At 27.8% G+C, this 115,343-nt stretch carries 112 protein-coding genes (2 of these 112 only partly in view); 86 read left to right on the top strand and 26 right to left on the bottom strand.

The window, feature by feature from the left end:
• The 3 genes in view from BDU_RS01865 to BDU_RS01855 are tightly spaced (at most 54 nt apart) and all read left to right on the top strand, a layout consistent with a single transcriptional unit that may run on beyond the window.
• Nucleotides 1-614: the end of an MGH1-like glycoside hydrolase domain-containing protein gene (locus BDU_RS01865; protein ID WP_012538138.1), read on the top strand. 811 nt of this gene lie to the left of the window's left edge; 614 of the gene's 1,425 nt are visible here — the last part of the coding sequence; its start codon lies beyond the left edge, outside the window; its stop codon occupies nucleotides 612-614.
• Between the two features lie 54 nt (nucleotides 615-668).
• Nucleotides 669-2,030, top strand: a complete 1,362-nt coding sequence (gene mgtE, locus BDU_RS01860) for a magnesium transporter (protein WP_012538137.1) — start codon at nucleotides 669-671, stop codon at nucleotides 2,028-2,030.
• A 47-nt stretch (nucleotides 2,031-2,077) separates the two neighbouring features.
• Nucleotides 2,078-2,497 carry an HIT family protein gene (locus BDU_RS01855; protein WP_041177708.1) on the top strand — a complete coding sequence of 140 codons (420 nt, stop codon included), beginning with the start codon at nucleotides 2,078-2,080 and terminating at the stop codon, nucleotides 2,495-2,497.
• 128 nt (nucleotides 2,498-2,625) lie between these two features.
• Here BDU_RS01855 and BDU_RS01850 read toward each other — a convergent pair whose 3' ends face one another.
• Genes BDU_RS01850 through BDU_RS01835 form a run of 4 tightly spaced genes read right to left on the bottom strand, consistent with a single transcriptional unit; the run spans nucleotide 2,626 to nucleotide 6,154 of the window.
• On the bottom strand, nucleotides 2,626-3,099 hold the full coding sequence (locus BDU_RS01850) for an S-ribosylhomocysteine lyase (protein ID WP_041177707.1): 474 nt from the start codon (nucleotides 3,097-3,099) through the stop codon (nucleotides 2,626-2,628).
• Nucleotides 3,096-4,265: a methionine adenosyltransferase gene (gene metK / locus BDU_RS01845; protein ID WP_012538134.1), complete on the bottom strand. Its 1,170-nt coding sequence runs from the start codon at nucleotides 4,263-4,265 to the stop codon at nucleotides 3,096-3,098. The genes BDU_RS01850 and metK overlap by 4 nt, the downstream gene beginning before the upstream one ends.
• A gap of 16 nt (nucleotides 4,266-4,281) precedes the next feature.
• Nucleotides 4,282-4,995: a 5'-methylthioadenosine/adenosylhomocysteine nucleosidase gene (locus BDU_RS01840; RefSeq protein WP_012538133.1), complete on the bottom strand. Its 714-nt coding sequence runs from the start codon at nucleotides 4,993-4,995 to the stop codon at nucleotides 4,282-4,284.
• 13 nt (nucleotides 4,996-5,008) lie between these two features.
• Entirely contained in the window at nucleotides 5,009-6,154 is a 1,146-nt protein-coding gene (locus tag BDU_RS01835) for an HD-GYP domain-containing protein (RefSeq protein ID WP_012538132.1), read from the bottom strand.
• A 134-nt stretch (nucleotides 6,155-6,288) separates the two neighbouring features.
• Between BDU_RS01835 and BDU_RS01830 the strand changes: the two genes are divergently transcribed.
• The 6 genes from BDU_RS01830 to BDU_RS01805 are packed head-to-tail and all read left to right on the top strand — an operon-like array spanning nucleotide 6,289 to nucleotide 14,510.
• Nucleotides 6,289-7,068 (top strand): hypothetical protein, encoded by a 780-nt coding sequence (locus BDU_RS01830; protein ID WP_041177706.1) that lies wholly within the window; start codon nucleotides 6,289-6,291, stop codon nucleotides 7,066-7,068.
• On the top strand, nucleotides 7,037-8,557 hold the full coding sequence (gene gltX, locus BDU_RS01825; RefSeq protein ID WP_012538130.1) for a glutamate--tRNA ligase: 1,521 nt from the start codon (nucleotides 7,037-7,039) through the stop codon (nucleotides 8,555-8,557). The genes BDU_RS01830 and gltX overlap by 32 nt, the downstream gene beginning before the upstream one ends.
• A 23-nt stretch (nucleotides 8,558-8,580) precedes the next feature.
• Entirely contained in the window at nucleotides 8,581-9,909 is a 1,329-nt protein-coding gene (locus BDU_RS01820; RefSeq protein WP_041177705.1) for a glycine--tRNA ligase, read from the top strand.
• A 4-nt stretch (nucleotides 9,910-9,913) separates the two neighbouring features.
• Nucleotides 9,914-11,134 carry a tyrosine--tRNA ligase gene (tyrS, locus tag BDU_RS01815; RefSeq protein WP_012538128.1) on the top strand — a complete coding sequence of 407 codons (1,221 nt, stop codon included), beginning with the start codon at nucleotides 9,914-9,916 and terminating at the stop codon, nucleotides 11,132-11,134.
• 10 nt (nucleotides 11,135-11,144) lie between these two features.
• A complete protein-coding gene (locus BDU_RS01810; RefSeq protein WP_041177776.1) occupies nucleotides 11,145-13,433 on the top strand; it encodes an AAA family ATPase in 2,289 nt (762 codons plus the stop codon).
• A gap of 24 nt (nucleotides 13,434-13,457) precedes the next feature.
• The gene (locus tag BDU_RS01805; protein ID WP_012538126.1) at nucleotides 13,458-14,510 is read left to right on the top strand and encodes an NAD(P)H-dependent glycerol-3-phosphate dehydrogenase; all 1,053 of its coding nucleotides are present in this window, start codon (nucleotides 13,458-13,460) and stop codon (nucleotides 14,508-14,510) included.
• A gap of 20 nt (nucleotides 14,511-14,530) precedes the next feature.
• Here the strand turns inward: BDU_RS01805 and BDU_RS01800 are convergent, their stop codons facing one another.
• From BDU_RS01800 to BDU_RS01780, 5 genes are all read right to left on the bottom strand, one after another.
• Nucleotides 14,531-14,794: a PTS transporter subunit EIIB gene (locus tag BDU_RS01800; RefSeq protein ID WP_038366215.1), complete on the bottom strand. Its 264-nt coding sequence runs from the start codon at nucleotides 14,792-14,794 to the stop codon at nucleotides 14,531-14,533.
• A 4-nt stretch (nucleotides 14,795-14,798) separates the two neighbouring features.
• The gene (locus tag BDU_RS01795; RefSeq protein WP_012538124.1) at nucleotides 14,799-16,172 is read right to left on the bottom strand and encodes an aminopeptidase; all 1,374 of its coding nucleotides are present in this window, start codon (nucleotides 16,170-16,172) and stop codon (nucleotides 14,799-14,801) included.
• A 132-nt stretch (nucleotides 16,173-16,304) separates the two neighbouring features.
• The gene (locus tag BDU_RS01790; RefSeq protein WP_012538123.1) at nucleotides 16,305-18,302 is read right to left on the bottom strand and encodes an EAL domain-containing protein; all 1,998 of its coding nucleotides are present in this window, start codon (nucleotides 18,300-18,302) and stop codon (nucleotides 16,305-16,307) included.
• A gap of 57 nt (nucleotides 18,303-18,359) precedes the next feature.
• Nucleotides 18,360-19,313, bottom strand: coding sequence for a prolipoprotein diacylglyceryl transferase (gene lgt, locus BDU_RS01785; RefSeq protein ID WP_012538122.1), 954 nt, complete (start codon nucleotides 19,311-19,313; stop codon nucleotides 18,360-18,362).
• Nucleotides 19,314-19,323: 10 nt separating this feature from the next.
• Entirely contained in the window at nucleotides 19,324-20,457 is a 1,134-nt protein-coding gene (locus BDU_RS01780) for a P-loop NTPase (RefSeq protein ID WP_012538121.1), read from the bottom strand.
• Nucleotides 20,458-20,952: 495 nt separating this feature from the next.
• Between BDU_RS01780 and BDU_RS01775 the strand changes: the two genes are divergently transcribed.
• From BDU_RS01775 to BDU_RS01750, 6 genes are read left to right on the top strand one after another with little or no spacing between them, the layout of a single operon-like run.
• Nucleotides 20,953-22,419 (top strand): S41 family peptidase, encoded by a 1,467-nt coding sequence (locus BDU_RS01775; protein ID WP_041177704.1) that lies wholly within the window; start codon nucleotides 20,953-20,955, stop codon nucleotides 22,417-22,419.
• A 3-nt stretch (nucleotides 22,420-22,422) separates the two neighbouring features.
• The gene (locus tag BDU_RS01770) at nucleotides 22,423-23,151 is read left to right on the top strand and encodes a 16S rRNA (uracil(1498)-N(3))-methyltransferase (protein WP_012538118.1); all 729 of its coding nucleotides are present in this window, start codon (nucleotides 22,423-22,425) and stop codon (nucleotides 23,149-23,151) included.
• Nucleotides 23,144-23,737, top strand: coding sequence for a hypothetical protein (locus tag BDU_RS01765; RefSeq protein ID WP_012538117.1), 594 nt, complete (start codon nucleotides 23,144-23,146; stop codon nucleotides 23,735-23,737). Before BDU_RS01770 ends, BDU_RS01765 begins: the two co-directional genes overlap by 8 nt.
• Nucleotides 23,738-23,781: 44 nt before the next feature.
• Nucleotides 23,782-24,267, top strand: coding sequence for a CarD family transcriptional regulator (locus BDU_RS01760; RefSeq protein WP_012538116.1), 486 nt, complete (start codon nucleotides 23,782-23,784; stop codon nucleotides 24,265-24,267).
• 31 nt (nucleotides 24,268-24,298) lie between these two features.
• A complete protein-coding gene (locus tag BDU_RS01755) occupies nucleotides 24,299-25,243 on the top strand; it encodes a hypothetical protein (protein ID WP_041177703.1) in 945 nt (314 codons plus the stop codon).
• 14 nt (nucleotides 25,244-25,257) lie between these two features.
• Entirely contained in the window at nucleotides 25,258-27,063 is a 1,806-nt protein-coding gene (locus tag BDU_RS01750; protein WP_041177775.1) for a hypothetical protein, read from the top strand.
• Here BDU_RS01750 and BDU_RS01745 read toward each other — a convergent pair.
• Entirely contained in the window at nucleotides 27,058-28,173 is a 1,116-nt protein-coding gene (locus BDU_RS01745) for a hypothetical protein (RefSeq protein ID WP_012538113.1), read from the bottom strand. The genes BDU_RS01750 and BDU_RS01745 overlap by 6 nt on opposite strands.
• Before the next feature lie 119 nt (nucleotides 28,174-28,292).
• Here BDU_RS01745 and BDU_RS01740 point away from each other — a divergent pair, with 119 nt between their 5' ends.
• Nucleotides 28,293-29,855, top strand: coding sequence for a hypothetical protein (locus BDU_RS01740; protein ID WP_041177774.1), 1,563 nt, complete (start codon nucleotides 28,293-28,295; stop codon nucleotides 29,853-29,855).
• Between the two features lie 9 nt (nucleotides 29,856-29,864).
• A complete protein-coding gene (gene rpmB / locus BDU_RS01735; RefSeq protein ID WP_012538111.1) occupies nucleotides 29,865-30,143 on the top strand; it encodes a 50S ribosomal protein L28 in 279 nt (92 codons plus the stop codon).
• Nucleotides 30,144-30,161: 18 nt separating this feature from the next.
• On the opposite strand, the gene amrB is transcribed toward rpmB, so the two are convergent.
• The 3 genes from amrB to BDU_RS01725 all read right to left on the bottom strand — a co-directional run bounded on the left by amrB (nucleotide 30,162) and on the right by BDU_RS01725 (nucleotide 33,873).
• Entirely contained in the window at nucleotides 30,162-30,869 is a 708-nt protein-coding gene (gene amrB, locus BDU_RS07680; RefSeq protein WP_318250784.1) for an AmmeMemoRadiSam system protein B, read from the bottom strand.
• Between the two features lie 47 nt (nucleotides 30,870-30,916).
• Nucleotides 30,917-32,350 (bottom strand): pyruvate kinase, encoded by a 1,434-nt coding sequence (gene pyk / locus BDU_RS01730; protein ID WP_012538110.1) that lies wholly within the window; start codon nucleotides 32,348-32,350, stop codon nucleotides 30,917-30,919.
• Nucleotides 32,351-32,463: 113 nt separating this feature from the next.
• Nucleotides 32,464-33,873, bottom strand: a complete 1,410-nt coding sequence (locus BDU_RS01725) for an NFACT RNA binding domain-containing protein (RefSeq protein ID WP_012538109.1) — start codon at nucleotides 33,871-33,873, stop codon at nucleotides 32,464-32,466.
• Between the two features lie 139 nt (nucleotides 33,874-34,012).
• Here BDU_RS01725 and BDU_RS01720 point away from each other — a divergent pair, with 139 nt between their 5' ends.
• From BDU_RS01720 to rpsI, 9 genes are all read left to right on the top strand, one after another.
• Entirely contained in the window at nucleotides 34,013-34,690 is a 678-nt protein-coding gene (locus BDU_RS01720; protein ID WP_012538108.1) for a LolA family protein, read from the top strand.
• An 11-nt stretch (nucleotides 34,691-34,701) separates the two neighbouring features.
• A complete protein-coding gene (locus tag BDU_RS01715; protein WP_012538107.1) occupies nucleotides 34,702-35,904 on the top strand; it encodes a helix-turn-helix domain-containing protein in 1,203 nt (400 codons plus the stop codon).
• The gene (locus BDU_RS01710; RefSeq protein WP_041177702.1) at nucleotides 35,904-37,997 is read left to right on the top strand and encodes an ATP-dependent helicase; all 2,094 of its coding nucleotides are present in this window, start codon (nucleotides 35,904-35,906) and stop codon (nucleotides 37,995-37,997) included. The genes BDU_RS01715 and BDU_RS01710 overlap by 1 nt, the downstream gene beginning before the upstream one ends.
• Before the next feature lie 9 nt (nucleotides 37,998-38,006).
• Entirely contained in the window at nucleotides 38,007-38,282 is a 276-nt protein-coding gene (gene gatC / locus BDU_RS01705) for an Asp-tRNA(Asn)/Glu-tRNA(Gln) amidotransferase subunit GatC (RefSeq protein WP_012538105.1), read from the top strand.
• Nucleotides 38,283-38,293: 11 nt separating this feature from the next.
• Entirely contained in the window at nucleotides 38,294-39,739 is a 1,446-nt protein-coding gene (gene gatA, locus BDU_RS01700) for an Asp-tRNA(Asn)/Glu-tRNA(Gln) amidotransferase subunit GatA (protein WP_012538104.1), read from the top strand.
• Nucleotides 39,729-41,186: an Asp-tRNA(Asn)/Glu-tRNA(Gln) amidotransferase subunit GatB gene (gene gatB / locus BDU_RS01695; protein ID WP_012538103.1), complete on the top strand. Its 1,458-nt coding sequence runs from the start codon at nucleotides 39,729-39,731 to the stop codon at nucleotides 41,184-41,186. The genes gatA and gatB overlap by 11 nt, the downstream gene beginning before the upstream one ends.
• The gene (locus tag BDU_RS01690; RefSeq protein ID WP_012538102.1) at nucleotides 41,179-41,964 is read left to right on the top strand and encodes a hypothetical protein; all 786 of its coding nucleotides are present in this window, start codon (nucleotides 41,179-41,181) and stop codon (nucleotides 41,962-41,964) included. The genes gatB and BDU_RS01690 overlap by 8 nt, the downstream gene beginning before the upstream one ends.
• A 79-nt stretch (nucleotides 41,965-42,043) precedes the next feature.
• Nucleotides 42,044-42,493, top strand: coding sequence for a 50S ribosomal protein L13 (gene rplM, locus BDU_RS01685; RefSeq protein WP_012538101.1), 450 nt, complete (start codon nucleotides 42,044-42,046; stop codon nucleotides 42,491-42,493).
• Nucleotides 42,494-42,503: 10 nt separating this feature from the next.
• Nucleotides 42,504-42,914, top strand: coding sequence for a 30S ribosomal protein S9 (gene rpsI / locus BDU_RS01680; RefSeq protein WP_012538100.1), 411 nt, complete (start codon nucleotides 42,504-42,506; stop codon nucleotides 42,912-42,914).
• A gap of 70 nt (nucleotides 42,915-42,984) precedes the next feature.
• Here the strand turns inward: rpsI and eno are convergent, their stop codons facing one another.
• Entirely contained in the window at nucleotides 42,985-44,283 is a 1,299-nt protein-coding gene (gene eno / locus BDU_RS01675; protein ID WP_012538099.1) for a phosphopyruvate hydratase, read from the bottom strand.
• Between the two features lie 128 nt (nucleotides 44,284-44,411).
• Here eno and BDU_RS01670 point away from each other — a divergent pair, with 128 nt between their 5' ends.
• A complete protein-coding gene (locus BDU_RS01670; RefSeq protein WP_041177773.1) occupies nucleotides 44,412-45,167 on the top strand; it encodes a hypothetical protein in 756 nt (251 codons plus the stop codon).
• Nucleotides 45,168-45,291: 124 nt separating this feature from the next.
• Here the strand turns inward: BDU_RS01670 and BDU_RS01665 are convergent, their stop codons facing one another.
• The 6 genes from BDU_RS01665 to BDU_RS01640 all read right to left on the bottom strand — a co-directional run bounded on the left by BDU_RS01665 (nucleotide 45,292) and on the right by BDU_RS01640 (nucleotide 53,122).
• The gene (locus tag BDU_RS01665; protein ID WP_012538097.1) at nucleotides 45,292-46,275 is read right to left on the bottom strand and encodes an ABC transporter ATP-binding protein; all 984 of its coding nucleotides are present in this window, start codon (nucleotides 46,273-46,275) and stop codon (nucleotides 45,292-45,294) included.
• Nucleotides 46,276-47,148 carry an ABC transporter ATP-binding protein gene (locus tag BDU_RS01660; protein WP_012538096.1) on the bottom strand — a complete coding sequence of 291 codons (873 nt, stop codon included), beginning with the start codon at nucleotides 47,146-47,148 and terminating at the stop codon, nucleotides 46,276-46,278. It abuts the gene before it with no gap.
• A 10-nt stretch (nucleotides 47,149-47,158) separates the two neighbouring features.
• Nucleotides 47,159-48,214, bottom strand: coding sequence for an ABC transporter permease (locus BDU_RS01655; protein ID WP_025400666.1), 1,056 nt, complete (start codon nucleotides 48,212-48,214; stop codon nucleotides 47,159-47,161).
• 13 nt (nucleotides 48,215-48,227) lie between these two features.
• Nucleotides 48,228-49,148, bottom strand: coding sequence for an ABC transporter permease (locus BDU_RS01650; protein ID WP_012538094.1), 921 nt, complete (start codon nucleotides 49,146-49,148; stop codon nucleotides 48,228-48,230).
• A 368-nt stretch (nucleotides 49,149-49,516) separates the two neighbouring features.
• Nucleotides 49,517-51,100, bottom strand: coding sequence for a peptide ABC transporter substrate-binding protein (locus BDU_RS01645; protein WP_041177701.1), 1,584 nt, complete (start codon nucleotides 51,098-51,100; stop codon nucleotides 49,517-49,519).
• 435 nt (nucleotides 51,101-51,535) lie between these two features.
• Entirely contained in the window at nucleotides 51,536-53,122 is a 1,587-nt protein-coding gene (locus BDU_RS01640; RefSeq protein ID WP_012538092.1) for a peptide ABC transporter substrate-binding protein, read from the bottom strand.
• A 199-nt stretch (nucleotides 53,123-53,321) separates the two neighbouring features.
• Between BDU_RS01640 and BDU_RS01635 the strand changes: the two genes are divergently transcribed.
• The 3 genes from BDU_RS01635 (at nucleotide 53,322) to BDU_RS01625 (ending at nucleotide 58,264) form a co-directional block, all read left to right on the top strand.
• On the top strand, nucleotides 53,322-54,215 hold the full coding sequence (locus BDU_RS01635) for a 1-acyl-sn-glycerol-3-phosphate acyltransferase (protein WP_012538091.1): 894 nt from the start codon (nucleotides 53,322-53,324) through the stop codon (nucleotides 54,213-54,215).
• Between the two features lie 14 nt (nucleotides 54,216-54,229).
• Nucleotides 54,230-57,085 carry a periplasmic flagellar collar protein FlcA gene (gene flcA, locus BDU_RS01630; RefSeq protein ID WP_012538090.1) on the top strand — a complete coding sequence of 952 codons (2,856 nt, stop codon included), beginning with the start codon at nucleotides 54,230-54,232 and terminating at the stop codon, nucleotides 57,083-57,085.
• 63 nt (nucleotides 57,086-57,148) lie between these two features.
• On the top strand, nucleotides 57,149-58,264 hold the full coding sequence (locus BDU_RS01625; RefSeq protein WP_012538089.1) for a VWA domain-containing protein: 1,116 nt from the start codon (nucleotides 57,149-57,151) through the stop codon (nucleotides 58,262-58,264).
• 32 nt (nucleotides 58,265-58,296) lie between these two features.
• Here BDU_RS01625 and BDU_RS01620 read toward each other — a convergent pair whose 3' ends face one another.
• Nucleotides 58,297-58,659 (bottom strand): outer membrane protein assembly factor BamD, encoded by a 363-nt coding sequence (locus tag BDU_RS01620; RefSeq protein ID WP_012538088.1) that lies wholly within the window; start codon nucleotides 58,657-58,659, stop codon nucleotides 58,297-58,299.
• Nucleotides 58,660-58,752: 93 nt separating this feature from the next.
• Nucleotides 58,753-59,874, bottom strand: coding sequence for a LysM peptidoglycan-binding domain-containing protein (locus BDU_RS01615; RefSeq protein WP_012538087.1), 1,122 nt, complete (start codon nucleotides 59,872-59,874; stop codon nucleotides 58,753-58,755).
• 536 nt (nucleotides 59,875-60,410) lie between these two features.
• Here BDU_RS01615 and BDU_RS01610 point away from each other — a divergent pair.
• The 5 genes from BDU_RS01610 (at nucleotide 60,411) to BDU_RS01590 (ending at nucleotide 66,136) form a co-directional block, all read left to right on the top strand.
• Entirely contained in the window at nucleotides 60,411-61,466 is a 1,056-nt protein-coding gene (locus tag BDU_RS01610; protein ID WP_376984134.1) for a hypothetical protein, read from the top strand.
• Nucleotides 61,467-61,898: 432 nt separating this feature from the next.
• Nucleotides 61,899-62,939: a BMP family ABC transporter substrate-binding protein gene (locus BDU_RS01605; protein WP_041177700.1), complete on the top strand. Its 1,041-nt coding sequence runs from the start codon at nucleotides 61,899-61,901 to the stop codon at nucleotides 62,937-62,939.
• A gap of 3 nt (nucleotides 62,940-62,942) precedes the next feature.
• Nucleotides 62,943-64,400 carry an ATP-binding cassette domain-containing protein gene (locus BDU_RS01600; RefSeq protein WP_012538084.1) on the top strand — a complete coding sequence of 486 codons (1,458 nt, stop codon included), beginning with the start codon at nucleotides 62,943-62,945 and terminating at the stop codon, nucleotides 64,398-64,400.
• Entirely contained in the window at nucleotides 64,397-65,329 is a 933-nt protein-coding gene (locus tag BDU_RS01595; protein WP_012538083.1) for an ABC transporter permease, read from the top strand. The genes BDU_RS01600 and BDU_RS01595 overlap by 4 nt, the downstream gene beginning before the upstream one ends.
• Nucleotides 65,330-66,136 carry a membrane protein gene (locus BDU_RS01590; RefSeq protein WP_012538082.1) on the top strand — a complete coding sequence of 269 codons (807 nt, stop codon included), beginning with the start codon at nucleotides 65,330-65,332 and terminating at the stop codon, nucleotides 66,134-66,136.
• Here the strand turns inward: BDU_RS01590 and BDU_RS01585 are convergent.
• Both BDU_RS01585 and BDU_RS01580 read right to left on the bottom strand, forming a co-directional pair.
• Nucleotides 66,133-66,801, bottom strand: a complete 669-nt coding sequence (locus BDU_RS01585; protein WP_012538081.1) for a hypothetical protein — start codon at nucleotides 66,799-66,801, stop codon at nucleotides 66,133-66,135. The genes BDU_RS01590 and BDU_RS01585 overlap by 4 nt on opposite strands.
• Complete coding sequence (locus BDU_RS01580) at nucleotides 66,798-67,844, bottom strand: polyprenyl synthetase family protein (protein WP_012538080.1); 1,047 nt, start codon at nucleotides 67,842-67,844, stop codon at nucleotides 66,798-66,800. The genes BDU_RS01585 and BDU_RS01580 overlap by 4 nt, the downstream gene beginning before the upstream one ends.
• Before the next feature lie 52 nt (nucleotides 67,845-67,896).
• Between BDU_RS01580 and BDU_RS01575 the strand changes: the two genes are divergently transcribed.
• The 50 genes from BDU_RS01575 (at nucleotide 67,897) to BDU_RS01330 (ending at nucleotide 112,423) form a co-directional block, all read left to right on the top strand.
• Nucleotides 67,897-68,478 carry an SAM-dependent methyltransferase gene (locus tag BDU_RS01575; protein ID WP_012538079.1) on the top strand — a complete coding sequence of 194 codons (582 nt, stop codon included), beginning with the start codon at nucleotides 67,897-67,899 and terminating at the stop codon, nucleotides 68,476-68,478.
• Between the two features lie 40 nt (nucleotides 68,479-68,518).
• Entirely contained in the window at nucleotides 68,519-69,046 is a 528-nt protein-coding gene (locus BDU_RS01570) for a chemotaxis protein CheW (protein ID WP_012538078.1), read from the top strand.
• Nucleotides 69,039-69,878 (top strand): NAD(+)/NADH kinase, encoded by an 840-nt coding sequence (locus BDU_RS01565; protein ID WP_038366170.1) that lies wholly within the window; start codon nucleotides 69,039-69,041, stop codon nucleotides 69,876-69,878. Before BDU_RS01570 ends, BDU_RS01565 begins: the two co-directional genes overlap by 8 nt.
• A 98-nt stretch (nucleotides 69,879-69,976) precedes the next feature.
• Nucleotides 69,977-71,491, top strand: coding sequence for a DNA repair protein RecN (locus BDU_RS01560; protein ID WP_318250775.1), 1,515 nt, complete (start codon nucleotides 69,977-69,979; stop codon nucleotides 71,489-71,491).
• Nucleotides 71,492-71,522: 31 nt separating this feature from the next.
• Nucleotides 71,523-72,281, top strand: a complete 759-nt coding sequence (locus BDU_RS01555) for a hypothetical protein (protein WP_012538075.1) — start codon at nucleotides 71,523-71,525, stop codon at nucleotides 72,279-72,281.
• Between the two features lie 31 nt (nucleotides 72,282-72,312).
• Entirely contained in the window at nucleotides 72,313-73,380 is a 1,068-nt protein-coding gene (locus BDU_RS01550; RefSeq protein WP_193333504.1) for a hypothetical protein, read from the top strand.
• A 3-nt stretch (nucleotides 73,381-73,383) separates the two neighbouring features.
• Nucleotides 73,384-74,214: a hypothetical protein gene (locus BDU_RS01545; protein ID WP_012538073.1), complete on the top strand. Its 831-nt coding sequence runs from the start codon at nucleotides 73,384-73,386 to the stop codon at nucleotides 74,212-74,214.
• On the top strand, nucleotides 74,207-75,100 hold the full coding sequence (gene rsmH, locus BDU_RS01540) for a 16S rRNA (cytosine(1402)-N(4))-methyltransferase RsmH (RefSeq protein ID WP_012538072.1): 894 nt from the start codon (nucleotides 74,207-74,209) through the stop codon (nucleotides 75,098-75,100). The genes BDU_RS01545 and rsmH overlap by 8 nt, the downstream gene beginning before the upstream one ends.
• Entirely contained in the window at nucleotides 75,093-75,374 is a 282-nt protein-coding gene (locus BDU_RS01535) for a hypothetical protein (protein WP_012538071.1), read from the top strand. Before rsmH ends, BDU_RS01535 begins: the two co-directional genes overlap by 8 nt.
• Nucleotides 75,375-75,392: 18 nt before the next feature.
• Nucleotides 75,393-76,787 carry a UDP-N-acetylmuramoyl-tripeptide--D-alanyl-D-alanine ligase gene (gene murF / locus BDU_RS01530; RefSeq protein ID WP_041177698.1) on the top strand — a complete coding sequence of 465 codons (1,395 nt, stop codon included), beginning with the start codon at nucleotides 75,393-75,395 and terminating at the stop codon, nucleotides 76,785-76,787.
• Nucleotides 76,788-76,810: 23 nt separating this feature from the next.
• The gene (gene mraY, locus BDU_RS01525; RefSeq protein WP_012538069.1) at nucleotides 76,811-77,866 is read left to right on the top strand and encodes a phospho-N-acetylmuramoyl-pentapeptide-transferase; all 1,056 of its coding nucleotides are present in this window, start codon (nucleotides 76,811-76,813) and stop codon (nucleotides 77,864-77,866) included.
• Between the two features lie 19 nt (nucleotides 77,867-77,885).
• Nucleotides 77,886-78,980 (top strand): putative lipid II flippase FtsW, encoded by a 1,095-nt coding sequence (gene ftsW, locus BDU_RS01520; protein WP_041177697.1) that lies wholly within the window; start codon nucleotides 77,886-77,888, stop codon nucleotides 78,978-78,980.
• 31 nt (nucleotides 78,981-79,011) lie between these two features.
• Complete coding sequence (locus tag BDU_RS01515; RefSeq protein ID WP_012538067.1) at nucleotides 79,012-79,755, top strand: cell division protein FtsQ/DivIB; 744 nt, start codon at nucleotides 79,012-79,014, stop codon at nucleotides 79,753-79,755.
• Nucleotides 79,755-80,996 carry a cell division protein FtsA gene (gene ftsA / locus BDU_RS01510; protein ID WP_012538066.1) on the top strand — a complete coding sequence of 414 codons (1,242 nt, stop codon included), beginning with the start codon at nucleotides 79,755-79,757 and terminating at the stop codon, nucleotides 80,994-80,996. Before BDU_RS01515 ends, ftsA begins: the two co-directional genes overlap by 1 nt.
• 20 nt (nucleotides 80,997-81,016) lie before the next feature.
• Nucleotides 81,017-82,213: a cell division protein FtsZ gene (ftsZ, locus tag BDU_RS01505; protein WP_012538065.1), complete on the top strand. Its 1,197-nt coding sequence runs from the start codon at nucleotides 81,017-81,019 to the stop codon at nucleotides 82,211-82,213.
• The gene (locus tag BDU_RS01500) at nucleotides 82,214-82,903 is read left to right on the top strand and encodes a tetratricopeptide repeat protein (protein WP_012538064.1); all 690 of its coding nucleotides are present in this window, start codon (nucleotides 82,214-82,216) and stop codon (nucleotides 82,901-82,903) included.
• Nucleotides 82,904-82,908: 5 nt separating this feature from the next.
• Complete coding sequence (gene dprA / locus BDU_RS01495) at nucleotides 82,909-83,853, top strand: DNA-processing protein DprA (protein ID WP_012538063.1); 945 nt, start codon at nucleotides 82,909-82,911, stop codon at nucleotides 83,851-83,853.
• A 12-nt stretch (nucleotides 83,854-83,865) separates the two neighbouring features.
• Nucleotides 83,866-84,408, top strand: a complete 543-nt coding sequence (gene hslV, locus BDU_RS01490) for an ATP-dependent protease subunit HslV (RefSeq protein WP_012538062.1) — start codon at nucleotides 83,866-83,868, stop codon at nucleotides 84,406-84,408.
• Nucleotides 84,408-85,760 (top strand): HslU--HslV peptidase ATPase subunit, encoded by a 1,353-nt coding sequence (hslU, locus tag BDU_RS01485; RefSeq protein WP_040236142.1) that lies wholly within the window; start codon nucleotides 84,408-84,410, stop codon nucleotides 85,758-85,760. Before hslV ends, hslU begins: the two co-directional genes overlap by 1 nt.
• Nucleotides 85,761-85,792: 32 nt before the next feature.
• Nucleotides 85,793-86,200: a flagellar basal body rod protein FlgB gene (flgB, locus tag BDU_RS01480; RefSeq protein WP_012538060.1), complete on the top strand. Its 408-nt coding sequence runs from the start codon at nucleotides 85,793-85,795 to the stop codon at nucleotides 86,198-86,200.
• A 26-nt stretch (nucleotides 86,201-86,226) separates the two neighbouring features.
• Nucleotides 86,227-86,685, top strand: a complete 459-nt coding sequence (gene flgC, locus BDU_RS01475) for a flagellar basal body rod protein FlgC (RefSeq protein ID WP_014696170.1) — start codon at nucleotides 86,227-86,229, stop codon at nucleotides 86,683-86,685.
• 15 nt (nucleotides 86,686-86,700) lie between these two features.
• Complete coding sequence (gene fliE / locus BDU_RS01470) at nucleotides 86,701-87,030, top strand: flagellar hook-basal body complex protein FliE (RefSeq protein ID WP_012538058.1); 330 nt, start codon at nucleotides 86,701-86,703, stop codon at nucleotides 87,028-87,030.
• A 13-nt stretch (nucleotides 87,031-87,043) separates the two neighbouring features.
• Entirely contained in the window at nucleotides 87,044-88,750 is a 1,707-nt protein-coding gene (gene fliF / locus BDU_RS01465; RefSeq protein WP_012538057.1) for a flagellar basal-body MS-ring/collar protein FliF, read from the top strand.
• Between the two features lie 15 nt (nucleotides 88,751-88,765).
• Nucleotides 88,766-89,800: a flagellar motor switch protein FliG gene (fliG, locus tag BDU_RS01460; RefSeq protein ID WP_012538056.1), complete on the top strand. Its 1,035-nt coding sequence runs from the start codon at nucleotides 88,766-88,768 to the stop codon at nucleotides 89,798-89,800.
• Nucleotides 89,801-89,814: 14 nt separating this feature from the next.
• Nucleotides 89,815-90,735, top strand: a complete 921-nt coding sequence (fliH, locus tag BDU_RS01455; protein WP_041177696.1) for a flagellar assembly protein FliH — start codon at nucleotides 89,815-89,817, stop codon at nucleotides 90,733-90,735.
• Nucleotides 90,736-90,751: 16 nt separating this feature from the next.
• On the top strand, nucleotides 90,752-92,059 hold the full coding sequence (locus tag BDU_RS01450; RefSeq protein WP_014696167.1) for a FliI/YscN family ATPase: 1,308 nt from the start codon (nucleotides 90,752-90,754) through the stop codon (nucleotides 92,057-92,059).
• A complete protein-coding gene (locus tag BDU_RS01445) occupies nucleotides 92,056-92,487 on the top strand; it encodes a hypothetical protein (RefSeq protein WP_012538053.1) in 432 nt (143 codons plus the stop codon). The genes BDU_RS01450 and BDU_RS01445 overlap by 4 nt, the downstream gene beginning before the upstream one ends.
• Nucleotides 92,480-93,094, top strand: coding sequence for a periplasmic-type flagellar collar protein FlbB (locus BDU_RS01440; RefSeq protein ID WP_012538052.1), 615 nt, complete (start codon nucleotides 92,480-92,482; stop codon nucleotides 93,092-93,094). The genes BDU_RS01445 and BDU_RS01440 overlap by 8 nt, the downstream gene beginning before the upstream one ends.
• 3 nt (nucleotides 93,095-93,097) lie before the next feature.
• Entirely contained in the window at nucleotides 93,098-94,267 is a 1,170-nt protein-coding gene (locus BDU_RS01435) for a flagellar hook-length control protein FliK (RefSeq protein ID WP_012538051.1), read from the top strand.
• 12 nt (nucleotides 94,268-94,279) lie between these two features.
• Nucleotides 94,280-94,720: a flagellar hook assembly protein FlgD gene (gene flgD, locus BDU_RS01430; protein WP_012538050.1), complete on the top strand. Its 441-nt coding sequence runs from the start codon at nucleotides 94,280-94,282 to the stop codon at nucleotides 94,718-94,720.
• Nucleotides 94,721-94,724: 4 nt separating this feature from the next.
• Nucleotides 94,725-96,050 (top strand): flagellar hook protein FlgE, encoded by a 1,326-nt coding sequence (flgE, locus tag BDU_RS01425; protein ID WP_012538049.1) that lies wholly within the window; start codon nucleotides 94,725-94,727, stop codon nucleotides 96,048-96,050.
• Between the two features lie 16 nt (nucleotides 96,051-96,066).
• Nucleotides 96,067-96,288 carry a flagellar FlbD family protein gene (locus tag BDU_RS01420; RefSeq protein WP_012538048.1) on the top strand — a complete coding sequence of 74 codons (222 nt, stop codon included), beginning with the start codon at nucleotides 96,067-96,069 and terminating at the stop codon, nucleotides 96,286-96,288.
• Nucleotides 96,285-97,070: a motility protein A gene (locus BDU_RS01415; protein ID WP_012538047.1), complete on the top strand. Its 786-nt coding sequence runs from the start codon at nucleotides 96,285-96,287 to the stop codon at nucleotides 97,068-97,070. The genes BDU_RS01420 and BDU_RS01415 overlap by 4 nt, the downstream gene beginning before the upstream one ends.
• A complete protein-coding gene (gene motB / locus BDU_RS01410; RefSeq protein WP_012538046.1) occupies nucleotides 97,070-97,858 on the top strand; it encodes a flagellar motor protein MotB in 789 nt (262 codons plus the stop codon). The genes BDU_RS01415 and motB overlap by 1 nt, the downstream gene beginning before the upstream one ends.
• A gap of 43 nt (nucleotides 97,859-97,901) precedes the next feature.
• A complete protein-coding gene (gene fliL / locus BDU_RS01405; RefSeq protein WP_012538045.1) occupies nucleotides 97,902-98,435 on the top strand; it encodes a flagellar basal body-associated protein FliL in 534 nt (177 codons plus the stop codon).
• A 19-nt stretch (nucleotides 98,436-98,454) separates the two neighbouring features.
• Entirely contained in the window at nucleotides 98,455-99,513 is a 1,059-nt protein-coding gene (gene fliM / locus BDU_RS01400) for a flagellar motor switch protein FliM (protein ID WP_012538044.1), read from the top strand.
• Nucleotides 99,514-99,559: 46 nt separating this feature from the next.
• Complete coding sequence (fliN, locus tag BDU_RS01395) at nucleotides 99,560-99,904, top strand: flagellar motor switch protein FliN (RefSeq protein ID WP_012538043.1); 345 nt, start codon at nucleotides 99,560-99,562, stop codon at nucleotides 99,902-99,904.
• On the top strand, nucleotides 99,897-100,529 hold the full coding sequence (locus tag BDU_RS01390) for a flagella biosynthesis regulatory protein FliZ (protein ID WP_012538042.1): 633 nt from the start codon (nucleotides 99,897-99,899) through the stop codon (nucleotides 100,527-100,529). The genes fliN and BDU_RS01390 overlap by 8 nt, the downstream gene beginning before the upstream one ends.
• A gap of 9 nt (nucleotides 100,530-100,538) precedes the next feature.
• Nucleotides 100,539-101,303 carry a flagellar type III secretion system pore protein FliP gene (gene fliP / locus BDU_RS01385; RefSeq protein WP_012538041.1) on the top strand — a complete coding sequence of 255 codons (765 nt, stop codon included), beginning with the start codon at nucleotides 100,539-100,541 and terminating at the stop codon, nucleotides 101,301-101,303.
• A gap of 8 nt (nucleotides 101,304-101,311) precedes the next feature.
• Complete coding sequence (gene fliQ / locus BDU_RS01380; protein WP_012538040.1) at nucleotides 101,312-101,575, top strand: flagellar biosynthesis protein FliQ; 264 nt, start codon at nucleotides 101,312-101,314, stop codon at nucleotides 101,573-101,575.
• Nucleotides 101,576-101,591: 16 nt separating this feature from the next.
• Nucleotides 101,592-102,380, top strand: coding sequence for a flagellar biosynthetic protein FliR (gene fliR, locus BDU_RS01375; RefSeq protein ID WP_012538039.1), 789 nt, complete (start codon nucleotides 101,592-101,594; stop codon nucleotides 102,378-102,380).
• On the top strand, nucleotides 102,377-103,498 hold the full coding sequence (flhB, locus tag BDU_RS01370) for a flagellar biosynthesis protein FlhB (RefSeq protein WP_012538038.1): 1,122 nt from the start codon (nucleotides 102,377-102,379) through the stop codon (nucleotides 103,496-103,498). The genes fliR and flhB overlap by 4 nt, the downstream gene beginning before the upstream one ends.
• A 12-nt stretch (nucleotides 103,499-103,510) precedes the next feature.
• Nucleotides 103,511-105,598 carry a flagellar biosynthesis protein FlhA gene (flhA, locus tag BDU_RS01365; RefSeq protein ID WP_012538037.1) on the top strand — a complete coding sequence of 696 codons (2,088 nt, stop codon included), beginning with the start codon at nucleotides 103,511-103,513 and terminating at the stop codon, nucleotides 105,596-105,598.
• Nucleotides 105,599-105,602: 4 nt separating this feature from the next.
• Nucleotides 105,603-106,769 (top strand): flagellar biosynthesis protein FlhF, encoded by a 1,167-nt coding sequence (gene flhF, locus BDU_RS01360; protein WP_014696151.1) that lies wholly within the window; start codon nucleotides 105,603-105,605, stop codon nucleotides 106,767-106,769.
• A gap of 12 nt (nucleotides 106,770-106,781) precedes the next feature.
• A complete protein-coding gene (locus BDU_RS01355) occupies nucleotides 106,782-107,669 on the top strand; it encodes a MinD/ParA family protein (protein WP_014696150.1) in 888 nt (295 codons plus the stop codon).
• A gap of 6 nt (nucleotides 107,670-107,675) precedes the next feature.
• Entirely contained in the window at nucleotides 107,676-108,164 is a 489-nt protein-coding gene (locus tag BDU_RS01350; RefSeq protein WP_012538034.1) for a hypothetical protein, read from the top strand.
• Between the two features lie 2 nt (nucleotides 108,165-108,166).
• Nucleotides 108,167-110,065, top strand: a complete 1,899-nt coding sequence (locus BDU_RS01345) for a FapA family protein (protein ID WP_012538033.1) — start codon at nucleotides 108,167-108,169, stop codon at nucleotides 110,063-110,065.
• A 23-nt stretch (nucleotides 110,066-110,088) separates the two neighbouring features.
• Nucleotides 110,089-110,400: a hypothetical protein gene (locus BDU_RS01340; RefSeq protein ID WP_012538032.1), complete on the top strand. Its 312-nt coding sequence runs from the start codon at nucleotides 110,089-110,091 to the stop codon at nucleotides 110,398-110,400.
• A gap of 20 nt (nucleotides 110,401-110,420) precedes the next feature.
• Nucleotides 110,421-110,918, top strand: a complete 498-nt coding sequence (locus BDU_RS01335) for a hypothetical protein (protein WP_012538031.1) — start codon at nucleotides 110,421-110,423, stop codon at nucleotides 110,916-110,918.
• Nucleotides 110,918-112,423 carry an Hsp70 family protein gene (locus tag BDU_RS01330; RefSeq protein WP_041177695.1) on the top strand — a complete coding sequence of 502 codons (1,506 nt, stop codon included), beginning with the start codon at nucleotides 110,918-110,920 and terminating at the stop codon, nucleotides 112,421-112,423. The genes BDU_RS01335 and BDU_RS01330 overlap by 1 nt, the downstream gene beginning before the upstream one ends.
• 32 nt (nucleotides 112,424-112,455) lie before the next feature.
• Here the strand turns inward: BDU_RS01330 and lepB are convergent, their stop codons facing one another.
• Entirely contained in the window at nucleotides 112,456-112,959 is a 504-nt protein-coding gene (gene lepB, locus BDU_RS01325) for a signal peptidase I (protein ID WP_012538029.1), read from the bottom strand.
• A 69-nt stretch (nucleotides 112,960-113,028) separates the two neighbouring features.
• Between lepB and BDU_RS01320 the strand changes: the two genes are divergently transcribed.
• Nucleotides 113,029-114,297, top strand: coding sequence for a peptidoglycan DD-metalloendopeptidase family protein (locus tag BDU_RS01320; RefSeq protein ID WP_012538028.1), 1,269 nt, complete (start codon nucleotides 113,029-113,031; stop codon nucleotides 114,295-114,297).
• A 1-nt stretch (nucleotide 114,298) separates the two neighbouring features.
• On the opposite strand, the gene BDU_RS01315 is transcribed toward BDU_RS01320, so the two are convergent.
• Nucleotides 114,299-115,343, bottom strand: partial view of a tetratricopeptide repeat protein gene (locus BDU_RS01315; RefSeq protein ID WP_012538027.1) — the 3' portion only. 359 nt of this gene lie beyond the right edge of the window; only the last 1,045 of its 1,404 coding nucleotides appear in the window; the start codon falls outside the window, past its right edge — the gene reads right to left on this strand; the stop codon is at nucleotides 114,299-114,301.

Below are 115,343 nucleotides of genomic sequence, written 5' to 3'. Positions count from 1 at the left end.
AGAGTCATGAACACTTTGGCACACCAAATCCTTTTCCTACTCTTTCAGCTAATGATCCTAATTTTAATTTGGATGGAAATGGATATTATGGTTCTGTTTATACCTATATGAATTTTTTTGTCATTAAAGGACTTGAATATTGTAGACGTGCAAATATAGCAAGAGAATTTACCATAAGACATCTGTATTATATTTTAGATACTTTGTTGCCAGATGGTAAAATTAAAGGACATATTTGGGAAGCTTATAAACCAATGAAAGAGGGTCCAGCATATTTGGATGTTACAAAGAGAACTCTTCCAGAAAAGGATGTTATTTGTTATCTTGCACTCTTTAGCATTAGCCTTATGATAGAGAATATTATTGGACTTACAATTAGTTTACCAGATAAGACAGTTTATTGGAATATTCCTGCTCTTGAGATTATGGGAATAGAGAGTTTGTCACTTAAAAAAAATCAAACCACAATTATATGTAATAAGGGAAAGAGAGGGTGGGAGATTAAGATGGAATCTGAAAAGCTTTACTACTTTACAATAAACATATTAAATAAAAAAGAAAAGACCTTGCCTATACCTTCAGGTAGATGTTCTATGCTTTTAGATAAGCTTTAATTAATAAGGGTTAGCTAAACATTTATTTTAAATTAAAATCTTGGAGATATTGATATGATAGATGTTGTATTTTTAAAAACCTTGCTTAAAGAAAAAAAATATTCTGATATAAAGGAAGAGCTTTTAAAATACGATGCTTTTGATATTAGTGAAGCTTTAAAGAAGCTTAATGGTTCTGATTTGATTTTGATTTATAGGTTTCTTCCCAAAAAGGTTGCTGTTGAAGCATTTTCTAATTTTGATCAAGTTACAAAAAATAAATTGGCCAATTCTTTTACAAATAAAGAAATAAGAGAGATGGTAGATGAGTTAAATCTTGATGATGTTATTGATCTCTTAGAAGAAGTTCCTGCAAATGTTGTGCAAAGGTTTTTAGCAAGTTCTACTGAAGAGAATAGGGAGATAATTAATAAATTTTTGTCTTACAGTGATGATTCTGCTGGTTCAATTGTGACAATAGAATATATTGAGCTTAAAGAATATTTTCATGTCAGAGAAGCTCTTGATTATATTAGAAAGGTTGCAAAAACCAAAGAAGATATTTATACCTACTATATTACAGATGAAGAGAAACGATTAAAAGGTGTTGTTAAGATTGAAGATTTAATGTTGTCTAGTGATGATGTTGTCATTTCTACTATCATGAAAAATAGTGGATTTTATATTGTAAAAGTTGGTGATGGAAAAGAAGATGTTGCTTTGCTTTTCCAAAATCATGATATTTCAAGTGTTCCTGTTGTTGATAATGAGGGACGGATGATAGGAGTCATTATTATTGATGATATCCTTGAAGTAATTCAAAATTTAAATACTGAAGATTTTCAGATAATGGCCGCGGTTACGCCTTTGGGTAAATCTTATCTTGATACTTCTATTTTTGATATGACAAAAAATAGAATAATTTGGCTTTTGGTTCTTATGATATCTTCTACTCTAACTGCCACTATAATTACTAATTATCAAAATTTAGTTTTATCTTTAGTGATTCTAACCAGTTTTATTCCACTCTTAATGGATACTTCTGGTAATGCTGGCTCTCAGGCATCTGCATTAATTATTCGTGAACTTGCTCTTGGAACTCTTAAGGTAAAAGATTTTTTTAGAGTGTTATTTAAGGAAATATGTGTAAGTATTTTAGTTGGTTTAATTTTGGCTAGTGTTAATTTTTTACGAATTGTATTTTTTGTAATTCCTGCACATGATGAAAAATTTAAAATAGCTTTTGTTGTTTCTGCGTGTTTGATGATAGGGTTGATGGTAGCAAAAATATTGGGAGGTCTTTTGCCTATTATGGCTAAGCTTGTAAAGATAGATCCGGCTTTGATGGCTGGACCTTTAATTACTACTATTGCTGATGTTGTGACCTTAATTGCTTATTTTAATATAGCAAAATTAGTGTTGTCAAATTATTTTTAATAGGTATGCTTTATAAGCATTAAGATAGAGTTGATTTGGAGGAAATTTTGAGTGATTGTATTTTTTGTAAGATAGTTAAAAATGAAATTTCATGTTATAAGGTTTATGAGGATAATTTAATACTTGCTTTTCTTGATATTAATCCTTTAAATATTGGCCATACTCTTGTTATTCCCAAACAACATAGTAATGATATTTTAGATGTGAATGATGAACTTGATGGACAACTATTGGGAGTGTGTAAAAAAGTAGCTTTATCTTTAAAAAAATTGGACTTTAATATTTGTCAGGGAGTTAATATTTATAGTGCTATTGGTTCTGAGGCAGGACAAGTTATTTTTCACACTCATTTTCATGTTATTCCACGATTTCAAGGTGATAATTTAGGTTTTAAGAGAAATTGTAGTATTGAACTTTCAGGAGATGAATATTTAGACTTATCTAAAAAAATAAGTAAAAATATTTGAAATTTTTATCAAAATTGATGATTGAAGTATCATTTTAACTAATAATTGGTGTTAAATTTTATTGTATATTGTGTTTGTTTATATATGATATGGCGTTGTTATTATCATATTTATATATTTAAGGTATGTTAAGGGTAAATTAAGTTTTCCTTTTTTATATTTTCTAATGTTTCTAGATACTTACTAGATTCATATTTTGCCATATTGAGATTATGATCTTGGTAATTACCACATTCTTTTTCAGTTGCACCTATAACATTTCCTTGAAAATTGGTGATTTCATTAAAAAGCCAAGATATTAAATCAATTAGATCCTTGCTTTCATAATTACCAAGAAGTATTAGGTAAAAGCCTGTTCTACAGCCCATTGGTCCAAAATATATTATCTTATCTCCCCAAACTTTATTGTTTCTAAGTAGTGTTGCTCCTATATGTTCAATTGTATGAATTTCTGCATTGTTAATTACAGGTTCTTTGTTGGGGGTCTTCATTCTAATATCTACAGTAGTTAGTGTTAAATTGTCAAATGTATCTTTCCTTGAGATATATATGCCAGGTTGTAATTTTGTGTGGTCAATTGTAAAACTTGATATTTTATTCATATTTGAAACTCCTTTTTGATTGTGTCTACGAAATCTAATTTTTCCCATTCTAATTCGTTTTTCCCAAAATGTCCGTATGTACATGTTTTAGAATATATGGGCTCTCTTAATTTTAGTTTTTTAATTATTCCATTAGGAGTTAAATCAAAGTTATTTATTATAAAATTTAATATTTTTTTTTCATATTCATTATCATTAATTCCTGTAGTTATCTTAATAGATATTGGTTTGGGAATGCCAATAGCATAGGCAATTTGCATTTCAAATTCTCGAGAGATGCCCGCTGCTACCATATTTTTAGAAATGTATCGTGCCATATAAGCTGCTGATCTGTCAACTTTGGTAGCATCTTTGCCACTATAAGCTCCACCACCATGTCTTGCAAATCCTCCATAGCTGTCAGCAATAATTTTTCTTCCTGTAAGACCGGTATCACCAGTAGGTCCACCTATTACAAAATTTCCAGAAGGGTTAATGTAATATTCTATATTATTTTCGAACATTGATCTGCTATTTAAAACGGGTTTTATAATTTTTTCGATGATTGTTTGTTTTAAATAGGAATAAGGGATATCAGGATCATGTTGATGGGATAAGACAATATTGCTGACTTTAATTGGATTTTTGTAAGAATCATATTCAATGGTTACTTGGGATTTAGCATCGGGACGCAACCACTTAATTTCACCTGATTTTCTAAGTTTACTAGCTTCTTTTAAAATTAAATTAGATAATTCGTATGCTATGGGTAAGAAATTTTTAGTTTCATTACATGCATAACCAAAAATTATTCCTTGATCCCCTGCTCCTATATCTTTTGTATCTTTTTTTTCAACTGCATTTGTAATGTCTATTGATTGAGAACCAATAGCATCAATTATTGTTGCTGATTTATAATCAAGTCCATATTCTATATTTGTGTATCCAATATTTTTTATTGTTTGTTTTGCGGTTTCTTTGATATCTATATCTTTTTTTGCTTTACTGTTTATTTCTCCTGCTATTACTATTAAATTTTGTGAAACTAAAGTTTCACATGCTACTTTTGCCATTTTGTCTTTTTTAAGTATTTCATCAAGTATGGCATCAGAAATTTGATCCGCAATTTTATCAGGATGTCCTTCAGATACGGACTCAGATGTTGCTGTTAAATTATTGTTATTCATATTATCACCTTACGTATTATATAGACTTAATTAGTTCCCTTACCATTTTGGCTGAATTTTTTGATGCATCTTGTAAAAATTTATTAAAATCTATGTGATTATTTTTGTTGTTTGGGAAGTCAGATATTGAACGAGTGACTATAAACGGTATGTTGAATGTGTATGCTACTTGGGCAATTGCTGCACTTTCCATTTCTACAGCCAAAGCATCTTTAAAATCATTTTTGATTTTTTCTATCTGTTTTTCATCTTCAATAAATTGATCACCTGTAAGTATTAGACCAATATGAACATTAACATTTTGAAATTTGTCTTTGATAATACTAATGACTTTGTTTAGTAAAGTTTTATCTGATTCGAATTTTTGTGGAAATCCTGGCACTTGTCCTATTTGATAGTCAAATTGCGTTAAGTTGAAATCGTGAAATGCTGTTTGTGATGATATTATGATGTCTGATATTTTAATGTTTGAAGATTCTTGAAGTCCTCCAGCAGTTCCTGAGTTGATTATATGGGTAATTTTATATTTTGCTATAATATAACTATTCCACATGGCTGCATTTACTTTTCCAATGCCAGTGGTTAAAGATATTATTTTATGTCCCTCAATTTCTCCTTTATAAATTTTTTTTTCACCTAGGTAATTGTCTATTTTGATTTCTTCTTTGTTTTCAATAATTTGATGTATTTCTCTTGCTTCTTCATCCATTGCAGATGTTATTAAAATCATGTTTTGCTCCTTTTTATATTTCTTTTAAACCATATTTTTTTAAAATAAGGTTTATCTCATCTTGTCTTAGTATTTTTTTGATACCTGTTTCTGTTTTGGGTATGGATTTAATGTAACCTTGATTGTCATTAGGATGTATAACTTTGCCATCTTTTATTATGTACTTTATATACGGAACATTAATATTTATTTCGTTGATTTTTATTATTTTAGCAATTGAATTGTCATTAAGTTCAACTATAAAGTCTAGGGGACATTGAGATAGAACTTTAATTATTAGTTTTAGAACTCTTTTGTCAAATTTTTTATCAGCATCTTGTATTAATTCGATAAGAGATGCTCCCGAGCTTGAGGCTCCTTTATATATCTTATCTAAAAGAATTGCACTATATGCACTAGCAGCACCTATTATATTAGCCTCAATGTTAATTTGTTCACTTTTAAGTTTGTTTGGGTATCCTGATCCATCTAAATTTTCTTTATGTGTAAGTATTGCTAGACAGATAGATCGTGAAAAATTAGTGGTTGATATTATTTTGTGTCCAAGTACAGGATATTTTTTGATTATTTCAAATTCTTTGTCAGTTAATTTTTCTTTTTTTTCACTTATGCTTAAAGGTATAAATAAAAAACCTATTTTATGAAGAAGAGCTGTTGTGCAAAGTTCAACAGTTTTATGATTATTTAAATTCATTTCATTGCCAAGAGCTACAGTTAATATTGAGGTATTTATTGAATGAACAACATGATAATCAGATAAGAGTTTAGGTATTTTTATATATTTGATGAATGTTTGTTGATTTTTTTTATAAAATTCCATTACTTTTTTTACAATGGGAATGACATCTTGGTAATAAATTTTTTTGTTTTTTTTGCAGGTTTCGTATATTTCTTCTAAATTGCTTATTAGTATGTGATAATTTGCAATAGATTCTTCATCATACTCTTCATTAATGTTAATATATTTTTTTGTTTCTCGTATTAATGATTCATTAAAGAAATTTCTTTCTATTTGTATTGCGTTTTTAAGCCCCCATTTTTCAATGAGCTCGGTGTTGATAGGTTGTAATAGTGAATCTTTGGGCCATATTAAGAAATCTTTTTCTATTACATATGAGAAATTTTTTATTTCTTTTGCTAAATTATCAAAGCTTTGCATTTGTCTCCTTAAGCTTTAAGCTTAATAATAAACATGTAACAATGGATTGTTTATTAATTTTCTATCTATTTAGTATAATGATACTATATGTGCACTTAATTTTAAAATAGAACTTTATTATAAGAGATTTTTTGATGGTTGACAGAATACTTTTTATTTTTAATATTTTGTTTTTTTGTTTTTTTTTATATTTTATTTATTTTTTACAAATTTTCAACTTTTCAAGTTTTTTAAATTTTATTATTTTGCATCGATATTTCATTTTGTATTTTATTGTATTTGTCTTTGTTTTTAATATTGTATATTCTAAATTTTTATATTCAAGATTATATTTTATATTAAATGGTATAGAGAATACTTATACTTTTTTAAGACTTAAAATGATTCGCAAAACACTTAAGAGTGTATTTGATATTTCTACGCTTTTAAAAATAACTTTAATCAAACAAGATAAAAAAGCATTTGATGATATTTATCTTTATTTGAAAGATACTAAAATGAGTAATAAGACAATAATAGAGCTTTATGCTATATGTGTTAGTTTTAGAGAACAAGAAAAAGCTTGTAGTTTGATTATGAATCATGTAGAGAATCGTAATAAATGGGTAAGGTATTGTGTATCACTACATGCAATTTTTGATGAAGATTATGAAAAATTGAATAATGAGATAAATTTTTTAAAAAAATCCTTTTTAAAAGGAGATCTTATTTTTACAATTTATTTTTATTATCTTTTAAAAAAATCAAAACTAGAACGTCATTTGGTTGAAGAGAAACGACTTGAAATTAGGAATAAGTATTTAAAACGTAAAGATAGACTTAATATTAAACATACAAAATTACTTGGTTCAAATTTATTTTTTGTAGTGTTTTATTATATTTATGATATTTCAAAAAAGGACATTTTTTATTAAAAGAGGTTGTGTTTTGAATATAAGAGTTAGATATGCTCCTTCTCCAACTGGTTTGCAGCATATTGGAGGAATTAGGACAGCTTTATTTAATTATTTTTTTGCCAAATCCTTTAATGGAAAATTTTTACTTAGAATTGAAGATACAGATCAGACTAGATATTATAAGGAAGCAGAAGAAGATTTGTATCAAAGTTTAGCATGGCTTGGTATTGATTTTGATGAAGGGCCTACTTGTGGAGGTTCTTATTCTCCTTATATTCAATCACAAAGAACAGAGATATATAGGAAATATGCTAAAGAGTTGATTGAATCGGGAAATGCTTATTATTGTTATTGTTCACCTGATAGATTAGAGAGAATTAGAAAAATTCAAACTATTAACAAGATGGCACCAGGTTATGATAGACATTGCAGGCACTTGAACAAAGATGAAATTAAAGATGCTTTAAGTTTAGGCATTAGTCCTGTTATTAGATTTAAAATTCCTTTTGATGGTGAAACTTCTTTTAATGATATTTTGCTTGGCAAAATTACATGGGCCAATAAGGATATTAGTCCTGATCCTGTAATTTTGAAATCTGATGGATTTCCAACATATCATCTTGCAAATGTTGTTGATGATCATTTAATGGAAATTTCACATGTATTAAGAGCCCAGGAGTGGATTTCTTCAGGACCTTTGCATGTGCTTCTTTATAATGCTTTTAGATGGAATCCTCCTATTTATTGTCATCTTCCAATGGTAATGGGAAGTGATGGACAAAAATTAAGTAAGAGGCATGGTGCTACAGCTTTAAAGCAATTTATTGATGATGGATATCTTCCTGAGGCTATTATTAATTATGTTACTTTGCTTGGTTGGTCTTATGATGGCAAGAGTGAGTTTTTTACCAAAAATGAACTTCAAAAATTATTTTCTATTGATAAAATCAGTAAATCACCAGCTGTTTTTGATTATAACAAATTAGATTTTTTTAATAGTCATTACATTAGGACAAAAGAAGATCATGAATTAGCCGAACTCTTATTGCCTTTCTTGCAAAAGGCAGGTTATATTAAAAAGGATAGTAATTCTTGTGACAAAGAAAAATTATTGCTTTTGGTCCCGTTAATAAAGCCAAGAATTAGAAAACTTGGTGATGCTGTTGGCATGCTTAGGTTTTTTTATACAAATATTTCAACTTGGAATTTAAATGAATTTTTGGGGAAGAAAAAAACAGTAAGAGATATTTATTTATTGTTAGAAAAAATTAAACCAGTATTAGAAGGTTTTGAAACAAGGATATTGTCCGAGAATGAACAAATTTTTTATAATTTTGCTAAGGAAAATGATCTAAAAATAGGAGAGGTTTTGCTTCCAATTAGGATTGCAGTTCTTGGAAGTAAGGTATCACCACCTCTTTTTGATTCTTTGCAATTACTTGGTAAAGTTACGGTCTTTGATAGAATAAATAAAGCACAGGATTTTTTAAAAAAGTATGAATTATAGATTAAGTTTTTAGGATGTTTGATATGGCTAAAATAGAAGATATTATTTCACTTGCTAAGAGGCGAGGTTTTGTATTTCAATCCTCAGAAGTTTATGGGGGTTTGTCGGGTGTATGGGATTATGGGCCTTTAGGTGTTGAGATTAAGAAGAATATACAGGAAGAGTGGTGGAAAAGTATGGTTTACTTTCATGAAAATGTTGTGGGATTAGATAGTGCTATTTTGATGAGGCCTGAAGTTTGGAAAGCTTCTGGACATGTTGATAGTTTTTTGGAATTATTAGTTGATTGTAGAAATTGTAAGAATAGATTTAGGACAGATTTTATTGATTTATCTAAGGGGTGTCCTAATTGTGGTTCTATAGGAACTTTTACAACTCCTAGAAGTTTTAATTTGATGTTTAAGACTAATATTGGGGCTGTTGAGGATAGTTCTAGTGAGATTTATTTAAGACCAGAGACTGCGCAGGGCATTTTTGTTAATTTTCGTAATGTATTGGATACTACAAGACTTAAGGTTCCATTTGGAATAGCACAAGTTGGTAAGGCTTTTAGGAATGAGATAATAGCAAAGAATTTTATATTTAGAGTTTGTGAGTTTGAACAAATGGAAATGCAGTTTTTTGTACATCCGAGTCAGATGGATGATTGGTATTGTTATTGGCGAGAGAAAAGAATGAACTTTTTTATTGAAACTCTTGGAATCAAAGCTGATAATCTTAGATTTCAAAAACACAATGATGATGAGCTTGCTCATTATGCAAAAGCTGCAGTTGATATTGAATATAATTTTCCATTTGGTTTTCAAGAAATTGAGGGAATTCATAATAGAGGTAATTATGATTTAAATCAACATGCTAAATTTTGTGGTAAATCTAAGTTGTTTGAATATCATGATTTGATAACAGGTGATAAGTATATTCCTTATGTAATTGAAACTTCTCTTGGACTTACAAGAAGTGTACTAATGACTCTTTGTGATGCTTATGCTTGTGAGGAACTTGAGGGAGGGGATAAGCGAATAGTGTTACATTTACATCCTAAGATTGCTCCTTATAAGGTTGCAATACTTCCTCTTGTAAAGAAAGATGGATTACCCGAACTTGCTAGAAAAGTGTTTATGCAATTTAGCGATGATTTTTATATGTTTTATGATGAGAATGGTACGATAGGTAAGCGTTATAGACGTCAAGATGAAATTGGTACACCTTATTGTGTAACAATAGATTATGATACGATTGAAAATAGGACAATAACTTTAAGAGATAGAGATACTATGACTCAAACAAGAATTTCTATTGATGATTTGTATTCATATGTTAAAACGGGAATTCTAAATTACAAGGGAGTTTAAATAAATGAATTTATCCCTAAAGGTTTTAGATAAGAGAGGATTTTTAAAACAGTGTACTAATTTGGAAGAGTTAAGTACATTGATGGATAGAGAAAAAATAGTTTTTTATGTTGGAGTTGATGCTACTTCTGCTTCTTTGCATATTGGACATTTAATTCCTTTTATGGTAATGCTTCATCTTCAAAGACAGGGTCATATTCCAATTATTTTAATTGGTGGTGGAACTACAAAAATAGGAGATCCTTCTGGTAAGGATTCAATGCGCAAAATTTTATTAAAAGAAGATATAGATGAGAATGTTAAAACAATAAGTTCTCAATTGCTTAAAATAATAGATCTTAGTAATGGTGGGTATATTCTTAATAATGCCGAATGGCTTGATGGCATTAATTATATTGAATTTTTAAGGGAAGTTGGTATTTATTTTTCTGTTAATCGTATGTTAAGTTTTGAAACTTATAAGAGAAGATTAAAAGATGGTCTTTCATTTATTGAATTTAATTATCAACTTTTACAGTCATATGATTTTTATATGTTAAGTCGTATGAAAAATTGTAAACTTCAAATTGGTGGTGATGATCAGTGGGGAAATATTGTCTCAGGTGTTGATTTGGTTAATAGAAAATCGGGAAACAAAGTGTTTGGGCTTACATTGCCGCTTATTACAAGAAGTGATGGTAAGAAAATGGGTAAATCAGAAAAAGGAGCTGTTTATCTTGATTCAGAGCTTTATAGTGTTTATGATTTTTATCAGTATTTTAGAAACATTCCAGATTTAGATGTTAAGAAATTTTTATATTTATTTACTTTTTTAGAAGAAGAAGAGATTGAACGTATTGCAAGTGTTAAGGGACAATTGTTAAATAATGCAAAAGAGATTTTGGCATTTGAGATAACAAAAATCGTTCATGGTAAAGATGAGGCTTTAAAAGCATCCTCAGCAGCTAAAGCAGCATTTAAAGGAGGTGACGGGAGAGCTGATATTCCTTTTTTTAAATTGGAATTGACTAATTTAGAGGAGAGTATTTTATTAGTTGACTTAATGGTTTTAGCAAAGGTTGTATCGAGTAAGTCAGAGGCTAGGCGACTTATTGATTCTGGTGGAGTTTATATAGATAAAGTAAGGGTAGGAGATCAAAATTATTGCCTTTGTAAGGACAATTTTATCAATGGTGAAATTGAACTTAAAATAGGCAAGAAAAAGATTTTGAGAATTGTTTTATAATTGGTGTTTCATGTATAACAGAAGAGCTTTAAATCATTTGTTTTTTAAATCGTTTCTGTTTTTTGTGGAACGTAAACATCTTTTTTTTACCGAAGAACATATCTTTTATAGTTTAATTAGTGATGATGAAATTAGAGAATTGCTTAGTTTATGTGCACTTGATTTTTATAGTTTTAATAAAATTTTAGAAGAATTTTTTACAAAACTTCCTATAAGAAATGCTGATTTTTATGATTATTTTTTTAAAATTAATGATTTATATCAAGAAATAATCGATACTATTTTTTATTATAAAAAACCTTATGTATTACAAGAGAAAGATTTGTTATGGGTATTAATTAGGAAAAGAAAAAATACAATTTTAGATGCTTTATTAAAATCGGGTTTTAGTTTAGATATATTTGACAAAATAATGGAGATTTATGACTATTTAGGTTCGAATTTAGATTTAGGTTTTCTTAAAAATGAAAAATTGCTTACAAATGATCTTTTTAATAAAGGGATAGATAAATATGGAGGTTTAAATATTTTTGAGGAAGATTATTTTAAATTAGAACAAGATGATGATTCATTGGATGAGAACAATTTGGTTGATGATTTCTTAGTTAATGTTATTGATAATTTGGATCCCAATTTAGCTACAAATCCTTTGATTGGTCGCAAAAAAGAATTATATACATTAATTCAAATAATGCTTCGTAAACATAAAAGTAATCCAATTGTATTTGGAGAGCCTGGGGTTGGAAAGACAATATTGCTTCAAGGACTTGCTTATATTATAAGAGAAGGTCAGGTGCCTCATGAATTGATTGATTGTGAAGTTTATTCTCTTGATATTGGAAGACTTATATCTGGGACTAGGTATAGGGGAGATCTTGAAAATCGGGTTAACAAACTCTTAGATTTTTTGCATTTTAAAAAAAAAGTAATTCTTTTTATAGATGAGATTCATATGATAGTTGGAGCTGGTGCTACATCTTTTAGTAACATAGATGTTTCAAATTTATTAAAACCTATATTAACTTTGGGTAAAATAAAGTTTATTGGGGCTACTACCAAAAATGAATATAAAAAATTTTTTTTGAAAGACAAAGCTTTACTAAGAAGATTTCATGGTGTTGAACTTAAAGAACCAAGTTTAGAGGATACTTATCATATTTTGAAAGGGGCTAAGGAACAATATGAAAAACATCATCATGTTGAGTATACAGATGAAGCTATATGGGTTGCAATTACTATGTCTAAATACATAAAAGATAGAGCTTTGCCCGATAAAGCTTTTGATCTATTAGATGGTCTTGGCTCTAAATTTAAACTTGAGGGTAATAAAAAAGTTATAACAGGTGATGATGTCAGAGATTTTGTTAAGTATATGGTTGGAACCAGTATTTTTAATTTTGATGATTATGATCAAGATTTACTAATGAATTTGGAACATAAGATAAGAACAAGTATGATAATTGATGAGAGTATTTTATCCGAATTACTTTTGCATATTAAGCTTTTAAGAATTAAATTTTTCTTTAAAAATAGTACTCTTGGTATTTTCATTTTAATTGGATCTTCTGATGTAGATAAGAATAAACTTGCGTGTGTTTTATCAGAAGAACTTAATATGCCTAAACTTACTTTGGGAATGAGTGAATATTGTGATTTTGATGGTATTAATCGATTGATAGGACCAGTATATGGTTCTGAAGCTTATGATGAACCTACTAAATTCTTTAGATTTTTAAATGAGTCTTTAAATTCAATTATTGTTTTGTCAGATTTTGATAAGTCTTCTAAGAGAGTTATAGATTTTTTTTTTGAAGGATTTAATACAGGTAGACTTTTTGATAATTTTGGTAGAAGTGTCAGTTTGTCAGGTAGCATTATAATTATAGATATTAATATAGAATATAGAGAACTTGATGGTATTGGATTTAAAAATGAAACTGTTGATATCAGAAGTTTATTAGAAAAACGTTTTTCTAATAAATTTCTAGACTTAGTAGATCATGTTTTTTTCTTTAGACCTGTAAGTAAGAGTGATTTTAAAAGGGTGATTATTGAAGAGGTGAATAATTTTGTTAAAATACTAAAAAATGAAAAAATAGATCTTTTTTTTGAAGAGGCTGTTATTGGTTATTTTCAAAAACATATTTATGAGAATGGGCTTGGAATTAGGGGTATTCGTAAAATTGTGATTAAAGAAATTGGAAGTTTGTTGATTGATGATTTGATTTTGAAAAAATTTAAAGAAAATGATAAGATTAGAATTTTTCTAGACGATACGATTAAATATGAGTTATTATAATTTTATGGTTATAAGGAGGTATATATGAAAATATCTATTGTGGGAGCAGGGGCTTGGGGTACTGCTGTTGCTAAAGTTTTGGCAGATAAGTTTAAGGATCCTGTTTTAATATGGTCTTTTGAAGAAGATGTTAGAGAGAGTATTAATAATAGCCATGAGAATACTAAGTATTTAAAAGGTATTAAATTGCCAGATAATTTGATTGCAAGTTCTGATTTACTTGATATTGTAAATCAATCTGATTATATTTTTGTTGTAACCCCTTCTCTTTATACTTTGAATGTTTTAAATAAATTGAAAAGTGTGCTTACTACTAAAAAGTTTAAGCTGGCAATATTAACAAAAGGTTTTATAACAATTGATGATAAACCTTGTACTATTATAGAGGTTGCAGAAGGTGTTTTAAGAGAATATAAGGATGAAATTACTTATATTGCAGGACCAAGTCATGCTGAGGAAGTTGGACTTGGAATTATTACGGGACTTGTTGCTGCTAGTAGGAATAGAGCCAATGCTTTTGAATTTATTAATTTATTTAGTGGTACTTCTATTTCTATGTTTTATAGTTATGATATTCTTGGTGTTCAGGTGGCATCAGCTTTAAAAAATATATTTGCCATTGCATTTGGAATTTTGGATGAATGTAAAATTAAAGATCCAAATTTGATAGGTAATAATACAGAGTCTTTTTTATTTTCTGTTTCTTTAAATGACATGAAAAATATTGCATTTAAGCTTGGATCTTGCAATGAGGAAACATTTTTGTTTTTAGCTGGTTCTGGAGATTTAGATGTTACATGTAGAAGTATTTTTGGAAGAAATAGAAGATTTGGTCGTGAAATCGTTGGCAAAAATATTTTGGAGGATTTTAGAGATATAGATGATCTAATAAGTAACATTAATAAAATTGGTTATTTACCTGAAGGATTGGTTGCTGCTAGGGAAGTTGCTTTGCTTTTTAAATTTTTAGGTATTAGTTCAGATTTTCAAAACTTGGCAATGATAGTGTATAAGATTTTAAATAAAGAATTAAAACCAGAAGCAGTTATTGATTATATAAAAAATTTTAAATTTTAGGACCCAAATAGTTGGGTCTATTATTTTTTTTTATTTATCATATATATTATGTTGGTGTAAACATCGTCAATTATTGCAAAATTCATTACGATTTCTGTAACTTCGTTTGACTTAATTGCCCCTATGATATTTTTATTTTTTGTTAAGTTTTCTCTTTTAACTAAAGAATTACTGTCAACTAATATTTTTATTCTAGTTAAATCTTTAACTACTTGTTTTATGTTTGTAATTCCCCCAAAGCATTCTAAAATATGTTCTGATGTTTCTATTGTTTCTTTATGCATTTTGTCATCCTTTAAAGAATGCTTTATAAGCCATATAAGCAGTATATATGTCAAATTTAGAGGTTATTTCAAATGGTGAATGCATGCTAATAACTCCAGGTCCCATGTCTATTGTTCTAATTCCATAGTGTGCTAGGAATTTTGCTACAGTTCCTCCTCCTCCTTCTTCTACTTTTCCAAGTGTTGCTACTTGCCAAGCTATATTGTTTTTATCTAATAAATTTCTAATATAAAATACAAGTTCAGCATCAGCATCACTGGCCATAATTTTACCTCCATGACCTGTGTATTTCATTATAGGTATTCCATATCCTAGCTTTGGTGCGTTTTGTTCATCATGTACTTTAAATAGAGGATTTATTGCACCGCAAACATCTGCGGATATGCTTTTTGAGTTCCATAATGCTTTGTGTACAATAAGGTTATTATATTCTTTTTGTTTTAGTTTAAATATTATATCTGATACAAAATATTCAAGATATCTTGATTGCAAACCAGTTGAGCCAGTTGAGCCAATCTCTTCTTTATCTACCAAGAAACATATAGCGGTTTTATTTGGTGTTTCTTCTAAATTTAGGATAGCTTCTAGTGATGTATAGGCACAAACTCTATCGTCTTGTCCATAAGCTCCAATGAGTGCTCTGTCAATTCCTACATCTTTTGCTTCTCCTGCTGGTACTATTTCTATTTCTGCTGAAACAAAGTCTTCTTCTGATATATTGTATTTTTCTTTTAATAATGTAAGAGTAGCAAATTTTACTTTTTCTTTCTCTCTAGATTCAATAGGTAGACTTCCAATTATGATTCTTAGATTTTCTCCTTCAATAATATCATCAGCTTTTTTGTCTCTTTGAACTTTTCTATCAAGGTGTGGTAATATGTCGGGAATTACAAATACAGGATCATCATTATTGTCACCAATGCTAATTTCTACTTGTTCTCCATTTTGTAAAAATATTATTCCTCTTATTGATAGGGGGGTAGATAGCCATTGATATTTTTTGATGCCACCATAATAATTTGTTTTCATCATTGTAAATTCGTTTTCTTGACTAATTGGTGATGGTTTAGCATCAAGTCTTGGTGAATCTGTGTGTGAGACAATAAAATGCATTCCATTTTCAATAGGTTCTCTTCCTATAAATACAAGAGCTATGTTTTTGTTGCGAGATGTGTAGAAAATTTTGTCTCCAGCTTGAAGTTCTTTTTTTTGGCAGGCGCTGATGAAACCTTTTTCTTTTGCTTTTTGTATGGCATAGTTGGTAGCTTCTCGTTCTGTTTTTACTGTATTTAAGAATTTCTTGTATTTGTGAGCAAATTCTAATATATTGTTTTTCTTTTCTTCGTTTAATGACAGCCAAGGATTTTGTTTAGTCATAAAATTCCTCCTCTTAATTACTTATTATAACATTCTAGCACTTGTAATTTGTTATGTATTAATTATTTTGTCAGCCTAATAATGTTTGTGATGTAACTTTAAATCTTTTGATGTATAAAAATTTATGTATTTTTATATTGGTTCTGGCTTATGCCATAAAAATCCTTGACCATAATCTATTCCTATTTCACTAATCTTTTTAAAAATTTCTTCATTAGACACGAATTCAGCGATAATTTTTATTTGTTTTGTATCAGCAATTTCTTTTATTGATTTTATTATTACAAGATCTATTTGACTAGAATTTATTACTTGAATAAAAGAACCATCTATTTTGATGATGTCTATTGGTAAAATTTTGATGTATGAAAGAGATGTATATCCACTTCCAAAATCATCAAGTGCAAGTTTAATTCCAAAAGTTTTAAGTTCATTGAAATATGTGTTGATTAATTCGAAATTTTCTACAATGCCAGTTTCTGTTATTTCTAGGCATATATTTTGAAGTGGGACATGACTTTGTAGAAGGGTTTCTTTTAAAAAGATTCTGAAGTTTTTGGATTTAAGTGAATATGGTGAAATATTGATTGAAAAGATATGAACACCATTTTTTGTTACAAAGTTTGTATATTCTCTTAATGCTTTAGTAACTACTAATTTATCTACTTCTACGGTTAAATTATATTTATCTATTAAACCAAAGACATGATTGTTTGGAATTGGTGTTCCTGTGTAATCAAAAAGTCTTGTTAATATTTCAATTTTAGGTGTTAAATCTTTTTTGAGAGGGGTAATTTTTTGGTAGTATAGACTAAAGAAGTCATTTTTTATTGCTTTTATTATGTATTCAAATATTTTATTTTGATTTTTAATAATTATTGTTTCTGGTAATTCATCTTTATATAAAATAGGCATGGAATCTTTGTATTCATCAGATATTTTTGTTGCTATTTTTAATTTTGAAATTTTTGTTTCTATATCTTCTTTTAAGTTTACTTCTATTATGCCTATATTAAATTTAAGTATTATGAGACCTTCTTTTTTAAGTTCTCTAGAGATAGTTTTTTTTATTTCTTCTGCAATTGAAATGACTCTTTGTTCTCCTCCACTTGTGGATATAATAACTATTAGATTATTGTCTTTTAATTTAAATATATATTCTGAATAGAATGACATTATTCTAGAAGTAATTTTTTTAAGTATTTTTACGTCTATGTGGTCCCTATTGCCTTTATATTCATATTCTGTATTTATGTGTAAATCCAAATCAAATAGATATGTTTTTTTAGAAGAATAATCAATTTGGTTGATCAATAACTTTTCAAGTTCTTTAATATTATATAAGTCAGTTTCTTGATCGATGACTTCGAAGTGCGGAATATTGTGCTTAGATTTTAAATCAGATACATCTTTTATTGTAATTAATTTATCAATGTTATTTTGAGCAATTGTACTTATAAATAGATCGACGGTTAATTTTTTGTTATTTTTTACCTTTAAAAGACAATCAGTTATCAGTATATTTTTAAATTCAGGAATATCATCTATATTATAACTTAAATCTATTTTAGTTTCTTTTTCAAAATCTATTATATCGATATCACTTATTTTGTTTGTTTTACCTTTAATCTTTATTGGTAATTCAAGTTCTTTACTGCCTTTTTCATTGATATAAATGATGTCATTTTCAGTGTTTGTGATAATGACTATTTCTTGAATAAGTTCAGATAAGTTTAAGAAAAAATCAAGATTGGCATTTTTATTATCATAATAAAATTTTTTCTGTTGTATTAGTTTATTTTTTTCGCTCAGTTCTTGTATGCTTTGTAATATTTCTATGTAATTTGGTCTATAAATCGATTCATCTATATATTCATTGTTTATGATAATTGAATGAACGTTATTAATACTTTTTAAGTCATTTGCTATATTTATTGAAAAATCTATTGGTCTTTTATGATTATAAATAACGGCAAATTTAATATTGCTTTGTTTGATATATGAACTTGAGACATTTTTTCTAGATTCTATTATTTGAGATATTGTAAAAATAGATTTTATTTTTATAACATCTTTATCACTAACAGCTTTTTCAGATATTACGATTGCATTTGGATTTTTATTCCTCATCTTACTTAAATAAATCTATCTTATTTTTTATATAAATCTATGTTTTTGTTGATTTATTTAGTTTTTTTGAGCTTGTTTTTTAGTCCATATAAGCCAGATTATTCCTGCTAATATTAAAATTGACGAAAATATTTGGCCCATTGATATATTTAAAAATGAAAAGTCCAATATGCTCTCAGGTTTTCTGTAAGTTATAATAAATCCTATTTCTTTATCAGGCTCTCTTAGGTATTCAATTAAAAATCTAAATATTCCATAAAGTATTATGTATACACCAAAGATAAAGCCATCATATTTTTTTATTTTTCTAAATATGAACCATAATAATAAAAAGATTACAGGTCCTTCGAACAATCCTTCTATGAGTTGGGATGGGATTCTTGGTAAATTAATAAATAAATCATGAGGTAATATTTCAAGGCCAACCGATTCTGCGAATTCTTTGACTCCATTTTGGCTTATTTTAAAAGGTTCTGCATTTGGAAAGATTACACCACCTTTCATTGGTCTTCCATAAAGTTCTGCATTTGCAAAATTAGCAAGTCTTCCAAGTATATATCCTGAAGAGAAAGCTATTGCACCATAATCTGTTATTTTTTTAAAATATTTTTTTACATTCGTGTTTTTAAGTTTTGTGTTTATCATTATTAACGGTGCAATAATGACTCCAAAAAATCCTCCGTGTATTGCCATTCCTCTAAAGCCTGTAAAATTCCAGTTTTGGTCAAATGGTAAAAAAATCATCCATGGGTGTGTATAATAAATACCACTTTTATCATAAATTAAAGTAGATGCTAATCTTCCTCCAATGATTGCGCCCATGACGATGGAGAACATTAATTGCTCATAATCATTTTTGTCTATGTCAAGTTTGTCAGTCCTGATTTGATACCAGATAAATTTATAAGAAATTATTATAATGATGATATAAGATAGGCTATACCATGTAATTGGAATTCCTTTAATGATTTCGGGATGCAACCAGCTAGGATAATTTATATAATTTGGCATTTCTGTCTCCTTAGTCTTTTTTTAATTTTGTAAATAATTTTTTTTTAAACATTATATTTTGTTTTCTAAGTGTTGCAATTTCTTTTTGTTGAGATTTGATTATATCAATTATTGCATTGTTGTCTATTGTTTTATTCATCAATAATGATTCAAGATATGCGTACTTTTCTAAATATTCGTCTTGTGCTTCTTTTATTACAAAATAGTAGCTTTCATTTAAGTCATCTTCATTTAAAAGCTCTACATCGTTTATTACATCTTCAAGTTCAATTAATCTTTTAGCTATTTTTTTTATGCTTTTTGAAATTAAACTTGTTGGCTTATAAATAGTTATTGGTATTTTGTGATTTAATGCTTGATCAACAAGTTCATCTTTATAAATTGAGCCTATACTTTGTAAATTGATATTTAAATAATTTTTAGCCGACTTTAGTATTTTTTCAGTTTTAATAATATCTTCAGGTTTGTTTAACATGTTAAATATAATGAAGGGACTAAATTGTGCGAATATTTGCATAAATTTTGCATAATTTTCAGGATCATGTTCCTCTATTTTAAGTAGAAGATTTGGTATGTATATTTTTTGTAAATCTGTAGAATCTTTTCTTATATTGGATACTATTTTGTATGCTTTTGTTTCTTTTGTAAATATTTTTGATATTAGTCTAAAGATTGCGTTTTTTAAGAATAAATAGGCATTCATTGTTGCTGTTACTGTTGGAATTGTTACTATGACTCCTCTGTTTGACATTAAAAAAAAATCTATTGTATTAAATGTTGTCCCAGCTCCAAGATCAATTATTAGATAGTCGTAATTTTGATTTTTTAAATTTTTTATTATTTTTTTCTTTTGAAAGATAGCTATATTTGCAAGTTCTGGTATATCTGAGTCTCCTGCTATAAAATTTAAATTTTTTATTCCTGATTCAAGGATGATGTCTTGAAAGTGAATTTGTGTTTTGAGAAATGTTCCGATGCTTTTTTTTGGCATAATATTAAGCATAGAGTGTAAATTGGAACCACCCAGGTCAAGGTCTACAAGTAATACTTTTTTCCCTTCATTTGCAAGACAAATTGCAATATTTGTTGAAAAAAGAGATTTACCAACTCCTCCTTTTCCACTAGCTATAGGAATGATAATCAACCGTTACTCCGTTATTTTGTCCTTGAATTTAAGTAGAATCAAAATCACTAAGTTAAATATAACGTAAGTGATTATTATTATTGCTAAAAAAGTAAATAGCCATGGTTGATATGTTTTGAATAATTCAAGAGCTAATCCTAATGTAGCAAGCAAAATGTTCATTATGATTTGCAGGCTTTTAGTTATGTTAATTAAATTACTTAGAATTTTAAGTTGATCGTAGAGTATATATTGTATTGTTAATATTGCTACGCATAATTCTGGAGAGAATATAATAAATGCTATTAAAAATTTTATAGAAGAATTGTTTATAAATATTGTATTACTTGTGAGTTTATATAGTGCTAATAAAATTAATGTGCTTGCAATTGTTTGCATTGCGATAATGAGAGTTATGATTATTCTTTTTGTTTTTAAGCTATTTATCTTTAACATAATCTTAAAATATTATATTATGAAGATAAAATCAAGTTTTATTTGTGTAGGAATTTTTCAATGAAAAAGAAATTTTTGGTATTTTTATACGTTGTATTAGCTTTAGTTATCAGTTCTTCAGTTATTGTAGAGTCTATTTTTGCTCAAGCAAATTCTTCTAAGAGCAATTTGTCTGCGTCAAGTTATGGTCAGATGATGATGGAGGCTTTTAATTTTATTAAGAAAAATTATGTTGAACCTATTGATGATGAGGCTGTTTTTGAAGGGGCTTTACAGGGTATGTTTAAGGCATTAAATGATCCTTATTCTCAGTATTTGACAAAAAAAGATTTAGTAGAGATTTCAAAAACTACTGAGGGAAATTATGTGGGAATTGGGGTTGTTATTGCAAAAAAGGAGATTTCTAAAAAGTCTAACAATACTGCTTCTGATGTTCCTTATATAATGATTATTAATGCTTTTGAAGAAGGACCTGCTTATAGAGCTGGTGTTCGCTCTGGTGATTATATTAAGGCTATTGATGGTAATAGTACTGATTCTATGACAATAGAGCAGGTTAGCGAGCTTTTAAAGGGAAAAGCGGGTACAAAAGTTAAAATTTCTATTTTGAGAAATAAAAATTTAGAACTTGAATATGATCTTGTGAGAGAAAAAATAGATATAGAAACAATTAAATATAGTGTTATTAATAATGATGTCGGATATATTAGGATATTAAGTTTTAATCCAAGTACTAATATTTACTTTAAAAAAGCTTTTGAAAAACTTAAATTGCAAAATATCAACTCTTTAATTTTAGATTTAAGGCTTAATCTTGGAGGTTATCTTACCGATGCAATAGAAATTGCAAATGATATTTTGGCTGAAGGACTCATTGTATCAACAAAGGCAAGAGATTTTAAAATACCTTTAGAATATGTCACAAGGGAGTATAGAGCCGATTCTTCACATATAGTACCTTTAGATATGCCAATTGTTGCTTTGATTGATAAATATTCAGCATCAGCTTCGGAAGTTTTAGTTGGAGCTTTAAGAGATAATCAAAGAGTGTATGTTATAGGTGAAAAATCTTATGGAAAAGGAGTGATTCAGCGTATAGTGCCTTTCCATACAGGAGGATTTAAGATTACGCATTCAAAATATTATACCCCTTCTGGACAGAGTATTCATAATGTTGGTATTAAACCTGATTTGGAGATTAAGGAAAGAGAATTATCTGAAGTTGAATTTGGAGTTTATACCCGAATGCTTAATGAGGAGGCTATAGAAAAGTTTTTAAATAGCAAGATAAATAAAAAATCGCTTTCTGAGAAAGAGGTAGATATTTTTGTGGATAAATTTCTTGAAACTTCTTATGTAAAGGCTGGTAAGGATATTAGTAATATAGATAAGAAAGCTTTGGGGCGTTATTTGTTTTTGCAATTTTATCAAGATATACACCATAATCAGCCAATTTATAATTTATATTATGATGAAGTCTTGAAAACTGCTTATGAATATCTTGTAAAGAAAGGGACACAAAATTAATTTGTGAAACAAATAGTTTTAGATTATAGTTGTCTATTTGATGATGACATCATTATTGATGATATTAAGATTTATCACTATCTTGTTAATGTAAGAAGATTAAGGGTAGGTGATAGATTGAATATTCTTTTAGGTAAAAGAGAGATAAGATTTTCTGAAATTTTGAGTATAGAAAATCACCGAATTAGGTTTGCTACTCTTAGAGTAGAGGAGCTTAAGATGCGTGACTTTGCAATAGATATATTTATATCAAATCTTAAGGGTAGGAAATTAGATTTAAGTTTAAGACAAGTTGTTGAGATTGGTGTTAATAGTATAAATATTGTTAATGCTGATAATTCTATTGCTAAGCTAGATATGGATAATTTAGAACCAAAGAAATTAAGATTTTTAAAGATAATAGATGAGGCTTTAAAACAAAGTGGAAATGCTCAAATTCCCAGTATTAATTTTTATAATGATTTTTTTAGTATTCCTTATTCGTCATCTGTGAATTATTACGTTGCTTATAGTAAGGGTGATTTTTTGCATTTGGGTGAAAACATTAGTGTTTTTGGTAAAATTGGGATTTTAATAGGTCCTGAGGGTTGTTTTTTAAAGTTGGAAATTGATTTTTTTAAAAAATTGAATTTTAAATTTGTAAGATTTAATACTCCTATTTTAAGAGCTGATACAGCTATTGTTTATGCACTTGCTCACTTTAAATTATTATTAGAGGGTAATAATGGCTAATTTAAAAGATATATATTCAAAACCAGATAGGATTTATTTTCTTGGAGCGCCAATAGATGTGTTTAAAAATCATGAAAAATTGATTAGTAGATTTGAATATCTAATATCTCATCCGTATCATTCAATGGTAATTTTTATTGACTGTAAATCTTTATTGAAATTTTTGATCTTTAAGAGTTTTAGAAATCTTGTTAAAAGTTCTTCTCTTGTTTTTTCAAATTCAAGGTTACTTAGAACACTTTGTAAATTTTTAAAGAGGATTGATATTGGTTGTTATGATTCAAATTCTATTTTACTTGTTTTAATGAGTGTATTGGAGAATACATATAAAACGTGTTATATTATTGATAAAGATAAAATAATTTCTAAAAAAAATTTTTTAAGATTAAAAGAGTCGCATAAAGAAATTAACTTTATTGGTTACTATGACTTGAGGGCTGTTAAGAGAAATAAGGAAATGTTTTTTGCTAATATTAATAAACTTACTCCTAGTATGATAATAAGTTTTTGTAATAGTAATTATCTTGAAAATTTGTTTTATGTCAATAAATTTGGAATTAGAACAAATTTAACTGTGTTTTTGTGATTTCTTTTGGTTTTAATTGTTTACAAGTTTAATGAGGTAAAGAAATGTCATTTGTATTAGATCAGGCTGTAGTGTATCCAATGCAGGGAGTAGGCAAAATAAAAAATATTCAGAATAAGGAATTTAATGGTGAATTTATTGATTATTATGAAATATATTTCCCATTTAATGAGATGACTTTCATGGTTCCAGTAGCTAGAGCTGCAGATCTTGGAATTAGAGCTTTGGTTAGTAAAGAAAAGGTAGAAGAAGTTTTTGATATTATTAAGGATTTTGAGGGGCAAATAGATCAAAAAAAGATCAAAGATGGTAGTCATGATTTTTATAAGCAGAGTGATATATTAAGTACTGCTAAGTTATATAAATTTTTGTATGTAAAATCTATGCAAAAAGAGTTGCCTTTTTATGAAAAGAGAATTTTAAATGATTTTGAATTAATTTTACAACATGAGATTAGTTTAGCTTTGCAAATTAGTTTTGAAGAAGCCAAAGAAAAGATTAGAGAAGTTCTCTCTGGGGGGCAGTCTTAGATTAGATTGTTTATCACTTGTAGGAACATATATGTTAAATATTGTAAGGTTTATATCCTTAATATCTTGTAGATTTATTTTTATGTTTTTTCTCTTTTCGTTTGTTTTTGTTTGTACATCTTACTTGAAGTACACATTCCTACATGTAGATCTTTCTGTTTTAAGTTTTGAACTTTATTATGATGCTTATCTTTATGCTTTTCCTTTATCTTTAGTTGTTACTTTTATGAGAATTGCTTATCCTTTTAGTATGACTACATTCAGAGTTTCTGGGATTTTATATATTGTTGTCTTTATTTTTATATTGTTTTTGTCTTATTTTGGATTTTTAGCTTCTGTTAATTTTAATACTATCTTTTTTGATTTACATAACAGGGATGAGAAGATAATTAAAGATGATACTGTGCATTTTTTTGATGATCAAATAGTTTTTTATAGTAATGATATTAAATCATTTGGGTTTAAAGGTGTTTTAAAAATTACAGATAATGAGTTTGATGATGAGGATTTTAAATCTTTTTCATATAATTCAGGATTTTCTGAATCTGATGTGGCGAATTTTAATGAAAATGCATTTTTTACTCAAAAGCTTTATAGTAATTTAGTTGGTTATATTTTTAATGATTTAGACATTTTTAATAATTTTTTACTTTCTTTAGAATCTTTTGGTTTGATATTGAATATATTTGGATTTGTTTTGCTTTTATTTTCGTTTTCTTATATTTTTAATTTTATATTTCTCAATAGTTTGTCTTTATTCCTTTATCCTATTTTTGTCATACTGTTTTTTAAAGTTTATAATATTTATGCAATTGAATTTCCGGAGAGTTTAGATTTAATTATGGGTGAAAATGTAATATCTAATTATCTTACTTTCATTTTTTGTGTACTTACATTTTGTTCTACTTATTTGATTGGTTTTCTTTTTAAATATATTAAAGTGAATGAAGGATTTGATAATAATACGTTACATTAATTAATTTGTTAGATATGAAAAAAGAATTGTTTACATTTTTAAGTAATTTTATTGTTTTTCTATTTTTATTTGTTGCTTTGGTTTTTTGTTATACATATTTTTTTGGAGTTGCCTATTTAGAAAAACATATATTAGTAGCTACATTTTTTGATACTGTTTTGAGTGTATATCATAATTTTAATGGTTTTTTTATTTTTTTTGTTTTGATTTATTTTATTTTTTTAGCGAAACCAGAAACACGGCTTTATTTTAAGGGATATAAAGGATATTTGTTTAAAAAATTTTATCCTTTTATGTTTTTATTTTTTGTAATAGGTATTGTTTTTGTATTAATTTTTAATTCTATTATGTCTTATATTCTTTCTCAGAGAAATGAATATAAATATAATTATGAGAGATATAATCTTCTTGCAGAGCAGACAACTACAATAATGAATGAGCTTAAAAATATCGATATAAATTTATCTTCAAATAAGACACTTGATGTCAATGAATTGGTAGAGGTTTTTAAGCAGAAAAAGAAATATCTTGAGGAATTGCTTAGGATGTATGAAAAAATGAGGCTTATTTCTGATAATGATGAACTTTCTATTAATTATTATTTGGCCAGATCTGAATATGATAGAATGCCTCTTTATGGTGTTGATTTAGAAAAAGTTCGAAAGACTCTTAAAATGTATTTAATAAAAAGTTTGAGCAAAAGAGATTTTCAGGATATTATTAATGGATTTATTGATAAGGGTGATTATGCTACGGCTAATTATTTTGCTTATATAGGATTTTTTGCAACCAAAGATGATGAATTTTCTGCGCTTTTAGATTTAACTTTTAAAGCTATTAATGAGTATAAAAATGTTGAACTTGAAAGAGAAGCTTCGATTTTTGAAGAGAAACAGAGGAATTTTTTATATCTAAATACAGAGAAATTTAAACCAGCATATTATGGTTTTTTAAAGCTTCATAATTTGTTTCCAAATGATAATGAGATTTTAAGTTATAAGAATAAGTCTTTAGATAAACTTAAAATTCATTATTTCTTTTTTGATGAGATTGAAAAATATTATGAACATTATGGCATCAATGATGTATTTTTAGTTCAGGGCAATTCTGGTGATGGTACATATGATTATATTTATATGCAAAAGGTTGTAAATACTGTTTTTTCTTATACTAAAATGATTAAAAATTTTGAACTTATTAGGTTTGATAGTTTAGGTAAAGTTATATTACATATAAAAGTCCCATTTGCTACTCTTAAGGGCAATACGGTTTATCAAAATGTTTTAGATAAAAAAAGTGAAAATAGTGATATTACTGCTACTAGAGTTTTTGTATTGCTTAAAGATTTTGACTTAAGTGATATAAAAATCATTGATCTTAATAATAATGTTGATAATTTACATTTATTTGCAAATTCTGTTAAAGGTAGTATTTTTTTACCTATTCAAGTTTTAATCAGCGCTTTTAACCAAATTAAAACGTTCAATTTAAGATTGATAGGTATTTTTTCTTCAAGTCTTTTCTTAATGATAAGTCCTATTTTATTAGTTTTTTTGGGTGTTCTATTTATTGCTGTAGCTTCTAAAGTGGATTTTGAGTTTGATTTAAAATTTATGGTATTTCTTGTATCTATAGTAGTAGCTATTTTTTCAGGTATTGTATCTCTTTTGATAAATTATTTGTTGTTAACTTTAATAGCACTCTTTATGCATTTGTCTGGTAATATATACATATCTTTTATTTTAATTTTTTCCTTTTTATTCCTTATTGTATTGTATGTAATGCTTGTCAATTATAAAAAAGATATACCATCTTTATGAAGAATTTGCATTTTTGATGTTAGATAACATTAATTCATTAATTATGTTGTTTTCTTTTTCTATTTGTTCTTTATTAAGTATATATGAATCTTTATTCATATAATTTTCATTTATAATAAATTGTGGGATTTCTTTAATTACATGTTTTAATTTTAAGTTCAATCCTTTATATGGTGTAAATCCATTAATCAATCCAAAATGTTCATTAAATTTTGCTTTATCTTTAAGTGTGATTAATGATTGTTGTATTTTTTGATTTAATATCCATCGAATAAATTTTGCTATAGGTTGTGATGTTTCTTTAACACCCATAAAGTTTATATTACATATCGATGATTTTTTTTCTTTATTTGTTAAATATGAAAAATTAATTTTGTCTTTAATATTCTGATTTAGTTTATTGTAATATGCTAAGTTGGTTAAACCTGCAATTAAAATAGTTTTTTGTTGTAGTAGTATCGTCTCTAAATTTAAATATTTGTATTTTTCCGTAAAATTTTTATGCAATGTAAGTTCGTTCACATCTATAAAAGATTTGAAATAATTAATTATATTTAATATTTTCTTCTCATCATATTCTGGCTTGTTGTTTCCAAAGTAAATATTTATATCGTTGATTTCAGATATTGTATAAAATATATTTTCAGAAATATAAGGAGATATGAAAATTTTTTTGTCTTTTTTGAAATTTGTATATATTTCTTTGATTGATTGTATATCAATATATTTTTGTATATCATATTCATTTTTATATATTAAGATTGGAATATCGAAACTTAATGGTACGATTTTGTATGCAAATTTTTTTGATATGTTATTTAATATTGGATAGTCAGAATAATAATATTTTTGTATATTTTTAAAGTTTTTAGTTATATTTATGTTGTCTAAGTTTTTTGCAATGATTATTTGAGCATTCTCTTTATTAATGGTTTGTACGTTAATATTTTTTTTGTACTTGATAATAAAATTTGTTTTATTTTGAACATTAAATTGATTTATATAAATAGGAATAATTTTATTGTCAGTTAAGATAGTAATAGCAGTTTCTTTTGAGCAACTGAAAATTAAAGCTAAAATTGTCATTAAAATTAATTTCTTTATATACATAAAAAATATGTTTATTACATTGACTTTTATTTTACAATAAATTATGTATAATTTTTATAGTTATTTTATAATTTTGGGTATCTTTGATAACTTTAAATTTTGTATTCAAAAGGAGAGCTATTAATGTGAGTTTAGTTGATTTTTTAGTTGCTATTTTTAATAGAGAACGTACTCCTGAGCAAGTGAAGCAGAGAAGGCTTAAAGAAGTAAAAAAAAGTTTAAGTAAGTCAAGTAATTTTTTTAGCGTTTCCAAAATACAAGCTTTACCTCAGTTTGCTAAGTTTATTTATAATCTTTATAAGGTTTTTTTTCCTTTAAAGTTATTTGTGCAAAGATATCGAAATTCAAATGAGATAATTCATTTTGTAGTTGAGAAGTATTTAAATAGTACTCAAAAGCAAGCTTTGGAACATATTTATTCTTTCTCTGCTAATGAGATAGTAAATTTTACATCTGATATGCTGAAAAATTTGGATACCAATTTAAATTATTTATTGAAAAGTATAACTCAGGAACAGGTCAGATTGATCGATGAAACCTGTGGAGCTTTAGATATCTTTTTTGATTTAGCTTCATATCAGTATTATATTCTTATTAAGCATTTTGATAGTTTATTTCCAGAAGATGATTTTATATATAAACCTAGATTTAGTGCTGTCAGTTGTGGAGTAATCCTTGATGATATTAAGGATTATTTGGAATGTATTTATTCTATTAAGGATATTTCTATTTGGAGAAATCTTTATGATATTCTCTTAAAAATATATGGAGATGAAGATAATTTTCCTATGAAGCCAAATGTTTGGCTTAAGATGGTAACATCTATAATTGAGATAAATAAAAATAAAGAAATTTTGTATCTTGTAAGATATGTTAGTGGTGATCCCAATTATTTGCCTATTTCTGGCCTTAAAAAGACAAAAGCAAAAGCGTTTTTTAATTATCTCTCTAAACATGTTTCAAATGAAATGTTAAAAGCTGAAATTTTGCAAAAAAATAGCAAATCTAAAATTTTGGCAGAAAAATTATTTCCTGGAGTTACTCTTTTAACTTTAGATAATTATAATGAGCATATGAACATGAAAATTACATCTAAAATTACAAATACTACCGGATATGTTTACGCTGACATTTTAGGTTATTTGAAAACTCATGCTGTTAATTTAGTAAAAAAAGATTTAAATGATATTGTTAATATCCTGATTATTAAAGGACAATGGAAAGATATGGAAATTTCTAGAGATGTTTCTAATGACATTCATGACTTAGTTAATATTTATTCTAATCTTATTGATTTTGATAATAGTCTTGGGGAACAGGGTAATTATGGCAATAGAATAAATGCACTTTTGCATAGGGTTTATGTTGGAGGAGACAAATCATCAGAAAAATTATTGTTAAATATAATAGTAGATGTGAATAAAAAAGCTTTAATTTTATTAAATGACTATTATTCAAAAATTTATTCTTTAAAACAGCTTTTAAGTGGTTGTTTAGAAGATTATTTTAAACCTTCTTCAGAAAAGGAACTTATTTATAATTGGAAAGAACTTGATCTTGAACTTGTAAAAAGTTATGGCAATAATGTAAACTTTGGTAGTATAATTAAAAATATCATTGAAGGATTAACTTTATTTTTAAAGTTAATGGATTTGTATCTAACTAAGAAAAATGGAATTTAGGAGATTTAGATGGGGAGAGAATGTGAAATTACAGGAAAAAGGACAATGTTTGGGAATAATGTTCCACGAAAGGGACTTGCCAAAAAGAAAGGTGGAGCAGGACAACATATTGGTGTTAAGACTAAGAGAACTTTTAAGGTTAATTTAATAAATAAGAAATTTTTTATTCCAGAACTTGGGAAAAATGTTAGTATTAAGATTTCTGCAAGTACTCTAAGAAGTATTTCAAAAGTAGGTTTGAATGTTTTTTTAAAGAAAAATAATAAAAAAATTGATGATTTCATTTAAAGACTATTTTTTATTAATTTAGTTTATTAGTATATTTTCTGTTATTGAATATTCATTGTTATTGTTAATGATTTGATGATTTAAAAATTCAAAGTTGGTAAAAATTTGATGAATTATAATAAGGGCAGTTATATTTTCAGGGAATATTTTGTGTGATTTGTGATGTTCTAGTAAAATTGATGAATTTAAGGAAGACGTGTTTAAGAGTTGTTTTAAGGTTGTTGCTAATTGGGTAGCTTTATTTAGATTTGTAGAGTGTGAAATAAAATGAGATAAAAATATAAAAGAATTTTCTTCTTGCGTTGTAAATGGTTTTAAAAATGTGCAATATTCTTTAATAGTTTGGTTTTTGGGGTTACCTAAAATAATGGGAATAATTTTGATATTTTGTGTTATATCTTTAATAAAATTTAAGACAATTTCAATTTTGTGATCATTTTCTATTATTTTGTCTTCTACATTTGTAAATGTAAATTTTTTTATTAAATTTATTATGTCTAAATTAACATCAATTGTTTTATCAAAAAATTTCCAAGCTTTATGAGTTGATATATTAATCTTTGAATTTTCTTTTGTATATGAAAATATAAATATGTTTTTTGTATTGTAAGTTATTATTTTTTTAAATATATCAATTTTATCTAAGAAAAACTCATAAGTCCCATAACTAGTTAAAAGTGCTTTATGAGTTTTTCTTTTATATAAGCTGAATAATTTTGGTGTTATATTAGTTTGATAAAAAATGTTATCAACTAAACTATTTCTTATTTTATTTATAAATTATGTCCCTTAATTGCTTCTTCTACTGTGTTTATTTCCATAAATTCTGTACCCTTATTGGTATCTCTGTTAGGATTTCCAGAAATAATTACTATAATATCTGAATTTTTAACTATTTCTTGTGTTTTAAGCATTTTAAGAGAAGTTGCTACAAATTCATTTGTTCTTTTAAAATTGTTTTCAACAAGATTAGAATAAACACCATAAGAGAGTGATAATTCTCTTGCTATTCTTTCATTATTTGTCGTAATAAATAGTGGCACACTTGCTCTATATGTTGCCATTATTCTGGCAGTTCTTCCTTTAAGTGAATCAACGATAATAGCTTTAATAGGCATTATTTTAGTTGCATCGATTGCACATTTTATAATGTAATTTCTTATTATTTTTTTGCTACAGAAAATTTCATCTTGAAACAGTGTTTGCTCTCTATATTTTTCGACTTCTCTTGCAATTTTGGTCATCATTTTAACAGCTTCAATTGGATATTTTCCATAAGCTGTCTCTCCAGATAGCATTATTGCGTCTGTACCATTTAGAATTGCATTGGCAACATCAGATACTTCTGCTCTTGTAGGTCTTGGATTTTCAATCATTGTGTGCAACATTTGCGTTGCTGTAATTACAGGTATGCCGTACTTAATGCAGGTTTTAGTTATTTTAATTTGTGCTAAAGGAACATCTTCAGCAGGTATTTCAACTCCCATATCTCCCCTTGCAACCATAATTCCGTAGGAAGCTTTGGCAATTTCTTCTATGTTATCAATTCCTTCTTGGTTTTCGACTTTGGAAATAATTTTTACGTCTGGATTTCCTGCGGCGTTTAATATATCTTTGACGTCTTGAATATCTTGTGCATGCCTTACAAAAGAATGTGCAATAAAATCAATATTTTGTTTTGCTGCAAGTTCAATAAAGCCTTTGTCTTTATCAGTAACGGATTGTAATTTTAGTGAAATTCCCGGTGTATTTATTGATTTTTTGTTTTTAATTTGTCCATCATTTTTAATTTGGCAAATTAACTTATCTGCAGATTTTTCGATGACAATCATTTCAAGTTCACCATCATCAATTAGAATTTTTGCTCCATTTGGAACTTCATTAACAAATCCATCATAGTTAGTTTGAAATGCATTAGAATCATTTATAGGTGTTGTAGAGATTATTACTTTGTCTCCTATTTGAACAGTAATAGGCTTTTCAATATTAGCTGTTCTAACTTCTGGTCCTTTTGTATCAATCATTAATGCTATTTTATTTGAAACTTGTCTAACGTTATTTATGACTTTTATTGCATCGGCATGTGATTGATGAGCAGTGTTTAGTCGTATTACATTTACACCTGCTTCATATAATTCTTTTATATGTTCTGGATCGCATCTTAGATCTGATATTGTTGCTACTATTTTTGTTAATTTTTGTATCATATTTATTTTTCTCCTACAGTATTTAAATTTTATGCTTTTTAATCCCCAATAACAATATTTTTGAAAGAACTTGTCATTTAATTTTTAGATTTAAGTTAGGATATATTATAAACTTAATTTTTGTTTTTAAGTTTGTTTAATATTTTGAGATCTAATTTGATGTCTAAATTTTTTTCTCTGTGAGGTATTACAAGTCCTTTTTTTTCTCCTTTAATTTTTCTTAAATATTTGACATTGGTATAGTAAAGGTCAGCTTTTCCCGCTTGTTTTGCTGGCTTTGTATAAAATACACATAAATTACCAGCATCTATTAAAACTTCAAGAGGAGGTGTTTTGTTTTTTTTATTTCTAATAAATACATAAGCACCAGGATAATCTCTTGTATGTAACCAATAATCATTTCCTTTTGCCCAACTTCTTAATAGTTCGTCATTTTCTTTTGCATTTCTTCCCACAATAATTTCAAATCCATGAGATATAAAATGGAGCCCAATAGATGTTTTTTTAATGATTTTTTGTTTTGTTGTTTTTTCATCAGTCAGAGTTGTATGGTTTTTTTCTTTTGTATAAGTTGTGTTTGATATTAATGTGTTATATTGTGTTTTTGCATTTTTTAATTGTTCTTGTACAATCTTAAGAAAATTTTTGTTTTTTTTGTATGTTTTAAAATATTTTAAAGCATTATCTTGAGGAGATAATTTTTTTTCTAATGTTATTTTAATTTCTTCTCCATTGTTGTTTTGTAAAGTAATTTCACTCATTCCTTTTTTAATTTTGTTTATATTTGATAAAATCATTTCACCTTTTTCTTTATGAGTTTCTATTATGTCCATTGAAATTAATTGCTTGTTTAGAGAGTATATTTTTCTTTCTAAGTTGATTTTTTCTTGTTCATATGTTTTATTAAACATTTCTGTATTATGTGTTTTAGTTTCTTTTATTTTTAAGTTGTCATAGTAATTTTCAATGAATGTTGAGTATGGTAATTTATTGTCATATTCATTTTTGAGTTTGACTTCTTTTTTCTCAGTTATATCGTTATTTTCAATAATTTTTTTGGCTTTTGTAAATATTTCACCTGTTATTTCTTTTGATTTTGGTCTTCTGTAGTATGCATCAAGAATTTTAAAATTTGTGTCTGTGACAATTATATTAGGAGAAGATGCCCATAATTTTATGAAAATACAATAATAATTTTGGTTTTTATTTATTTTTATTAAAATTATTCTTTCATTTTTTATTTGATGTGCTTCGCATACTTTGCCATTTGTGACTTTTGATTTTAAAAATTCAAAAAATCTTAGAGGAGGTTTGATATTTTCAAATTTTTTATTTGTTTTGTGAATTCTTGTTTTTTGTGAATCTAGAGATATTAATACATTAAAATTTTTTTCATCTGTTGATTTATTGTAAAATTCTATAACCAAGTTTTTGTAATTAGGTTGTTTTATTTTTTTTAAAAATGAATTTATTAATGGCAATTCTTCAAGCAAAATGTTTATTTCGTGATAGTTTAATGACATTTTATCTCCTTTGATCTTTTGCTAAATATGTTTATTATTAGTTTACAAAATGGTATATTATAAATAATAGCTTATTATGACAAGTTGTACTATTGGTATTTAGAGTTGTATTTGTTATTAAATGTAGCTTAATTAGTGTATGAGTTTTATAATGAACAAAATAAAAAAGATAATATTAATTATATCTCCTTATTTGCTTTTTGCCCAAATATCTGCCAATCAATATTTTGAGGAGGTTCATTCAAAATATCAAAATGTAAATGATATGCAGGCTAAGATTAGTCTTAATATAAAAGGTCTTAAACAGACAGGAACTTTGTTATATAAATCTCCCGATAAATTTATTATTAATTTAGATTCAAATAATCAGGTCTTTGTGAGTGATGGAGAATTTTTGACCATTTATGTTCCGTCTCTTGGTACTTCTTTTAGACAACAGTTAACTATGGGAAAATCGGGAAGTGGTTTTATGAATATTTTGAGTACTGAGTATAGTGTATCTTATACTAATTCTCCCAATTTAGAACCTCTTGATGAATCTGGGGGAAGGGGAGGGGCTGAAAATTTTATGAAACTGACTTTTTCAAGACGGCTTTATAAAGGTGCTGCCACAATTGATTCTTTTATGATTGCCTTTACACCAAGTGGTGCAATTAGAAGAGTTATTGCTTATCCTACAGGTGGTGGTAGAGAAATAGTGATTGATCTTTTGTCTGTCAAGTTTAATGTTGGAATTTCTGATAGTAAATTTAAATATGATCTGCCTAAGAATGCAAATAAGGTGGATAATTTTTTATATGATGTTAAAAAGACCTGAGGTGTTAATATATGGACAGAAGCGATTTCATTAGATTTGGAGATTTTTTAAAAAAAACTCGGATTGATAAGGGCTTTACTTTGGAGATGATAGCTGATGATATTAGGATTTCTATTAAATATCTTAGAGCACTTGAAGATTCTAATATTGAATCATTTCCAAATGAAGTTTTGGCTGTGGGTTTTTTAAGGACTTATAGTGAATATTTGGGAGTTGATGTTTGGTATGTTTCATCTCTCTTTAAAGAATATAAGAGAAGACTTAATAGTAATTATATTGGTATTAAGTCTGATGATCAAAATGGTAGTGTAACTTTTGTAAGTGAGAGTAAGCTTGGAAATAAATATTTTGATATAACTAATATAGGTTTTTCTAAGATAATTAAGATATTAGTGGGAGTGGTTGGGATTGTATTTCTAGTGTTTGTAGTTACAAATATTAGTGGTTTTAAACAAATTTTAGGAAGAATTTTTAAGGCAAATTATGTTGGAAAAAGAGTACCAGAGGTTCATGAGGTTTTATTTGATAAAGAAAATTTTTGGAATGTTGTGCTTGGAGAAGGTGATTTTTTGTCCTTAATTTTTGGAAATTCTATTGCAAAATATAGAGTTTCTTTTATGAACGATGATTTGGTTATTACAAATGATTTAGAAAATGAGCAATATGTTTTTAATTTAGGCAAATTTCGAGAAGTTGATTTGAATGGTAATATAAGAGTTAAAATTGTATATGATAATTATTCTCAAGATAAGGTTAGAAAGGCTCATGTAAGTTTGGAATCTTTTATGCTTAATGTTGAATATGTTTTTGAGACCAATCTTTCTAATAGATTTAATGTTGTAAATTGGGGATTTGAAGTTAATGGTCCTAAAAATAGAGTGATTAGTGAATATCCTACAGTATATTCTTCTACAAATATTTCTGATATTAATTTATCAATTAATTTTTTAAATGATACGTTTTTACGATATGTTGATGAGAATAATCTTTATGGTAAGTCTTTGCTTTTATTGAAGGGAAGTGATCCTTTAAATTTAAATTTTAAAAAGTCTTTAATTTTGTTTTTTACAAGACTTTCTGATGTTAATATTGTTCTTCAAGGTAAGGATGTTACTTCTGTTTTAAAAAGTTATGGAAGTGAAATGATAGCAATTCAATTTTTTTGGTTAAAAACACCAGGTGGTTTTGATCTTAAAGTTTCTGAAGTTTATTGATGAGTGAAATACAAAAATTTCTTTTTAGTTTAAATTTTGATCAAAAGCAAATTGTCTTTGATGATACTACGAACCCCATTCTTGTTTTGGCAGGGCCAGGCAGTGGTAAGACGAGGGTTATAACAGCTAAGTTTGCGCATTTAATAAATGAAGGTAAAGTAAAACCAGAAGAAATTCTTGCTTTAACGTTTACAAATAAAGCAGCACGTGAAATGAATTTTAGATTGAATTCTCTTTTTAATTTTGATAGGTCTTTACATATTCAAACTTTTCATTCTTTTGGTGCTTGGCTTTTGCGACTTTACTTTAAAGAATATGATGAAAATTATGATTCAAATTTTACAATTTGGGATGTTAATGATGTTGTTAAATTTGTTAAACAAATTGGACTTGCATCAAATATTGAATGTGCCAAGTATGTAACATCGTCAATATTGAAATATAAGGAGAATTATTCTTTACATAATAATTGTGGTTTTGATGATAAAATTTATTCTGAGATTGAATTTTATGAACAGGAAAAATCTAAAAGTAATGCTTTTGATTTTGCCGATCTTATTCTTAAATCTGTTTTGATGTTACAAAATTGCGAAAATATTAGAATGAGGGTGCAAAAAAGATTTAAGGCTATTTTTGTGGATGAATATCAAGATACTAATTATTCACAGTTTTTGTTTTTAAGAGAACTGTATTATAAAGATGCATATTTTATGGTAGTGGGAGATGAGGATCAGTCTATATATTCTTTTAGAGGTGCTAGAGTTGAAAATATTCTTGAATTTGAAAGAACATTTGATAATGTGTCTAAATATTATTTGGTCCAAAATTATCGTTCTAGTTTAAGTATTGTCAATGTTGCAAATAATATTATTTCAAAAAATCAAAATAGGTATGATAAAGTAATAGCTACGGAAAATAAGATAGGTAAAAAAATAAAAATTTTTATATTTCAAAATCCTACAGAAGAAGCTGAGTATTTTGCAAATTTTCTTATTGAAAATAAGCTTGAAACAGCTGTTCTTTATAGATTTAATCATCAGTCTTTGCAATTTGAGAAGGCTTTTTTTAAAAATAATATTGCGCATAAAATATTAGGTTCAATTAGATTCTATGAAAGAGAAGAAATTAAGGATGTCATATCTTTGTTAAGACTTTTTGTAAATAAAAAAGATAAAGTATCTTTTTTGAGAATAATAAATAAGCCTGCAAGAGGTCTTGGTAAAACTACCATTGATAAGATAATTGCGACATTAAATGATACTGATGTGAATCTTGACTTAATGCTTGCAAGTAGAAAAGTTGTTAAAAATCTTAAAGGAAAAGCAAGAGATTCTCTTGATATATTTTTAAGTTTATATGATGAATTAAAAGAAAATATACAAAAGGGTATATATGTAAATTTATCTGAATTTATTAAAGATGTTACAATGGGATTTGGAATTTGGAATTATTATCAAAAATTTGATAAGGATGAGAAATCAAAAAATATTGATGAGCTTATTAGTAGTGGAGTTGAATATTCTGGTAGTTTTGAAGGTCTTGTGATATTTCTTGAAAATTCGTCTTTGTCTCCTTTAGTTCATGGAGATTTTGCATCTAGTGTGTTACTCTCTTCAATTCATGGCGTTAAAGGACTTGAGTTTGATAGGGTAATAATATCTGGTCTTGAGAAAGGTTTATTACCTGCTGAGATTGAAGAATTGACAGCTGATAGATTAGAAGAAGAGAGGAGACTTTTTTATGTTGCTATTACTAGGGCTAAATTCGAACTTTTTATTACAATAAATTTGCAAAGATTTTTTAGAGGAATATTAAAAAATACAGCTATATCAGTTTTTTTTCAAGAGATCCATAAGGATAATTATGATATTGTTTTTGTTCCAGAATATTTGAAAGATAATTTTAAATTTTTTTTTACACGAAGTGATAATAAAAATTTTAATATTGGCGATTATATAATTTATAATGGTGAGAATGGCATTATTGTTGATAAGTGGTACCAAGATGGTGGACCATTTCTTAAGATTAGTTTGAAAAATGGGAAAAAAGCTATTTTGAGTTCAAGTTATATTAAAAAACTTTCTAAAATGTAGAGGTGAAATTTGAAAAATATTCATTTAGAGAATAGTTTAAAATTGAGTTTATTAAAGTTAAGTGAAGATGAAAAGCAGCAATTTGTTATGAAATTTGAAAAAATTGTTTATATGTTAGATAAAATTTCTGAATTTAAAATTAAAGATGGCTTCCATAAAGCAGTATGTAATTTTTCTGACTTAAGAGATGATGAGATTTTGCCTTCGTTGACAATAGAATCTATTAAGAATTTTAGCAATGTTTTTGTTGATGGTTATTTTTTATCACCTAAAGTACTTGAATAGGGAGTAATGATTTGGACTTAAGTGGTTTGAATTTAATAAAAATTAAAGAATTAATATTGACTCGGAAATATAAGATTTATGATATTATCCTTTATTATAAGAAAGTTTATGAAGATAATAGAGATATTAATGGTTATGTTGAGTTTTTTGATGATGCATTGGAAATAGCCAAAGAATATGATGATCTTTTAAGTAAAGGTGGGGGACAAGATTTGCCTTTACTTGGTATTCCTATTGCCGTTAAGGATAATATTGCAATTAAAAATAAAGATTTAACTTGTGCATCTGAGATTTTGCAAGGTTATATTTCTCCTTATGATGCAACTGTTATTAAAAGATTAAAAGATAATGGGGCAATTATAATTGGAAGAACTAATATGGATGAGTTTGCAATGGGTTCTTCTTGTGAATTTTCTTATTATGGAGTTACTCTTAATCCTTCAAATAAAGAATATGTTGTGGGGGGAAGTTCTGGTGGTTCTGCAGCTGTTGTTGCTGGAGGTCAAGCCCCTTTTTCACTTGGAAGTGATACGGGTGGTTCTGTTAGGCTTCCTGCTTCATTTGCAGGTGTAATTGGATTTAAGCCTTCCTATGGAGGATTGTCTCGCTATGGACTGTCATCTTATTCTTCGTCTCTTGATCAAATAGGATTTTTTGCTAATTCTATTGATGACGTGGCTTTAATATTAAAATATACTTGTGGAATTGATACAATGGATTCTACTAGTATAGATATTATTCAAGAACCCTATCCATTATTAAATAAACCTTTAAAAGGTACTAAATTGGCTGTTATTAAAGAGTTTAGTAAAGACTTGATGGAAGAGGATATTTATTGTGAGTTTTCTAAATTTAAGTCTGCTCTTTTAAGTAAGGGTGTTGAGATACATGAAATTTCAATAGAAGCATTTAATTTTGTACTTTCTCTTTATTATTCAATATCTCCTGTTGAAGCTGCATCTAATCTTGCTCGTTATACTTGTCTTCATTATGGAAAAAGATTAAATGATACATTGAGTCTTAATGATTTTTATTACAAACATAGAAGTTTATTTTTACAAGAAGAAGTTAAAAGGCGTGTTGTACTTGGTAATTATTTATTATCAGAAGGATATGATTTGGAATATTATACTAAGGCTTGTAAAATTATAGAAAACGTATTGATTCCAAAATTTGATGAAATTTTTAACAATTATTCGTATATTATAACTCCCACAAGTTTTTTGAAACCTTTTAAAATAGGTGAAAATTTTGATGATCCTTTGAAAATGTATTATTCTGATTTATGTACTGTGATTGCCAATCTTATTGGTTTTCCTGCACTTTCAATTCCATTTGCTAAAGATGATAAGGGATTACCTATTGGTATGCAAGTTATTGGTAGAGTTAAGAGGGATTTTGAACTTTTAAGTTTTTCAAAAAATATAATAGAGGAATTAGAATTAGATGGAATATAAATTGCTTATTGGATTAGAAGTCCACGTACAATTAGGATTAAAGACTAAAGCTTTTTGTGGATGTAAAAATGATTTTGGTGGAATTCCAAATTCTCGTGTTTGTCCAATATGTCTTGGGCTTCCTGGAGCATTACCTAGCGTAAATAAAGAACTTGTTAGTAGTGCAATTTTGGCAGGGCATGCTACTAATTCTACAATTAGAAATATTGTTAAATTCGATAGAAAGCATTATGCTTATCCTGATTTGCCCAAAGGATACCAAATATCTCAAAATGATGAGCCTATTTGTGAGAATGGGTTTATTTTTATTAAAACTAGTTTGGGTGTAAAAAGAATTAATATTGCAAGAATACATATGGAAGAGGATTCTGGAAAAAGTTTGCATTTGCTTTCAAATGATAATCAAAGTTATATTGATTTTAATCGTGCAGGAGCACCATTGCTAGAAATTGTATCACAACCTGATATACGTAGTGGAGAAGAAGCCGTAGCTTATTTGAATGCTTTAAGGGAAATTTTTAGATATCTTGATTTGTCTGAGTGTAGTATGGAAAATGGATCATTTCGTTGTGATGTTAATATTAACTTACTTATTAATGAGAATGATGTTAACTATAAAACTCCCATTTCTGAGATAAAAAATTTAAATTCTTTTAAGTCAGTAAAGTTAGCAATTGATTATGAGGAGTCAAAACAAAAAGAAGAATGGATTTTGTATAGAAAAACTTTGGAAAGTGTCGGGAAGTGTACAATGGGATTTGATGATAAGAAAGGTATTACAGTTCTTCAAAGAAGCAAAGAAACAATATCTGATTATCGTTATATCAAGGATCCAGATTTACCTTTAATTAAACTTGAGAGTGATTATATTGAAAATATTAAATCTCATAGGATGGTGGAGTTACCTTTTGATGCAAGAATTAGGTTGCAAGAGCAGTATGGGCTTAGTGATTTTGATGTTGTAACTTTAACTTCAGATAAAAATTTGGTTAAATATTTTGAAGAGGCAGCATTAACTTCAAGTGAACCTAAGAAAGTGGCTAATTGGATATTATCTGAAGTGTTAAGTGTGTTAAATGAAAGGGAAATAGGTATACTTGATTTTAATTTACCAGCATCATATATTGGTGAGCTTGTTGAATTTATTCTTAATGGAAAAATAAGTGGAAAGATTTCTAAGGAAATATTTTTAGAAATGGTTGACAGAAATGTTTCTTCTATTACTATTATCAATGAAAAAAAATTAGAACAGATAAGCGATAAATCGTTTATTGAATCAATTGTAATTGAAGTGTTAAACGAAAATCCTAAATCAATTGAACTTTACAAAAAAGGGAAAAGTCATGCTGTTAAATTTATGATGGGACAGATTATGCGTAAAACTTCTGGTAAGGTTAATCCTGTTCTTTCAAATGAAATTTTAATGAATAAATTGCAGGATGTGTAGTAAATCTTTATTGAGTTGTTTTCCCATAATTAAAAGAGCAAGATTTTTTTATCTTTATGATATTAATGGTAATCGGTATTTAGATTTATATTTAAATGAAGGTTTAAATTTTTTAGGGCATAGAGTTCAAGGATTAAATCTGATTCTTAAGCAAACTTTTTCAAGAGGGCTTACAGCATCTTATCCATCTATATTTAAAAAGCAATTTGAAAATGTTTTTTTTTCTTACTTTAAAGAAGCAGGATTTGTGCGTGTTTTTAGGTTTGAAAGAGATGCTAGAGATTTTTTGTTGTCATTAACAGGTCAAAATTATTTTAGTAATCCTTGGGAAGTGAGGCAGGGTATATATGAGTTTAAGTTTGGATTTAATAATGTGAGATATCCTATGTTTATAAAGCTTCCAATGCCTGGATGTATGTCTATTAATATTGTTATAGTAGATAATTTGTCTAAAAAAATGGAATTTAGAGATTCTTTTGATGCTTTAACTTTAGCAGTTGCTAAGCATATGCTTGTTAAAATTTTATCTTATGAAAAAAGTTTAAAAATTAATTTTGATATTTTTTCTACTCCTATGTTTAAATTGATTAATAGGTATATGTTTCCTTGCTATAAATCTGAATATCATGGTGAGGTTTTTAAGGAATATTTAAGTAATGGATATTTAATTAGTCCTGTTTTTGATTTTCCTTCACTTTTACCTTTGAAATTTTCTAAAGGAGATTTAGATGGTTTTCGAAAAATTTCTGCTAAGCTTCAAAACAAATTTGGATGTTAGTATTGACAGGTTAACTTACAAATAATACAATGAAAAGGTATAATTTTGTAGAATATCTAAGCGAGGACTTTATATTATTATGAATAAAATGACTAATAATAAGACAATATGGATGAAACCAAGATACGTGAAGAAAAAGTGGTATGTGATTGATGCTTCGGATAAAGTTCTTGGTAGAATTGCTACAGAAGCTGTTAAAATTCTGAGGGGCAAACATAAACCTTATTATACTCCTCACCAAGATTTAGGTGATAATGTTGTTATTATTAATGCTTCAAAGGTTAAGCTTACTGGTAAGAAATATTTTCAAAAAATTTATTATAGACATTCAAGATATCCTGGAGGTCTTTATTCTGATACTTATAGAACATTATCTGAAAGAAAACCAACAGCTCCTCTTGAAATTGCTATTAAGGGCATGTTGCCAAAGGGTCCTTTGGGTCGTGAGCTTTTTAGAAATCTAAAGGTTTTTGCTGATGCTAATCATAAGCTTAGCTCTCAGAATCTTTATAAATTAGAAGCAAATTAAGAGAGGAAAAATGGCAAAATCAGATGTTAAGGGTGTTAATTTAGGAATGGGTACAGGGCGCAGAAAATCTTCTGTTGCTAGGGTTTATATTAGAGAAGGTAAGGGTGACATTAAGATTAACCACAAGAATTTTGATGTTTACATGCAGCTTGAAAAGTTAAAAACAATAGCTTTATCCCCATTAGCTTTAACGCATACTCTTGGTAAATATGATATTTATATTAATGTTTATGGTGGAGGTATTTCAGGTCAGGCTGGTGCTATTAGACATGGTATTGCAAGGGCTCTTTTTGATCTTGATGAAGAGTATAAAATGGTTCTTAAATCCAATGGATTTTTAACAAGAGATTCACGAAAAGTTGAACGTAAGAAGTTTGGGAAAAAGAAAGCTAGGAAGAGTTTCCAATTTTCAAAAAGATAGATATTTATTTTTATATTATTTTGTTTATATAAAAATAAGCCCTTTGAAAGAGGGCTTTAATTATTTATTCTTATTTATTAATGGAATAAAATACGTCTTTTCCATGATATTCGGCAATACTGCCCAATTCTTCTTCTATTCTTAATAATTGATTGTATTTTGCAATTCTATCTGTTCTGGATAGAGAACCTGTTTTGATTTGTCCTGTTCCAAGTGCAACAACAAGATCAGCAATTGTTGTATCTTCTGTTTCTCCTGATCTATGTGATACTATTGCAGTATAGCCTGCTTTTTTTGCCATTTCTACAGCTTCAAAAGTTTCGGTTAATGTTCCAATTTGATTTACTTTAATTAAGATTGCATTTGCAACTTTCATTTCAATTCCTTTTTTTAGGAATGATGTATTTGTTACAAATAAATCATCTCCTACAAGTTGAATTTTATTTCCAATTTTATCTGTAAGTTTTTTCCAGCCATCCCAGTCTTCTTCAGCCATTCCATCTTCAATTGATATAATAGGATATTTTTCTACCCATTTTGCCCAATATTCAACCATTTCTTGAGATGTTAATTCTTCTTTTGTTGACCATTTAAATACATATTTTTTTGTTTTTGGATCATATAATTCAGATGTTGCTGGATCAAGAGCAATTGCAATATCTGTTCCAGGTGTATATCCTGCACTTTTTATGGCTTCCATAATAACTTCACAAGCTTCTTCATTTGATTTTAAATTTGGTGCAAATCCCCCTTCATCCCCCACGGATGTTGCATAACCTTTTTTGCTTAAAATACTCTTAAGTGTATGAAAAACTTCAGCAGACATTCTTATTGCATCACTAAATGTTTTTGCTCCAATTGGCATTATCATAAATTCTTGAAAATCAACAGAATTGTCAGAGTGGGCACCTCCGTTTATGATATTGCACATTGGTGTAGGTAAAATGTTGGCTTTGTATGTACCAAGGTATTGATAAACTTTAAGTCCAAGATGTTCAGCTGCTGCTCTTGCTGTAGCCATTGAAACTGCAAGAATAGCATTAGCCCCAAGTTTTGATTTGTTAGGAGTTCCATCAAGTTCAAGCATTTTTCTATCAATTTCAACTTGGTTTAAAGCACTCATTCCTTCAAGTTCTGGAGAGATTATATTTATTATATTTTCAACTGCTTTAAGTACTCCTTTTCCCATATAAACGGATTTATCACCATCTCTTAATTCAACAGCTTCATTAGTTCCTGTTGATGCACCTGATGGAACAGCTGCTCTACCTAGAGTACCATCTTCAAGTATTACGTCTGCTTCAACAGTTGGATTGCCTCTAGAATCAATTATTTGTCTAGCTTTTATTTCATAAATATGAAAGCCCATTTTTACACTCCTTGTTGGTTAATATTTATGTATATTTACTTTAGTATATATTTTTAGTATAATAGCAAATAAAATAAATGTGTAGTCTTTTTGTAAAAGAATTGTTTGGCGAGTTTTATAATTCAATTATGGGAAAAACTTTGCGATGGTTATTTTGTTTTATATTTTTTTTCTGTAATGTTATTAATGTTTTAGCAACGAGTTATATAATTGAAAATTTTGATTTGTCTTTAAATGAATTTTTAGAAGTATCAACCAGAGAAAATAATTTATCACCTATTGTTGATTCTAAGCGAGTTATTATGTTTTATCCTCCAAATAAGGGTATTCGAAAGATTTTTGCTGCTTTTGAGTTTGATGATTATGCGAAAAAATATTTGTTTAAAAAAAATAAATATGGGCTTTTTTTCGTAAAAATTAATCTTCCTCATGGAATTGGTAAAATTAAATATAGACTTATTGTGGATGGTATCTGGACAAATGATGAATATAATAAAAATGTAGTTTTTAATAAGGATCTAATTCCGTTTTCTATAATTGATATAGGTGTGGATTATGGTTATGTTTCTTTGAGAAATCCAATTGATTCGTCTGATGGTAGGGAAGTGGAACTTTTTTATATAGGACAACCTGGACATATTGTTACAATAGCTGGCAATTTTAATAATTTTAATCCGTTTTTAAACAGATTGGTTGAGCAAGAATCACGTAAGGGTGTATATACTATTAAGCTTAAAGATCTTCCTAAGGGTAGGATTTATTATTATTTTGTAGATTCTGGGAATAAGGTTATAGATAAGAATAATGTAAATAGGGTTAATTTATATTCAGTTGAAAATGTTGAGAATAAGGTAGATTTTGAAGTCTCTTATTTTGATAACTAAATATTCAAATTAAAATTTAATTTTTATTCATTAATTTACATTGGGTTTATTAAATTATGGTCCCTATTTTTAAGGGAAGAAGATTTTAAACAAGTAAAAGTTGTGTTTTATATGTTTTACTATTTTAGTTTTTATTAAGTAAACTATTCATCTCATCAAAAAGATATTTAGATACAAAATGATCTTTCTCTACTTCTTCAAGAATTTCATTTTCTGTTGGTGAATATGTATTTCGTATATTCGTTAAAGATGGTTCATCAAGCTTAATAGTTTTATTTTTTATTTTTTCTGGATCAATTTCTGGAATAGAGGCTATTAATGTTTTTGTGTATGGATGTTTAGGATTTGAAAATAAAATTTCTCTAGGTGCAATTTCTAAGATTATACCCTGATACATTACGGCAATTTTGTCGCTCATGTATTTTACTACTGCTAAGTCATGTGAAATGAATAGATAAGATAGACTTAATTCTTTTTGTAAATCTTTAAGTAAGTTTAAAATTTGTGCTCTGATTGACACATCTAATGCAGATACAGCTTCATCTAATAATAAAAGTTTAGGGTTTAAAGCTAGTGCCCTTGCTATACCTATTCTTTGTCTCTGTCCTCCTGAAAATTCGTGTGGATATCTAGATAACATGCTTTTTGAGAGACCAGTAATATCCATTAATTCATTTACTCTTTGTTCTATTTCTTGTTTTGTTCGTGGAATAATTTTGTTTTCATTGTATATCACAAGTGGTTCTGCTATTATTTCTCTTATTGTCATTCTTGGATTTAGGGATGTGTGTGGATCTTGAAATACCATTTGCATGTCTTTTTTTGTCTTTAAAAGTTCTTTTTTTGACAGTTTTGTTATGTCTTTACCATTAAAATATATTCTACCAGATGTTGGTGTATAGAGTTGCATTATTGTTCTTAATGTTGTTGATTTTCCACATCCAGATTCGCCAACAAGTCCTAGTGTTTTGTTACGTTCAACTTCGAAACTAATGCCGTTTACAGCGTTTACTTTACGTTTATTTTTCCAAAATAAAAAGTTTTCTCCGATTGTGAATGTTTGTACCAAATTTTCTACTTTAAGAATTATATCTTTTTCATTTGTCATTTAAATACCCTCGTTGTTATTTGTAATAGTTTCAATGGGATAATCTTTAATTGAATAAAGTTTTTCATTTGGATTTTTATCAAGAGTTAGTATTGATTTTAAAAGTCCAATTGTGTATGGATGTTTAGGATTTTTAAATATTTCTTGTACTGTTCCTTCTTCTACAAATTTTCCTTGGTACATTACAGAGACAGTATCGCATATTTCTGCTACTACTCCTAAATCATGTGTTATTAATATGGTGGAGGTATTAAATTTCCTAGAGAGATTTTTAATTAGTAATAGTATTTGCTCTTGAATTGTGACATCAAGAGCTGTTGTAGGTTCATCTGCAATTAATAATGATGGATGACAACTTAATGCCATTGCAATCATCACTCTTTGTCTCATTCCTCCTGAGAATTGATGTGGATAGTGTTTTATTCTCTCTTCTGCGTTTATAACACCAACTGTTTTCAACATTTCTATTGCTTTTTGTTTTGCTTGCTTTTTATTTAATTTTTGGTGTAACATGATTGTCTCTTCAATTTGTGTGGATATTTTTAGATATGGATTTAGAGACGTCATTGGATCTTGAAATATCATTGCTATTTTATTACCTCTTATGCTTTGAAGTTCTTTTTCTTTGAGTTTCAGTAAATCTTGATTTTCGAATATTATTTCTCCAGTTTTATATATCGTTGTAGATTCGGGTAATAGTTTTAATATTGCCATGCTTGTGACAGATTTTCCACTGCCAGATTCTCCAACAATAGCTCTAATTTCTCCTCTTTTCATTTTTAAATTTATATTATTTACAGGATATATTGTTGTGTGTTTTAATTGAAATTCAATTGTTAAATTTTTGATTTCTAGCATATAGTTTTCGTTCATTTATATCTCCTTAGAGGTTATCTTTTGGATCAAATGCATCTCGTAATCCGTCGCCTAAGAAGTTCATAAATAATAGGAAAATTGTCATGATTGATGCTGGTATGAAAATTTTCCATGGATATTCAATAAATGTAGGAATTCCATTTTTAATTAATTCTCCCCAACTAGTCATTGGTGCTGATATTCCAAGTCCTAGAAATGATAGAAATGATTCAAGTATAATGAATGAGGGAACATTCATTGTTGTAATAATCACTATCATTCCAAAGCTATTGGGTATTAAATGTTTGAATATCATTCTTCTATTTGTTGCACCCAATGTCCTGGCGGCTTCTATGAATTCAGATTGTGAGAGTGTTTTTACTTGTCCCCTTACAATTCTAGAAATTGTTAACCATGAGATTATACTTATTGCAATAAATAAGCCGATGATGTTTCTTTCCATAATCGTCATTAAGGTTATTATTACAAGTAGATTAGGTAAAGAATAGAGAACTTCCGTTATTTTAGTTATAATTCTATCTATAATGCCGCCAAAGAAACCTGCTGTTGCTCCTATTATGCTTCCTATAAGCATTGATATTAATGCTCCAATAAATCCAATAGATATCGATATTTGACTTCCTTGTATTATGCGTGAAAGCAAGTCTCGTCCAAGATTATCTGTGCCTAGTAAATATATTCTTTTGTGTATTTTGGTTTCTTTTCCATTAATAATTTGGATTTCAGTTTCTATCTTTCTTTTTATCTCCTCAAGTTTTTCTTTTTCTTCTTCATTGATTTCTCTATTTTCCTTTTTTGCTAATCTTTTTATAAAATCAAGTTCTTTTTTGTACCAAAGTTCTCCTGCATATCTAAAAGATGGAGGTAAATCGACATGTTCTACAATTTGAGTATAATATTTATATATTGGTAATATTGGCTGAAGTATTGCAATTGCCATGTAAAATCCAATGACAAATATACTAATATACGCAAGTTTATTTTCTTTAAATCTTAACCATGCTCTTTTATTTGCTGTTTGAGTATCGATGTTTACACATGTATTTTGTTTTATATTGCTCATTTGATTTGTTCTCCTATATTCTTGGATCAAGTTTTTTGTATATAATATCAGATGCCAAAATGGAGATGAGCAATATTGCTGAATATACTAATAATGAGCCCATTAGTAATGGATAATCTCTGTTTAGAGATGCTTCTATTGTAAATATGCCCATTCCAGCAATTCTGAATATTTGTTCGATAACCATACTTCCAGAAATTATACCAGCAAATGCAGGGCCTATATAGCTTACAATTGGCAGTATAGCTCCTATAAGTACATGCTTTCTAATTATTACATTAAAGCTTAGTCCTTTAGCTTTTGCTGTTCGTACAAAATCACTATTTAAAATTTCTAGCATAGAACCTCTAATTATGCGCGTAAAAATAGCTATCCATGGTAAACTCATTGTTAATATTGGCATAATTAAATTTGCAAGACCACCTCTTTCTGAAATCCATCCAGAAGTATAGAACAATTTTAATTTGACAGATAAAATGTATTGTAAAATAGGACCGGTTACAAATGTGGGCACGGAAATTCCAAATATAGCAGCCATTCTTATTATATAATCTATGTGTGTGTTTTTGTTGATTGCTGCTAGTGAGCCCAGTACAATTCCAAGTGTAAGAGATATTATAAGACTAATTATTCCAATTGTAAATGACTTAGGAAACCCTAATTTTATATATTGATTTACACTTAAGTCCTTTTTTGCTATTGATGGACCAAAGTCACCTTTTAATATATTTTTAATATAGTAATAAGCTTGCATATAAAAAGGCTTATCAAGGTGATATTTTTGCATTAGTTTTTCTTTTACTTGAGGATCAATTGGTTTTTCAGAATCGAATGGATTTCCGGGAGCAAGTCTCATTATCAAAAAACATAAAAAAATTATTATTATTAAAGTTGGTAATGTTTCTAGTAATTTTTGTATACTAAACCTTAACATAATTGCTCCTTACTATGATAGAAAGATAAAGATTTGTATGCGTTATATAATGAACCATTGTAACATAGAAGGTGAGATATTATTCAAAAAAATTCACTTTATTTTAATTGATTTGTAACTATTGATTTTGTTGATTTTAAGTAGACTTAATGGTTTTCTTGCTTTTGTTCTTTATAATATTAATATTATATTGCTTTAATTAAGGTAGTATGTTGTATGAGTAGTTAATTTCATCTGTCAGTATTATATTTGAATTTTTTTGTAGGTAAATCTTTTTGTATTAAATATATAATTATAATTTTAATTTTTTTAAAATTTTCAATTTACAGACATCTAACAAAAATGTTTCATTTAGATGTCTGTTTTTTCTATTTTATGAGTTTAAGTTGCGAAAAGTCAAATCTTTCTGCAATGTTAGGTTCCCATCCAGTCCATTTATCGTTTTTAAATAAATAATTTCCTGCATATATGTATATTGGAGCTATCGGAAAATCTTTCTCTATAATTATTGATTCGGCTTCTCTTAATATATCTTGTCTTTTAATCGGATCTTGTTCGAAATTAGATTGTTTCATTAAATTTTCATATTCTTCATTAAAATAATTGTATGATGAAAAATTTGAAAGTCCCTTTTGAAATAAAGTTAAAAATGTTGATGGATCTGCATAATCACCTATCCAACCAGATCTTGCTATTTCATAATTACCTTTTTGTTTGTTGTCTAGAAATGATGCCCATTCTTCATTTGTAAGTTCAATATTGATCTTTAAAATTTTCAACCATTGGTTTTGAATGAATTCAGCAATTTTTTTGTGATTTTCATTTGTATTATATTTGATTTTTAATGTAGGAAAACCTTTTCCATCAGGATAACCAGCTTCACTCATTAATTGTTTTGCTTTTTGTGGGTTGAATAGTTCTAATGATTTTTTATAGGAATAATTGTTGAATTTTGGACTTACATTTCTTGTTGGAATAGCCCCATTTTTTATAATTTTTGATGTCAATGTTTGTCTGTCAATAGCAAGAGTTAAAGCTTCTCTGATTTTTACATTGTCAAGAGGTTTGATATGTGTGTTGAATGAATAGTAATAAAGACCATTAATAGGTGATGAGTAATAATCATTTCTTAATTCTATTTCTTTTATTAGGTCAGATGGAATTATTGCAAAGACAGCATCGATTTCATTATTTTCATACATTCTGTAGGCAGTTGATGCGTCATTTATTGTGTAAAATATCAGTTCTTGTACTTCAATATTTTTAGCATTAAAGTAGTAGTCATTTTTGGTAAGTGATATTTTTTCATTTGGTGTTCTCTCAGTTAGTTTATATGCGCCACTTACTACCATATTTTCAGGATCTGTCCATTTATTTCCATGTTTTTCGATAACATGCACTGGTACTGGTATAAAAGATTGGTGTACTAACATATCTAGAAAATAAGATTTTGGAGCGGTAATAGATATTTCTAGTGTTAGGTCGTCTATAGCTTTAATACCAAGTTCAGATTCTGATATTTTGCCTTCAAAATAATCTTCTCCATTTTTAATTGTTGATTTAACAAGTGCAACATAATTTGATGCTGTTTCTTTATTTAATATTCTAAGGTAAGATTTTCGAATACCCTCAGCAGTAATAGGGACTCCATCACTCCAAACAAGATTTTTTCTTAAATTAAATGTATATACAGTGCCATCTTGAGATATATCCCAAGATTCAGCTAGCCCTGGTTTGTATCCGCCAGTTTTTGGGTCACCAATTACGATGCCATTGAACATTTGTGAAATTATAGTAGTACCCATTTTGTCTTCAGCTAATTGAGGATCTATTGATTTAGGTTCTCCCCCTATAGCGATTTTAAATGATACATTTTCTTTGTTGCTTTCCTTACTACAGGATAGGATAGTTATTAAAAAAAATATAATGAATGTTATTTTTTTTATTTGCATTTTGATCTCCTTATTTAACTTAATTACTTTTATTAACTTTAATTCTATTTTAGCTGAAATGATTGAAAGTTTTAGATGATTTTTTGACAATTTTTTATTAAATTACTTAGTTTTGTTTTAAATTATTTAATAAAGCATAAAATATATTTAATTGAAATAGATTTGATGAAAATTATAAAATAAAATCGTTAAATGAATATTTTGAAAATATGTATTCATGAAATTTGAAATATTGTATGTATTTTGTGATTGAGACTAAAATATATTTTAGTAATTTATGTTAAGAGATCTCTTAATTAAAGACTTTTATTATATTTAAAATACTTTTTAAGTTTTTTTAAAAAAACCACTCATATAACTCATTTATAAAAGTGGCTTGTATTTGAATAATTGTTAGTGTTTATGTTTGTTAATTTTTGTATTGTATTTCATATTTTATGTGTTTTCTTTTTGTTGTTTTATATCTTCATAAAGATAAACTTCTGCAATATTGGGAGTCCATCCAATCCATCTATCATGTCTAAAGAGAGCATATGATTTTGGTATTGAAAGTGGAGCTGCAGGAAAATCTTTTTCTACAATTATTTCTTCAGCTTTGCGTAAAATTTCTTGTCTTTCTGTAGGATTTAAGATAAAATTCGATTGGTTTATTAAATTATCATATTGCTTACTTGAATAACCGTATGAGCCAAAGTTGTAATTTGCTGTTGTAAATAGAGTAAGGAATGTTGATGGATCTACATAGTCCCCTGTCCATCCCATATGTGATATTTGATAATTACCTGTTCTTCTGCTACCTAAAAATGTGGTCCATTCTTCAATTTCAATCGCAACATTGATGTTTAATACTTTTTTGAATTGTTCTTGTAAAAATTCTGCGGTTATTTTCATTATGTTTTTTTGTGAAGTTTTGTATTTAAGAGTAGGAAAACCTGAACCATTAGGATAGCCAGCTTCAGCTAATAATTGTTTTGCTCTTTCTGGATCAAATAATTTTAATTGTTTACCATAAGCATAGTTTTCAAATGATGGGGTTATATTTCTAGTTGGTTGTGATTGACCTTTTAGAGACATTTTGTTTAGAGCTTCTCTGTCAATAGCAAGGGTTAAAGCTTCTCTAACTTTTGCATTGTTAAGTGGTTTGACAGTTGTGTTGAATGCCATATAGATTAAGGTGTTTGCAGGGTGAGAGTAATAATCGTTTCTTATTCTAGCTTCATCTAGGTATTCTGGTGTTATTGCTGTTAAGAAATCAAGTTCATCGTTTATATACATATTATAAGCAGTGTTTCCTTGGGCTTGATAAAATATTACTTCGTCTATTTCGACATTTGCAAAGTTATAATATTTGTTATTCTTTTCAAGAACTATTTTTTCATTTGGTGTTCTTTCTTTTAATTTATATGCACCACTTATTACTATATTTTCAGGGTTTGTCCAGTTTTGTCCGTATTTTTCAATAGTGTGAATTGGTACTGGTATGAATGTTTGATGCGTTAACATATCAAGAAAATAAGGTTTTGGACTAATTAATGTTATTTCTAATGTTGAATCATTTATAGTTTTAATGCCAAGTTCAGATTCTGATATTTTATCATCAAAATAATCTTGTGCATTTTTTATTGTTGATTTAATAATATCAACATATTGTGAACCTGTTTTTTTATTTAATACTCTAAGATAAGATTTTCGAATTCCCTCAGCAGTAATAGGGACTCCATCACTCCAAAATATATCTTCTCTTAGGTGCATTGTGTATACAAGTCCATCTTCAGATATATCCCAAGATTTAGCTAGTCCTGGTTTATATCCTCCAGTTTGTGTGTTTTTTGTTGTTAATCCTGAAAATATATTTACGATTATTCTATATGATTGAGCTGAAGTAGCTAGTTGAGGATCTAGTGAATCAGGTTCGGATTCAGCTGTTGTCCTAAATATTATCTTTTCTTTATGTTCATTATTTGAACAAGAAGTTAGCCATATAATTAAGAAAGATAAAAGAATTATGACTTTATATTTCATAATTTATTCTCCTTTATAAATATTTTGTATTTTTTAATGAATTATTCTTGTTTAATATACTTGAATGGATTTTACTTTAATTTGCTAAATAAATAAAGTATAATTTATATAAAATTATTGATGCATGTTATATATTACATTTGAGTATTTTTGGATTTCTAGTATGTTGTTTTTCAAAAACTTTAAAGGATGAAGTTTTATGTTTATACGGAATAAAAGTTTTAATAAGTATTTTAAAGGTATTGAGAACGAATTCTTTAGTAGGTTTAAAGATATTGAAAATATAAATTGTTTAAATAGTTCGTATCATGAGGCTGATTCTGTTAGTAGAAAGTTGGTTGATACGATGATAGAAAGATTACTTAAGAGTAATTCTACTATTGTTGGTATTCAAAATATTTTAAAACTTTATGAAAAGTCCAAATCCGGTAAGTCTTCAATTATATTAATGGAACATTATAGTAATTTCGATTTTCCTTGTTTTCAATTTTTGCTTGAAAAAATGAATTGTAAGGAAATTTCAGAATATGTTGTTCCTATAGCTGGTGTTAAACTTTTTAAAGATAATTTATTAATTAAAAGTTTAAGTTTGGGCTATAATGTAATATTCATCTATCCTCCACATGCATTTGTTGATGTTGATAGTAAAACTATGAGGGAGAGACGAGTTTTTAATGCTAATTCTATGAGATATGTTGCAGATAAAAAGAATAGTGGTTATATAATTCTTATTTTCCCAACAGCTACAAGATATAGAAAAGGTAAACCTGAGACTAAAAAGATAATTTCAGAAATTTCAAATTATTTTAAAATTTTTGATTATTTTATAATGGTTGGTATTAATGGCAATATTCTTGAAGTTTCATCAAATGATGATATGTCGTGTGATATTTTTAGAGAAGATGTTCTTGTATATAATACAACCGAAGTGTTGGATATAGTTGAATATAAAACTTTGATTTTAGAAAAATTGAAAAAAGAAGGTTTAGAACCAACAAAAGAAATTTTAGGTTCCAAAATTGCTGATGATTTAGAAAAACGTTTTGAGATTCTTCATAAGGATGGAGCTAAAATATATAATGATTTAATTTAGGATTTTATTGTAATATGCCTGATATAGAAAAAATAAATAAGTTTAAGAAGGAAATAATAGATAATATTGCTGATGAGAAAGCTAGAAAAGATAGTTTTGGCATTACAATGGATATTGACCCTCCAAAGGATGGTGAGTCTATTCTTCCTTGGGAAGAACAAGAAGAAGTTGTTGATTTTGATGAAGAACATGATGAAGGCCCAGATTTAGATGCTATTCTTGGTGTTCTTGATAATGAGGAAGGACAAAAGAGTGAAGCTAGTGAAAATGATATTAATCTTTTAAAAAATTCCGAAAATGTAGAAATTGATTCTGAATTTGATAATTTAAATGAGGATTTTGATGTTTTAGGTTCACATTTTGAGGAAACTTTAGATAAAGTTCTTGATGATAATTCTGTAAGTTTGGATGATGCTATTAATTTGAATTTAGATAATTCTGGTAATAATGTTGATGATGATGATAATGTTCAAAATTCAAATGTAGAGAATGGTTTAAATTCAAATTCTTCTGATTTTGAAAATCCTTTTGAAAATGATGATAGTTCTACTCAGGAATCTCAAGATTATAATAATGATGATTTTGATCTTGAGTATATGATTAGTAAAATCAAGGAAGCAGATGATGAAATTTCTTCTAATAAGTTTGATTCTAGTGATGATTCTTTAGATCCTAATACTAAAGAGGAGAAAGATTGGTCTAATCTTACAGGTGATTTTCAATCTTTAAAGGATCAAGAGAACAAAATTTTTGAGGATTCTGATTTTAAAGTTAATTATTCTTTATTTTTTAAACATTTAGATTCTTATCCTAGAAATTTGAGAATTGCTATTGCCGAAGCATTAATGTTAGAAAATGTTTCTAAGTATAAAATTGAGGCATTAGTTGATCTTGTTGAGCAAAATAAAAAAGGGCTCAATTTTATTGCTAAATTTGTTGGAGATATTATTGGCAGATCTGTTAAATTGCCCATTATGTATTATAAGGCAGAAGAATTTAGCAAACTGGAGAAGCAATTTAGTTATAGACTTTCTAAAGCCTTAACACCAATATTAAAAATTGCCTCTTTTTTTATTGTATTAACCTTTTTGTCGTTTTATTTTTTAGTAGATATTATGTTTTTTTATATTGCATCTGATAAAAAATATAAAGAAGGAATTTCATATATATATGAAAATAAAAGAGAACTTGCTAAAGCTACTTTTAAGGATGCATATTATATGCGTCCTAATAGAAAGTGGTTTTTAACTTATGCTAAGGCTTTTGAGAGTATAAAGGATTTTGATAGTGCTGAGGAAAAATATGAAGAATTGTTTACTGTTGACCCATTTTCTGAGGGTGCTTCTAAGAGAAGACGAAAAATTTTTGATAAAGATGGGTATATATCTTATGCTTTTATGAAGATGAGGCTTGGTGAATATTCTGATGCTAATTCGATTTTGGATGAAGTTATATCTTACGATATTTATGATTATGAGGCATTAATGGCTAAGGGTGAGAATTATTTTCAGTGGGCTCAAGTGGATCCTATGTATTATAGAAATAGTATAAATGATTATACCATTTTACTTTCAAAGTATGGACATCATAAGAAGGAAGTTTTATTTAAGCTTTTTGATGCTTATATTGAAGCTGGTGCTGAGAGAGAGGCTGACAATGTAAATGCTTTTATTAAAACAAATCAGGAATTAGATATTGATGAGGTAGTTTATACTAAGTATGTTAAGAAATTGATAGATAAATATGTAGAATTTACAGTTTATAATAAGCGAATAAATGCTCTCTCTAGAAATTTAAAATATTTAAATGCTCAAATGAATTTACTTAATAAAGAGTTTTCTAATTTTAAAATAAATAGTGGCAAGAGTGTTTCTGATATTTTAAATGATGTTAATCTTAATTCGGAGATTGAATATATTCTTAGGAGAATTTTATTAAAAAATCCTGATTATAATAAGGCATTATTTGAAAGTGGTAGATATTTTTATTATATGGGAGATTTGAAAAAGTCAGAAGGATATTTATTAACGGCTATAAACGGTTTTAGACAAGAAGATTTAATTAATAATGCTAGTGACAAGATTATTGCTTATAGGATTTTATCAGATATTTATGAGAAGGGAAATGATACACTTAAAGCAAGTAATATTGTCAGTTTGGCTTTAAATGAATATGATTTTTATAAAAGAAATGGCCTTATTAAAGCTTCGAGAGAACTTGCTTTAATTTATGAAAAGCAAGGAGATATATTTAAAACTTTAAATGGTTTTCAATCAGCCATATCTTCTTATAAAATGGCAATAAATGAAGGGATTAATTCACCAGATGTTTACTATAAATTAGCATTACTTAGTTATAAGGAAAATAATTATAAGGATGCATTAACTTCGCTATTCAAAGTTGAAAATATGTCTGGATTTGCAAATAGTAATAAAGTTTTAAATTCAATAGCATCTGTTCTTTATAAAATGGGTGATTTTGAAGCTTCTAGGAGTTATTATTTAAGAGTATTGCAAAATTTGGAATCAGAGAAATCCAGTATTTTAAGTTTGAGACCTAAAGGAAATGATCATCATAAAGCTTTGTTGCTAAGAGAAATTGAAGTTTATAATAATCTTGGAGTTGTTGAGATAATAGCATCTCTTGGCAATAAGGTTAAGTCTGGTGTTATTATAGATCATGATCTTTTTGATTCAGGAATTGCAAATTTAACAGAATCTTCTAGAATATTTGATCTCTTAAATCGTGATGAGGATATGATGAAAAATGTTAAAAGAGATCTTGCTAGTTTAAATCTTAGAAGCGTATTTAAAAATGATTTTACAGGTTTAAAGATTTTATTTTATGATAATTTAGCTGATAATCTTTAGATCTTTATAATTTATCAGCTTAAGGACATTGTAGAATTGTCCGATTAATGTGTAAGGGTTTATATGAGAAAAGCTTGCTTTATTATTTTCTTGTTTATTGTATTTAATTTGTTTTCTGAATCGCATGATCACTTGAGTATTAATATTGATGATGTTTATGTTGAAGCTCATGATGATGGATTTCATCTTTTTATTAGAAAAAAACCAAATATTAAATCAGTTATTTTAACCGAATCTTTTGAAATTCCAGATAAAAATAAAGATGCTTCTACTTATTCATTTAGAACATTAGAATATAATAATATTAATGGTGATGAAATTAGAATTTTAAATGGTCGAGTTATTCAAAATAGAAGTCTTTTATCTTTAACATCTTCTACTCCTGTGCAAAATAAAAGATTTGGAGAAGCTTTTCATATTTTAATACCTAAAAAATTGAGGTATGGATTTCCAAATTTTTCAACAAGAAGTGGAGATATCGATTTGGAAATTTTAAAAAGAAATAAGGAACCTTTTTGGTTTTCAATTAGAACTTTTGAAAAAAAATATAATGATTATTTAGGTCAATATAAAGATAATGCTTATGAATTGTTTTTTGGGGATACGCAACGAGAAAATATAGTTGAAAATAGTGTTTTAGAAGAGGGATTTTCTAGATTTGCTGATGATGTTGTTACTGCAAATAAAGGACTTGATATTGTTGATAAAATAAAAGATATTTTAGAAAAATCAGAAGATCCACTTGTTGATTTAGATCTAGTTTTTGTTATTGATGTTACTGATAGTATGAAAAATCATATTGAAATTTTACGAGAACACCTTCTTGACATGGTAGAACCTCAATTGAATCAGTTTAAGTCTTATAGAATAGGTTTTGTGTTTTATAAGGACTATCTTGAAGATTTTTTAACACGATCTTTTGATTTTAATAGTAAAGAATATTTACATAATATTCTTGAAAGTATTAATGTTGGGGGTGGAGGAGATTATCCTGAAGCGGTATTTGAAGGAGTTAATGCTGCTGTTACTCAATTTGATTGGAAATCAGATAATAGATTTATTATTGTACTTGGCAATGCTCCTCCTCATGAGTATCCTAGAGGTCCTATAGTTTATGAAGATGTTATTAGAGCAGCTAAGGAGAAGGATATTACAATTTATGGTATATTACTTAAGTAGTAAATTTTGTTAATTTGAAGTTGTTTTATTTTTTATTGGGTTTTGATCTTTTGTAATATTTTTTGAGATAGTGGGATAACCCACTTAGGTGTTTCAATGTTAGATTGTATCAATTCTTCAAAGAGCTTTTTTGCTGTTTCTTTTTTATTATTAACATAATATATGAATGCAATTTCATACTTTCCGGTGGCAACAATTTCTTTGTTTTCTTTGTAATTTTGAATCATTTTTTCATATATTTTTAAAGCAGTTTGATAGTCATTAATATTTTTTGCTTTTTGAGCTTCTTTTAAATAAATTCTGTGAGAGGTTTTTTCTGTAAGTTGGTCATCTAGATGAGCTATTGTGTAGCAGGAGACTAATAAAATAGTTAATGGCAGTATTAATTTATTCATTTGTTATACTCTTGTTCTATAGAAAATATTTAATTTAATTTTATTAGATATAAAAGAAGAAAACAAGTTTATGTTTGTTTTCTTCTTTATATTTTATTTAGAAGGAATTATTATTTTCCAATTTTCAAGTATGAGATCTGGATTTTGAATTTTTTGTCTGTTAGCAAACCAGATTTTTGGCCATAAATAAGGGTCATTATATAATTTTTTAGAAATTCCCCATAATGTATTTCCAATTTTGATTATGTAGAGTTCTTTACTTGAATGACTTTGATAAGCTTTTAAGTATCTTGCAGAATCTAAGAATAGCTCGTTTGCTAGCCTGAGATTATTGAGATTTTTGGCTTCAAGTCCTTGTTCCCATAGTTGTCTGGCTTTTTCAATGAGTTGAAGTGTTTTGAATTTATTTGCTTCTGTATTTTTTACTTCTTCTACTTTCTCTTCATAAGGGAGCACTATTGCGTCTATTTGTCCAAGTAAGTAAGTGTTATCTTGTAAATTCAATAGATTTACTCTTTCACCTTTATCTTGAATTAAACTTCTTCCATTCCATGGTGATGGCTTAATAAGCTTATTGTTGCTATAAATAGGAAGATTAGAAGCAGCTTCTAGTGCTTTTAATTGTTTGTACATTCTTTCTTCTGTTTCTTTAAGAGCTCTTGCTTCCTTTGCTTTTTTAGCCGTTTGTTGTGCTTTAGTAAATGCTTTGCTATACATTCCAAGAGCACTTTCGATATCATATATTTTGTATTTTCTTGTTGCCTCAAAATATAAATTGTTTACTTCATCGATTTCTAATGGAATCCATATGTATGCTTCATTAACTTCGGCGTCATTTAAATATTTTTCAATATTTTCTTTTAAATAATTTATTTTTTCTTTTTTTTCTATTGTGTCTCTTACGATATTTCTATATCGTTCCAGTACTTTTATGGCAAGTTCATTGCCTTCCTGGATTATTCCTTTTGAAAATTTACTATTCATTTCTTTTTCAAGCTTTTCAGCTTCATTGAATTCTTTAGAATAAAAGAGATTACCCCTTTCTCTGATGACTCCATTTTTCATTTCTTCAATGTCTCTTTTGATATCTCCAGTTTCTTTAATTGAGATTTTGGAGTTGTCATTTTGTTGATCCTCTGGTGTGCTATTGCATGAAATTAGAGAAATAGCAAAAACAAATAACATTAAAAATAATAACTTGCTTTTTTTTATCATAAATACATCCTTCTTATGTGATATTGATTACATAAATTAAGAACTTTACTTTTTACATATCACTTCTTATAAAGCTTCTAAGTAGTATATTATTACACAATTTGATATTATACAATTTTTTTGTTTCATATTACGTTCTATTTTTATTACATCAATATTTTAATTCTTGCCTTTAATCTGCCTTAAAAATCACTGGTTCTCCACATCTTTCTTCTTGAGGTGCAGTTTGGCATGAAATTAGGACAAGAGTAAGCATAGATAATATTAAAAATAATAATTTGGATTTTTTAATCATAAGTACATCCTTTTGACATAAAATTGGCTACACATTGTGTAACTTTTCTCACGCCTTAGATTCTTGAAAAGAACAGGCTTAACATAAAATATTATTTTTTTATGCTGTGTTAGAGAAGTATAACGTATTTTTCGTTTTTATTAAAGTTAATAAATCTCTTTAAAAAAGATATAATTAACATTGTAATATTATTGAAAAGGAAAATTTGGTTTTGAAATTATATATTATTATCCTTTTATTTTTGTCATCCCAAGTAATATTGTTTTCTCAAGTAGCATCTATTAAGGAAATGGAAGGACAAATTAATGTTATACGAAATGCTGTTTATGTTAAGTTAAATTTAGGAGATGAAATTTTTGAATATGATTTTATTGATGTGGGCAGTAATTCTAAACTTAAAATAAGCTTATATGGGATTAATGGTATTGAATCAGATTTGACTTTGCATTCTAATACTTATAGTCTTATTTGTTATTCTTCTCTTAAAGATATGCAAGATGCAAAAATATATTTATTTAAGGGAAGTTTAGATGTGACAATTTATAAAATTGTTCAGGGTTCTTCATTTTCTGTAGATATTAATAATTATTTTTTTAAAACAGATGCTCCAGCTAAATTTTATGTAAATTGTGAATATTTTAATAATTATTTTGTCAGTGTGTTTGATGGTATTCTTAATCATTATAATAAAGATACATATTGGATTTCGACAAACACTAGTATTTTACTTTGGAATAATAATTCTTTTTTATATAAAACCGATGATGCTGTGCCACAAAATGTGATTCAAAACTTAAAAGAAATGTCTCGCAAAAACTTTATTTCTCTAAATAATAAGCATTCAGCTTATGTATTTTCAAAGTATGTTGAGGATAGCTTTAGGTTTGATTTCGTGTACGATTATTTAGTAAGGGATCCTAAATTTAACGTTATATATTCTAAGTGGAGTTTAGAGGATAAAAATTATACTTTAGGAAATAGGGTTGATATGATAAATGATGTTAATTATTTAAGAGGAAGAGTAGGTATTCTTTTTAAGAATTTTGTTTATTTAGCCAATGTTTTCTTTTTTATAGAGGATATTGTTAATCATACTTCTGATATGTTTGATAAAGTGATAATTTATGGATCTGTTTTAAAATTTTTTGAAAATTATAAACAAAATAGGTCATCTTTGGCAAAAAAATTTTTTAAAACAATTCATTCCTTTAAAATGTATTTAGTTCGTACAAATGGTGATCTTCCTAGTAATTTAAGTGTTAATGAATTTTATTTATTAACACCTAGAGAATTTTGATATTAAGAAATGCTTTTGTTAAACTAATGAATTGGCAGTGAAATTTGTTATAATTTAGAAACTATAAATATAGTTTTTTATTTGATTGAAAGATAATTTTTTTTAGGAAAGTATTTTATAATGAATTTGAATACTAAATGTTTGAGGGAGATATTTTAGTTTTAAAAATTTGTTTCTTGAGAGTTTATAAAATTGAATTTCTCTTTAATGATTTATGATTTTGTTTTTTTTTAAATTGATATTTTAATCAAATTAAAGCAAAATTTGCTTAAAATTGGACGTAATAGCGAATTTTATGATATCTTTTTACAAAGAAACTTTTTATGAAAGTAATTGGTATATTGGTAGGTTTTAGGGTTTTGATTTTATGCCGTTTTGTTCTCATAGTGTCAAAATTAGTTGTATTTTATGAGAAAAAGGTGTTTTGTATTTGTGAGTAAATCTTTTTTTTTTAGAATTTTTTGGATTGTTATTTCATTAATTTGTTTGTTTTTATTTGTTTATATTAATTTTTTTAAGGCTAGAGGGCTTAAATTTTCATCTAATAGAAAAATTGCTTTATTTATTCCTGGCAGTATTACTGGTTCGCCTTCTTATAAGGCAATGTATGATTGTTTAATTGAATTTCAAAATAGTAGAAGTGATATTGATATTGAATTATTTGAATCTGGATTTAATCAGCATGAATGGATAGAATTACTCGAGAAATTATTAAATTCCAAAAATTATGATTTTTTAATAACAACAAATAATGTCATGCAAGGCATTATAGATAAAGTTTCCAGGAATTATCCTTATACTAAATTTTTGCTTTTTGATTCTTTAGTTAAAAATACTAATCCCCAAGTATATTCTCTTTCTTATAACGTTGCCGAAGAAGCTTATTTATTGGGTTATTATGTTGGTTTATTTTTAAAAGATTCAAATTTAGCAAATCAGAATGTTGCTTTGATTGCTGGACAAGAGTATCCTGTTATGAATAATTATATTTTTCCTTATTTTAAAAATGGTATTAAAGAGGTTTTAGATTCAGAGGTTTTTTTTAGGACTTTAGGAAATTGGCATGACAGTAATAGAGTCAAAGTTTTGACCGAATCTTTGATTTTGGATTCAAAAGTATCTGTCATTCTTCCGATTGTAGGGGCAGCTATTAAGGGTGTTCTATCAGCAGTTCGTAAGCATGGTGTTTTTGTTGTTCTTTTTGATGGTGAGGATTATTTGGATAATAAAGAGAATATTATTGGATCGGGTATTACAAATCAAAGATTATTCTTGGAAGAGGTCTTAAGTAAAGCTATTAAGGATGAGATTCAGTATGGAACTTATAGGGTGCTTGGATTTAAAGATAAGGGGGTTTCATTTAATTTGTTAAATAAATTTTATCTAGAGAGTATAGGTTTGGATCTTAAAGAAAAGCTTGAGGAAAAAATGAGAGAGATGAATGATACTGAAATCAAAATAAATTTAGAATAATTTATGGTAGAGTTTAAAAATATAGTAAAATATTTTCCAGATATTGAGAGACCTATCCTAAATAGTGTCAATTTAAGAATTGAGGAATCTAAAATTTTAACTGTTATTGGGCGAAATGGAGAAGGTAAGAGTACCTTATCAAAAATTATAGCTGGGCTTGTTCGTTTTGATAGTGGTGAGGTTTTTGTTAATAATATTAAACAAAAAAATTGGAATGTAGATGTAGCAAAGAATAATGGTATTTATATTGTATCACAGATTCCAAAGCTTGATATGAATTTAAAAGTTTGGGAATATCTTAGTATTTATTGGTTTGATTCTAAGTTTTTTATGCCAATGAATAGATCTGCAACTTATAGATATTATAAATGGCTTAGACAATTTTATAATATCATTTTTGATTTAGAAACAAGGATACAAGATTTAAATATTAAAGAAATATATTTTTTGCTTATTATGTCTTCCCTTAAAAAAAATGCAAAGATTATTATTTTTGATGAGAGTGTTGCTTATTTTTCTCAAAAAGAGGCAAAAGAATTTATTAAATTACTTCAAGATCTTAGAAAGATAGGTATTACTTCGCTTTTTATTACACATAGAGAAATTAGCGATGCCATAAAATTTAGTGATGAATTTATTATTTTACAAGAAGGAAAATGTTTTAGAACAACAAATAAAGAAATTATACTTAATAAACTTGAAATACCTTCTGGTAAATTTATTGCTGTAAATTCTAAACGTGGTGAACAAAATGAAGAATTTATAAAATTTAGTTTATTTTTTGAAGATTTTTGGAAATATGATATTAATTTTTCTTTGAAAAAGAGAGGTATTTTGGGCATTGTTGCAGAAGAGGCAGCAATAAAAACTTGGGAAAAGTTATTCTTAGGAAAAATACCATTTGTAGGATGTATTAAAATGAATGGACATCGATATGAAAATGTTGATTTTAATGAGCTTAAGGCAGGTTTTTTGCCTTTAGGAATTGGTAATTTATTTCCTGATAATATCACTATATTGGATAGTTTTTTATCTAAAATAATGAGTTTTGAAAATGAAATTTTTATTAAAAAATCTACCATTAATAAGCTTAAAAAATTTTTTAAAAATGATATGGAATATTGTGATAGTAAGATATTAAAGACTTTTTATTCTAAATCTGTGGCATTCTCTGGTGGAACTTTAAAAAAGCTTGCTCTTTTTAGAGAAAAATATATTACAAAAAGCTTTTTAATTTGTTTTTCACCTCTTAGCAATCTAGATTATAGGGCATATATTGAAACGTCTAATTTTATTCGTAATTTTTCTAATGAGAAGCCCGTACTTTTAATTACCCCTAATTTGGATGAATTGTTGCTTTTATCTGATGATATTTTGGCAATAAAAACAGGGGAGGTCGTGTTGAGATTAAAAAGAGAATATGTCGATAAGTCAACCTTAAAGGAAATGTTATTTGTATGAATACATTTAGAAAAGAATATATTTTATTTATGTTTTCTTTTAGTGCGTTATGTATTAGTTATTTTTTTGATGGATTTTTTAGTTTTTCTTACATAAAAGTAATTTTATGGAATTTTATGTTGTTATTGTTAGTTGCAACAGGAATTTCAACTTGTGCTAAGAGTAATAGTTTAACTCTTGGTGATGAGGGTCAGGTTTATTTTGGAGCGTTTTTGTCTTATGTGTTTTGTGATTTTTGTGGGCTTACATACTTTAATTTTATATTAATAATGTTTTTAAGTTCATTATTAGTTGGACTTATAGGTATAGTTCCTTTTTTATTAACATTTTTTTGTGGAGTAAATGGTATGCTTACTGGTCTTTTGATGTCTTATGGAAATCAAAGGTTGGTGGATGGGTTTATATCAAAGCTTTTAAGTTCAAATGAACTTTTAAGTCAAACTAAAAGTATTAATAAAATATTTGCTCGTGATGTTGCTTTACCATATTTGCTTGTATTTAGTCTGTTAATTTGGGGATGTTATGTATTTATTCATAAAAGAACTATTTTGGGATTAAAACTTGAAATATTGAGTGATCGAAAAACATTAAGTAAATTTTTTAGTATTAATGAATTTAAATATAAGTTTTGTACAGTGTTTACCAGTGCTTTTTTAAATGGTCTTGTAGGTGCAATATTTGTAATTTTTTTTAAGAATTATTTGTTTTTAAGTTTAACTTCTGGACTTGGTTGGAATGGCTTTGTTGTTGCTGTGGTTTCGGGGTTTAATTATATTTATGTGTTATGTTTTAGTTTGTTTTTTGCAATGTTGAACGAATTTAATAATTATCTTAAAATAAATTATTCATTTAAGTATGAATTTATTGGTTTATATCAGGCCATTTCTATTTTCATTGCATTGTTTTTTATTAATACGGGTAAAAAGTAGGTGTTTAGTATTTTTTTGCATTCTATAATATTTGCATATTTAGCTCTTGGTATTCTTTATACTGAGAGAGTAGGGCTTTTAAATATATCTATAGAGGGAATTTCTTTTTTGTCTGTTTTTTTGACTTCTCTTTTTATATATTGGGGCTATGGAATATTTATTTCAGTTATTATGACAATTTGTATTAGTTTACTTTTTGGTTGTTTTTTATCTTTTATTGCAATAAATGGTTATAATATTTTTATAACGGGTATAGGAATTAATATATTGTGTAATTTCTTGGTTAGAATTTTAATGAGAGCTAATTTCAATTTTATTCCAGGATTTAGTTTAAATATTTCCAATAATATTGCCATTATTTTTTTTGTTATATTTTTTTTTACTTTTTTAAGTTTTAGTATTTATGTAATAAATTATTCAAAAGTTAGGGTAGTATTTGAATTTATTCGTTCAAATGATTATGAAAATGTATTAGGTGAACAGACTAGTAATTATTTTAAGTCTTTTGCTATTTTTGTTTCTGTAATATCGGCAAGTGTTGCGGGTTCATTGCTTGCTATAAATTTCAATGTTTATTCTTATGATTTGGGATTGAATAATGGTTGGCTTGCTATTTGTATATTGTATATTGCATTTGCAAATCCCTGGCTTATTTTGCCAAGTTCATTTTTTATGGTGTTTATTGAATACAAATTTTTTAATCTTCAAGATTATGTTAATTCTTATTTTGCACTTTCTTTGCCTTTTTATATGGCTATATTGATTAATGTATTTGCTGCTTTTTTTAGAAAAACTAAATTATTTTAGAGGTTGTTATTTTCATTTTTAAGATTTTTTAAAGTTTTAATCTGTAATTCCAAATCTTCGATTTTAGTTTTATTAAATTCATAAAAAGGAATTTGTTTGATGACATCCAAATTATTTAAAAAGATTGTAAATATGGTATCATCATGTGTTTCTATTTGAAAAATAGTATTCATTATTATATTAAACATTAAATCTTCATCTTGCATTAGATGATAAAATCCTTTTTTTAAAATAGTGTCAATTAATACGTATATATTACTGTTTAATAGTTCTTTATTATCTTGAATAAATTGCATTATATAATCCATTGAATTTCCCAGTTCTCCAATAAGAAAATATGCCCATGATATGTCAAGATAATTTTTTGTATCTTGGAAATCAATTATATGTAGGTAATTATTTGTTTGTTTTATTGCTTTTAACCAATTGTTCATGAGATATTCTAATTCTGAGAGTAATAAATATGCATCAACTTGTTTTGGATCTTGATTGATAATTTGCATTAATAATGCTTTAGATTGATTATATTTTTTAAATTCTTTAAGTAATATTGATTTTGTATAAAGTTCTTCTATTTTATTTATACTGACATCTTTTGTAGAAATTGTTGCATGAATAGTAGTAATTATATTGAACCAAATTAGTATTATTGTGTATTTTTTCATTGGTTATCCTCTTTTATTTTTGTTACAAGCTTGATTATCATATCTTTGTATTTATTAATCAGTTTGTATGAATTTAATTCTTCTATAAATTTATTAAGATATGACGTTGCAAGAATTGAAGAATTTTGGATTGCATTTGATGAGTTGATCATATTACTGAATTGTAATATTTTTTCTTTTACTTTATCTATAGGTTGATTTTTAATTTTTGCTAGTTCATGAATAATTTTATTATCGAAATTTTTTTCTCTTAAAAAGTATATTATAGGTAAACTTTTTTTCCCTTCAATTAAGTCATCTCCAAAATCTTTTCCCTTAACTCCGTCCTTGATATTTTTAATGTCATCTATCATTTGAAAATATGTTCCAATATTTAGGAATGTATTGTAAAGATTTTTTGCTTTATTTTCATTGTTAGTAAGTATTCCTGCTAAAAATCCAGCCATTCCAAAAAGAGAACTTGTCTTATGTTCAACTAAAGATATATATTCTTCAATACTTGGAATATATGTTCCATTATGTAATGTAATATCAATTCCTTGTCCTAAATGAAGATTTGATAGAGTTGTAAAAAAATTTTCATAAATAATTAATTTTTGACTTGTCTTTAAATTTGAAGTTTGTATTAGTTTTGCGGGTAGAAAGTAAATGAGATTTGCTGTATTAATGCTGTTGTCTAATCCATAAATTAAATGAATAGAAGGCTTGCCACGTCTCTTAAGAGCACCATCTTCTATGTCGTCGATAATGAGACTTCCAGAGTGAGGTAATTCAAGTAACATACTAATTTTATATAGATTTTCAGTATCTGAGTTGTTATATCCTAGTGCATGTGCCAATAAAATCATTAGCATTGGTCTGATTCTTTTTCCACCTCTATTTATTATTTCAATAGCAGGTGCTTGAATTGCATTTATTGTACTCTCTTGTATGTTAAGTGTTAGTTTTAGGTTTTTGTCTGTAAATAAGTTTAGAAAGTAATCTTTTGAAAATATATTATTGATATTTTTTTCGATTTTATCTAAAAATGATTTATTTTGCATAATTATAATTATAATAAAAAGTATGATGATTAAGTGTGTTTAAGAGAGTTATATGTATAATGTTTTTGATGAATATTCACAAAAAGCTAAAAATGAGGGGTATCTTGCTAGATCTGTTTATAAATTGATTGAAATTGATAAAAAATTTTCTTTGTTCTCTTCTGGTAATATATTAGATATTGGAGCATCTCCTGGCAGTTTTTCTCAATATGCTTATGCTAATCTTAAGAATGGAGTGCTTGTTGCAGTTGACCTTAATGATGTAAATCTTAATTTTACTAGTAATTTTTATTTTATTAAGGGCAATATATATCTTGATGAGGTTTATCAGAAAATCAAAATTTTTTCACCTTATAGTTTGATTGTAAGCGATGCAGCTCCTAGTACTACTGGTAATAGATTAGTTGATACTAGTAATTCTTTTAATCTAAATATCAGAATATTTGAGTTAGCTTGTGAGAGTTTGATGAGAGGTGGAAATTTGTTAATTAAGGTTTTTCAAGGTGGTGAGGAAGAACAGATTTTTTATAAACTTAAGAGTTGTTTTAGAGTTGTTAAAAAAGTGAGACCTAAAGCTGTTCGTAAAAATTCCTTTGAAATTTATTTTTTAGCTAAAGATTTTGCTAAATTATAGAGTTATTTTTAAATTGTTTTTTGTTGAGGATTGTTAAAGTATGTTTATAAAGGATAAAATTATGGAAAAAAAATCTCATTTACAAGTTGCATGTTTTAAAATTGGTAAAGAAAGTTATGGAGTTTCAATAGAGCATATTAGAGAGGTAATTAAAGTACCCTTAGAAGGTGTTTATGCAATACCTAATGTTCCTGATTATATTACAGGTATTTATAATCTTAGAGGAAATGTTATTCCTTTGATAAATTTAAATATTAGATTTAATATTCCTTCTGTTTATGCAACAGAAGAAGATAAACTTTTAGTAGGTTATTTAATAGTAAATATTCAAAATAAACTTTTAGGAATATTTGTAGATAAAGTATTAAAAGTTATTAGTTTTGATGTTTCAAGAATACAAGAGCCTCCTGCAACTTTACAAACTTTTGATAAAAAATATATATCTGGTGTTGTTAAGATTGAGAAAGAAGAAAATTTTGAGAGTGAATATTTAATTTTAATTGATATTGAACGAATATTTGATAAGGGCGAGTTTGAAAAGATTCCATATAAGGAGAATAATGAGTAGTAAAGTTTTAATTTACGTAAATTATTCAAATTTAGATGCTGAAGTTCTTGCTTGTGAGATACAAAGATATTTGGAGTTTAAGTATGGTGTTTTAAGTTTATTTGCAGGAATGAATAAATCTTTATGTGATATATCAAATAAAGATAATTTGATTTTTGCAATAACTTTGGGTGGAGATGGTACTGTTTTATTAGCCAGTAGTTTACTTTTAAAGAATGATATTGATATTCCTATTATTTCAATCAATTTGGGTAAAGTAGGATTTTTGGCAGATATAAAGCCTAGAGACTTTAAAGATGTGATAGATAAGTTTTTTAATAATTCTTTAGTGATTCATAAAAAATATTTACTTTGTATTAGTGCTTATGAAGATGGAAATAATTTATTTACTAAATATGCTTTAAATGATGTGATTATTCGTTCTAGTATTTTAAATAAATTGATTTATGTAAATCTTAAAGTTAATTCAGAAGATTTTCTTTCGTATAAGAGTGATGGAATAATATTTGCAACTCCAACAGGATCAACTGGGTATTCTTTTTCAGCGGGAGGAGCTATTTTAGAATCTGATCTTAAGGCTTTCATTTTAACACCCATTTCACCGCATTCTGTTTATAATCGTTCTTTTATTTTTTCAAGTAAAAGTAAACTGTCACTTGCGTTTCAAAAAGGGTATACATTAAATTCTGCATCAATTTTTGTTGATGGTGTTAATATTGGTACATTTGGGGTTAATATTGTTTTTGAGTTAAAACTTGATAATAAAAGTTTACGTTTTGCATCCTTTTGTACGGATACTTTTGTTAGAAGACTGAAAAATAAGTTATTATAGACTATGGTTTTATAATAATTTATTTTATGTGTCATATATTGATTGAACTTTTTATAAAAAATTTGATTTTAATTAAAAAGTTTTATATGAGGCTAAATGTGGGATTATTTGCATTTGAGGATGAATCTGATAATATCAGGGGTATATTGTTGTTGTCTTTATTTTATTATTTATTTGGTTACAAAATTAAACATGATGTAATTTCTAATGAAGGATGTAGAGATGTTTTAGTTGCTAAATTTCAAGCAAGTGATGAGTTTAGACGTTGTTTATTTTTTAGGGGAATTTTGGTCAAAGATTTAAAAACAATAATATTTGATTTTGTAAATGTCATTGTGGGTCATTATTATGTCAATGACAAGCCAATTTCTATTTTCGTATTAAATTCGATTTTTAATATGGAATTTAAAATTTGTTTTCAAAATTGGGAATATTTATTTTTAAAAAATATTTTAGATTGTCTTAATATTTTGAATGATTATGTTAATTTAAATATTAAATTAGAAACATATAAATTAGAGTTTAAATCGTATATTAGGTGTTTAAATAGTTATTATGGTTTTATTTTAAAACAAAAATTGTATGGTGATAATATAGAGAAATATGAAAAAACAATTAAAAATGAACTTAAAAGTTACAAATCTATATATAATTCAATCTTAAATTTAAGAAATGTTTTAAACTTGGATGATAATGTTTGTTGTTTAAGAGAGATAATAAAGGTGATTTGTGATGCTGAGTATTTTTTAAAAGTAAATATTTGTTATTTTGAATTTGAAAATTGTTTTAAAAATTTTTACTATGAACTTGAGGATATTGGTCACGATTATAGTGGAGTTTGTCTTGGAAAAGCTTGTGATGAAAATGAGCTTGAATTAGTAGATAGACGTTTATATTTTTTTCCTTGTCTTAATAAAAAATATGGACCAAATTTTAAAAATGTTATAGTGTTAGTAAATAAGTATAGTGAGATTATTAATTTGTTGCTTAATATTGCAACATTTAAATTAGCTAATGAGCAAAAATTAAATGTTTTGTTTGAAAATTTGCAAAAATTATCATTTGGTATTTCAAATATTATAAAAACAGTTGCTTTAAAATTTGCATCGGGAGTAATTGAGATTTTTCATAAATTTAATATGAGGGATGTAAAATTCTTTGTATCAGTATTTGAAGGTAAAATGAATTTGGCAGCTGTAGGTGATTTAAAGTTTTTTATTTCTAATTATATTGCTTTAAAAGTGCAATCAATAATGTATAGAGTTGCATCTGTAGGGGAGATTTTAAAAACAATATTGACTATTCAGAGTGTTCAAAGCATTGATGATAATCATATAATAGTTAATGGTATTGATTATGCTATAGAGAGTAAGTTTAATGTAACTTTGGGTAAATATTTGAAAAGTTTATCGCAAAATATGCATATATTTATTGTCACTTATCTTACTAATATTGCAAACTTTTTATATTTTAGTAAAGAAAAGTGTATTAAAAGAGAATTTGTGCTTAAGGAGGTGTCTTTGTTGTTTGCCTATGAGAGTGTTTTAGGAATTGTTAGAATGCTTTATGGTAATATTAGTAATATTAATTTTGGGTATGTAGTAGTCTTTTAAAAGTAATAATTGATTGCAAGTGTAGGTATTTATGGATTTAGTGCATAATGAAAATTATCAAAAAATTTTGTTTATTGATAGTCTTATTTTGCAAACTTTAGATGAAATAAAGAATGTAAAAAAATCTGGTAAAGTTGGGGTGGATTCAAATAAAACCGTTAATTTTATTAATTTGAATTTAAATGTTCTAAGTTATATTTTATCTTTAAATTATTTTTATACAAGGCCTCGATTGAAGGTTAATTATGATTTTCGAACAAATCTTTTTAGTTTTATTTCTGATTTTTCATTATTTGTAAGCCCTTCTTTACTCATATCTCTTAGTGAGCTTGTGTCAAATGGATCTGTTATTAAATTAAATCCTGAAGAGAGATTTTTAATTATTAGAAAATTGGGATATCTTATTGATTTGGGAATGTATTTTAGTAAAGGAGATTCCAAGTCAATTTTTCTCTTAGAAGATATATATTTGAAGTTTATTATCTTGGCAAAAAATTTTATTGACTTTAAAAATTTGGCAAAAAATTTAGTTATTGATAGTCCTTTTTATAAGTCTCAATTATTGCATCTAACTAAATCTTTAGAACTCTTAGAAGAAGGGGCATTTTTATTAAGATCAAGGTATGAAGCAAATGGGGCTTATGGATTGACAGAGCAAATTTTAAATTATATTCAGGCTGGAAAAATTTTAGCTACAGTTACTTCTCAAAAGGAGATGGCTGAAAAATTTTCTAAATTTTATGAAGTATGGTCTGTTAAATTTAAGTCTGATTTAAGCAAAAATAAATAGAATTTAAGGATTGGGAGAGGACGTAATAAATATGCATCTTTATAGAGAAAGTTCAACGAAATTTATCAAAATGAGATTTTTCTTCTTGTCGATTTTTTTGTTGATATTTATCATATTAGTTAATTCTTTATTGCGGGTAACAATTGATGTTTCGACTTCTTATAAATTTAATCATTTTGCAAAATATGATAATTTGGTTGAAATGTTTTCAAATAATAATGTTTTTATGCAAGATCAAATCTTAAATCTAGATTTAAATAAATATTATTATCATGTTATAAATGATCGTTTGGTTAGTTTTTCTGAGCATTATTATGTACTTGGTGAATCCCAAAATAATTATTCTATATATTCTAAAAATACAAATAAATTTTTATTTTCTTTATCATATAAAGATCTTGTATTTACAAAAGGTGATGCTATTTTTGCTTTAAATAATTTATATAAAACTTTAGAAGTTTATGGAGAAGATGGGAGTCAAATTTTTTCTTTTAAATTTGTAGCCTCAATATTAAGTGTTGATTATAATGATGGTGTTTTGGTTTTAGGGGCATCTGATGGAAATGTTTATGTATATAAGCATGGAAATTGTATTTATAGTGGTGATTTATTAGATCTTGGTTTGCCCATTATATGTGTTAAATTAAGCTTAGATAACAAATATTTATGTATTTTAAGGCAGAATGAATTTTATTCTTTAGAGGTAATTAATTTAGATCATGGATATAATCAGGTTTTATCTTTAAAAGATTTAAAGATAAAAGATTTTAATCCTTTTTTTAAGATAGATAAATTTTATAATTTGTTTATTAAAACTTTCGATTCCTTTTTAATACTTAATATTAAGAGTGGTAAAACTTTTAGGATTAATGATGAAAATTCTGTTTTGCAAGCTTGTTATGATTCTTTATCAAATACATATAGAATATATTTTTATGATTTAAATAGTAGTATAATCAATATAAGGACTTATTCTGTAAATTCTTATAGGTTGTTTGATAATATCTTTTTCAAAGATAAGGTAAGGTCGTATGTTGAATTTGATAAAGGGATTTTATATTTTAATGATAAGAGTGATTTAAAATACTTAGGACTTTAAATAATGATAATTATTTTTCTTTTTTTATTTAGTATATCTAATTTATATTCATTTTTAGAATTTGGCAAGGATGAAAAATTTGATTTGATTGATGATTTTGGAGAGATTAAAAATGATACTTTAAATATTGGTATAAAATTGAGAGCTTTAGATACTCATTTTTCTATTTTTTCAAATAATTATAAAGTCTTATATTCCAAGAATAAGATAAATGAATATGATAAGAGTGTTTTAATCATTTTTGATAAAGACTTAAATTTTAATTTGGAGTTTTTTGGTGATTTTGTTTATAAGGATGATAAAGTTTTTTTAATGGATAATAAAAATTTTGATATCGTAGTGGTTGATCACTATAATAGACAGATAATTAATCCTTTATTTGTTATAAAAAATAGAAATAATTTAAATATTATTTCTTCTTTTTTTGTGTCTGAACTTTTTTTAAAAAGTAAAGATGATATTGTATTTTCATTAAAAGAGAATGTAGATCTAGATTTAGAGTTAGGGAATTATACTCTTGTTTTGAATTTTTTAAAAAGAGATGTTGCTAAGGAATCAAAAATTCTTAGTGGTATTTATTATTTTGAAGTATTATTAAATAATAACAGTGTTTTTCGTATTGATTTTCAAAGTATGTATTTAAATGGTAATTCATACGTTGTTTCTGGAAATAAAAATTATAATTTAAATGTTTTTGATTTAAAGAAAAATAATGGAAGTATTAAGATAGATAATCTTGAATTTACTAATGGTAGTAATGAGATTAAAATCAAATATGGGGATGTTTATAATGTCGAAAATAGTTTAACTTACAGGTTTACACTTAATGGGTGACATTTTTCATATTCCTGTGCTTCTTGAGGATGTTATTAATCTTGTAGAAACTATATATTTAGATGATGGATTTGTTTTTGTTGATTGTACTCTTGGAGAAGGTGGTCATTCAAAAGCTGTACTTAGTAAATATCAAAATATTAATGTTATTGGAATTGAAAGAGATGATGTTGTTTTGAATAGGGCAAAAGAATCTCTTGTAGAATTTAGTAAAAGAATTTCCTATTCTAATACTTGGTTTGATGATTTTTTTTGTAAATATTCTTTACATCGTCGATTTAATTTTATTTTAGCTGATCTTGGTATTTCTATGTTTCATTACAAAGTTGGTGGTAGAGGATTTTCTTTTTTGGAAGATGAAAAATTAGATATGAGGCTTTTTCCTTCTGATGGGGGTATTAGTGCTTATGATATTGTTAATACTTTTGATAAAGAAATGCTTGAAAATTTGATTTATGAATTGGGTGGTGAATATTATTCTAGGAGAATTGTTAAGGCTATCTTAGAGTATAGAAAAATTAATAAGATTCAAACCTCAAGAGAACTCCAGAGAATAATTTGTAAAGCGTATCCTAATGTAAAATTTAAAATAAATCCAGCAACAAAAACTTTCCAAGCATTAAGAATTTATGTTAATGATGAGTTGGATCGTTTAAAGAGAAGTTTGCCATTATGGATAGCAAATTTGTCAAAGAATGGAATTTTGGCCATTATTACATTTCATTCTTTGGAAGATAAAATTGTAAAAGAATTTTTTAAAGGTTTGACTAAAGATCAGTATTGCATACTTACTAAAAAACCTATAACCTCAAGTTTTAAAGAAAAACAGTACAATAATGCATCAAGAAGTGCTAAGCTAAGGGCTGTAAAAAAATTATATGAGTAAGATTAAAAGATTTGAAATTAGTTTTTACTGTTTATTAATTTTGCTATTAACAATTATAGTATGTTTAAATATTTATTTTAATTTTAGATATGTTGTAAAGTTACGTGAGTTTGATGATTTGAATAATGAACAAAATGATATTATTGATGAAAATCTTAGATTGTTGACCATAATATATGAGCTTCAAAGTATTGATAGAATAGAAGATCTTAGTCAAAATTATTTAGATTTAGAAAAAAAAGATAATAAAGATATTAATATTATTAAACGATAATATCTATGAGGATATTTGGTGCATATAAAAATTAAAGATATTTTAGATTCTCTAAAGGATGTTAAATTTATTGGTGATGTTAGTAATGTGCAAAAAATTGTATCATTTTATTCACTAGATAGTCGTGAGATAAATGTAGAGAATAGTGAAGTTAGTCTTTATTTTGCTTATAAAGGTGATAGGGTAGATGGATTTTTTTTTGTTAAATATTTAATTGATATTGGTGTTAAATGTTTTGTATGTTCTAAAGATCGGGAACTTTTGTGTATTGAATATTTAAAAAAAGATAAGGATTTAATTTTTTTGCTAACTACTAATGTTGTAACTTGTCTTCAAAATTTAGCAGCTCACTTTATTAAAAAAACACGTTTTAAAAGAATAGCTATTACAGGTAGTAATGGAAAGACTACAACGAAAGAGATGCTTTACAGTATATTGTCAGAGAGATATAAAACTTGCAAAACTTGGGGAAATTTAAATTCAGATATTGGATTGCCTTTGAGTATTTTAAGAACCAAAGGAGATGAAGAGTATGCTGTTTTTGAAGTAGGAATTAGTTATGTTGGAGAGATGAATATCATTGCTGAGATATTAAATCCTGAAATTGTTATTGTAACAAATGTTAGTTATGCTCATATGCAAGCTTTTGAGGATTTAAAAATTGTTGCTTATGAGAAGAGTAAAATTATTACAAAAGATACCAAAATGTTAATTTTAAATGAAAGTTGTCCTCAGCATGTATATCTAGAAGAAATAGCCAAATCTGTAAACCCAAATATCAATATCTTTTATTTTGAATTTCATAATCTTCAAATTAGATCATTTTCATTTGTAAATGATAAATTTTCTTATGATTTTACTTATAAAGGATGTGATTATTCCATTTTATTACCCGGGAAACATAATATTTGCAATGCAATATCTTGTATTAATTTAGCTTTATTTCTTGGACTAAGTGAAAATGAAATTCGTAATGGTTTGTTACATGCTGATTTTCAAAAGGGTAGAGCAGAACTTGTAAGAATAAAAGATTATTTGGTTTTAAATGATTCTTATAATGGTAATTTAAGCTCATTTATGGCTTTGAAAGAAATGATTTTAGATCTTGAGATTAAAGATAGAAAAATCATTGTTCTTGGGTCTTTTAAAGAACTTGGAAAATTTGCATATGAGGTTCATAAAACAGCTATAGAAGAAGTTGTTTTAATGAATTTTGATAAGGTTTTTTTAATTGGTGAAGAATTTCAAGCAGTTAAGAGAGTTGATAGTCTATCCTCAAATAGTTGTTTATTTTATTTTAATAATTTTGAGAGTTTTATTGATTGTTTTGTAAATGCTTTAGAATCAGGGTGTTTTATTGCGATTAAAGGGTCAAGGACAAATAGACTTGAGAGAGTGCTTGACTATCTTTGAATTAATGGTGGAAGAGAGGATTTATGTTTTGTTTTTTAGGACTTAGATTATTGAAATATATTACTTTTAGAACCGCTTATGCTACTATTTTTGCATTTTTGCTTGCTTTAATTTTTGGTCCATTTATTATCTCAAGGCTTAAGAAATTAAAATTGGATCAAATTTTAAGAAAGGATGGACCAAAACGCCATTTAAGTGAAAAAATGGGAATTCCTACTATGGGTGGTGTTCTTATTTTTTTTTGTGTTTTAGTTTCTTTATTTTTTTGGATTCATTTTTTTAATATTTATTTTTTAATTGTACTGTTTGTTATGGTTAGTTTTGCGTGTTTGGGATTTACAGATGATTTGCTTAAAATAAAAAGGAAAAATTCGGATGGACTTAATCCTAAATTTAAGATTTATGGGCAAATATTATTTTCTTTTATTTCAGTTGTTATGCTTTACTATTTTGGTGGAGAACATGTTAGTATACTTTATTTTCCATTTTTCAAATCTCTCAAATTAGATTTGGGAATTTTATATATTCCATTTGGGATGTTTGTTCTGATATCTGCATCTAATTCTTTTAATTTAACAGATGGGCTTGATGGACTTGCTATTGGACTTAGTATTGTTGTAATAGGTGCTTTAATAATAATTGCATATCTTACAAGTAGAGTTGATTTTGCATTGTATTTAAATATTCCAAATGTTAAAGGTTGTGAAGAACTTGTAATATTTCTTGGGGCTTTGCTTGGTGGTAGTTTTGGATTTTTGTGGTTTAATGCATATCCTGCTAAAATAATGATGGGTGATACTGGTAGTCTTTCAATAGGTGCAGTACTTGGAATGGTAGCTTTGATTTTAAAGAGTGAAATTCTTTTTGCAATCCTTGCAGGAGTTTTTGTTGTAGAAACTTTATCTGTAATTATTCAAGTTGTGGTTTATAAGAAAACCAAAAAAAGGGTATTTAAAATGGCGCCACTTCATCATCATTTTGAGGAGCTTGGGTGGTCTGAAATGCAGGTTGTTATTAGATTTTGGATCATAGGTTTAATATTTGCTATACTTGCTTTAAGTACTATTAAGATTAGATAAGAAATTTAGATTGGGAGTTATGTTTGTAGAGAAAACCTCTCTTAGAAAATGTTATTTTCTTGTTTTATTTTCACTTATTTCTTATGGTCTTATTGTATTTTATACATCTTCATTTTTTTTAAGTTTGGAACTTACAGGGGATCCTAATTTTTTATTTTTAATGCGTCTTAAGTATCTTGTTTTAAGTTTGATTGTGTTTTTTATTTTTGATAAGATTTCTTTAGATTTTTTAAAAAAAATAGTTTTTGTTATATTGTGTATAACTTTTGCATTAGTTTTAGCGACTTTTTTTTCTCCTAGTGTTTCTGGAGCACAAAGATGGATATTTTTTAAAGGTATCAGTATTCAGCCATCAGAAATCTTTAAGGTTTCTTTTACAATTTATCTTGCAAATTATTTGAGTAAGTTTAAATTAAAAGCAAATAATTATATTTCTTATTGGCTTAAACCTATGTTAATTTTTGGTATTTTTTGGTTGCTTATAATTTTACAAAATGATTATTCAACAGCTATTTATTTTGCTATTCTTTTTTTTATTGTTTTGTTTATTGCTGGAATGTCATTAGGATACATTTTTGCTATTTTGTTTACTTTTATTCCAATTGCTATGCTGTTTTTATTATTTGAACCTTATAGGGTTGCAAGAATTTTTGCATTTTTAAATCCTTATGATGATCCTTTGGGAAAGGGATATCAAATAATATCGTCACTTAATGCTTTAAAGAGTGGTGGTCTTTTAGGTAAGGGGCTTGGAATGGGTGAGATGAAGCTTGGAAGACTTCCTGAGGCTAATTCTGATTTTATTTTTTCTGTACTTGGAGAAGAATTAGGGTTTTTTGGAATTTTTTTTGCTATTGTATTGTTTTTTTTATTTTTTTATTTTGGATATTTTGTTGCCATTCATGCTAAAACCAAGTTTAAATTTTTTCTTGCGTTTATTTCAAGTCTTGCAATCTTTCTTCAAAGTATCATGAATATTTTGATTGCAATTGGACTTTTGCCCCCTACAGGTATAAATTTGCCATTTTTTTCATCAGGTGGTTCTTCTATTGTTGTTACGATGGCACTCTCTGGTCTTATTTCAAATGTCTCAAGAGATATTGAGGGTACATAGTTTAGAGTAATTGTGATTTAGTTTTAGGTTTATGGGGATTTATAGAAAAATTTTAATTATTTATATTTATGTAATAATATCTTTTATATTACTTGAAATTATTTTTATTATTTTTATTTCTCCTTATTTTTTAATTAGGTATATTAGTTTCAATGATGACATTCATATTTCTAAGGAAGATATATTAAGTATTTCAGGAATTAAGCCTAATACTTATTATTATAATGCTGATATTAGTATTTATGAGAAGAATATTATGAAGGATTTAAGAGTAAAGAATGTGAAGATAAAACTTAAATTTCCTAATATGATTAGCATCAATATTGAGAGAAGAGTTCCTGTGGCTACTGCTTATGAGAATATTAATGGTAGTTTTGTCTATTATTTTATTGCCTCAGATGGTGTTATTTTAGAGAAATCTAAAGATTTGATTTATGATTTGCCTATAATTAGCGGATTGAATTTAACTGGCATTGAAGTTGGTGATTTTTTAGAGGATGGGATGTTAACTATTATAAAGAACCTTAACTATGTTAAAATAAATCAAAATACTTTGTATAATTTAATATCAGAAATTAATTTTTTGAAGTTGAATTTCTATGATTACAAGATTATTTTGTATATAAAGAATATATATAATAAGATATTGATAAGAATGGATATGGATTTAATAAGTGTAATGCATAAGGTATTCATGATATCTAATTTACTTAAGGAAGGATTTGATATTGTTGATTTAAGAAGTGGTGATATCATTTTGTTAGGAGAGAATTAGTGTCTAGGGATTTGATAGTAGGATTGGATGTTGGAACTTCAAAAATTTGTACTGTTGTAGCTGAGGTAAATTTGAACAATCAATTGGAGATAGTTGGAATAGGCACTAGCATTTCAAGGGGTGTTAGAAAAGGAGTCCTTATAAATATTGAGGCAGCTCTTGATTCGATATCGAATTCTATTGAGGCTGCTGAGCTTATTTCTGGGTGTGATATTGCTACTCTTTCTGTTTCTATGTCAGGTAGTAGCATTGAGGGTACTAATTCTCGTGGAGTTGTAGCAATAAATTCAAAGACCAGGGAAATTGGTGATGAAGATGTTGAACGTGTTATTGAGGCTGCTAAGGCAATTGTAATTCCAATGGATAGAGAAATTTTACATGTAATTCCTCAAGAGTTTATTGTGGATGGAATCCCTCATATAAAAAATCCAATAGATATGATGGGAATTCGTCTTGAAGGTGAAGTACATATTATTACAGGATCTAGTTCTTCAAGTCAGAATTTAGTTAGATGTGTAAATAGAGCAGGATTTTCTGTTGATGAGGTTGTTCTTGGAAGTTTGGCTTCATCTTATGCTACCTTATCTAAAGAGGAGCGTGAAATGGGAGTTTTGTTTATTGATATGGGAAAAGGTACAACCGATATCATTCTTTATGTTGATGGTTCTCCTTATTATACAGGAGTAATTCCTATAGGTGCAAATAGAGTGACTCTTGATATTGCACAAGTTTGGAAAGTTCCCGAAGATGTTGCTGAGAATATTAAAATAACAGCTGGAGTTGCCCATATTTCTGCTCTTGAGACTCAAATGGAAAGTGTTATTATACCTAATCTTGGAACTAGACCACCTCAAGAAAAGAGTAGAAAAGAGTTGGCTATAATTATTAGTTCGAGATTAAGTGAAATCTTTGAGATGATAAAAGCCGAAATAGTTAAGAGGGGACTTTATAATAAGATTAATGGAGGGATTGTTTTGACTGGAGGGGGAGTTTTGTTTCCTGGTATTTCTAATTTGACAGAAGAAATATTTAAGTATCCATCAAGAATAGGGTTTCCAATGAATATTAATGGGGTTGGGGAAGAGTATATTGATCCTAAATTTTCTTCAGCTCTTGGTCTTGTTTTGTATAAACATGAGCAACAAAAATTTAATAAGTTGAAAAAAGGAAATAATAAATCTAAAAGACAAGGTAAAATATCTTCAAAATTGAAAGGTTGGTTTTTGAAGGAGTGGTTTTGATTGGTCATGGAGGCATTTAAATGAAAGATTATAATATTATTGATAGTCATTCAAAAAGGTTTGATTCTGCTACAAATCCTACGGTTCTTAAAGTAATTGGTGCAGGCGGTGGTGGTAGTAATGCTGTCAATCGTATGATTGAATATGGAGTAAGAGATGTTGAATTTATTGTAGCAAATACTGATCTTCAGGCTCTTCAAACGTCTATTGCTCCCATCAAGATTGCTCTTGGTGCTAAAGTTACAGCAGGTCTTGGGGCTGGTGGTAGACCAGAAATTGGACAGGCTGCAGCAGAAGAAGACATTGATGTTATTAAAAATCATTTAGCAGGTGCTGATATGGTATTTATTACTGCTGGAATGGGAGGAGGAACAGGAACAGGTGCTGCTCCTGTTATTGCTCAAGTTGCTAAGGAACTTGGGATTTTGACAGTTGGAGTTGTTACTAAGCCTTTTAAATTTGAGGGACCTAAAAAGATGCGACTTGCTGAGCAAGGAATAAATAATTTAAGAAAATCTGTTGATACTTTGATCATTATTCCAAATCAAAAGCTTTTAACAGTTGTTGATAAACGAACTACGATTAAGGATGCATTTAAGAGAGCTGATGATGTACTTAGAATGGGTGTACAGGGAATTGCAGGTCTTATTATTGAACATGGAGAAGTCAATATTGATTTTGCTGATGTTAAGAGTATTATGCAAGGGCAAGGAGATGCTTTAATGGGTATTGGTTATGGCAAGGGTGAGAATAGGGCAGTTGATGCTGCTACTTCTGCTATTAGTAATCCTTTACTTGAGGAAGTTAGAATAGAAGGTTCTAAGGGTCTTCTTGTTAATATAACTGGGGGTGAAGATTTTTCATTGCTTGAACTTGAAGAGATTATGGGAATTATTACTGCTAGTGTTGATGATGAGGCTACTGTAATATATGGACATGCAATTAATTCAAATCTGGATGATGAGATTTATGTTACAGTTGTTGCTACTGGATTTTCTGCTAAAAAACAAAAAGACCTATCTGGAGTTGTTGAGAATAATACTTTAAGTTCAAAAGAATTTGATAGTTTAATGTCAGGTAGTCAAGATGCTTCTGGGGTGACTTATGGGGCTAATGATAATTTTATAGCAAAATCAAAAAATGTGAATTATTTTGAAGATGATATTGATGTTCCCACATTTCTTAGAAATTTAAATAAGAAAAATGGCGACAATTGAATGAAGAGATGTGTATCGGTATTTTTGTTACTATGGGTTTCTTGTGGTGATGGAGCTAAAGAAAAATCAAATCTTGGACTTAGAATCAGAGAAGTGGAATTATCTGGTGGTGGTTCATTAGAAAAGGTAGAAGTTTATAAAGAATTTATTGATAGGGAAGAAAAAAATGTTTTAAAAATAATAAATTCTATTGATAAGAAGGCCAGGTTTTTTATCTTAATTGGTCTTGAGCTTATTAAGCTTGGTCAATATTTGCCTGCTATTGAATATTTAAATAAAAATTTAGAGTATGGACCCGATAATCATTTGTCTCATTTTTATATAGGTGTTTCTTCTTATAATTTAGCTAAGGGAATGCAAACTCAAGACAAGATAGAGGAGTATTTTACTCTTGCTGAAAATTCTTTTTTAAAATCGATATCTCTTAAAGATGATTTTAAGGAAGCAATTTTTGCTCTCTCTACTATGTATGTTTATGATCTTGATAAGCAATTAGAAGCTAAAGGTTATTTAAGTAAACTTGAATTTATGGGAGAAAATTATTTTGAGTTTTTGATGTTAAGAGGTGCAAATTATTATTCTCTTGGTGATTTTAATAATGCTTTATTATTTTATAATAAAGCAAAAAGTAAGGCTTCAACTCAAGAACAGATAGAGGGAGTTAGTAAAATAATAAATGATTTTAAGTAGTTTTTATGTGCAAATTACTTTATGTTGATAATTTAAAATTTTTAAAGAGCAAAGAAAAGCTTAGGATTTTTAATAATTTTGATTTCAATGAACTTTGTAAATTAAGTTTAAGAGATATTTCTAGTTATTTATCTAGAGATTTTAAAAAAATCCATAAGCTTCCAGACCTAAAATTAATAGAGTTGCAACAAAAAATTATTAATAAGACGGGTACAAAGGTTGTAGTTCTTGGGTCTAAAGATTATCCTTTCAAATTAGAGAGAATCTATGATCCTCCATTTGTCATTTATTATAAAGGGAATCTTCCAGATTCTAATTCTGTATCTTGGGCTGTTGTTGGGTCAAGACAGATTAGTACTTTTTTGGCAAATAAAATTAAAGAGTTGTCATCTCATCTTGCTAGGAATAATATCGAGATAATATCTGGATTTGCAGTAGGTGCTGATATTGCGGCTCATATTGGTGCACTTATTGAAAAAAAGAGGACATATGCAGTTATTGCGACAGATATTGATAATATTTATCCAAAGCAAAATAGAAAATATGTTGCTCGTCTTTTAGAAAATGGTGGAGGTATTCTGACTGAGACTTTGCCTTATGAGAAGATACAAAATTATTTTTTTGCAAAAAGAAATAGGATAGTGGCTGGTCTTGCAAATGCTGTTTTTGTTACTTGTGCACCAAAAAAGTCAGGTGCTTTAATTACTGCTGAACTTGGACTTGATGTTGGTCTTGATGTTTATGTTTATGATGTTAATTATTCTGGTGATGGTTCTAGGGATTTATATGATTCTGGAGCCTTAGAAATAAAATCAGTACCAGATCTTTATAAGGTTTTAAATGTTGAGTATAATAAGCTTGAAATTGTTGATGATATGGATAGTTGTTGTATAGGTGGAGATATATCTAGTATGCTTATTAGTGAGTTATTGAATGAAATATCTAAATAGGGAGGGGACGTCGTGAATTTTAAAGGAACCACAGTTATTGCAATAAGAAGGGCAGGAAAGACTGTAGTAGCAGCAGATGGGCAGGTGACTTTTGGATATACTGTTTTAAAATCTAATGCTGTAAAAATAAGAAAGTTGGTTAATGGAAAGATTTTGGCAGGATTTGCAGGTTCGACTTCTGATGCTATTACTCTTTTTGAGAAATTTGAGGAAAAGGTGAAGTCTAGAGAAGATGGAATTATTGATATTAAGAGAGCCGCTGTGGATCTTGCAAAAGATTGGAGATCTGATAAAATACTGCATAAACTTGAGGCAATGATGCTTGTTGCTGATTCTGATAATATTTTATTAATTTCAGGTACTGGAGATGTTGTTGAGCCTGAAGAGGATGTAATTTCCATTGGTAGTGGTGGAAATTATGCATACTCAGCAGCTCTTGCTTACATGGAAAATAAAAAATTAAGTGCTGCTGATATTGCTTTTAAAGCTTTAAAGATAGCAGCAAGAGTTTGTATATATACAAATTCAAATATTGTGCTTGAGGAGATTGGTTGATGAATAAGATTGAGGATCAAAGTATAGTACCTAGAGAAATTGTTGCAGAATTGGATAAGTATATAATAGGACAGTCAGAAGCAAAGAAATTGGTTTCAATTGCTCTTGTTAATAGGTATATAAGGTCTAAACTTCCTAAAGAAATAAGAGACGATGTTATGCCTAAAAATATTATTATGGTTGGGTCAACTGGAGTTGGGAAAACTGAAATTGCAAGAAGACTTTCAAAGTTTATTAAGGCTCCTTTTATTAAAGTTGAGGCTACTAAATATACTGAGGTAGGTTATGTTGGTCGTGATGTTGAATCTATGATTCGTGATCTAATGAGTATTGCAGTTAATATGGTAAGAGAAGAGATGTATGATTCTGTTAAAGAAGAAGCAAGTAAGCGTGCTGAGGATAGAATCATTGATAAACTTTTAAAAAATTCTGAGAATTCTGAGAATGATAATATTACTGATGAAGAGAAGAGAGTTCGTGATAAATTGAGAGATAAGTTTAGAAAACAGTTAAGAAAAGGTGAGCTTGATGAGAATCTTATCGATGTTTATGTTTCGGGTAAGATGCCTGTTTCTACTATAGAAATATTTTCAGGTGGTAATTTAGAAGAGATTGATATGAGTATTGGGGGTCTTATTAATAATATCTTTGATAGAAAAAAGAGAAGAGAGTTAAAAATAAAAAAAGCTAGAGAGATAATTATATCTGAGGAGCTTGAAAAATTAGTTGATTATGAAAATATTGTAGATATTGCTAAATCACGGGTTGAAAATATGGGTATTGTTTTTATTGATGAGATAGATAAAATAGTTACTAAAAATAGAACTGGAAATGATGTATCTAGAGAAGGTGTGCAGAGAGATATTTTGCCAATTGTTGAAGGATCTAAAGTTAATACTAGGTATGGAATAGTTGATACTTCTCATATTTTGTTCATTGCTGCTGGTGCATTTAATTTATCTAAACCATCTGATTTAATACCAGAGCTTCAAGGTAGGTTTCCAATTAAAGTTGAACTTACAAGTTTGAGTATAGATGATTTTAAAAATATTTTAAAGTGTACTAAAAATTCTTTGATAAAACAGTACATTGCGATGTTTAAAGTTTATAATTTAACCTTAACATTTACTGAAGAGGCAATTGATAGGATTGCTGAACTTACATTTAATATGAATTTTGAGGGAGAAAATCTTGGTGCACGGAGATTGCATGGAGTTATGGAAAAAATCCTTGCCGATCTTTTTTTTGAAGCACCTGGTAGTAAGTTGAAAAAAATTGAAATAAATTTGGACTATGTTGATGAAAAAATAAAAATTAACGAACAAAAAGACTTAAATTATTATATAATATAGTAAAAAACAATTTGTAGTATGAGGATATTAGTTTGGATATTTTTCAAAGATCAGTAGATTTGACACATAGGTATTTAGATGTTCTTGGGTTAAGACAAAGTGTAGTGGCTGATAATATTGCAAATGTGGATACTCCGAATTTTAAGAGAAGTAAGGTTACTTTTGAGGCTGAGCTTGAGAGAGCAATTTTGAATGAAAAGACAAATAATTTGTCTTTGATTAGAGGTAATAATAAACATTTAGATGGTTTTAAAGAGTTAGGATATTTAGATGTTAAACCTCAAAGAATGCTTGATCATCTCTCAACATTGAATAATAATGGCAATAATGTTGATATTGATTCTGAAATGAAAAGTCTTGTTCAGAACCAAATGATGTATGGATTATTTACAAATATTCAAGCTCATCATTTTAAAAGTGTAAATATTGTAATAAAATAAGTTATAACCTCAAGGAATATTTGTATATGGGATTATTTTCAAGTATTAATACTGCTTCGACAGGTTTGACAGCTCAAAGATTAAGACTCGATGTTATTGCAAATAATATTGCAAATGTGGAAACTACCAGGACTGCTGATGGGGGAGCTTATAGACGAGAGAGAATAATTTTTGCTCCTAGAGTTGTAAGTCCATATTGGAAGGGGCCTTTTGTTCCTGATTATCTTGATAATGGAGTTGGACAAGGCGTCAGAGTTTCTGGTATTGAAAAAGACAAGTCTCCTTTAAAGCTACAATATGATCCAACTCATCCTGATGCAATAAAATCTGGAGAGTTGAAAGGTTATGTGGAATTTCCTAATGTAAATGTGGTTGAAGAAATGGTAGATATGATTTCTGCTTCTCGTGCTTATGAAGCAAATTCTTCTGTAATTAATAGTAGTAAATCAATGTTTAGGAGTGCATTATCAATACTTCAAAATTAAGGAGGTTTGTAGAAAATGAAAGTAGATTCTTTTTTTACAGATAGTAATGTTTATTTAATTCGTAAAAATCCTTTGCATTTTGATAAAAGTTTTTCTGATTTTAGTGTTAAGAGTGAAAAACAAGCAGGAACCTTTAGAGAACTTTTTTTAAATTTGATATCTAATGTTAATAATAGTCAGTTGGATATGTATAAAGTATCACAGCAAGCTATTTTGCATCCAGATAGTGTTGATGTTCATGATGTTGTAATATCAATGGCTAAAGCTAATATGAATTTAAGTATTACAAAAGCTGTTGTTGAGAAAAGCATAAAGGCTTATCAAGATGTAATCAATATTCGTTAAGGAGCTATGCAGTTTGAACAATTTTATTACTAAGTTTTTTGCATCAATAAGTAAAAAGATAAAAAAAGCCACTATGGTTCAAAAAGTGGCTTTTGGGGTTATTGCTTTATTTATAATTTTGTCGCTTGTTTTTTTGGTGAGTTTTTCTACTAGAAAACAAGGTATTGCTCTTTTTGGTATTTCGATTAAGGATCAGTACTTGTTAGATAAAATAGTGCAGAGATTGGATAGAGAGAATGCAAAGTATACTATTACTGCTGATGGAAGAATTTACTTAAGTGATGAAAATATGTCTAAGAGAATAAGAGCAATTCTTGTAAGAGAAGAGCTTATTCCTATGCATATGGATCCTTGGTCTCTTTTTGATATTGATAGATGGACTATTACTGATTTTGAGAGGAATATTAATCTTAGAAGGTCAATTACAAGAGCTGTTGAGCAACATATTGTTGCTCTTGATGATGTTGATGCTGTTAGTATTAATCTTGTTATGCCAGAAAAAGCTCTTTTTAAAGAATCACAAGAATCTGTGAGAGCGTCTGTTAGAATTACTCCTAAACCTGGTTCTGATATTGCAACTAATCGTCAAAAAGTAGAAGGTCTTGTTAAGTTAATTCAATATGCTGTTGAAGGTCTTGAAGCAGATAATATTGTTATTGTTGATAATAAAGGAACCATTTTAAATGATTTTTCTAATTTAGATGGTGTTGATAGAATTGATTTAGCTGAGAAGGAAAGAAAACTTAAATTAAAATATGAATCTATGCTTCGTGATGAGATTGATTTTGCTTTAAGTAAGGTTTTGTCTAGTGATAGATTTATGATTGCAAGGGTTAATGTTACATTAGATACTTCAAAGCAAACTACAGAATCTAAAGAGTATGCTCCTATTGAGCTTGAACCTCAAGATCCAAAAGTTTCTTATAATACAAGAAAAGTGAGTGATTCTACATTAATTTCTTCTCAAGTACATAAGAGAGAGTATGAAGGACAAGGTTATAGTCCATGGGGTCCTCCTGGACAGGAAGGTAATACTCCTCCTGAATACCGAGATATGAGCGATATTATTGGAAAATCAAATGAGTTTAAAGAAATAAAAAATGTTGCTCTTAATGAAAAAAAATCTTTAAGTGAAAAGGAACCTGCTAGAGTTTCTGGGATTTCGCTTGGAATTTTTATAGATGGTATTTGGGATTTTGTTTATGATGAGTCTGGAAATTTCGTTATGGAAAATGGGATGCGAAAAAGGGAGTATAAGCCTATTTCTGATGAGACTTTAAAAAGTATAACTGATGTTTTGCAGAGTTCTTTTGAGTATAAACCAGAAAGAGGTGATTCAATTACTGTTAGAAATATTATCTTTGATAGATCAAGTGAATTTAGAAAAATAGATGAAGATTATTTTGCAGGTGAAAAATTTAAATTTCTTATTTTTGTTGTAAGTATAATAATTGCTTTATTGATATTAATATTTACAGTGTTTTTCATTATTTCTAGAGAACTTGAGAGAAGAAGACGTCTTAGAGAAGAAGAATTTGCAAGACAAGCACATTTAAGACGTCAACAGGCATTAATGGATGGTGATAATATTGGGATTGATGATGTTGTTGGTGGATTTAGAGAAGAGGATGAACTTCAAAGTAATGCTGAAATTTTAGCTAGAGAGAAACCCGAAGATGTTGCTAAGCTTATTAGGACATGGATTGTGAAGAATGTATAAAGGATAATAGTTTATATGGAAGATCAAAAAGAAAAAGAAATATTTGGTGTTTCTACTTTAACAGGAAAACAAAAGGCTGCTATTTTATTAGTTTCTGTAGGTTCTGATATTTCATCAAAAATATTTAAATATCTCTCTCAAGAAGAAATAGAGTCTTTAACTTTTGAAATAGCAAGACTTGATGTTGTGACTTCTGAGCTTAAAGATAGTGTTCTCTTGGAATTTAAAGAATTAATGATGGCCCAAGAATTTATTCAAAAGGGTGGTATAGATTATGCTAGAGAACTTCTTGAGAAATCACTTGGTACTCAAAAGGCAGTGGATATTATTAATAATTTAGGTTCTGCTTTGCAATCAAGACCTTTTGAGTTTGTTAGAAGAGCAGATCCTGCTAATATTTTAAACTTTATTCAACAAGAACATCCACAAACAATTGCTTTGATACTGTCATATCTTGATCCCCAAAAGGCTTCATTTATTCTTTCTAGTCTTCCTACTGAAATTCAAACTAATGTTGCCAGAAGAATAGCATTGATGGATAGAACTTCTCCTGAAGTTGTAAGAGAGGTTGAAAGAGTTCTTGAAAAAAAATTGGCTTCTTTGTCTTCAGAAGATTATACTTCAGCTGGTGGTGTTGATAATGTTGTTGAAATAATTAATATGGCTGATCGTAAAACAGAGAAATTTATTATTGAATCTCTTGAAGAAGAAGATCCTGAGCTTGCAGAAGAAATTAAGAAGAAAATGTTTGTATTTGAAGATATTGTGCTTCTTGATGACAGATCAATACAGCGTATTTTAAGGGAAATCGATGGTCAGGAATTGGCAAAAGCTTTAAAATCAGTTGATATTCCTGTACAAGAAAAAATTTTCAAGAATATGTCTAAGAGAGCCGCTGGAATGCTTAAAGAAGATATGGAATTTTTGGGTCCCACTAGACGTAAAGATGTTGAGGAAGCTCAACAAAAAATTGTCTCTCTTATTAGAAAATTAGAAGAGCAGGGTGAAATAGTAATTTCTAGAGGTGGTGAGGAAGATGTGCTTATCTAATAAAGGAGTTGTATTTGCCTAAGGTTTTATATAAATCAAAAGAAATTGTAAATGCAGTAAAGTTAGAGTTTGTTGAAATTGCAAATCCTCTCTTTAAATCATTAGAAGTTAAGAGAAAAGAAAATGAAATTTTTGATGTAGAGAGTCGTAGTGTTAAGCTTCGTAATGAGCTTGAAACTTTAATGAGTCAAAAGGCAAAACTACAAGAAGAACTTGAACATGAACATGAACTTATTAAGGCAGAAATTGATGCTGAATGTTCTAAAATTCTTGAGAAAGCTAGGGAACAGGCTAATGAAATAGTGAGTTTGGCTAATGAGAAAGCTGAAAGTTTACAAAAAGAGGCTGAAGATAAAAAAGGAGCAATTGAGAGAGAATCTAATTTGGAAATTCAAAGGATAATTAAAGAACATGAAGAAAAATTAAAGAGAGAACTTGAAATTGAGACTGAAAAAGGGAGAAATGAAGGATATGATGATGGATTTCAAAAGGGACGTGAAGATTTTGATAAAATACTTGGGAAATTGAATGGTATTATATCTTCTTTGATTGCAAAAAGAAAGGAAATTCTTGAGTCCTCAGGTGAACACATAATGAATCTTGTAATGCAAATTGCAGTTAAAGTGGTTAAAAAAATCATAGATTCTCAAAAAGGTGTTGTTATAGAAAATGTAAATGAGGCTTTAAAAAAAATAAAAAGTAAAACTAGTATTATTATTCGTGTGAATCTCGATGATATAGATGTTGTAAGTCATCAAAAACATGAATTTATTTCTAAATTTGATTTTATAGAAAATCTTGAAATTGTTGAGGACGTTAATATAGGAAAGGGTGGATGTATTATTGAGACTGATTTTGGTGAGATAGATGCACGAATTTCATCTCAACTTGATAGGATAGAGGAGAGATTTAAAAATTTTTCTTCTATATTCTAGCTACTGAGGAATTTTGATGGATAATTTTTTTGAAGGTTATTCAAATATATTAGATGATATTCATACTATATCTCTTATTGGTAGGGTAAAAAAAATTAAAGGACTTTTGCTGGAAAGTTTAGGTCCAAAATGTGGTATTGGTGATTTATGTTTAATTGAGCAGAGTTGTGGAAAAAAAATATATGCGGAAGTTTTAGGTTTTAATGGATCTTGTGTGAGTCTTATGGCTTATGAAGGATTTGATGGGGTTGAGGTTGGAGATAAAGTTTATTCCTTAAATAAGAAACCTCAAATTAATCTTAGTGATGAATTACTTGGAAGGGTGATTGATTCGCTTGGGAGGCCTATTGATAACAAAGGTCCGTTTTTTGGTAATAATTATAAAGAATTAAGTTTTAGTAGTATTAATCCCTTAGATAGAGGTGTTTTTACTGAGCAAATAGTTACTGGGGTTAGAGTTCTTGATGGATTTTTGCCAGTGGCACGGGGACAACGTGTAGGTATTTTTTCAGGTGCTGGTGTTGGCAAGTCTACTTTGCTTGGTATGATTGCTAAGAATTCAAAAGCAGATGTTAATGTCATTGCATTTATTGGGGAGAGGGGTCGTGAACTTAATGAGTTTATTAAATATGAGCTTGGAAATGGATGTTTTAATAGAAGTGTTTTAATTGTGTCAACTTCTGATGAGTCTCCTATTTCAAGATATAAGGGGGCTTATACAGCAACATTAGTGGCTGAATATTTTAGAGATTGTGGAATGGATGTTATGTTATTGTTTGATTCAATTACAAGATTTGCAAATGCTAAAAGAGAAATTAGTCTTTCGATGGGAGAGCCCCCTGCTACTAAAGGATATCCTCCGTCTGTTTTTGTGGAAATTCCTATTTTGCTTGAGCGTTCAGGACTTAATGCAAAGGGTAGTATTACAGGATTTTATACTGTGCTTGTTGAGGGTGATGATTTTAGTGAACCTATATCTGATAATATGAAGGCTGTTTTGGATGGACACATTATTTTAGATAGAGATTTGTCTGATAAAGGAATTTATCCTTCGGTAAATATTTTAAATTCAACCTCAAGATCTCTTCATAGAATAGTCAATTTTGAGAAACAAAAATTGATATCTAAAATTAGGAATTTGTTATCAATTTATAAAAGCTATGAGGATTTAATTAAAACAGGGATTTATGTTAAGGGTTCTAATAAAGAAGTTGATTTAGCTATTGCAAAATATCCAAAAATTATTGATTTTTTATCCCAAGGGATGCAGGAAGAATGTGATTTTGAAAATTTGGATAATGAAATGAGAGAAATATTAGCTTGAATGATTTAATTTTAAAGAAAAAAAAATTTGAAAAAATATTAACCATTAGAACCTATAATAGAAAATTTAGTGAGAATGATTTGATGAATGTTAATAATAAGATTGTAAAAATAGAAGAATTTTTGGAAGGTGTTATTAAAGGACTTTGTAAGTTAAATAGTGCAGACCTTTTTTTGAAAGGAAATTATTTGGATTATATTTCTTTAAAACAAAAAGAAGAGATAAAAAAGCTTGAGGAGCTTAAGAGAGAGTATAATAAATATTATGATATTTATTTAAAAAAGTATGCAGAAGAAAAAAAGGTTGACATATTAATAAAAACTTTAAATAATACTATAATTAAAGGTAAAATAAGAAGTGAGATTTTGTCTTTAGACGAGTATGTTAATTATAAGATTTGTAAGAAATTAGGAAAGAATAATGAATAATTATTTGTTATTTTTATTTAGATTTTTTTTGTGGTTATTTTTGGTTATTTTTTTCTTAGGACTTTCTTTTTTTTTAACAGATTTATTTGGTATATATCATACTAGAGACTATTTGCCCAAGTATATTAGAACTTTATTTTTTAAAGATGATGAGCAGTTACTTGATTATACACATATTAGTCTTGATGAGATTAGGATGATAAAAGAAAAAGAGGCCATTTATATTAAGAGTCAACAAGTTGAAAAATTGAGAGAAGAATTAAAGAAAAGGGAAGATAATTTAAATAAATTGGAAGCGGAACTTAATCAAAAACAAAAAGATTTGGATTTAAAACAAAAGTTAATTGATGATATTGTTAACAAGTATAGAGATGAGGATGCAAATTTTGCACAGGCTGCTTTATATTTGATTAATATGCCACCAGAAGATGCAGTTAAAAGAATTGAAGAACTTAATGATGAGATTGCTATATCTTATATGCGTAAAGTAGAAGATATAGCCAAAAAAGAAGGACGAGCATCTATTGTGCCTTATTGGTTGTCTCTTATGGATTCTAAGAAGGCTGCTGTATTGATTAGAAAAATGTCTGTTAGTGCATTGGAGTAATGTATGAGTAATTTAAGTAAAATTATTGATGTTAATTTATCAAAGTTAAATAAAAATTTTAATTTTATAAATGCTAGTTTATTAAGTCAAGATAAAAAGGGTGGTTTTGCAGATTTTATTTCTTCAGAAATTCAAAGTATGTCTAAATTAAGAATTTCATTGTTAGAGTTTTTAAAGAGTAATGGGCTTATAAATAAAAGTTCTAAAAATCTTTCTTTAAATCATTCTTTTGTGTTGGAAAAATTTAAAGATAAAGATTTTATGTCTGACTTTAAATCCTTGCTTAAAGAAACAGGAAGTTTATTTGATTTTGAAAGTTTGAAAAATTTAAGAGAAAATTTATCTTTTGATTCTGAATTTGTTGATAGAAGAGAAATGTTAAGTAATGTTGAGAAGGTCTTATCTGAACTTGCTACTTTAATTGGTGATTTAAATTTTGTTTTTAATGCTGATTTTTTCAATATTGGTACTGATTTTGAATGTGGAGATTTGGGTATTATAAAAAAGAATACAGAAAAAGAAAAAAATTTGATTAGTATTGATGTTAAAAATTTTAAGAAGAATAGTGGTGTTAAGGAATTTTTGAATACAAATTCTAGATTTAGATTAGTTGATAATGATAGTTCTGTTGGGAAATATGCTTTAAAGGAAACATTTGATGGTTCTAGCGAATTTATGGATAATCTATCTGGATCTAGTGTAAAAAATATAAAAGAATTTTTTTTAAGTCAAATTGATGATAATTTGATGTCAGAATGGAATTTGAAAGTTAATCGTAATATTGTGAATAAGGCTAAAATTGTGTTAAAATCGAATGATACAGGAGAGATTAGGTTGATTTTAAAACCTAAAAAACTTGGTAGTATAAGAATTAATTTAAATCTTGATTCTAATAATAATTTATTAGGAAAGATAATAGTTGATAATCATAATGTTAGGACTCTTTTTGAACAAAATATGTATTCACTCAATAAAATGTTAAGTGATAATGGTTTTAATACTAGTTTAAATCTTTCTCTTGCAGGTAGTGATTTGGGATTTTCTTCTGGTAGTAATTTTAAGGATGATTTTGAGGGTCATCGACATTCTTTAAAGGAGAGTCAGGTTTTTAGAATTGAAGATTATGTTGAATTTTCTGGTGATTTAGAGGAAAATGTTAATTTAATTGTTTAAAATGGAGGATAGATGAATACAATTAGTAATATTGATAATTTAGTTAATATAGGGCAGTCTAAAAAAATAGTTAATGCTGGATTAAAAAGAGATAGGGATATTAAGGGAAGTAATTTGGGTAGAGATGATTTTTTGAAATTGCTTCTTACTCAGCTTAAATATCAAGATCCTACAGAGCCAATGAAAGATAAAGAATTTATTTCTCAAATGGCACAGTTTTCGGCACTTGAACAGATGACAAATATGAGTAAATCTTTTGAAAATTTATCATCTATCCTTGGTGTAAATAAGGATTTGAATTTATTAGGGAAAATAGTTGAATTTGAAAATGTTGAAGGAAAAATTATTAAAGGTAAAGTTACAAGTGTAAAGGCAGGAGTAAATCCACAAATTATGATTGATGGAAAATATTATGTTTATAATAATGTTTTATCAGTAGGATTGGAGGAGTAATTATATGATGAGATCTTTGTATTCTGGTGTTTCTGGGTTGCAGAATCATCAAACAAGAATGGATGTTGTTGGTAATAACATTTCAAATGTTAATACCGTTGGCTTTAAGAAAGGAAGAGTTAATTTTCAAGACATGATATCTCAAAGTATTTCTGGGGCATCTCGTCCTACTGATGGACGTGGAGGTGTTAATCCAAAACAAATTGGTCTTGGAATGACTGTTGCTGCTGTTGATACTATTCATACTCAAGGTTCATTTCAAAGTACACAAAAAGCTTCTGATTTAGGAATTAGTGGTAATGGGTTTTTTATATTAAGGGATGGTGATAATTCTTTTTATACAAGAGCAGGTGCATTTGATGTTGATTCTAATAGACATCTTGTAAATCCTGCAAATGGTATGAGAATTCAAGGTTGGATGGCAGAATCTGTTGGAGGAGAGCAAGTTTTCAATACATCTTCTGATATTAGAGATTTGATTATTCCTATTGGAGATAAAGAGGGTGCTAAAGCTACTGAGTACATTACTTTTGCTTGTAATCTTGATAAGAGATTGCCTGTAGTTCAACAAGGTGCAAACGAAGTAGATATTGCTCGTGGTACTTGGGTTGTCAATAAAACTGTTTATGATTCTTTTGGGAATACTAATGTTGTTGAACTTAGAGTTTTAAAGGATGCAACTACTCCTAATACATGGAATGCTACAGTTTTAGTTAATGGAGAAGAAAATTCTAATTTTACAATGGGATTTGATAATGAGGGAGCATTGCTTTCTTTAAATGGTCAAGCAGGTCAACCAGGAGATTTACTTGAGTTTCCTATAACTTTTGGTGTTATTGATGCTAATGCTGGAGAAGGTGGTGAGCAGACCGTTAACCTTAGACTTGGAACTGTTGGTAGTTATGCTGATTCAATTACTCAATTTGCTGATGCAAGTACTACAAAAGCTATTGTTCAAAATGGGTATGGTATGGGATATATGGAGAATTATGAGATTGATCAAAATGGTGTTATTACAGGAGTTTATTCAAATGGCATTAGACGCACTATTGGAAAGATTGCTCTTGCTTCATTTGTTAATCCTGGGGGTCTTGCAAAAGCAGGTGATACCAATTTTACTGAAACTAGTAATTCAGGACAAGCTAGAATAGGTGAGACTGGATTTGCAGGACTTGGTACTATTAGGTCAGGAGTTTTAGAAATGTCTAATGTTGATCTTGCTGAACAATTTACAGATATGATAGTGACTCAGAGAGGTTTTCAAGCTAATGCTAAGACTATAACTACTTCAGATCAGTTATTGCAAGAGCTTGTAAGGCTTAAGAGTTGATTTTTTATTTTAGTTTATGATTTATGTAACTAAACTTAATGGAGATAGTTATTATTTAAATCCTTCTCATATTGAGAGTATTGAAGCTAATCCTGATACTACAATTTTACTTATGAATGGTAAGAAATTGGTTGTCAAAGAGAGCGTGGCAGATGTGGTCAATAAAATCAAGATGTATAGGAGAGAAATTGCTTTGTTAGATAGAATTATACAAGAGAATAAGGGAGTTGAATTATGAATTTGGCTAGTATAATTGGATGGGGAGTTGGATTTGGTGCTATTTTAATATCTATGGCATTTACTCCTACAGGATTAGGAGTTTTTTGGGATTTAAGTTCTGTGTTTATTACTATTGTTGGTTCTTTTTCTGCGCTTGTGGCTTCTTCGGAAATTACTATTGTTAAGAGAATACCTACATATTTAGGATTTTTCTTTAAAAGAAGTTCTTTTAGTAAAATTCCTATTATAAAAACTTTAGTAGAACTTTCAGAAAAAGCTAGGAAAGAAGGACTTTTATCTCTTGATGATGAACTTGATCAAATTGATGATATTTTTTTTAAATCTGGAATGAGACTTGTTGTTGATGGTACTGATCCAGAGATAATTAGAACTATGCTTTTTCTTGAACTTGAACAGATGCAAGAGCGACATAAGGTTGGTGCAGATCTTTTTGGAACCTGGGCAAAACTTGCTCCTGCTTTTGGAATGATAGGTACTCTTATTGGACTTATTGCTCTTCTTGGAAATTTAGAAGACAGATCAGCACTCGGTTCTTCTATGGCTGTTGCTCTTGTTACAACTCTTTATGGTACAATAATGTCAAATTTAATGCTGACTCCTATTCAACTTAAATTAGAGTCTATCGATCTTGAGGAAGCATCAGTTAGAGCAATGATAGTTGAAGGTATTTTATCAATTCAAGCAGGTGACAATCCTAGAATTTTAGAGCAAAAACTTGTAACGTTTTTAACTCCTAAAGATAGAAATCAACTTGGTAGTGGTGTTCTTGGAGGTGAATAATGATGTTTAAAACTAAAAAGAAACGTTCAAAGTGTGAAGATGGTGGTGCTCCTGAATATATGGTGACTTATGGAGATATGGTGACTTTGTTGCTTGTCTTTTTTGTTACTATGTTTTCATTAAATGATGTTATTATGAAAGAAAATGTTTTAAAAATAATGTCAGCTTCTTTTACGGGTTCTGGATTTTTTAAGGGAGGTAAGACTTTGGATATTGATAAGCTTTCTTATTTGAGTAATAGCTTTATGTCTTTGCCTTCTACTGCTAAAAACAAACAAGCTTCTCAGGCTTCTAAAAACAAATCTATTATCGAGTTTGTTGAAAAAATTCAGTCGAATAAGGTTATTGTAAGACGACATGAGCGAGGTGTTGTTGTATCTCTTTTAGCAGATGCTTTTTTTGATTCAGCTAGTGCTGAGGTGAAACTTGATGATAATAGAGATGTTATACAAAAGATAGCTTCTTTTATTGGGTTTTTAGATAATCAAGGATATAATTTTAAAATTGAAGGACATACAGATAATGTCGATGTTAATATAAATGGAATTTGGAAAAGTAATTGGGAACTCTCATCAGCAAGAGCAGTAAACATGTTAGAGCAGATTTTAAACTATACTGATCATTCTAAAATAGAAAGTATTGAGAGTAAATTTGAGGTATCTGGATTTGCAGGTAGTAGGCCCGTTGCTACTGATGATACTCCTGAAGGTAGAGCTTATAATAGAAGAATAGATATTTTGATTACTAGTGATGCTTCTTTAAGTTTTGCTAAAGGTATTAAGCAATAATAATATTTTTTAGTAATGAAATAAGAAATTTATAGGAGGTAATATGCCTGAAAAAGATGATGATAGTATGGATGTAGGAGGTTCTGATAGTAAAAAAATAGGACTACTACCCGATGTGATAATAAGGATTTTGCAAATATTAGCAATAGGACTATTTACTGTTGTTATCATGATAATAGTTTCTTATTTTGTTTCTAAGATGGTAGTAAGTCAAAGTGGCGCACCTAATAATTTTCCAATCTTTTCTAATGAATATTTAGGAAAGCCTCCTATGCTTATATGGTATGAAAGTATAGACGAAATTAGAGGGACTACCCAAGATACTCCTCCGAAAACTTTTGTAATAAAACTTGCACTAGGTTATGCTGAGAATAATGTTAATATTTTAAGTGAACTTGGACGACAAAAGGTGCGATTAAAAGATATTATAAGGGAATATTTTAGTCAAAGAACAGGCCAAGAGATAAAAAATGAAAGTCAGATTAAAGCAGAAATTAAGGCCAGAATTAATAGTATTCTTAGAAATGGTGAAATAAAAGAGATAGCATTGACGCAAATTGATATTTTTGATATGTGATTTTTAAAAGGAATTTTAAATGGCAGGTAATCCGGGAGCATTATCACAAGATGATATAGATAGTCTTTTAGAATCTATTAATTCGTCTGATAATTTATCATCAGATGATTCACTTTCTAATATTATATCTAGCCCTATGGGCAAGAAACAAAAAGTTAAAGTGTATGATTTTAAAAGACCAGATAAATTTTCAAAAGAACAAGTAAGAACAGTATCAAGCTTTCATGAAGCATTTGCAAGATATACTACAACTTCACTCTCAGCTCTTTTGAGAAAAATGGTTCATGTACATGTAGCTTCAGTTGATCAGTTGACTTATGAAGAATTTATTCGATCTATTCCAAATCCTACTACCTTAGCAATAATTAATATGGATCCTCTTAAAGGTTCTGCTATATTTGAAGTTGATCCAACTATTGCATTTGCAATAGTTGATAGGCTTTTTGGTGGTGATGGTGACACCATTAAAGATAAGAGTAGAGATTTAACAGAAATAGAACAGTCTGTAATGGAAAGTGTTATTATTCGTATTCTTGCTAATATGAGAGAGGCTTGGTCTCAAGTAGTTGATTTAAGGCCTAGGTTTGGGCACATAGAAGTGAATCCTCAATTTGCTCAGATAGTTCCTCCAACAGAAATGGTTATTTTGGTTACACTTGAAGTTAAGATAGGTAAAGTCGAAGGACTTATGAATTTTTGTTTGCCTTATATTACAATAGAACCTATTGTATCTAAACTGTCAACAAGATATTGGCATTCTTTAATTGGTGTGGGAACTACCAGTGAGAATCTTGATGTACTTAGAGAAAAACTTGAATATACAAATATGCCTTTGGTGGCTGAGATAGGAGAAGTGAAATTAAAGGTAAGAGAAATCTTGTCTTTAGAGAAAGGGGATGTTATTAATCTTGAAAATTCTTCAATAGATCAAGATTTGATTTTGAAAGTAGGAACTAAAGAAAAATTTAAATGTCGAATGGGACTTGTTGGGAATAAAATTTCAGTTCAAATTACAAGAAAAGTTGGTGAGGTAGAGGATTTTGATTTGTTGAAAGAACTTACGGAAGAAGTTGAATAACTTAAAGAGTTTTGATGTTTTAATGAATTTAATAGAGAGGTAAATAATGGATGTAGATGATAAGAATGATTTTAGTGAGGAAAAACCTGAGATAAAGGGTGTTAAACTTCCTGATTTGATTGATAGTTTGCCTGAAGGTGTTGATCCTAGCAATTTTGGTCTTTTAATGGATGTTTCTATGCAAGTTACAGTAGAACTTGGTAGGACTGAACGTAAAATAAAAGATATACTTGCTATGTCTGAAGGAACGATCATTACACTTGATAAACTTGCTGGTGAACCTGTAGATATTTTGGTAAATGGAAAAATAGTGGCTAAAGGAGAGGTTGTTGTAATTGATGAGAATTTTGGTGTTAGAATTACCGAAATAATTAAAATTAAAAATGAATAGGTTAATTTTATTTTTCACTTTTATTGTATTTTTTGCAGAAAATTTATTTGCGCAGGATAATGAGAGTGATTTAAATGTTACTTCTAAATTAGAAAATGAAGTTAATTTGCCAATATTTGATGATAATAAGGTTGTTTTAGATAATCAAGACATACAAAGCATATCTCTTTTTAATGTTACAGATTTGTTTACTTTGGTTTTGTTTTTTCTTTTTTTTGTTATTTTTATTTTTTTATTTAAGAAAATGATTTTAAGCTATAAAAAAAATAAAAATAATGATATGTCGAGTTTAATAAGAGAACTTGCTTTTTATGAAATAGATAATAAAAATTCTATAAGGATTGTTAATGTATTAGGCAATGTTTATGTATTTTTAGTATCAAATAGTTCTTCTATTGTACTAAAGGAGATAACAACAAGTGAAGAGTTGGAGAATTTAGAATTTCAACTTAATAAAATTAAGAGCCGTGGTAATATAAATTCATTTAAGTCAATTTTTAATAAAATATTACGCAATAATAAGAAAGATAAATCATTTATTAATGATCATGATGAATATGCGGAGTTGGAAAATGATATTGAGACTTCTTTGAAAAGTAAACAGGATAGATTAAAAAAGTTTTAGAGGTTAAATTTGAATAAAAAATTAAGTTTTTTGTTGTTATTTGGAGTTGTAAATTTTGCATTTGCTCAAACCAAGTCTTTGCAACCTACTACTGGATTGAATTTTCCATTTGTTGATTTTTTAAATTCTTTTGGTGGTGGCATAGTTTTTCCTCTGCAACTTTTATTAATATTAAGCATCATAACGCTTTCTCCAGCTTTTTTGGTTTTGATGACTTCCTTTTTAAGGATAGCAATAGTATTGGATTTTATTAGAAGAGCATTATCACTTCAGCAATCACCACCTAATCAGGTAATAATGGGATTAGCTTTATTTTTAACTCTTTTTACTATGTGGCCAACTTTTAACATAATATATAAAGATGCATATTTACCTTTGAGAGATTCTAAAATAAATTTTAATGAATTTTATGATAGAGGGATTGCTCCACTTAGAAATTTTATGTATAAACAGATGTCTAATAGTAGGCATGAGGAGATTAGATTGTTTATGAGTATTAGTGATTATGCAAAACCTAAAAACTTTAGTGAAGTTCCAACACATGTTCTTATTGCATCTTTTATTTTACATGAACTCAAAGTTGCTTTTAAAATGGGTATTTTGATCTTTTTACCATTTATAATAATAGATATTATTGTAGCTGCAGTTTTAATGGCAATGGGTATGATAATGTTGCCACCTGTAATAATATCATTACCATTTAAGCTTATACTTTTTGTTATGGTGGATGGTTGGACTTTGATTACTAGTGGACTTATAAAAAGTTTTATGTGAGGTCATAAGTGACAACTGGACAAATTATTTATTTGATTAAAATATCTATTGAAAATATTATTATTCTCTCAGCGCCAATGTTAATTACAGCTCTTATAGTTGGTCTTTTAGTTTCAATTTTTCAGGCTGTTACTTCGATTCAAGATCAAACACTTAGTTTTATTCCCAAAATTATTATAATACTCTTAGTTCTTGTGATATTTGGACCTTGGATTTTAAAGAAACTTATGCAATTTACGTTTTTAGTTTTTAATCAGATACAAAATATGTAAATGTCTGGATTAATCTATGAATATGGATTTTTTGATTTTAAAGTCTTTTGTGGTTTTACCTATTTTTATTAGAATTTTTATTTTTTTAAGATTTTCACCTTTTTTTTCGACTATTAAAATGGGTTATTTAAATTTTTTCTTTTCATTGATTTTGTCCATTATTGTTGTAGATAAGGTAAATGTTGTCTATCCTTTGAATAATTTGACTGCATTTGTATTAATATTGCTAGGAGAGGCTATTTTAGGACTTATTCAAGCTTTTTTTGTAAGTATTATTTTTAATGTGTTTCATTTACTTGGTTTTTTTTTCTCAAATCAGATGGGACTTGCTTATGCAAATATTTTTGATGTTTTTGCAGAAGAGGATAATTTGGTAATATCTCAAATATTTACTTATCTTTTTTTGATTGTGTTTTTATCAAATGATTTTTTATTTCGTTTTTTAGTTATTGGGGTTTATGATTCTGTCTTAAATGTTAGAGTTGAGAATATGGTTAATATAAAGAATTATGAATTTATAAAGTTAGTATTTTATTCTTTTGCTATTCTTTTTGAAAAATCTTTAATAATGTCTCTTCCAATATTAGGAGTTCTTTTACTTTTATATTTAATTTTAGGTATAATTTCCAAAACATCTCCTCAAATTAATTTATTAATGATTAGTTTTGCGATTTCTTTGGGATTGGGATTAATTGTTTTATATATTACTTTTCCAAGTTTTGTGATATCTGTTAAAAGAGTAATTGAACTTAGCTTAGAATCTATGCGTAATGCATTAAATTTATTTTCTGAGACTTTAAAATGAATACTAGAGATGAATTTTTAAATAAAAGTTGGTATATACCCCTTAATTTTTTTGCCTCAGAGGATGAGGGCAGAACTGAAGTTCCTACTGAGCAAAGAAAACAAAAAGCAAGAAGAGAAGGTCAAGTGTTAAAATCAATAGAAATTAATTCATCCATTTCTCTTTTTATATTGTTTGCTGTATTTTTTTTTATGTTATCTTATTTTGCTCAAGAATTAATGGATATTTTTAAATGGCAGGCTAGTAAGTTACCAGAAGTAATGTCAATTAGTATTTATTCATTGAGTTTTGCATATATTAGACCTCTATTTAGATATGTGAGTATATTTTTTATAGTGTCTTTTATAGTTGGATTTTTAGTTAATATTATGCAAGTTGGCTTTGTTATGACTCTTAAGCCTATAATGCCTAAATGGGATAGAATAAATCCAAATTTTTCAAAATGGATGAAAAATTCTTTTGGTTCAGTTGATGCTTTTTTTAATTTGTTTAAAAGTTTATTGAAAATTGCTATAATATCTTTTATATATTATATTATGCTGAAAAGCAATATAGGTAAAATTTCAAAAATGCCTGAGTATAGCCTTGAAGGCGGTATTTCTGTAATATTAAGTCTTGCTTATAGAATATGTTTTTTTTCAGTGATGGTATTGATGGGTCTTAGTGTACTAGATTATCTTTTTCAAAGAGCTCGTTATATTGAGAATTTGAAAATGACAAAAGAAGAGATCAAGCAAGAGCGAAAGGAAATGGAAGGAGATCCTCTGCTCCGTTCTAGAATGCGGGAGCGAATGAGAGAAATTTTAAATGTTAATTTGAGGGTAGCAGTTCCTCAAGCAGATGTGGTAATTACAAATCCAGAGCATTTTGCTGTTGCTATTAAATGGGATAGCAATACTATGTTAGCACCAAAAGTGCTTGCAAAAGGACAAGATGAAATTGCATTTGTAATTAAACAAATTGCAAGAGAAAATAATGTTTCTATAGTGGAAAATAAGCCACTTGCAAGGGATCTTTATGCTAATGTTGATATTAATGAAGAGATTCCAAGAGAATATTGGGAAATTGTTTCTAAAATTCTTGTGAAGGTATATTCTATTGCTAAAAAATTTAATTAGAGGTTTAAGTTATTGGACTTAGAGAAAAATTCTTTATTAGGGTATTTTGGGCTTAATAATAAAGCTGATTTAATAGTTTCAGTTGGATTAATACTTATTGTTGCTGGCTTTATTTTACCTCTTCCTGCATTTATTTTAGATGCTTTGATTGCGATTAATTTAATGATGAGTCTTTTAATTATTCTTATTGTTCTTTATTCTAAGCGTCCACTCGATTTTTCGGTTTTTCCAACACTTTTACTTGTTATGACTATTTTTGGTCTTGTTTTAAATATTTCTTCTACTAGATTAATTTTGATCAAAGGAATCAATTTTGATGGTCAAATGATAAGAACCTTTGGAACATTTGTTGTTGGAAGTTCTGGAACTCAAGGTCTTGTTGTAGGATTTATAATATTTCTTATTATTATTGCTGTTCAGTTTATTGTTATAACAAAAGGTGCTACTAGAGTTGCTGAAGTTGCTGCTCGTTTTGCTCTTGATGCTCTTCCTGGTAAACAAATGGCTATTGATTCTGCTTATAGTTCTGGGAATTTGACAGAAGAAGAGGCTACAAGACAAAAAAATGATTTGCAATCTGAAGTGAATTTTTATGGTGCTATGGATGGTGCTTCTAAATTTGTTTCTGGGAATGTGAAAGTTGGATTTTTAATAACTCTTATAAATATTCTTGGAGGGCTTATAGTAGGAGTAACCCTTCAAGGTCTTAATTTTAATGATGCAATTAATAATTATGTGTCTTTAACTGTTGGAGATGGGCTTGTTTCTCAACTTCCAGCTTTATTGATTTCAACAGCAACAGGTCTTATTGTTACTAGGTCGATATCAAAAAATAGTTTTGGAGGGGAAATTTTTGAACAATTTACTTCCTATGCAGGAATTTATTGGATTGTATCTGGATTTTTGCTATTTTTGGCATTTCTTCCAGGATTTCCTACATTAATACTGATTCTTTTGAGTTTATTGATAGGATTTTTTGCTTATTCACTCTCTAATTTATCTAGGGATAGAGAACTTTATGAAAAACAGAAAGCTGAAGAGCAAATATTAAGTTATGCGGATAAGGAAATTACACCAGTAGTACCTTTAGATCCATTGGCTTTAGAAATTGGATATAATCTTGTTCCAATAGTTGATGATTCTAAAACATCAGAACTTCTTGATCGTATTGTAAAAATACGTCGTGAGATTGCTCTTGAATTTGGAATAGTTGTTCCTAAAATTAGAATAGTGGATAATATGCGGCTTGAGCCAAATGAATATTCATTTAAACTTAGAGGAGTGGAGATTGGGCATGGAGAGATTAAGTTAGGTAAGTTTTTGGTTATAAATGTAGGTTTGGATTCTGGTCTTGAAGGAGATCTTACAAAAGATCCGTCATTTGGTCTTCCATCTATTTGGGTGAATGATGATGTGAGAGAAATTGCTGAGAAATTGGGCTATACTGTAGTTGATCCACCTTCAATTATTGCGACGCATATGACTGAACTTATTAAGAGACATTCTTATGAGATTTTAACACGTCAAGATGTTCAAAATATTCTTGATGTCTTTAAAAAAGATTATGGAGCTATTGTTGAAGAAGTTTTAAAAGATTTTTCGGTTGGAGAGATTCAAAGAGTGTTACAAGGTCTTTTGCGAGAACAAGTTTCAATACGTAATTTAGTTACAATTTTTGAAACAATAGCTGATTTTACAAATGTTACTAAAGATACATTTTTTTTAATTGAGAAATGTAGGCAAGCAATTGGAAGGCAAATAGTTAATGTATATCTGGACTCTAATTTAGAGCTTAATGTAATAACAATTAATCCAGAATTTGAACAGAAGATAATTGATTCAAGATTTGAGGCCAATAACGATCTTGTAAGTTCCCTTGATCCAAATTTAAAATCTAAATTTCTTTATGAACTCTTTGTACTTGTAAATGAAGTTCAATCGCAAGGATATTATCCCATTATATTATCTAGTGAATCGGCACGTCCTGTAATAAGGGTTTTAACAAGTAGAGAGCTTTCAGATGTTGTTGTTATATCTGTTTTAGAGGTTCCTAAAAATGTTAAAGTTAATGTACTTAAAACAGTAGAGGTTGAAGAGTAATATTATGGTTCAGTATTTTACAGAAAGAGGTCCTACTTATAATGAAGTTATAGAAACTGTTAAGAGAAAGTATGGAAAAAATGCTAGAGTTATGACTTATAAGACAATATCTCATGGAGGAATATTTGGATTATTTAGTAGGGATTGGATTGAGGTTTCAGGTTATGTTAGGTATGACATTGGACAACAGCAAATAAATGTTGAGGAAGAAAAACGTAAGATTCTTCAAAGTATTAAAAAAGAAGAGACTTCTTCAATTGAAGATGTAATTAAGGAAGTTAAATCTCTTAAAAATGAACTTGCACATAAAAAGGAAGAAATTAATCATCCAACTATTTTAAAAATAGAAGATATTTTACGTAGTAATGATTTTTCTGAAAGTTATATTAGAGATATTAATAATTTTATTAAAAAGGAATTTAGTTTATCTGATCTTGATGATTATGATAAAGTCAAAGATAGTGTAATAATATATATTGCTAAAACTATTAAATGTTCAGGTTCTCTTATTGATAATCTTAAGAAAAGGATTTTTATTTTAGTTGGGCCAACGGGTGTTGGGAAGACTACTACCATTGCAAAACTTGCAGCGATTTATGGTATTAATAGTGATGATAAGAATTTAAATATTAAGATTATTACTATTGATAATTATCGAATAGGTGCTAAAAAACAAATTCAGACGTATGGTGATATTATGGGAATTCCTGTTAAAGCAATTGAATCTTTTAAAGATTTAAAGGAAGAGATTACACAGTCAAAAGATTTTGATCTTGTTCTTATTGATACAATTGGTAAGAGTCCTAAGGACTTTATGAAACTTGCTGAGATGAAAGAACTTCTTAATGCTTGTGGTCGTGATGCTGAATTTCATTTGGCTGTAAGTTCTACGACAAAAACATCAGATATAAAAGAAATATTTCATCAGTTTTCTCCTTTTAGTTATAAAACTGTGATTTTTACAAAGCTTGATGAGACAACATGTGTTGGTAATTTGATAAGTTTGATTCATGAAATGAGAAAGGAAGTTTCTTATGTTACTGATGGGCAAATTGTTCCTCATAATATTAGTATTGCAGAACCGCTTACCTTCATTAAAAAAATAAATGGATATAGAATAAGTGATGATGTTGAATTTATTCGAAAGCTAAAAAGTAAATCTTATTATTAAGGATAATATATGATGGAAGATCAGGCTCAAAGTTTACGTGATATTATGAGATTAAATAATAAGTCTAGCTTTGTTGTTGATGATAAAATACAAAATAATAAAACAAGATTTATTTCTGTTACTAGTGGTAAAGGTGGTGTTGGGAAAAGTAATATTGCTGTGGGGCTTGCTCTTAAATATGCACATCTTGGTAAAAAAGTTTTAGTTTTTGATGCAGATATTGGTATGGCTAATATTAACATTTTACTTGGAGTGATTCCAAAGTACAATATTTATCATATGATTGTACAAGGTCGCTGTATCCAAGACGTAATTACTAAGACAGAATATAATATTGATCTCTTAGCTGGTGCTTCTGGAACAACAGAACTTTTGGATTTGTCAGAAACCGAGATGAACCAGTTTATAAAAGAATTATTAAAAGTTTATGAATATGATATAGTGATAATAGATACTAGTGCTGGAATTTCAAGACAGGTTATTTCGTTTTTGTTCTCTAGTGATGATGTGGTTATTGTAACAACTCCAGAACCTACCTCCATAACTGATGCTTATGGTATCATTAAGGTTTTGTCTCATAAGATGGAAAATTTAAAAAATTTAAGACTGGTTGTAAATAGAGTTGCTAATGTTAGTGAAGGAAAAATAGTGGCTAAGAAAGTTGTTGATATATCGAATCAGTTTTTGAATTTAAATGTTGATTATTTAGGTTATGTTTATGAGGATCAAAATATTAAAAATTCTGTTTTTAAGCAGAGACCTTTTATTTTATTGAATCCTAATAGTAAAGCTAGTTATTGTCTTGATTCTATTGTTGCTGCTCTTGAAGAGATTACTCTTGATAATAAAAAAAGGAGAGGTGTGATAGGTTTTATATCTAAATTTTTTGGCATGGAATAGGTAATTATGTTATTTGGGAAAAAAAGCAAGTATGTTTTATTATTTAGTTCATTTGCATTTATTCTTGCGATGATTCTTGGTATTTTTGCTCGGGTGTCTTTTTTGACAGTATTATTTAGAGCATTTCTTCAATTTTTAATTTTTTTTGCTATAGGACTTTTAATTGAATTTATATATAACAAGTATTTGTATGAACTCTTTAAAGATAATGATTTGAGTAGTAATAAGGATGTTATTAATAAAAATGATAATTCTCAACCTGAACCTAATGATATAGATTCTTCCTTGATAAAGGATTTTTCAAGTAAGAATGATAAAGTTGATAATAGCAATTATGATTTTTCTGAAGACTTGAACAAGTATGCGGATGTTAGAGATAGGCAAAATAATGTTAATTTTGAGAGTAAATTATCAGAACAGATTTCATATGTTAAGAACAGTGATCCCAAAGTTGTTGCTGATACTATTAAGACTTTGATTAATAAAAAGGAATAATTATGACTGATATTGGTGATTTTGCTGATTTAAGAGAAAAAATAAGACGATATTTAGAGAGAGAAAATAAGGTTCGTTTAATAGAAATAGAAGCGGATACTCTTGAAGAGGCTTTAAATGATGCTTCTTTGGAACTTTCAGTGCCATATAAAGATTTGGATTATGAGATTTTAGTACGTGGAAATAATGGGATATTTGGGTATGGTGAGAAGAAATGGAGAATAGTTGCTTATAAAAATTCTTATTCAAAATTTGGGGTTCTTGATGTTTTAAGTTCACAAAGCGAATCTGATGAGAGTATTTCTTTGGATGGAAAGTTTTTTATAAGAAGAAGTGCCAAGGGAGTATTTTTAAAAGTTACACCTGCTCAAGGAGGAGGAAGTGTTGTTACTTTTAAGGATGTAATGGATAAATTTGCATCTTATAGTAATATTAAAAATTTGGATAAGAATTTTGTTAGAACAATAGTTGAAAATGCTAGTGGTGAATATGAACGTGTCTCTGATTTTGATGCTGAACTTGCAGAGAGTGTAACTATGATGGTTCATATATCAGAAGACTCAATGTCAGTAACTATTGAATTTACTACTCCTGGACCTAATGGTGCTGAAGTTTTAGAAAAAGATATTTTTAATATTCTTAAAAAATATGGAGTCGTAGATAAAGCATTGCTTCGAAATAAAATAAAAGAATTTGTGGACTATCCATTTTATGGTGAATCAATTGAGATGGCAAAAGGAGTTAATTCTGTTAAAGGAAGGGATGCTTATGTTAATTTTGTTGTGAAGAGTAAGTATTCAGCTGAATATGGTGCTATGGGTAATGAATTTAGGAATGTTAATAAGGGAGATGAGCTTGCAGAAATTGTTCCTTTGTCAAGGGGTATTGATGGATATACTGTTTTTGGAAAGATATTAAAAGCAGAGAGTGGTCGGGAATTGAATTTGGTTTTGGGAGAGAATACTTTAAGGGAAGGAAATAAAATTCTTGCAGGATGTGATGGATATATATTTATTGAGAATGGTATTATTGCTGTACATAATGTTTATGTTGTTGATGGTGATGTTGGTCCTGCTACTGGTAATATAGTGAATAACGGTATGGTATTAATTAAGGGAAGTATTTTGGATGGATATAATGTTATGGCTAAGAGTGGAATAGAGGTTAATGGACTTGTTGGTAGATGTAATTTGAGTACAGATGGCTCTATTGTTCTTCGTAGTGGAGCTAATGGTAAGGGTGGTTCGGAAATTTATGCTAAGAAATCTATTAAATCTAAATTTTTAGAAAATGTTGATGTACGATGTGAGGGTAATATTGAAGTTGTAAGAGGAATTGTTAATTCTGTTGTTTCTTGTACAAAAAAGGTACTCTGTATTGGGAAAAAATCTAAAATAGTTGGTTCTGATATTCATGCAAGAGAGGAAGTTAGAGCGTATTCTATTGGATCTGAGGGTAATGCTGAGACTGCTGTTTGTGTTGGGTGTGATCCTGAAATAAAATCTTTATTATCTAGATTTAATGAGTATCTTGTCAAAATAGAGAAACGTCTTGAGGTTTTAACAAAAGATATTTCTGCTTTGAAGAAAAATATTCAGATTACTGTTGATAAGGCCGAAAAGTCTTTAAAAATTGATAGTTGTAATGAACTTATTAATGAGAGAGATATTTTAATTTTAGAAATAAAAATGGTAAAAGATAAACAAGAAAGTTTACAAAGGGCACTTGAAAATAGTAAGACTGATGGCAAAATTTTTGTTGAATATATAGCTTATGCTGGGGTTAAGTTGTATATTAAAGATGCTTATTATGAGCTTCCAAGGGATTATCATAATATTACTTTTGTAGAGGATGACGGTATTATTAAAATGGTAGCTTATGTTCCTTTTGAGTCTAGATAGTTTATAAATTATAGGAGGGGCTTTTGGATATTAATATTTCATCTGAAGTTACAAAGATAATTACACAGGGTGCTTTTAAAGCGAGTGAAGTTTCAAATGAAACTTTGAGAAAAAAAAAGATAAGAGAAACTCAACACTTGAGTTTAAATGAGAGAGAAGATTATCATTATGATTCGGAAATAAATGTCATATTTCCTATTGATGAGCTTAAAGATGATAACTTTAATTCTGTTACAATATCAAAAGTTAAGCATGATGATAAAAATTCTTCTGATTTATATGATATTAATTTACATGATCCAAAGCTTGGGAAGAATATTGATATTGAAAGATAGTTTGGGATAGGGCATTCTGTATGTTTGTTGTTTTTTGTTTCATTTTGATTATATTTACTTTTATATATTTTCATGTATATATTAGTTTAAAAATAAAATCTAATAGCATACTTAAAAAATTTAAGAGTGAAGTAGATAAAACTATTATTGAGATTAATCAAGCTACTGATAGAAATATCAGTATTATTGAAATTAAAATTGAAAGTTTAAATAGAATTATTAAAGAAGTTGATGAGAGAATAGAAATACTTGATCAAAGATTATTGGGATTTAATTCCCATTCAATTTCAATGGTAAATAATAATTTTGGGATTAAAAGTGATAGTGGTTCTTATAAGGGTAATTTAGATTATTCAATACCCACTATTGAGAAAAATATAATAAAAGAGGGATATAATATTCGTAGACAAGTGATTTCACTCTATGAACAGGGAATGTCTTTAGAAGTTATTGCTAAAAAATTAAAATTAGATTTAGGTGAAATTGAATTAATTATTTCAATTCATAGGGGTATTTGATGGAAAAGTGGATAGGAATAGATCTTGGAACTACAAATACTGTAGTGTCTTATTTTGATGTTAATTCTAGAGTGATATTGAATGATAGAGGTGAGAGAATGACACCCTCTATTGTTTCTTTTACAGATTTTGGTGTGATTGTTGGTAGTGCTGCTAAACATCAAATATTGGTAAATCCAGATAAAACTTTTTATAATTTTAAAGTCAATATGGGGACTGATGTTGTTTATCAAGTTGGTGATAATATATATAAAGCCGAAGACATTGCTTCTCATTTATTATTGAATATTAAGATTAATGCTGAAAAATTTTTAGGTACTCAAGTAAGCAATGCTGTTATAACAGTTCCTGCGTATTTTTCTGAAATTCAAAGAAGGGGTGTTGTTAGGGCTGCAGATATTGCAGGATTAAAATGTAGGGCAATACTTAATGAACCAACAGCAGCTGCTTTGTCTTATGCTTTTGAAAAACAAGTAGAAGGATTATTTCTTGTATATGATCTTGGTGGTGGAACTTTTGATGTTACTCTTTTAGAAAAACAAAATGATACTTATACTGTTCTTGCAAGTAAAGGTGAAAATAGACTTGGTGGGAATGATTTTAATGAGGTTGTAGAAAAACATGTTTTAGCTAGTTTTAAAGAAGAATATCCTGATATAAATTTGGATGATATTGTACTTATTGAACAATTAAGAGAGAAAATTGAAGATGCTAAAAAAAATTTATCTACTATGGATGAAGTTAATATTGTATTGCCTTTTACTGATGGTAATCATTTAAATTATAAACTTACAAGAGATGAATTTAATTTAATGATTTGGGATTTTATAGATAGAACTATTAGTCTTACAAATGAATGTATTGCAGATTCAGGTGTTGATCTTAAACATATTTTAAAGATAGTACTCTCAGGAGGTTCAACTAGAATTCCTTTGGTTAAAGATAGATTGAATGAAGTTTTTCCTGAAATTGAAATTTTAGATTCATTAAATCAAGATGAGGTTGTTGCAACTGGTGCTGGTATTCATGCTTTTAGTCTTGCAACTAATGATACTCTTATTGATTTTAAAGATGTTACGCCTTATTCTCTTGGAATTGAAACTTGTAATGATGGGTTTTTTACATTGATTAAAAGAAATACTTTATTACCAGTGTGTGAAAGACAAATATTTACAACAACTAATGATTATCAAGAGGAGATTGAAATTCATGTGTTGCAAGGTGAATATAATAAGGCATCTTTGAATTGTTCAATAAGTAGATTTTTCTTTAGTAATATACAAAATGCTCTAAAAGGTGTGCCAAAGATAGAAATACTTTTCAGGTTGGATGAGAGTGGTATTTTAAGTATTGCTGCAAGAGATTTAGATATTAATGTTTCTAAGTCAATAAAAATAAGAATGACAAGTGCTTCTTTTGATAATAATGAAAAGGAATGTTTGCTGATTTCATCAGGCAATATTAGAGCTAAAGAGATATTAGAAGATAAAATTGAATTATTGTAAATATTTTTCATTTAGGAATTAATTTAATTATTTTATAATTGATATATTATCTTACCAATAATGTCGTTAATGTTTATAAATCCATATTCTCTAGAATCAAGAGAAACTTTTTTATTATCTCCTACTACTAAATAATAATCCTTTGGAATGTATATGCTTTTTAATTTTTGTAGATGTTCTTTATTTATATTGAAGTTTAGGTTATGTATAGATATTATATTTGGCTGTAATTTAATGAATTTTTCTCCTGGGATTGCAAAAATTTTTTTAACAGATATTTTTTTTGTTATAGGGTCCTTGATAAGTACTGTTTCATTTTTTTTAGGTTTGCTCCATAGTACAACATAGGTTTCTTTATTTTTTATTCTAATACCATAAGCTAGCTTATGATTTATTATCCAATTTTGATCTAAAATTGTTGGCAACATTGACGAACCTTTAACTAAATGAAAAGATAGTGACATTTTGATCATTGTTATTAATAACATAAAAGCCAATGTAACGGGAATTAATACTTGTTTGTGGATTTGTAACATTTCTTAAATTTCCATTTGAGTTTTTATCGAATTGAAATTTCTAGTGTATAGTATATAATAAGGCATGATATGATTATACCAAAAAAAGATCAGAATGTATTTAAAAGGAAGAAAAATTTTTTGTTTAATAGGGCAGTTAAAGGTGATTTTGAGTTGAGAGATTTTGGTAATATTCGTAATTTTAATAAAAAAAAACGGAAAAGCTGTTTTTGTTTTTTTAATGTTTTTACTAAATTTTTTTATGTATTTAAATTGTTGTTTATAACTTTGTTTGGGCAGATTATGGATATTAATAATTATAAGTGTGGATATTCTTCTAAGAAGGTTACATTTAAAATGGTTAATACTTATGATGTAAATTTGTTTTATAGTGTTATTTATAATTTTATTTTTAAAATTAATGTTTTAGTTTTTGTCTTAATATTAATCTTTTATTTAAATATTTTTGCGTATTATGGTTCATATGTTTTTTTAAACAAATTAAGCTTTCCCAAAGATTATTTTATTGATACTTTTTTGTATTATAGTGATCAAGATTTAAGTCAGATTAATAATTATTTCTTTGGTTTAGATGCAAGCAATTATAATGCTACTACTATAAGGAAGCCTTTTGTTTTAAAGGTTGTTGAACATAAAATTAAGCCAGGAGAGACACTTTCTCATATTGCATCTCGGTATAATATTACTAGTGAAACTTTAATTTCTTATAATGATATTAAAGATGTAAGAAATATTAAGCCCAATGTTATTATTAATGTTCCTAATATGAAGGGAATTCTTTATACTGTTGGTAAAAATGATTCCCTCTCATCAATCGCAAAGAAATATAAGATACCTAAAGTGGATATTCTTGATGCTAATAATCTTGATAATGAGGTTTTGTCTTTAGGTCAGAAGTTGTTTGTTCCTGGTGGAAAGATGTCTAAAGATTTACTTAGAAATGCTTTAGGTGAGACCTTTTTGTTTCCAACACGGGGGATTATTACATCAGGTTATGGTTATCGTCCTGATCCTTTTACTAAAACTATTAGTTTTCATAATGGAATTGATATTGCAAATGTTGCTAATACACCTGTTGTTGCTACAAAGGAAGGTATTGTTGTAACAGCGGGATTTAGTGTTGGAGGATATGGAAAATATATTGTTATTGCGCATAATAATGGTTTTCAAACTCTTTATGCGCATTTAGGTTCATTTGCAGTTAAAGTTGGGGATAGAGTATCTAGAGGACAAATGATAGGACGTATGGGAAGCACTGGATACAGTACGGGAAATCATTTACATTTTACTATTTTTAAAGATGGTAAAACGAGTAATCCTATGAAATATCTCAGATAAGCTATATGTATTTTGATATGTCCAATGTTCTCAGTATTTGTGTAAGTTTTTTTCCTTCTATTAGGTCAATTAATCTGCCTTCAATAATTTGTTTAGCCTTTTCAGAAAATGTTGCTGGTGCAATACATAGTCCTTTAATTTTATTTTCTTTGGTTTTTGAAATCAGATCTTTTAAGAATAGTTCTCCAAAATTTTTTTGATCCGTTCTTACGAATCTTACTAGTATATTTTCTTCCCATTGGTTGTTTGAAAGTTGAAAGTTGATATCTATAAATTGCGATGTTATTTCATTTATCTTTTTGTCTCTCACTTGAAATTTGTTTTTATATAACTTAAGGATGATTGCACTAGCTAGATTATCAAATTTTTCTTTTGGACTCTTAAGGTATATTCTTAATGCTAAGTTTTCATTTAATTTTTTACTAAATTCTAGTTTTTCAGCAATTTTTTGATAGTTTGGGTCAATTCTTTCAACCTGGGTAAATGCTTCGGTTGCTTTTTTGTAATTTTCATGTTCTATGTAAAGTTCTCCTAGTTTGTAAAAAAGTTTAAGGGATATTTTTGTGGGTAAATCAGGTTTAATTTTTATCATTTCTTTAATATTATCTTCTAATTTTACCAAGTTATGATTTTTTGCATTAATCTCAGATTCAATTAAAAGAGCTTCATATATCATTCCATCTTTGCTTTTGATTTTGTTTGCAATATCAAGTGCAAGTTGATCTTGGTTTAATTGGGATAGAGATTGAGCATATGCAAGTAGAGCATTGACATCATTTTGTATATGTTTTTTTATATTGTTAAATATTCCTACAGCTTTAGTATAGTTTCCCGTATAAAAAAGAGTCATCCCTATGTATTTTAAAACGTCATTGTTGCTTTTATCAAATTGATATATTTTTGTAAGATAGTGAAGTGCTTCTTTATAATGTGCATTTTTAAGAAATGCTATTCCAAGATAATAATTTACGTCTACGTCGTCTTTTTTTAGGCTGTATGCTTTTTTAAGAAGTCCTAATGCTTCTAAATTAAAATTTCTCTCAAGA

The sequence above is a fragment of the Borrelia duttonii Ly genome (assembly GCF_000019685.1).
Taxonomy (GTDB): Bacteria; Spirochaetota; Spirochaetia; order Borreliales; family Borreliaceae; genus Borrelia; species Borrelia duttonii.
Note: the sequence above shows the minus strand (reverse complement) of the source record. Positions and strands in the feature narration are given on the sequence as shown.

Bases quoted from the DNA above. Each gene is read 5' to 3' on its own strand.
- mgtE (WP_012538137.1), top strand. From the start codon at position 669: ATGATAGATGTTGTATTTTTAAAAACCTTGCTTAAAGAAAAAAAATAT.
- BDU_RS01850 (WP_041177707.1), bottom strand. From the start codon at position 3,099: ATGAATAAAATATCAAGTTTTACAATTGACCACACAAAATTACAACCT.
- metK (WP_012538134.1), bottom strand. From the start codon at position 4,265: ATGAATAACAATAATTTAACAGCAACATCTGAGTCCGTATCTGAAGGA.
- BDU_RS01840 (WP_012538133.1), bottom strand. From the start codon at position 4,995: ATGATTTTAATAACATCTGCAATGGATGAAGAAGCAAGAGAAATACAT.
- BDU_RS01835 (WP_012538132.1), bottom strand. From the start codon at position 6,154: ATGCAAAGCTTTGATAATTTAGCAAAAGAAATAAAAAATTTCTCATAT.
- BDU_RS01830 (WP_041177706.1), top strand. From the start codon at position 6,289: ATGGTTGACAGAATACTTTTTATTTTTAATATTTTGTTTTTTTGTTTT.
- gltX (WP_012538130.1), top strand. From the start codon at position 7,037: ATGATATTTCAAAAAAGGACATTTTTTATTAAAAGAGGTTGTGTTTTG.
- BDU_RS01820 (WP_041177705.1), top strand. From the start codon at position 8,581: ATGGCTAAAATAGAAGATATTATTTCACTTGCTAAGAGGCGAGGTTTT.
- tyrS (WP_012538128.1), top strand. From the start codon at position 9,914: ATGAATTTATCCCTAAAGGTTTTAGATAAGAGAGGATTTTTAAAACAG.
- BDU_RS01810 (WP_041177776.1), top strand. From the start codon at position 11,145: ATGTATAACAGAAGAGCTTTAAATCATTTGTTTTTTAAATCGTTTCTG.
- BDU_RS01805 (WP_012538126.1), top strand. From the start codon at position 13,458: ATGAAAATATCTATTGTGGGAGCAGGGGCTTGGGGTACTGCTGTTGCT.
- BDU_RS01800 (WP_038366215.1), bottom strand. From the start codon at position 14,794: ATGCATAAAGAAACAATAGAAACATCAGAACATATTTTAGAATGCTTT.
- BDU_RS01795 (WP_012538124.1), bottom strand. From the start codon at position 16,172: ATGACTAAACAAAATCCTTGGCTGTCATTAAACGAAGAAAAGAAAAAC.
- BDU_RS01790 (WP_012538123.1), bottom strand. From the start codon at position 18,302: ATGAGGAATAAAAATCCAAATGCAATCGTAATATCTGAAAAAGCTGTT.
- lgt (WP_012538122.1), bottom strand. From the start codon at position 19,313: ATGCCAAATTATATAAATTATCCTAGCTGGTTGCATCCCGAAATCATT.
- BDU_RS01775 (WP_041177704.1), top strand. From the start codon at position 20,953: ATGAAAAAGAAATTTTTGGTATTTTTATACGTTGTATTAGCTTTAGTT.
- BDU_RS01765 (WP_012538117.1), top strand. From the start codon at position 23,144: ATGGCTAATTTAAAAGATATATATTCAAAACCAGATAGGATTTATTTT.
- BDU_RS01760 (WP_012538116.1), top strand. From the start codon at position 23,782: ATGTCATTTGTATTAGATCAGGCTGTAGTGTATCCAATGCAGGGAGTA.
- BDU_RS01755 (WP_041177703.1), top strand. From the start codon at position 24,299: ATGTTAAATATTGTAAGGTTTATATCCTTAATATCTTGTAGATTTATT.
- BDU_RS01750 (WP_041177775.1), top strand. From the start codon at position 25,258: ATGAAAAAAGAATTGTTTACATTTTTAAGTAATTTTATTGTTTTTCTA.
- BDU_RS01745 (WP_012538113.1), bottom strand. From the start codon at position 28,173: ATGTATATAAAGAAATTAATTTTAATGACAATTTTAGCTTTAATTTTC.
- rpmB (WP_012538111.1), top strand. From the start codon at position 29,865: ATGGGGAGAGAATGTGAAATTACAGGAAAAAGGACAATGTTTGGGAAT.
- pyk (WP_012538110.1), bottom strand. From the start codon at position 32,350: ATGATACAAAAATTAACAAAAATAGTAGCAACAATATCAGATCTAAGA.
- BDU_RS01725 (WP_012538109.1), bottom strand. From the start codon at position 33,873: ATGTCATTAAACTATCACGAAATAAACATTTTGCTTGAAGAATTGCCA.
- BDU_RS01720 (WP_012538108.1), top strand. From the start codon at position 34,013: ATGAGTTTTATAATGAACAAAATAAAAAAGATAATATTAATTATATCT.
- BDU_RS01715 (WP_012538107.1), top strand. From the start codon at position 34,702: ATGGACAGAAGCGATTTCATTAGATTTGGAGATTTTTTAAAAAAAACT.
- BDU_RS01710 (WP_041177702.1), top strand. From the start codon at position 35,904: ATGAGTGAAATACAAAAATTTCTTTTTAGTTTAAATTTTGATCAAAAG.
- gatB (WP_012538103.1), top strand. From the start codon at position 39,729: ATGGAATATAAATTGCTTATTGGATTAGAAGTCCACGTACAATTAGGA.
- BDU_RS01690 (WP_012538102.1), top strand. From the start codon at position 41,179: ATGTGTAGTAAATCTTTATTGAGTTGTTTTCCCATAATTAAAAGAGCA.
- rplM (WP_012538101.1), top strand. From the start codon at position 42,044: ATGAATAAAATGACTAATAATAAGACAATATGGATGAAACCAAGATAC.
- rpsI (WP_012538100.1), top strand. From the start codon at position 42,504: ATGGCAAAATCAGATGTTAAGGGTGTTAATTTAGGAATGGGTACAGGG.
- eno (WP_012538099.1), bottom strand. From the start codon at position 44,283: ATGGGCTTTCATATTTATGAAATAAAAGCTAGACAAATAATTGATTCT.
- BDU_RS01670 (WP_041177773.1), top strand. From the start codon at position 44,412: ATGGGAAAAACTTTGCGATGGTTATTTTGTTTTATATTTTTTTTCTGT.
- BDU_RS01665 (WP_012538097.1), bottom strand. From the start codon at position 46,275: ATGACAAATGAAAAAGATATAATTCTTAAAGTAGAAAATTTGGTACAA.
- BDU_RS01660 (WP_012538096.1), bottom strand. From the start codon at position 47,148: ATGAACGAAAACTATATGCTAGAAATCAAAAATTTAACAATTGAATTT.
- BDU_RS01655 (WP_025400666.1), bottom strand. From the start codon at position 48,214: ATGAGCAATATAAAACAAAATACATGTGTAAACATCGATACTCAAACA.
- BDU_RS01650 (WP_012538094.1), bottom strand. From the start codon at position 49,148: ATGTTAAGGTTTAGTATACAAAAATTACTAGAAACATTACCAACTTTA.
- BDU_RS01645 (WP_041177701.1), bottom strand. From the start codon at position 51,100: ATGCAAATAAAAAAAATAACATTCATTATATTTTTTTTAATAACTATC.
- BDU_RS01640 (WP_012538092.1), bottom strand. From the start codon at position 53,122: ATGAAATATAAAGTCATAATTCTTTTATCTTTCTTAATTATATGGCTA.
- BDU_RS01635 (WP_012538091.1), top strand. From the start codon at position 53,322: ATGTTTATACGGAATAAAAGTTTTAATAAGTATTTTAAAGGTATTGAG.
- flcA (WP_012538090.1), top strand. From the start codon at position 54,230: ATGCCTGATATAGAAAAAATAAATAAGTTTAAGAAGGAAATAATAGAT.
- BDU_RS01625 (WP_012538089.1), top strand. From the start codon at position 57,149: ATGAGAAAAGCTTGCTTTATTATTTTCTTGTTTATTGTATTTAATTTG.
- BDU_RS01620 (WP_012538088.1), bottom strand. From the start codon at position 58,659: ATGAATAAATTAATACTGCCATTAACTATTTTATTAGTCTCCTGCTAC.
- BDU_RS01615 (WP_012538087.1), bottom strand. From the start codon at position 59,874: ATGATAAAAAAAAGCAAGTTATTATTTTTAATGTTATTTGTTTTTGCT.
- BDU_RS01600 (WP_012538084.1), top strand. From the start codon at position 62,943: ATGGTAGAGTTTAAAAATATAGTAAAATATTTTCCAGATATTGAGAGA.
- BDU_RS01595 (WP_012538083.1), top strand. From the start codon at position 64,397: ATGAATACATTTAGAAAAGAATATATTTTATTTATGTTTTCTTTTAGT.
- BDU_RS01585 (WP_012538081.1), bottom strand. From the start codon at position 66,801: ATGAAAAAATACACAATAATACTAATTTGGTTCAATATAATTACTACT.
- BDU_RS01580 (WP_012538080.1), bottom strand. From the start codon at position 67,844: ATGCAAAATAAATCATTTTTAGATAAAATCGAAAAAAATATCAATAAT.
- BDU_RS01575 (WP_012538079.1), top strand. From the start codon at position 67,897: ATGTATAATGTTTTTGATGAATATTCACAAAAAGCTAAAAATGAGGGG.
- BDU_RS01570 (WP_012538078.1), top strand. From the start codon at position 68,519: ATGTTTATAAAGGATAAAATTATGGAAAAAAAATCTCATTTACAAGTT.
- BDU_RS01565 (WP_038366170.1), top strand. From the start codon at position 69,039: ATGAGTAGTAAAGTTTTAATTTACGTAAATTATTCAAATTTAGATGCT.
- BDU_RS01555 (WP_012538075.1), top strand. From the start codon at position 71,523: ATGGATTTAGTGCATAATGAAAATTATCAAAAAATTTTGTTTATTGAT.
- BDU_RS01550 (WP_193333504.1), top strand. From the start codon at position 72,313: ATGCATCTTTATAGAGAAAGTTCAACGAAATTTATCAAAATGAGATTT.
- BDU_RS01545 (WP_012538073.1), top strand. From the start codon at position 73,384: ATGATAATTATTTTTCTTTTTTTATTTAGTATATCTAATTTATATTCA.
- rsmH (WP_012538072.1), top strand. From the start codon at position 74,207: ATGGGTGACATTTTTCATATTCCTGTGCTTCTTGAGGATGTTATTAAT.
- BDU_RS01535 (WP_012538071.1), top strand. From the start codon at position 75,093: ATGAGTAAGATTAAAAGATTTGAAATTAGTTTTTACTGTTTATTAATT.
- mraY (WP_012538069.1), top strand. From the start codon at position 76,811: ATGTTTTGTTTTTTAGGACTTAGATTATTGAAATATATTACTTTTAGA.
- ftsW (WP_041177697.1), top strand. From the start codon at position 77,886: ATGTTTGTAGAGAAAACCTCTCTTAGAAAATGTTATTTTCTTGTTTTA.
- BDU_RS01515 (WP_012538067.1), top strand. From the start codon at position 79,012: ATGGGGATTTATAGAAAAATTTTAATTATTTATATTTATGTAATAATA.
- ftsZ (WP_012538065.1), top strand. From the start codon at position 81,017: ATGAAAGATTATAATATTATTGATAGTCATTCAAAAAGGTTTGATTCT.
- BDU_RS01500 (WP_012538064.1), top strand. From the start codon at position 82,214: ATGAAGAGATGTGTATCGGTATTTTTGTTACTATGGGTTTCTTGTGGT.
- dprA (WP_012538063.1), top strand. From the start codon at position 82,909: ATGTGCAAATTACTTTATGTTGATAATTTAAAATTTTTAAAGAGCAAA.
- hslU (WP_040236142.1), top strand. From the start codon at position 84,408: ATGAATAAGATTGAGGATCAAAGTATAGTACCTAGAGAAATTGTTGCA.
- flgC (WP_014696170.1), top strand. From the start codon at position 86,227: ATGGGATTATTTTCAAGTATTAATACTGCTTCGACAGGTTTGACAGCT.
- fliE (WP_012538058.1), top strand. From the start codon at position 86,701: ATGAAAGTAGATTCTTTTTTTACAGATAGTAATGTTTATTTAATTCGT.
- fliG (WP_012538056.1), top strand. From the start codon at position 88,766: ATGGAAGATCAAAAAGAAAAAGAAATATTTGGTGTTTCTACTTTAACA.
- BDU_RS01450 (WP_014696167.1), top strand. From the start codon at position 90,752: ATGGATAATTTTTTTGAAGGTTATTCAAATATATTAGATGATATTCAT.
- BDU_RS01440 (WP_012538052.1), top strand. From the start codon at position 92,480: ATGAATAATTATTTGTTATTTTTATTTAGATTTTTTTTGTGGTTATTT.
- BDU_RS01435 (WP_012538051.1), top strand. From the start codon at position 93,098: ATGAGTAATTTAAGTAAAATTATTGATGTTAATTTATCAAAGTTAAAT.
- flgD (WP_012538050.1), top strand. From the start codon at position 94,280: ATGAATACAATTAGTAATATTGATAATTTAGTTAATATAGGGCAGTCT.
- flgE (WP_012538049.1), top strand. From the start codon at position 94,725: ATGATGAGATCTTTGTATTCTGGTGTTTCTGGGTTGCAGAATCATCAA.
- BDU_RS01420 (WP_012538048.1), top strand. From the start codon at position 96,067: ATGATTTATGTAACTAAACTTAATGGAGATAGTTATTATTTAAATCCT.
- BDU_RS01415 (WP_012538047.1), top strand. From the start codon at position 96,285: ATGAATTTGGCTAGTATAATTGGATGGGGAGTTGGATTTGGTGCTATT.
- motB (WP_012538046.1), top strand. From the start codon at position 97,070: ATGATGTTTAAAACTAAAAAGAAACGTTCAAAGTGTGAAGATGGTGGT.
- fliL (WP_012538045.1), top strand. From the start codon at position 97,902: ATGCCTGAAAAAGATGATGATAGTATGGATGTAGGAGGTTCTGATAGT.
- fliM (WP_012538044.1), top strand. From the start codon at position 98,455: ATGGCAGGTAATCCGGGAGCATTATCACAAGATGATATAGATAGTCTT.
- fliN (WP_012538043.1), top strand. From the start codon at position 99,560: ATGGATGTAGATGATAAGAATGATTTTAGTGAGGAAAAACCTGAGATA.
- BDU_RS01390 (WP_012538042.1), top strand. From the start codon at position 99,897: ATGAATAGGTTAATTTTATTTTTCACTTTTATTGTATTTTTTGCAGAA.
- fliR (WP_012538039.1), top strand. From the start codon at position 101,592: ATGAATATGGATTTTTTGATTTTAAAGTCTTTTGTGGTTTTACCTATT.
- flhB (WP_012538038.1), top strand. From the start codon at position 102,377: ATGAATACTAGAGATGAATTTTTAAATAAAAGTTGGTATATACCCCTT.
- flhF (WP_014696151.1), top strand. From the start codon at position 105,603: ATGGTTCAGTATTTTACAGAAAGAGGTCCTACTTATAATGAAGTTATA.
- BDU_RS01355 (WP_014696150.1), top strand. From the start codon at position 106,782: ATGGAAGATCAGGCTCAAAGTTTACGTGATATTATGAGATTAAATAAT.
- BDU_RS01350 (WP_012538034.1), top strand. From the start codon at position 107,676: ATGTTATTTGGGAAAAAAAGCAAGTATGTTTTATTATTTAGTTCATTT.
- BDU_RS01345 (WP_012538033.1), top strand. From the start codon at position 108,167: ATGACTGATATTGGTGATTTTGCTGATTTAAGAGAAAAAATAAGACGA.
- BDU_RS01335 (WP_012538031.1), top strand. From the start codon at position 110,421: ATGTTTGTTGTTTTTTGTTTCATTTTGATTATATTTACTTTTATATAT.
- BDU_RS01330 (WP_041177695.1), top strand. From the start codon at position 110,918: ATGGAAAAGTGGATAGGAATAGATCTTGGAACTACAAATACTGTAGTG.
- lepB (WP_012538029.1), bottom strand. From the start codon at position 112,959: ATGTTACAAATCCACAAACAAGTATTAATTCCCGTTACATTGGCTTTT.
- BDU_RS01320 (WP_012538028.1), top strand. From the start codon at position 113,029: ATGATTATACCAAAAAAAGATCAGAATGTATTTAAAAGGAAGAAAAAT.